76 protein-coding genes (1 of these 76 cut by a window edge) are annotated in these 87,391 nt (G+C 39.3%); 45 read left to right on the forward strand and 31 right to left on the reverse strand.

The genetic code is table 11. From position 1 onward, the window contains the following. The 3 genes from HWV58_RS14405 to HWV58_RS14415 form a co-directional block, all read right to left on the reverse strand. On the reverse strand, positions 1–1,362 hold the beginning of the coding sequence (locus HWV58_RS14405; RefSeq protein WP_175634772.1) for a ligand-binding sensor domain-containing protein. 1,554 nt of this gene lie to the left of the window's left edge; the window shows 1,362 of its 2,916 coding nt (coding positions 1–1,362); its start codon is at positions 1,360–1,362; its stop codon lies off the left edge, out of view. 57 nt (positions 1,363–1,419) lie between these two features. Next, positions 1,420–3,789, reverse strand: a complete 2,370-nt coding sequence (locus HWV58_RS14410) for a phosphocholine-specific phospholipase C (RefSeq protein ID WP_175634773.1) — start codon at positions 3,787–3,789, stop codon at positions 1,420–1,422. A 258-nt stretch (positions 3,790–4,047) separates the two neighbouring features. Then, positions 4,048–5,553 (reverse strand): glycerophosphodiester phosphodiesterase family protein, encoded by a 1,506-nt coding sequence (locus HWV58_RS14415; RefSeq protein ID WP_175634774.1) that lies wholly within the window; start codon positions 5,551–5,553, stop codon positions 4,048–4,050. A gap of 395 nt (positions 5,554–5,948) precedes the next feature. On the opposite strand from HWV58_RS14415, the gene HWV58_RS14420 reads away from it, so the two are divergent. From HWV58_RS14420 to HWV58_RS14440, 5 genes are all read left to right on the forward strand, one after another. Beyond that, the gene (locus HWV58_RS14420; RefSeq protein ID WP_175634775.1) at positions 5,949–9,269 is read left to right on the forward strand and encodes a DUF4175 family protein; all 3,321 of its coding nucleotides are present in this window, start codon (positions 5,949–5,951) and stop codon (positions 9,267–9,269) included. A gap of 123 nt (positions 9,270–9,392) precedes the next feature. Next, entirely contained in the window at positions 9,393–9,830 is a 438-nt protein-coding gene (gene ybeY, locus HWV58_RS14425; RefSeq protein WP_175634776.1) for an rRNA maturation RNase YbeY, read from the forward strand. A gap of 543 nt (positions 9,831–10,373) precedes the next feature. Beyond that, a complete protein-coding gene (locus HWV58_RS14430; RefSeq protein WP_175634777.1) occupies positions 10,374–12,236 on the forward strand; it encodes an ABC-F family ATP-binding cassette domain-containing protein in 1,863 nt (620 codons plus the stop codon). 143 nt (positions 12,237–12,379) lie between these two features. Then, positions 12,380–14,242, forward strand: a complete 1,863-nt coding sequence (mnmG, locus tag HWV58_RS14435; protein ID WP_175634778.1) for a tRNA uridine-5-carboxymethylaminomethyl(34) synthesis enzyme MnmG — start codon at positions 12,380–12,382, stop codon at positions 14,240–14,242. A 121-nt stretch (positions 14,243–14,363) separates the two neighbouring features. Then, positions 14,364–16,010 (forward strand): Ig-like domain-containing protein, encoded by a 1,647-nt coding sequence (locus tag HWV58_RS14440; protein WP_175634779.1) that lies wholly within the window; start codon positions 14,364–14,366, stop codon positions 16,008–16,010. A gap of 111 nt (positions 16,011–16,121) precedes the next feature. Here the strand turns inward: HWV58_RS14440 and HWV58_RS14445 are convergent, their stop codons facing one another. Then, a complete protein-coding gene (locus tag HWV58_RS14445; RefSeq protein WP_175634780.1) occupies positions 16,122–16,634 on the reverse strand; it encodes a gamma carbonic anhydrase family protein in 513 nt (170 codons plus the stop codon). Positions 16,635–16,750: 116 nt separating this feature from the next. Beyond that, positions 16,751–18,337, reverse strand: a complete 1,587-nt coding sequence (gene nadB / locus HWV58_RS14450; RefSeq protein ID WP_175634781.1) for an L-aspartate oxidase — start codon at positions 18,335–18,337, stop codon at positions 16,751–16,753. Positions 18,338–18,787: 450 nt separating this feature from the next. On the opposite strand from nadB, the gene nadA reads away from it, so the two are divergent. From nadA to HWV58_RS14470, 4 genes are all read left to right on the forward strand, one after another. Further along, positions 18,788–19,786 carry a quinolinate synthase NadA gene (gene nadA / locus HWV58_RS14455; protein WP_175634782.1) on the forward strand — a complete coding sequence of 333 codons (999 nt, stop codon included), beginning with the start codon at positions 18,788–18,790 and terminating at the stop codon, positions 19,784–19,786. A 52-nt stretch (positions 19,787–19,838) separates the two neighbouring features. Continuing rightward, positions 19,839–21,077, forward strand: a complete 1,239-nt coding sequence (locus HWV58_RS14460) for a dicarboxylate/amino acid:cation symporter (RefSeq protein WP_175634783.1) — start codon at positions 19,839–19,841, stop codon at positions 21,075–21,077. 112 nt (positions 21,078–21,189) lie between these two features. After that, positions 21,190–22,227 carry a thiamine-phosphate kinase gene (gene thiL, locus HWV58_RS14465; RefSeq protein WP_175634784.1) on the forward strand — a complete coding sequence of 346 codons (1,038 nt, stop codon included), beginning with the start codon at positions 21,190–21,192 and terminating at the stop codon, positions 22,225–22,227. Beyond that, positions 22,228–22,689: a hypothetical protein gene (locus tag HWV58_RS14470; RefSeq protein ID WP_175634785.1), complete on the forward strand. Its 462-nt coding sequence runs from the start codon at positions 22,228–22,230 to the stop codon at positions 22,687–22,689. A gap of 267 nt (positions 22,690–22,956) precedes the next feature. Here the strand turns inward: HWV58_RS14470 and rmuC are convergent, their stop codons facing one another. Next, on the reverse strand, positions 22,957–24,330 hold the full coding sequence (gene rmuC, locus HWV58_RS14475; RefSeq protein WP_175634786.1) for a DNA recombination protein RmuC: 1,374 nt from the start codon (positions 24,328–24,330) through the stop codon (positions 22,957–22,959). A gap of 189 nt (positions 24,331–24,519) precedes the next feature. Here rmuC and purU point away from each other — a divergent pair, with 189 nt between their 5' ends. Continuing rightward, complete coding sequence (gene purU, locus HWV58_RS14480; protein ID WP_175634787.1) at positions 24,520–25,359, forward strand: formyltetrahydrofolate deformylase; 840 nt, start codon at positions 24,520–24,522, stop codon at positions 25,357–25,359. A gap of 163 nt (positions 25,360–25,522) precedes the next feature. Beyond that, positions 25,523–26,362 (forward strand): tetratricopeptide repeat protein, encoded by an 840-nt coding sequence (locus tag HWV58_RS14485; protein WP_175634788.1) that lies wholly within the window; start codon positions 25,523–25,525, stop codon positions 26,360–26,362. Here the strand turns inward: HWV58_RS14485 and HWV58_RS14490 are convergent. Then, positions 26,357–27,493 carry an NAD(P)/FAD-dependent oxidoreductase gene (locus tag HWV58_RS14490; protein WP_175634789.1) on the reverse strand — a complete coding sequence of 379 codons (1,137 nt, stop codon included), beginning with the start codon at positions 27,491–27,493 and terminating at the stop codon, positions 26,357–26,359. The two genes, HWV58_RS14485 and HWV58_RS14490, sit on opposite strands and share 6 nt — an antisense overlap. Before the next feature lie 82 nt (positions 27,494–27,575). Between HWV58_RS14490 and HWV58_RS14495 the strand changes: the two genes are divergently transcribed. Beyond that, the gene (locus HWV58_RS14495; protein ID WP_175634842.1) at positions 27,576–28,271 is read left to right on the forward strand and encodes a zinc metallopeptidase; all 696 of its coding nucleotides are present in this window, start codon (positions 27,576–27,578) and stop codon (positions 28,269–28,271) included. A gap of 449 nt (positions 28,272–28,720) precedes the next feature. Here the strand turns inward: HWV58_RS14495 and apaG are convergent, their stop codons facing one another. Together apaG and dusB are read right to left on the reverse strand one after the other, a co-directional pair. Next, entirely contained in the window at positions 28,721–29,107 is a 387-nt protein-coding gene (gene apaG, locus HWV58_RS14500) for a Co2+/Mg2+ efflux protein ApaG (RefSeq protein ID WP_090767373.1), read from the reverse strand. Between the two features lie 34 nt (positions 29,108–29,141). Next, the gene (gene dusB, locus HWV58_RS14505; RefSeq protein WP_175634790.1) at positions 29,142–30,149 is read right to left on the reverse strand and encodes a tRNA dihydrouridine synthase DusB; all 1,008 of its coding nucleotides are present in this window, start codon (positions 30,147–30,149) and stop codon (positions 29,142–29,144) included. A 43-nt stretch (positions 30,150–30,192) separates the two neighbouring features. Here dusB and HWV58_RS14510 point away from each other — a divergent pair, with 43 nt between their 5' ends. Genes HWV58_RS14510 through HWV58_RS14520 form a run of 3 tightly spaced genes read left to right on the forward strand, consistent with a single transcriptional unit; the run spans position 30,193 to position 32,163 of the window. Next, positions 30,193–31,119 (forward strand): CPBP family intramembrane glutamic endopeptidase, encoded by a 927-nt coding sequence (locus tag HWV58_RS14510; RefSeq protein WP_175634791.1) that lies wholly within the window; start codon positions 30,193–30,195, stop codon positions 31,117–31,119. Further along, entirely contained in the window at positions 31,100–31,306 is a 207-nt protein-coding gene (locus tag HWV58_RS14515) for a putative signal transducing protein (protein ID WP_175634792.1), read from the forward strand. Before HWV58_RS14510 ends, HWV58_RS14515 begins: the two co-directional genes overlap by 20 nt. Before the next feature lie 47 nt (positions 31,307–31,353). After that, a complete protein-coding gene (locus tag HWV58_RS14520) occupies positions 31,354–32,163 on the forward strand; it encodes a phosphatidate cytidylyltransferase (protein WP_175634793.1) in 810 nt (269 codons plus the stop codon). A gap of 107 nt (positions 32,164–32,270) precedes the next feature. On the opposite strand, the gene HWV58_RS14525 is transcribed toward HWV58_RS14520, so the two are convergent. Together HWV58_RS14525 and HWV58_RS14530 are read right to left on the reverse strand one after the other, a co-directional pair. Continuing rightward, complete coding sequence (locus tag HWV58_RS14525; protein WP_175634794.1) at positions 32,271–32,939, reverse strand: class I SAM-dependent methyltransferase; 669 nt, start codon at positions 32,937–32,939, stop codon at positions 32,271–32,273. 72 nt (positions 32,940–33,011) lie between these two features. Beyond that, on the reverse strand, positions 33,012–33,398 hold the full coding sequence (locus HWV58_RS14530; protein ID WP_090767360.1) for an acyl-CoA thioesterase: 387 nt from the start codon (positions 33,396–33,398) through the stop codon (positions 33,012–33,014). 191 nt (positions 33,399–33,589) lie between these two features. On the opposite strand from HWV58_RS14530, the gene HWV58_RS14535 reads away from it, so the two are divergent. Both HWV58_RS14535 and HWV58_RS14540 read left to right on the forward strand, forming a co-directional pair. After that, a complete protein-coding gene (locus tag HWV58_RS14535; RefSeq protein WP_175634795.1) occupies positions 33,590–36,271 on the forward strand; it encodes a M14 family metallopeptidase in 2,682 nt (893 codons plus the stop codon). 99 nt (positions 36,272–36,370) lie between these two features. After that, positions 36,371–37,087 (forward strand): DsbA family oxidoreductase, encoded by a 717-nt coding sequence (locus tag HWV58_RS14540; RefSeq protein ID WP_175634796.1) that lies wholly within the window; start codon positions 36,371–36,373, stop codon positions 37,085–37,087. A 295-nt stretch (positions 37,088–37,382) separates the two neighbouring features. Here the strand turns inward: HWV58_RS14540 and HWV58_RS14545 are convergent, their stop codons facing one another. Beyond that, entirely contained in the window at positions 37,383–37,601 is a 219-nt protein-coding gene (locus tag HWV58_RS14545; RefSeq protein WP_025141651.1) for a DUF3820 family protein, read from the reverse strand. Between the two features lie 11 nt (positions 37,602–37,612). Next, positions 37,613–40,951, reverse strand: a complete 3,339-nt coding sequence (gene mfd, locus HWV58_RS14550) for a transcription-repair coupling factor (protein ID WP_175634797.1) — start codon at positions 40,949–40,951, stop codon at positions 37,613–37,615. 229 nt (positions 40,952–41,180) lie between these two features. Here mfd and HWV58_RS14555 point away from each other — a divergent pair, with 229 nt between their 5' ends. From HWV58_RS14555 to HWV58_RS14575, 5 genes are all read left to right on the forward strand, one after another. Further along, on the forward strand, positions 41,181–41,483 hold the full coding sequence (locus tag HWV58_RS14555; protein ID WP_175634798.1) for a DUF2752 domain-containing protein: 303 nt from the start codon (positions 41,181–41,183) through the stop codon (positions 41,481–41,483). A 5-nt stretch (positions 41,484–41,488) separates the two neighbouring features. Continuing rightward, positions 41,489–41,869, forward strand: a complete 381-nt coding sequence (locus tag HWV58_RS14560; RefSeq protein ID WP_039474059.1) for a TM2 domain-containing protein — start codon at positions 41,489–41,491, stop codon at positions 41,867–41,869. A gap of 75 nt (positions 41,870–41,944) precedes the next feature. Continuing rightward, positions 41,945–43,042 carry a Nif3-like dinuclear metal center hexameric protein gene (locus HWV58_RS14565; RefSeq protein ID WP_175634799.1) on the forward strand — a complete coding sequence of 366 codons (1,098 nt, stop codon included), beginning with the start codon at positions 41,945–41,947 and terminating at the stop codon, positions 43,040–43,042. After that, positions 43,042–43,785, forward strand: coding sequence for a zinc ribbon domain-containing protein (locus HWV58_RS14570; RefSeq protein ID WP_175634800.1), 744 nt, complete (start codon positions 43,042–43,044; stop codon positions 43,783–43,785). Before HWV58_RS14565 ends, HWV58_RS14570 begins: the two co-directional genes overlap by 1 nt. Before the next feature lie 163 nt (positions 43,786–43,948). Then, the gene (locus tag HWV58_RS14575; protein WP_175634801.1) at positions 43,949–45,436 is read left to right on the forward strand and encodes a tetratricopeptide repeat protein; all 1,488 of its coding nucleotides are present in this window, start codon (positions 43,949–43,951) and stop codon (positions 45,434–45,436) included. Here the strand turns inward: HWV58_RS14575 and HWV58_RS14580 are convergent. Continuing rightward, a complete protein-coding gene (locus HWV58_RS14580; protein WP_175634802.1) occupies positions 45,433–46,509 on the reverse strand; it encodes a 3-oxoacyl-ACP synthase III family protein in 1,077 nt (358 codons plus the stop codon). The two genes, HWV58_RS14575 and HWV58_RS14580, sit on opposite strands and share 4 nt — an antisense overlap. A gap of 353 nt (positions 46,510–46,862) precedes the next feature. On the opposite strand from HWV58_RS14580, the gene HWV58_RS14585 reads away from it, so the two are divergent. After that, positions 46,863–47,846: a hypothetical protein gene (locus tag HWV58_RS14585; RefSeq protein ID WP_175634803.1), complete on the forward strand. Its 984-nt coding sequence runs from the start codon at positions 46,863–46,865 to the stop codon at positions 47,844–47,846. Positions 47,847–47,940: 94 nt separating this feature from the next. Here HWV58_RS14585 and HWV58_RS14590 read toward each other — a convergent pair whose 3' ends face one another. The 3 genes from HWV58_RS14590 to rsfS form a co-directional block, all read right to left on the reverse strand. Beyond that, on the reverse strand, positions 47,941–48,585 hold the full coding sequence (locus HWV58_RS14590) for a LutC/YkgG family protein (RefSeq protein ID WP_124558970.1): 645 nt from the start codon (positions 48,583–48,585) through the stop codon (positions 47,941–47,943). A 62-nt stretch (positions 48,586–48,647) separates the two neighbouring features. Next, complete coding sequence (gene ftsH, locus HWV58_RS14595; protein WP_175634804.1) at positions 48,648–50,669, reverse strand: ATP-dependent zinc metalloprotease FtsH; 2,022 nt, start codon at positions 50,667–50,669, stop codon at positions 48,648–48,650. 27 nt (positions 50,670–50,696) lie between these two features. Continuing rightward, positions 50,697–51,071 carry a ribosome silencing factor gene (gene rsfS, locus HWV58_RS14600; RefSeq protein WP_039474075.1) on the reverse strand — a complete coding sequence of 125 codons (375 nt, stop codon included), beginning with the start codon at positions 51,069–51,071 and terminating at the stop codon, positions 50,697–50,699. A gap of 44 nt (positions 51,072–51,115) precedes the next feature. On the opposite strand from rsfS, the gene HWV58_RS14605 reads away from it, so the two are divergent. The 4 genes from HWV58_RS14605 (at position 51,116) to pfkA (ending at position 55,155) form a co-directional block, all read left to right on the forward strand. Continuing rightward, a complete protein-coding gene (locus HWV58_RS14605; RefSeq protein ID WP_175634805.1) occupies positions 51,116–51,892 on the forward strand; it encodes a biotin--[acetyl-CoA-carboxylase] ligase in 777 nt (258 codons plus the stop codon). 8 nt (positions 51,893–51,900) lie between these two features. Continuing rightward, positions 51,901–52,350, forward strand: coding sequence for a protein-disulfide reductase DsbD N-terminal domain-containing protein (locus tag HWV58_RS14610; protein ID WP_175634806.1), 450 nt, complete (start codon positions 51,901–51,903; stop codon positions 52,348–52,350). Positions 52,351–52,490: 140 nt separating this feature from the next. Beyond that, positions 52,491–54,167: a protein-disulfide reductase DsbD family protein gene (locus HWV58_RS14615; RefSeq protein ID WP_175634807.1), complete on the forward strand. Its 1,677-nt coding sequence runs from the start codon at positions 52,491–52,493 to the stop codon at positions 54,165–54,167. Between the two features lie 4 nt (positions 54,168–54,171). After that, a complete protein-coding gene (pfkA, locus tag HWV58_RS14620) occupies positions 54,172–55,155 on the forward strand; it encodes a 6-phosphofructokinase (protein ID WP_175634808.1) in 984 nt (327 codons plus the stop codon). Positions 55,156–55,238: 83 nt separating this feature from the next. On the opposite strand, the gene HWV58_RS14625 is transcribed toward pfkA, so the two are convergent. Then, the gene (locus HWV58_RS14625) at positions 55,239–55,562 is read right to left on the reverse strand and encodes a heavy metal-binding domain-containing protein (protein ID WP_025141635.1); all 324 of its coding nucleotides are present in this window, start codon (positions 55,560–55,562) and stop codon (positions 55,239–55,241) included. 144 nt (positions 55,563–55,706) lie between these two features. On the opposite strand from HWV58_RS14625, the gene HWV58_RS14630 reads away from it, so the two are divergent. After that, positions 55,707–58,739, forward strand: a complete 3,033-nt coding sequence (locus tag HWV58_RS14630) for a VIT domain-containing protein (protein ID WP_175634809.1) — start codon at positions 55,707–55,709, stop codon at positions 58,737–58,739. A 136-nt stretch (positions 58,740–58,875) separates the two neighbouring features. Here HWV58_RS14630 and HWV58_RS14635 read toward each other — a convergent pair whose 3' ends face one another. Beyond that, complete coding sequence (locus HWV58_RS14635) at positions 58,876–59,397, reverse strand: 5' nucleotidase, NT5C type (RefSeq protein WP_235972735.1); 522 nt, start codon at positions 59,395–59,397, stop codon at positions 58,876–58,878. 145 nt (positions 59,398–59,542) lie between these two features. Between HWV58_RS14635 and HWV58_RS14640 the strand changes: the two genes are divergently transcribed. From HWV58_RS14640 to HWV58_RS14690, 11 genes are all read left to right on the forward strand, one after another. Beyond that, positions 59,543–60,103: a 30S ribosomal protein S16 gene (locus HWV58_RS14640; protein ID WP_175634810.1), complete on the forward strand. Its 561-nt coding sequence runs from the start codon at positions 59,543–59,545 to the stop codon at positions 60,101–60,103. A 75-nt stretch (positions 60,104–60,178) separates the two neighbouring features. Next, positions 60,179–60,706: a ribosome maturation factor RimM gene (gene rimM, locus HWV58_RS14645; RefSeq protein WP_175634811.1), complete on the forward strand. Its 528-nt coding sequence runs from the start codon at positions 60,179–60,181 to the stop codon at positions 60,704–60,706. Between the two features lie 43 nt (positions 60,707–60,749). After that, positions 60,750–61,352, forward strand: a complete 603-nt coding sequence (locus HWV58_RS14650; protein ID WP_175634812.1) for a hypothetical protein — start codon at positions 60,750–60,752, stop codon at positions 61,350–61,352. 65 nt (positions 61,353–61,417) lie between these two features. Beyond that, positions 61,418–62,767 (forward strand): DUF4419 domain-containing protein, encoded by a 1,350-nt coding sequence (locus HWV58_RS14655; RefSeq protein ID WP_175634813.1) that lies wholly within the window; start codon positions 61,418–61,420, stop codon positions 62,765–62,767. 49 nt (positions 62,768–62,816) lie between these two features. Beyond that, positions 62,817–63,491, forward strand: a complete 675-nt coding sequence (trmD, locus tag HWV58_RS14660) for a tRNA (guanosine(37)-N1)-methyltransferase TrmD (RefSeq protein WP_175634814.1) — start codon at positions 62,817–62,819, stop codon at positions 63,489–63,491. A 209-nt stretch (positions 63,492–63,700) separates the two neighbouring features. After that, a complete protein-coding gene (locus tag HWV58_RS14665) occupies positions 63,701–64,336 on the forward strand; it encodes a response regulator transcription factor (protein WP_175634815.1) in 636 nt (211 codons plus the stop codon). After that, positions 64,314–66,089 carry a sensor histidine kinase gene (locus HWV58_RS14670; RefSeq protein WP_175634816.1) on the forward strand — a complete coding sequence of 592 codons (1,776 nt, stop codon included), beginning with the start codon at positions 64,314–64,316 and terminating at the stop codon, positions 66,087–66,089. Before HWV58_RS14665 ends, HWV58_RS14670 begins: the two co-directional genes overlap by 23 nt. A gap of 100 nt (positions 66,090–66,189) precedes the next feature. After that, positions 66,190–67,143 carry a WG repeat-containing protein gene (locus tag HWV58_RS14675; RefSeq protein WP_175634817.1) on the forward strand — a complete coding sequence of 318 codons (954 nt, stop codon included), beginning with the start codon at positions 66,190–66,192 and terminating at the stop codon, positions 67,141–67,143. Positions 67,144–67,182: 39 nt separating this feature from the next. Beyond that, entirely contained in the window at positions 67,183–67,659 is a 477-nt protein-coding gene (locus HWV58_RS14680; RefSeq protein ID WP_175634818.1) for a hypothetical protein, read from the forward strand. Between the two features lie 263 nt (positions 67,660–67,922). After that, positions 67,923–68,270 carry a 50S ribosomal protein L19 gene (gene rplS / locus HWV58_RS14685; RefSeq protein WP_039474107.1) on the forward strand — a complete coding sequence of 116 codons (348 nt, stop codon included), beginning with the start codon at positions 67,923–67,925 and terminating at the stop codon, positions 68,268–68,270. A 70-nt stretch (positions 68,271–68,340) separates the two neighbouring features. Then, positions 68,341–69,516, forward strand: coding sequence for a mechanosensitive ion channel family protein (locus tag HWV58_RS14690; RefSeq protein ID WP_175634819.1), 1,176 nt, complete (start codon positions 68,341–68,343; stop codon positions 69,514–69,516). Positions 69,517–69,725: 209 nt separating this feature from the next. On the opposite strand, the gene HWV58_RS14695 is transcribed toward HWV58_RS14690, so the two are convergent. From HWV58_RS14695 to HWV58_RS14705, 3 genes are read right to left on the reverse strand one after another with little or no spacing between them, the layout of a single operon-like run. Further along, complete coding sequence (locus HWV58_RS14695; protein WP_175634820.1) at positions 69,726–70,385, reverse strand: phosphatidylserine decarboxylase family protein; 660 nt, start codon at positions 70,383–70,385, stop codon at positions 69,726–69,728. A 55-nt stretch (positions 70,386–70,440) separates the two neighbouring features. After that, positions 70,441–70,983, reverse strand: coding sequence for a hypoxanthine phosphoribosyltransferase (gene hpt, locus HWV58_RS14700; RefSeq protein WP_175634821.1), 543 nt, complete (start codon positions 70,981–70,983; stop codon positions 70,441–70,443). A gap of 38 nt (positions 70,984–71,021) precedes the next feature. Continuing rightward, on the reverse strand, positions 71,022–73,181 hold the full coding sequence (locus HWV58_RS14705) for a transglycosylase domain-containing protein (protein ID WP_175634822.1): 2,160 nt from the start codon (positions 73,179–73,181) through the stop codon (positions 71,022–71,024). Between the two features lie 131 nt (positions 73,182–73,312). Between HWV58_RS14705 and HWV58_RS14710 the strand changes: the two genes are divergently transcribed. Genes HWV58_RS14710 through HWV58_RS14720 form a run of 3 tightly spaced genes read left to right on the forward strand, consistent with a single transcriptional unit; the run spans position 73,313 to position 75,357 of the window. Next, entirely contained in the window at positions 73,313–74,389 is a 1,077-nt protein-coding gene (locus HWV58_RS14710; protein ID WP_175634823.1) for an Mrp/NBP35 family ATP-binding protein, read from the forward strand. 34 nt (positions 74,390–74,423) lie between these two features. Continuing rightward, entirely contained in the window at positions 74,424–74,669 is a 246-nt protein-coding gene (locus tag HWV58_RS14715) for a NifU family protein (protein WP_124558991.1), read from the forward strand. Between the two features lie 52 nt (positions 74,670–74,721). Then, the gene (locus HWV58_RS14720; protein WP_175634824.1) at positions 74,722–75,357 is read left to right on the forward strand and encodes a peptidase associated/transthyretin-like domain-containing protein; all 636 of its coding nucleotides are present in this window, start codon (positions 74,722–74,724) and stop codon (positions 75,355–75,357) included. Positions 75,358–75,599: 242 nt separating this feature from the next. Here the strand turns inward: HWV58_RS14720 and def are convergent, their stop codons facing one another. The 4 genes from def to HWV58_RS14740 all read right to left on the reverse strand — a co-directional run bounded on the left by def (position 75,600) and on the right by HWV58_RS14740 (position 80,260). After that, positions 75,600–76,160, reverse strand: a complete 561-nt coding sequence (def, locus tag HWV58_RS14725) for a peptide deformylase (protein ID WP_175634825.1) — start codon at positions 76,158–76,160, stop codon at positions 75,600–75,602. A 108-nt stretch (positions 76,161–76,268) separates the two neighbouring features. Next, entirely contained in the window at positions 76,269–77,501 is a 1,233-nt protein-coding gene (locus HWV58_RS14730; RefSeq protein WP_175634826.1) for a M16 family metallopeptidase, read from the reverse strand. Between the two features lie 26 nt (positions 77,502–77,527). Then, on the reverse strand, positions 77,528–77,980 hold the full coding sequence (locus tag HWV58_RS14735; RefSeq protein WP_175634827.1) for a hypothetical protein: 453 nt from the start codon (positions 77,978–77,980) through the stop codon (positions 77,528–77,530). Between the two features lie 129 nt (positions 77,981–78,109). Next, complete coding sequence (locus HWV58_RS14740; RefSeq protein WP_175634828.1) at positions 78,110–80,260, reverse strand: S9 family peptidase; 2,151 nt, start codon at positions 80,258–80,260, stop codon at positions 78,110–78,112. Between the two features lie 263 nt (positions 80,261–80,523). On the opposite strand from HWV58_RS14740, the gene proB reads away from it, so the two are divergent. Together proB and HWV58_RS14750 are read left to right on the forward strand one after the other, a co-directional pair. Then, a complete protein-coding gene (proB, locus tag HWV58_RS14745; RefSeq protein ID WP_175634829.1) occupies positions 80,524–81,603 on the forward strand; it encodes a glutamate 5-kinase in 1,080 nt (359 codons plus the stop codon). 97 nt (positions 81,604–81,700) lie between these two features. Continuing rightward, positions 81,701–82,948, forward strand: a complete 1,248-nt coding sequence (locus tag HWV58_RS14750; RefSeq protein WP_175634830.1) for a glutamate-5-semialdehyde dehydrogenase — start codon at positions 81,701–81,703, stop codon at positions 82,946–82,948. A 198-nt stretch (positions 82,949–83,146) separates the two neighbouring features. Here the strand turns inward: HWV58_RS14750 and HWV58_RS14755 are convergent, their stop codons facing one another. Next, positions 83,147–84,529 carry an MBL fold metallo-hydrolase gene (locus HWV58_RS14755; RefSeq protein WP_175634831.1) on the reverse strand — a complete coding sequence of 461 codons (1,383 nt, stop codon included), beginning with the start codon at positions 84,527–84,529 and terminating at the stop codon, positions 83,147–83,149. A gap of 178 nt (positions 84,530–84,707) precedes the next feature. Here HWV58_RS14755 and HWV58_RS14760 point away from each other — a divergent pair, with 178 nt between their 5' ends. Next, positions 84,708–84,950: a hypothetical protein gene (locus tag HWV58_RS14760; RefSeq protein WP_175634832.1), complete on the forward strand. Its 243-nt coding sequence runs from the start codon at positions 84,708–84,710 to the stop codon at positions 84,948–84,950. A gap of 53 nt (positions 84,951–85,003) precedes the next feature. Here HWV58_RS14760 and HWV58_RS14765 read toward each other — a convergent pair whose 3' ends face one another. The 4 genes from HWV58_RS14765 to HWV58_RS14780 form a co-directional block, all read right to left on the reverse strand. Next, a complete protein-coding gene (locus tag HWV58_RS14765) occupies positions 85,004–85,684 on the reverse strand; it encodes a type 1 glutamine amidotransferase domain-containing protein (RefSeq protein WP_175634833.1) in 681 nt (226 codons plus the stop codon). 85 nt (positions 85,685–85,769) lie between these two features. Continuing rightward, a complete protein-coding gene (locus HWV58_RS14770) occupies positions 85,770–86,339 on the reverse strand; it encodes a Crp/Fnr family transcriptional regulator (protein WP_175634834.1) in 570 nt (189 codons plus the stop codon). Between the two features lie 111 nt (positions 86,340–86,450). Then, positions 86,451–86,825 carry a hypothetical protein gene (locus HWV58_RS14775; RefSeq protein ID WP_090767249.1) on the reverse strand — a complete coding sequence of 125 codons (375 nt, stop codon included), beginning with the start codon at positions 86,823–86,825 and terminating at the stop codon, positions 86,451–86,453. Between the two features lie 411 nt (positions 86,826–87,236). Further along, the coding region (locus tag HWV58_RS14780; RefSeq protein WP_175634835.1) for a transposase at positions 87,237–87,391 on the reverse strand (155 nt) is incomplete at its 5' end.

Raw genomic sequence — 87,391 nt, forward strand, 5'->3', positions numbered from 1 at the left:
CTTGCTTAGCGGGTAAATGCATGAAGAATAGCCATCAAAACCGGTTATTTTCTCTGTTTTGCCATCTTTCAAATAAGTTGATGTCATGGGGCCGTTGATCCAGATTCCACCTTCCAGATCTTCAACGATGGAGCTATTGTCAAAACGATCGGGTTTTAATATCTGGATGAACTGTTTTCCATTATACTTCCAAACACCATTATTATACACCGAAATCCATACGTTTTTGGCTTTATCGGCATATACAAAGTATATTTTTTTGCCCATAAAATCAGGCAAATTGATCTCCTCTACCTCGTTACCATCGTACTTAAAAAGGCCTCGGTTATAGGTCCCAATCCATAAACGATCATTTTTATCAGCGGCTATACCACTTATCGGATAAGCAACATTCTGCCCTTTAAATGTATTGTAGCGTATAAAAGCATCGCCTTCGTATTTATAAATCCCATCACTAAAACACGAGATCCAGATGTTATTTTCTGCATCGCTGAAAATCTTATCTACCTGGTTATCGCTTAAGCCATTTTCGCCGTTAAACCTGGTGATAATGCCATCCTTACCGATAAGATAAGCTCCCCTTTCACTGCCAACCCACATATTTCCTTTGTTATCCTGCTCTAAAGAATAGTAAGTATCTATATCAGGATTTTGGAAAAAGAGTCTGGTCGCACCGTTTTCGAGTACGTAAACCCCCTTTTGATAGGTCAGCAAATAGATTTTGTTATCAATCTTTTTATCAAAAAGGATTTCTCTGATGGCAAAGGCCTGTATCTCGTATGGTAATACCTGGTTAATAGCCCATGTATCGCCACTAAGTTTATAAATGCCATCTCCTGAAACTAAAGCATATAAATCGCCGTGCCGATCTGCTTTTATGGTGCTTACCTTTCGGTTCTTGAAGGGATAAAAGACAAGCTTTCCTTTCTCGACTTTAAAAAGCTGGTGCTCGGTTAGCCCCCAGATTGCTCCTTTTTTATCTTTAAGTAAATGGGTAACTACCTGTCCTGAGTATAAAGTGCTTATTTTACCTTTTTTTAAGATATTGATACCTCTTTCGGTACCAAAAAGCATCTGTCCCTGATTATCCTCAACAATGCTGTTTACCGAGTTCGAGCCCAGTCCTTCTGCTTTGCTGTATGAGATAAATTCTTTACCATCAAAATTACTTACCCCGCCAAAAGTTCCAAGCCAAAGCGTTCTGTCTTTTGCCTGATAAATTACCATCACCTGCGATTGCGGCAGGCCATCTTTTAGACTGTAATTTGTAAAGTTATAGCTTTGGGCAGATAGCTTTAAGCTAAAAAGCAAAATGAAAGAAATTATGAAATTTACCTTGATTATAGACAGTTTACTGTACATGTAATACAAAATAAGCATAATTTCTTTCAAAAGCGATCCCCCTTTTTGGGGGATATTTTATACGTTCCCCATGTAAGGGTCGGTTTGGGTAATTTCGCCGGTTTCTATTTTTCCGGCGTACCGATGTTTAAACACCGGATTACCTGCCTGTACAACACTGTAATCGTACCAATTTGCACTTTTTGCCTGATTTAAAACTACATTACTACTTGCTTTAGGCTTAAGTGTTAAAGTTTTAGGTGCCGATTTGTATTTATTATCGATAATTTGAATAGTTATTGCGGCCGTACTTTTGTTCTCTATAGAGATTACCAGATTACCGCTCAGCTTTTTAGTTACCAGGCCATTTTGTTCGGGATATACCTTTACTGCAATGGCAGGATTTTTCTTACTACCAGCAAAGCTCCTGTAAAAACCATTCGGACCACTTATCGCCAAATCGTAAATTTCGTTATCGAAATCAGCGATATCAATGCTGTCTTTTAAAACATCGCCAGCTTTTACCGCGTAAGCCCAGGTTTTACCTGCAACCCCTTTAAATTTGGCAATGGTATTCATGTTAAAGGGTGCACCAACAGTTTCGGTAGCATTGCCAAACAAAGTTTTTGCCGATTGAAAAGTTAATTCTAAAGTGTTATTATTTAGCGCTGCATCGACCATTAAATGGTAAGGCAATGCGCAAGCGGGCTTAGCCCCACTTTCCTGACGTGGTGCATGGCTCGATGTTTCACGTGAAAAGGACTCAAATTTATTGATTTTAGCCACTTCTGTCTTATTCAATGCTGTTGGTCCAACCTGTGCGGGCTTGTTTCTGGCATTCCCAATGTTGGTTACTACGGCCTCCCTTTTTAGTGGATCAGGAGAATGAATTTTCTCACCGTTATATGGCCTGAATACCGAAGTTAAATCGCCACAGATGTTTCTGCGCCAATCGCTAATGTTATTGCTTTTTATAGCCTTACCTGTTTTTTTGGCAAGCCATTTTTCCATAAACATTATCGAAGAAGTATGATCGAAAACCTGCGAATTTACAAAGCCGCCTTTGCTCCACGGCGAGGCCACCACCAGTGGAACGCGGTAACCCAAACCAATAGGACTTCCCTTTCTGGCTTCGAAATCAGTGGCATAGTTTATACCTGCTGAAACTTTTCCGGTTGAAGGATCGTTAGGAGTTGGTACAACAAATGGTGGCTGATGATCGAAATAACCATCATTTTCATCGTATGTTAAAATGAAGATCGTTTTTTTCCAAACCTCAGGGTTTTTGGTTAAAATATCTAAAGCCTCACTTACGTACCAGGTACCATACAATGGCGAACTGGTATGATCGGAAAAGCGCTGTGGTGCCACCAACCACGAAACAGCAGGCAGTTTACCTGTATCAACATCCTTTCTGAACTGGTGAAAAATATCTCCTTTCGGAATATTAATAGTTTCAGATTGCCCCTGATCGTTTTTAAAGGTAAAAGGCTCAAGTTCCAGGTAGTCTTTTTGAGAAATATTGGTCGTAAAAGCTTTGTCTACCAGGTTCTTTTCCTTTTGAGAAAGTTTATCATATTTCTCCTGAACTTCTTTAGCAGTTAGCGCTGGTTTAACGGTATTATCACCATTTTTTCTAAAATAAGCCGATAATTTTACGTTATGCCTGCTAATATATTCAACTGGGTTATCTCCATAATTTCCCAACCAATCATCTATCTCACCTTCGGGTAACTTAGATGTCCAGAGTTCGTTCTGATAAATACGCCAGTCGATACCATTATCTTCCAGTGTTTCCTGAAAAGTTGGCCAATCTACAAACACATTGTTTTGCGATTCTGCCTGATCGTTATTCACTACAGCAACCCGGTTTGCACTTTTTTCGCCACGAATTGTACCGGTAAAAAAGAAGAGCCGGTTTGGCGTGGTTCCGGTTAACGACGAACAGAAATGCTGATCACAAATGGTAAAAGCATCGGCCATAGCATAATAGAAAGGAATATCGTTCCGATCGTAGTAAGCCAAAGTCATTGGCGTTTTAACAGGCAGCCATTTATCGTAACGTCCGCCGTTGCGTGCTGCTACCTGATCGTTCCAGGAGTGTGGCAAACCACCTTGCCAGGTAATTTTTGTTTTGTTAATGTCGACATGAAAAGGCGCATAAGTGTAACCTTGCCCGTCTTTCTGCAGCCAAACTTTGTTGCCATCGGGCTGAATGTGTGGATGTGGATCGTTAAATCCGCGTACACCTTTCATTTTACCAAACATGTGATCAAACGACCTGTTCTCCTGCATCAGGAAAACAATGTGTTCGGCATCGTAAAATGTAGTGCCAGGCTCGGGGTTAATGGCCATGGCTTTTAGTACCGAACTGGGCAGGGTATTGGCCATGCCAGTGGCTCCGGCAAACAAGGCCGCTTTTTTTAGAAATTCTCTACGTGAGTCCATAAATTATACAATATAGCTTAGATATCGCAAGTTATCGTTTTCAGTTGGCAATTTTCAGATAGCAGTTTGTAATTTTCAGTTTACCAATTTTCTTTCCGAAGTCCTTAATTAGAGTACAAGTCGAGTAAGGGGCTCATCTCAACGCAGTTTTCAGTTAACAGTATTCGGTTAACCAGTTAACCCAGGCAATGGAACAATTTTCAGCTGGCAGTTACCAATGAACCAAACCATCTTCCATCATACCTACACCATCTTACATTATTTTTGGTAAACCCTTACATAATCAACCTTCATGGTTGCGGGAAAAATAGTATCGTCTACTCCTTTTTTTCCGCCCCAGCCACCGCCAACGGCTACATTTAAGATAATATGGAAATTCTGGTCGAAGGGCCAATCGCCTGGACCTTTTTTGGTATTGTTAAAGGTGAGGTATTTTTCGTCGTCGATAAAAAAGTCGATCCTATCGGCAAACCACTCGATGGCATAAACATGGTAGGCTGTGTATGGGTTGGCTACTTTTAAAGCTTTACCAACCTGTGTTTTAATGATGTGGTTAAACTTCTCCGTATGCACGGTACCATGCACACTGTCGGGATCATAACCTACATGTTCCATAATATCGATTTCGCCGCTTTTTGGCCAGCCGCCATATTTAGCGTTGGTAGGTAGCGCCCAAATTGCAGGCCATAAGCCCCGCCCCTTCGGTAACATGGCCCTTACTTCTACCCTGCCATATTTAAAATCGAATTTGTTTTTGGTTACCAGCCTCGCCGATGTATAATGATTGTTTTCTTTATCGGCTTTTACAGCTGTAATATTCAGATTGCCTTTTTTAACTACTGCATTCGTACTATCAGCGTCGGTATAATATTGCAATTCATTATTTCCCCAGCCTTTACCCCCTACATCGTAACTCCAGTTCTTGCTTAAGGCCAGGCCTGCATCATTAAATTCATCGCTCCATTTTAATTTCCAACCACTAACCAAAGGTGTCTTTTTTATTTCTTCGAAAAGTAATTCGGGTTCGTTAGTAGTTATGTATTCAACCTGATATGCCAGCAGCCATTGCATCTCCGGTACAGTATTAACCGTCCAGGCGTTTACAGTAAGTCCGAGTTTTTGTGCATTTTCTATCCAGTTGTCTTTCTGGTACACGCTGTAGTGATAATCTACCCCGGTTAATTTGTCGGCTTTCATTTGTTCGGCACTAATATCTCCTTTCAGGTAGGCTACTTTTGCCTTTGGTAACAGCGCCAAAATGCGCTTGCAGTAATCGTAATCGAAGCTGATATATTCTGTCCATTCAATCACTTTTAACTTTTGAACCATCTCCACGCACTTATTCGTTACTTCGATTCCGCGCTCTTTACTAATTAACGATGGTTTTATCTCCAGAATGAGTTTGGTTGTTTTTTGTTTTTTACCCGCAAGCAAATAAGCTTCTAAAGTGGGGATCTTCTCTCCATTACTCATCGTTTTAGTGAGCAAATCTGCATAATTTACCTTCTCGATAGTTAACCCCTGAAATTCGGGGTCGTGATTTACAACTAAAATATTATCAGCTGTCATCCATACATCGAATTCAGAACCATAACAACCCAATTTTACAGCTTCGTTTAGAGATGCGATTGAATTTTGAGGAAAATTATTCTTTTTCCATGCGCCCCTGTGTGCAATTACCTGGTTTTTGTTCCAGTTAAACTTTTGGGCAAAAGAAGCAGTAAAAATGAACAACATCAGTGCAGAAATAAATACTTGTTTCATGTTTGTTATGATTATACAAAAATCAAAAGTAGATTTTTATGGGAATAACCGTTTAAAATCTATGTAACCTTTGTATTAATAAAAACAAGATAAAGATTTTAAATTAATTCGGCTGCAAGCTTAAAGCTCTGGCAGCATAGTTACCGCCAAAAACCTAATGCTTTGTTAAATAAACCCGATTGACGCGGAAACCAAAAGCCTTTTCAGCTTTTGTTTAAGCAAAAGCGGAGCTGAAAACCGCCATAAAACACCATACATTGTTTTCCAAATAAACAGCTGCAACTTTTCGCACTAACCTCAATTATCAATCAAATGATAAACTATTTGAAATAAAGGCGTTACCTTAACAAGCTTTACTTTCAATTGATTGTAACTATTTTTACATTTACAGTGATATGGTGAGCAATAACTACAACGACTTATTAAGGAAGATAGACGAGTTTATCCGCAAATTTTATTTGAATAAGATTTTACGCGGTAGTATCTACGTTGCGGCTATACTTTTAGGGCTCTATTTGCTCGTGTTTTTAAGCCTGTATTATTTAAATCCCGGGGCAGGTTTTAAAACTTTTGTTTTCTTTGCCTACCTGCTTACCAGTTTGGTGTTAATTGGTTTTTTAATTCTGAAACCACTCCTATCGATGCTAAAACTGGGAAAACACTTATCTTTTGATGAAGCATCGGTAATTATCGGCGATCATTTTGCTGATATTAAAGATAAACTGCTCAACACTTTACAACTCCACCACCTTTCAGAAAAATCGCCCGAAAATAACCAGCTAATCCTGGCCAGTATCGATCAAAAAATTCTGGAACTTAAACCCGTTCCCTTTTACACTGCAATAAGTATAAACGACAACCGTAAATATTTAAAATACCTGTTTGTTCCACTTTCAATTATCCTTTTAATTGGTATCATTGCCCCGGCCATTTTACGCGAAGGCACGAACAGTTTCTTTAAATACGATGAATACATTGCACCCAAAGCACCTTTTGCATTTACCGTTTTAAATAAGAACCTAACGGTTACACAGGGTGATGATGTTACGCTAAATATTAAGCTAACCGGCGATCAGTTACCAGCGGAAGTATATGTAGAAGATGGAAAAAACACCTACAAAGCCGAAAAAGATGGCACCACGAGATTCAATTACCACATTAAAAATATTCAGGCCGATAAAAAACTGGTTTTTAAAGGTGGTGGTTTTAGTTCTTCAACATTTACGGTTACGGTTAAACCCCGCCCCGAATTGCTCAATGCAACTGCCACCCTTACTTTCCCATCCTACCTGGGCAAAAAAGCTGAAACAATTTCGAATGTTGGCGATATACTTTTACCCGAAGGCACGAAAGTAAACTGGAATTTCAAGACCGAAAAAAGCAGTGTGCTCCTGTTTATGCTAAACGGAACCGAAAACACACTTAAAATTGATGATGATGTTGCCGCCTTTAGTGCCACCATTAAAAATAATTCGAAATACAGCATCACGCCAAAAAACGAATTTGTAACCCTTCGCGATTCGCTTTCGCACCAGATTACCGTAATTAAAGATCAGGCTCCGGGCATTAATGTACTAGAGCAACCCGATTCGGTAAGTAACAAAGCGCTGTATTTTAATGGCCAGGTAAGTGATGATTATGGCTTCAGCCGCCTCAGTTTCAAATACAATATTAAAGAAAACAACCGGATTGTAAGCTCGGTGACTAAAAATATCCCAATCAAGAGCAATGCCACAGAAAATAGTTTCTTTTTTTTCTGGGATATTAAAACAGTTGCTGCCAAACCCGGACAGGAAATTGAATACTATTTCGAAGTAGCTGATAACGATGGTGTTAATGGTGCTAAAACCACCCGATCGGAAATCAAAACCTTTAAACAGCCTACCAAAAAAGAAACTGCAGAGCAGGTTATTGCTAACAGTCAGGCCCTTAAACAAAAAATGCAGTCAGCTATCCGTTTAGCCAATACTATCGAAAAGGAAAGTAAGAAAGTGGCTGAAAGTCTGATTGATAAGAAACAGATTTCGTTCGAAGATAAAAAACAAATTGAAGCCCTCCTGGATAAACAAAAACAGCTTGATGAGGCCGTAAAAGAGATTAAAGAACAAAACGAGAAAAACATTCAGCAGCAGGAAGACCAAAAGCAAACTGAAGAGCTGATGGAAAAACAAAAACAGATTAAAGACCTGTTTGATAATGTTTTAGACGAAAAAACGAAAGAACTTTTACAAAAGCTTCAGAATCTGATTAATGAGAAAAATAAAGATCAGACCCAAAATGAGCTTTCCAAAATGCAGCTGGATAATAAAACACTTAAAAATGAGCTGGATAGAATTTTAGAGCTCTATAAACAGCTTGAATTTGAACAGCAGCTCCAAAATGATATTAACCGATTAAACGAACTGGCTAAAGAGCAAAAAGAGCTGGCAGAGCAAACCAAAGATAAAAAGCAGGATAACGAGACCTTAAAGCAGAAACAGGATGCCCTGAATATGGAAATGAAAGACCTGAAAGACGATCTGAAAAAGCTGGAAGAAAAAAACCAATCGCTAGAAAGACCTAACCAATTCGAAAACCCCGAAAAAGAAGTACAGGACATCCAAAAAGAGCAGCAAGACAGTAAGGATGCCTTAGATAAGAAAGATTCGAAAAATGCCAGCCAGAAACAGCAGAAAGCGGCCGATCAGATGGAAAAGCTATCGAAAAAAATGAGCGATATGCAGCAACAAGGCGAAGAGATGGAAAATAATCTGAATGCCAAAGAGTTACGCAGGCTACTGGAGAACCTCTTAACCACTTCCTTCGATCAGGAAAAAGTAATGCTGGCCCTTAAAAAAATGACTGCTGCTGATCCGGCTTATACCAGTAATGTACAAAAGCAACGTAGCATTAAAGATAACCTTAAAACCATTGCCGATAGCCTTTACAGCTTAAGCAAGCGTGTTCCACAAATAGAATCGACGGTTAATGATGAAATGAATAAAATTAACTTTAACCTCGATAAGAGTTTAGAAAGCCTGGGAGATAGAAGAACAGCTGAGGCCAATCGTTTTCAGCAGTTTACCATGACTTCTATCAATAACCTTACCCTCATGTTAAGCGAAGCCCTAAACCAGCTGCAAAACATGCAGAAAAACAGCAAAGGTGGCGGTAGTGGTAAAAAACAGAAACAAGGCATGAAACAGCTTTCACAAATGCAGGAACAGCTAAATAAAAACATGCAGAAGGCACGAGAGCAGATGCAGAAACAGGGCGGTAATCAAGGTACAGTTGGCAAGGGTCCAATGAGCCAGGAGTTTGGTAAAATGGCCCAGCAGCAGCAAATGATTCGCCAGGCATTGGAAAAGATAAACCGCGAAGAGAATAAGAATGGTACGGGTAAAATCGGTAACCTAAACGAAGCCATTAAGGAAATGAAACAAACCGAGAGTGATCTGGTAAATAAACGATTGCAACAGGAAACCTTAAACAGGCAAAAAGAGCTGCTTACTAAGCTATTGGAAGCAGAAAAGGCCGAACGCGATCAGGAAGAAGATTCGAAACGCGAAAGTAAGGCCGCTAAGGAGTTCCCCCCTTCGTATCAGAAAATGCTTAAAGATTACCAGAAACAACAGCAGAATGGAAACGACATGCTGCAAAAATTACCTCCTGCTTTAAATTATTACTACAAAAATAAAATAGCCGAGTATTTAAAATCGTTGAATTTGGTACAATAGTTCAATTTATTCGTCTTGCTGATCCGATAGCTATCGGATTTATTTCAGCATCTCTTAAATAAAATAGAGACGGGGCAACGAATTCTTTAATATTACTAAATTTGCAACCATAACACACACCACATGCCTGCAATATCGTTTTTTACAGAATCAGTAACTTATAACCTCCCGCAAAAACTTAAAATGAAGAAATGGCTTAAAGCCAGTATCGAAAAAGAAGGTTTTAAATTGGGTGAGCTTAATTTTATTTTCTGTAGTGATGAATATTTGCTGGGCATTAACCAGCAATATCTTAACCACGATACCTACACGGACATTATCACTTTCGATAATTCTGACAAAGAAAAATTAATTGTTAGTGATATTTTCATCAGTATCGAACGTGTTAAAGAGAATGCACTTACTTTCAAAACCAATGAATTTGATGAGGTTTGCCGCATCATGATACACGGAACCTTGCATTTATTGGGCTATAAAGACAAAGGAAAGACAGCTAAGGCCCTTATGACCCAAAAAGAGGATGAACATTTAAGTTACAGAGCCGAGTCAGGCCTTATCTAGGGCGTCATTCTGAGTGAAACAAAGAATCACATAAAGTTTTTCTCATTAAACCTCGCAAAAGAGATATTTCTTTTGTTCTGCCTATTCCATTATCCTAATTACTTTAGAACACTCTCCTGCTTGGCTGGCGTTCGTCTAAAAGTTACGACCGTTCGTCGATAATTAGTCTTTACTGGTATAATACATCCAATCTCCCTGCAACTTTTTATCTGTTCGGCAGTCTTATCTATAGAAATGGCAATAACTGGTTTACCCTTATGAATGCCATCAGAAAAGATTATAATTGATATGCCGGGGCATTTGCGATATATCATGCAAGATAAAGTTTAGTTTTAGTTAATGATTGAAGCAGCGGTGGAGCGATTCCTACCGCTGTTTTCTTTTTATAAGCTTCAAAAGACTATCCTGCCGACACATAAATCCATCAATCTTCTGCCATTTTTAACTGATACAGAATAGCTTTGAAACATGAATATGCCGTTGCAAGTAATTTATACTTACCTTTGCACTAATTTTCTTTTATAAATCCGAAATACAAAAAAATTGAGCACACTAATTGCGGCAGAAGGCTTAGGACATGGTTATCATGACGAGTGGTTATTTAAAAATTTAACCCTGGGTATTAACTCCGGACAGCGCGTAGCGTTGGTTGGTATTAATGGCGCAGGTAAGAGTACATTATTGAAATTACTTGCCGAAAGGTTTCCTCCGCTTGAAGGTAAAATTGTAAAAAATAAAGCTGTAAAAATTGGCTTCTTAGATCAGGAACCCCAGTTTACCGAAGGTTTTTCTATTAGCGATCATATATTTTCTTTGGAAAATAAGCAGCAACAGCTCATTAAAGAGTATGAAGAGTTAATTGAAAACCCGAACCCAGACGAAAAAACACTTAACCGTTTATACGAAGAGTTGAGTGAGCATAATGCCTGGGAATATGAGCATGAGATAAAAACCATTCTGAACCGGATGGGCATTACCCATCTTCAACAAAAAATTGCTACCCTATCGGGAGGACAAAAGAAACGTTTGGCTTTGGCTAAACTTTTAATTGAAGACCCTGAGATTTTAGTACTCGATGAGCCAACGAACCATTTGGATATTGATACCATTGAGTGGTTAGAAAAACTTTTAACTACCGCACAGAAAACCATTCTTTTGGTAACGCACGACAGGTACTTTTTAGATAATGTTTGTAATACCATTGTTGAGTTAGACCGTGGAAAAATTTTCAACTACAGCGGAAACTATGCTTACTTCTTAGAAAAGAAAGCTGAAAGAGAAGCCTTAGATGCAACGGTTTTACATAAGAACCAACAGCTATTAAAGAAAGAATTGGAGTGGATGAGGCGCATGCCACAGGCTCGTGCGACGAAATCTCAGGCCAGGATCGATGCTTTTTATGATTTAGAAGAAAAAACAAAGAAAAAGACTGACAATCAGAATGTTACCCTAAAAATGAAGATGTCGCGCCAGGGAGGCAAGATTATTGAACTGGAGCACATTAAACAAAGTTTTGACGGACGCCCTATTATCAATGATTTTAGCTACACCTTTAAAAAAGGTGATCGCATTGGTTTAGCAGGTAAGAATGGAACAGGAAAATCGACACTTTTAAATATTATCACCAGCAACTTAAAGCCAGAAGGCGGTAAAGTTGATACAGGGGAAACAACAGTATTCGGATATTATAAACAAGGCGGTTTAACTTTCGATCCGAAAGAACGTGTAATTGATATCGTAAAATCAGATGCCGAATATATTAAAATGGCTGACGGTTCAGTGATCACTGCTTCTGCCCTGCTTACCCTTTTTCTCTTCCCCCCAAAGAAACAACATGGAATGGTTGAGAAGTTAAGCGGTGGTGAAAAGAAACGTTTGAACCTGATGAAGGTATTAATGCAAAATCCAAACTTCCTGATTTTGGATGAGCCAACAAACGATCTGGATATCGACACCTTAAATGTATTGGAAGAATTCCTGGAAAACTTCCCCGGCATATTGATGTTGGTTTCTCACGACAGGTACCTGCTCGATAAGATGAGCGACCAGCTATTCATTATGGAAGGCGAAGGAGTAGTTAAAATCTACAATGGTAATTATTCAGAGTACCGCTTAAGTTTAGAACAACCCAAAGCTAAAGTAGAAACTAAAAAAGCACCAGCTTCGGTTATAGAACAAGCACCAGTTAAAGCTGCAAAAAAATTAAGTTTCAAGGAGCAGAAAGAATTAGAAGAAAGCGAAAAAGGAATGGAAGAAATGGAAAGTAGAATAGCCAAACTAAGCCAAACCTTAAACAGTATCGATGCTACCGACTATATTAAAATACAGGAAGTATCAGCAGAGATTGAAAACCTACAAGCTAAGCTTGATGATTACACCATGCGTTGGTTGGAGCTTTCAGAATAAAAGAAGTAATTCAAACCAGTTTTCCACGTTATGTTTCACGTGGAACATTAATATTAGGGAGAACAAAAACAAAATATCTCCTTCCCTTTTAAAGTAAAAAACAGAATTGTTTCACGTGGAACAATTAATAAAATACAAATAAAATGTTTTCAAAATACGATTTGATTGTTGTTGGTGCAGGTCATGCCGGATGCGAAGCTGCCGCTGCTGCTGCCAACTTAGGATCATCTGTTTTATTAATAACAATGAACATGGGCACCATTGCCCAAATGAGTTGTAACCCTGCCATGGGTGGTGTTGCCAAAGGACAGATTGTTCGTGAGGTAGATGCTATGGGTGGTTATTCAGGTATTATATCTGATAAATCAACCATACAATTTAGAATGCTTAATAAATCTAAAGGTCCGGCTATGTGGAGCCCCAGAGCCCAGATAGATAGAATGCGCTTTGCAGAAGAGTGGCGTTTAGCTTTAGAAAAAACAAAAAACCTGGATATCTGGCAAGATAGCGTTGTTGGTTTACTTGTAAAAGATAACACCGTATACGGCGTTAAAACATCCTTAGGTATTGAAATAGAAAGTACCGCAGTGGTATTAACCAATGGTACATTCTTAAACGGAATTATCCATATTGGTGAAAAGAAATTTGGAGGCGGCAGAACCGCTGAGAAATCTTCAACCGGAATTACCGAACAATTGGTAGAATTGGGCATGGAAGCAGGCCGTATGAAAACCGGTACCCCACCACGTGTTGATGGTAGAAGCTTAGACTATACTAAAATGGAAGAGCAGTGGGGAGATGAAAATCCAGGCAAGTTTTCTTACACCGATACTGAAGTTTCAAGCGACCAACGCTGCTGCTGGATTACCTATACCAATAGCGATGTACACGAAACTTTAAAAGAAGGTTTCGAAAAATCTCCTATGTTTACTGGTCGGATTAAAGGTTTAGGCCCGAGGTATTGTCCATCAATTGAAGATAAAATTAACAGATTTGCAGAGCGTGACAGACACCAGATTTTTGTTGAACCTGAAGGATGGAACACCTGCGAAATTTATGTAAATGGATTTTCAACCTCACTTCCGGAAGATGTACAATTTAAAGCATTAAGATTAATTCCAGGTTTTGAGCAGGCCAAAATGTTCAGACCTGGTTATGCCATCGAATACGATTTCTTCCCACCTACTCAATTATCTTTAACCTTAGAAACTAAATTGATCAGCAATTTATTTTTAGCCGGACAGATAAATGGAACTACCGGATATGAAGAAGCAGCTTGTCAAGGTTTCATGGCTGGTATAAATGCACATCAAAAAATTACCGATAAACACGAACTGATTATGAAAAGATCAGAAAGTTATATTGGTGTTTTAATAGATGACCTGGTTACAAAAGGAACTGAAGAACCATATCGTATGTTTACCTCAAGGGCAGAACATCGTTTGTTATTGAGACAAGACAATGCTGATATTCGCCTGTCTCCTATCGGCCATGAGCTTGGTTTAATTTCAGATGAGCGTTTAGCTAAGGTAAATGAAAAAGTAGCCAATGCCGAAGCGTTGGTAAAATTCACCAGAAGTCAGGGAATTGAAATGGCAGATGCAAATCCGATGCTTGAAAGTTTAGGATCGAGTGCACTTAACCAAAATGTAAAAATTCACAGTTTGGTTGGAAGACCACATGTTGGCTTACAAGATATCATTCAGGTAAGTAAGCCATTGGCCGAAGCTACAAAAACACTGGATAATGAAACCATCGAACAAGCCGAAATTAAAATTAAATACGAAAGCTATTTTGAAAAGGAAAATGAGATTGTAGCCAAAATGCTAAAAATGGAAGACAAAGAAATTAAGCCAGATTTCGACTACAATAAAATTGTTTCCATTTCAAAAGAAGCGCGCGAAAAATTATTTAAAATAAAACCACGAACTTTAGGTCAGGCTTCGAGGATTTCAGGGGTTTCTCCATCAGATATCTCAGTTTTAATGGTTTATATCAATAAGTAATTGATAATCAGTAATTTAACTAAAATAAAATTGACTTTAAATAAAGCTATATAAGCGATAAAAAACTTTTTTTAATGTCACAGCTCCAAAAAGTATAAAAATCCGTCAGAACGATTAAAATATGCCAAATTTAAAAGAACAGTATTTTAACCTTAAAAATTTAGCGGTTATATCCACCTTGCTCCTAATTTTTAGTTGTGCAAGTATACAAACACCTCAGGGTGGACCAAAAGATACTACGCCGCCAAAAGTTTTAAGTATGACTCCAAAAAATCAGACGAGAAATTTTAATGCTAAAAAAATCGTCATCGAGTTCGACGAATATTTTAACCTGAAAGATGAATTCAAAGAATTTTCAATTTCTCCCGATCAGGAAAAAGCACCCGAACTGAAAAAGCGCGGAAAAAGGTTAGAAATTAATCTTCAGGATTCTTTAGAAAAAAATACGACCTATACTTTAAATTTTGGAAAATCGGTAGCCGATGTAAATGAAGGAAACGTGGTTAAAAATTTATCATATGTTTTTTCTACGGGCCCTGAAATCGATTCGCTTTCAGTAAGTGGTAAAGTAATTAATTCACTTAGCGACGAACCTGAAAAAGATGTAACGGTTTTTATTCTCCCGATCGAACGCGATACCCTTTTTGGAAAGAAACGTCCGTCTATTTATACCACTACCGATAGTGCGGGAACCTATAAATTAAATAACCTCCGCAAAGGTACTTATAAGGTTTATGCACTTAAAGAAAACAGTGGTGGCGGCGATAAAATATACCAGCAAATTTCGGATGAAGTTGGTTTTGTAAAAGAACCCATTGTAATTGATAAAAATCTGGAAAATATAGATTTACAGATATTTAAAGAATTAGCCCCCGAATTTCGCGTTTTAGAGCGAAAACTCAATAATGATGGTAGCATACTCATCACCTTCAATCAGCAGCTTAAAAGCCCTAAAATAACGGTTACAGAGCCAGCTGCACTCGATGCAGGTAAGAAAGTTTTTTTCAATAAAACTAACGATACAACTAAAATATGGCTCAATGATATGAGTTTCGATTCGGTGAAAGTGGCCATTAACGATCAAGGGAAATTATTACAAACCTTAAATTTTACGAAAGGCAAGAAAGATACCTACACACGTGATGTAACGATTAGCGATAACCTCTCAGGTGGTAAACTGAACCCATACCAGCAACTTACCCTTACCTTTCCATTTCCGGTAACAGGAGCCGATCCAATTAAAATAATCTTACTCGAAGACTCTGTAAAACGGAATAATTTTGAAGTAATTAAAGACAGTGTAGACTTTCTTAAATACTACATTAAATACCCCTGGAAGATTAAAAAGACTTACGACTTAAAATTAGGAGCAGGTGCATTTACAGCCATCTTTAATGCTAAAAATAAAGAAATAAACAAGCGCTTTAGTCTTGAAAGTGCAGATGCTTATACCACACTAGTGCTTAACGTTACTGTGCCCGATACCAGTAAACGTTACGTTGTTCAATTTCTAAACGAGAAAAAAGATATTATCAAATCATTTCCAGTAGGTAAGAATGAGAAAATTATCTTTTCTAAATACCCTGCCGGCAAATACATGATCAGGGTAATTTACGATGACAATAAGAATGGAATCTGGGACACCGGGAACGTAAAAGAAGGTTTTCAGCCCGAAAAAGTATGGTATTTAAAGGCATTAATGGATTTAAAACCCAATTGGGAGCGTGAAGATCCTTTGGTGATACCTGCACCACCTAAAGGGCCTTAAAAGTATATTCTCATCACAGAAGAACCCGTCATTTCGACCGTAGCGGAGAAATCTATTAACTAAACTAATAGATTTCTATACTCCGTTGCACTCCGCTCGAAATGACGTATATCAGGAGTTAAACCAACCCGAATACATGATATAATTATCTGGTAACTTATTTAATAAAGCCCTTTGCTCTTCGGTAATGGGCTTTATTTTTTTTGCAGGTGTACCGGCATATAAATGTCCGTTCTCGCATATTGTATTCTCCAGTACAACAGCACCAGCAGCAATGATACAATACTCCTCAATTACAGCATGGTCCATTACAATTGCACCCATGCCTATTAAAACGTGATCCTGTACGGTACAACCATGTACAATAGCATTATGCCCTACCGAAACGCGGTTTCCGATATGTGTAGATGCTTTTAAATAAGTAGCATGAATTACAGCTCCATCCTGGATGTTGGTTTCGTTACCAATTGTAATCGCATTTACATCGCCTCTAATCACGGCATTAAACCAAACAGAACATTTATCGCCGATTGCTACATCGCCAACTATAGTGGCGTTTTCTGCAATAAAATTATCTGCTCCAATTTGCGGGTATTTATCTTTTACTGGTAATATTAAAGGCATTGTAGTATGTTTGTTAATTTCGATTTTTACATTACCTTAAATAAGTTTAAGGCAATTAAAATGATAATGGTTAATAAAATAAGAGATGCTGAAACGAGTTCAGCATGACGAATAAATTAAAAAATAGTGTCTGTTAATTCCTTCGCATGTTCAGGATAATCTGTTGTAAAATGCAAGCCCCTGCTTTCTTTACGTTGCATAGCCGATTTTATAACCAGGTAAGCAGTTTGAATTACATTTCGCAACTCACACAACTTAACCGATACCTTATTCTTTTTGTAAAATTCTTCAGTTTCCTGGTAAATTAAAAATAAGCGACGGTGTGCCCTTTCCAAACGGAAGTCGGAACGCACAATACCCACATAATCACCCATTACTTTTTGCAATTCCCTTAAGTTGTGCGTAACCAAAACATCTTCATTGCTTTGCGTTACACCTTTCGAATCCCATTCAGGTATATTCTCCGGTATTACATTATTTTTAAAGTTCTCTATTGCATCCTGATAAATGCGGTGAGCAAACACAGTAGCTTCAAGTAAAGAATTGGAAGCCAATCGGTTAGCTCCATGCAAACCAGTTGAAGAACATTCGCCGCAGGCATATAAATTTTTAATAGACGAACGGCCATATTCATCAACCAATATACCACCACACATATAATGCGAAGCTGGTGTAACCGGGATATAATCTTTAGTCATATCTATACCTATAGACAAGCACTTGGCATAGATATTAGGAAAATGCTTCAAAATATCAGCCTTCTTTCGCATGGTAATATCCAGGTAAACAAAGTCATCGCCCGATTTCTTCATTTCATTATCAACCGCCCTGGCTACAATATCGCGCGGTGCAAGCGATTTACGCTCGTCGTACTCGTGCATAAACTCTTCACCGTTCTTACGTCTTAAAACACCACCAAAACCGCGTACAGCCTCCGAAATTAAGAAAGAAGGATACTCGCCAGGATGGTATAAAGCCGTTGGATGGAACTGAATAAATTCCATATTCCTCACTTTTCCTTTTGCACGGTACACCATCGCCATGCCATCTCCTGTTGCAATAACCGGATTTGTAGTGGCCGAATATACGTGGCCTGCACCACCCGAAGCCATTACAGTCACATTTGCCACAATCTTTTCCACATCGTTAAGCTCTGTGTTAAAGGCATATACACCATAACAGTTAATATCTTCAGTACGTTTATCCACAAACTCACCCAGGTGATGCTGGGTAATTAACTCCAGTGCGAAGTAATGTGTTAATATCTCTATGTTCGGATTGGCATGAATTTCCTTCAATAATACACGCTCAATCTCATAACCTGTAATGTCTTTATAGTGCAAAACACGGTGCTCTGAGTGCCCTCCCTCCTTCGCTAAATCATAAAAACCAGAGTTATCTTTATCGAAGTTTATACCATAATCTATAATCTCCTGAATTCGCTGAGGCCCCTCTTTTACAACGATTTCCACAATTTTTTGATCGCATAATCCATCACCGGCAATCAGTGTATCGTCTATATGTTTTTCAAAAGAATCATCTTTATCCACAACAACAGCTACACCGCCTTGCGCGTATTTTGTGTTCGATTCGTCTTCATTTGATTTGGTGACGATTAAAACCTTACCAAATTTTGCAGCCTTAAGCGCAAAACTCAAACCCGCTATACCAGAGCCAATTACCAGAAAATCTACTTTTCTCATTAATAAAAACATTTACTTTATCCACGGTGTTAATAACTATTGAATAAGTGTTAACTCTGTGTCTAAATAATCCTAACAAATAAATTTGAATGTTTAAAGCTACTCTAAAAACACAATTTGCCACAATCTTTTGCGCAATTTTTAACCAGCTTTCTACAAGTAATTAACTTTTTCCCCACTTATAAACAATTAACATTCCAGTATTGATAAAAATTGAAGCGATTTTCGATAAGCCTGAAAATCAAACCTATGATATTAGATAAATGTAATCTAAATGTTAGTAAACGATTAATAACTTATCTTAAAGAAAGAATTTTCTGAACTTGCCAACATTATTAACACACTAATAAACAAACAAGAATTATTTATTTAAAAATACTTATTAATTATTGAGACGTGGAAAGCTTTATCTTTGACCAACGTCAAAATTCAAAAAAGGAAAATTTAATAATGAACATAGATGTCTTAGAAGAAATCAATAAAAAAGGTTTCGCAGAAGAAGAAATTGATCCGACGCTCGATCTTTTTGCCGAGATTGAGCGATTAAAAAAGGAGAAGAATGCAATTATACTCGCACATTACTATCAAGAACCTGATATTCAGGATATTGCCGACTATATTGGCGATAGTTTAGGTTTATCGCAAGAAGCTGCGAAAACGGATGCTGATGTAATTGTATTTGCCGGCGTGCATTTTATGGCCGAAACTGCCAAGATTTTATCGCCTGGAAAAAAGGTTTTATTACCCGATGTAAAGGCAGGTTGCTCGTTAGCAGACAGTTGCCCGCCTCACCTGTTTAAGAAATTTAAGGAAAAATATTCCGATCACCTGGTAATCACTTATGTAAACTGTACGGCCGAATTAAAAGCTTTAAGTGATATCGTATGTACGAGTACCAATGCGGTGCAAATTGTGCAGAGTTTGCCTAAAGACCAGAAAATAATTTTTGGCCCCGACAGGAATTTAGGTGCTTATGTGGCTAAAAAGACAGGAAGGGATCTGGTATTGTGGAATGGTGCCTGTATGGTACACGAAATTTTCTCGCAGGAAAAAATTACAAAACTGAAAGAACGCCATCCGAATGCTAAATTTATTGCACACCCAGAATGTGAGGAAGTGATTTTAAAAATGGCTGATTATGTAGGGTCTACTACTGGTTTGTTAAAATATACAATTAGCAACCCGGCTACTGAATTTATTGTAGCTACAGAAAGTGGCATTATTCACCAGATGGAAAAGGCAAATCCGTCAAAAACCTTTATTCCGGCCCCGCCAAATAACAGTTGTGCCTGTAACGATTGCCCTTATATGAAAAGAAATACGCTGGAAAAACTATATTTATGTATTAAAAATGGTTATCCGGAAGTTACTGTACCTGAGCATATTATTGATCAGGCCCGTAAACCGATTCAGAGAATGCTGGATATTTCAGCAGAGCTGGGTTTATAATACTTCACAAACCTATCAGGTTTTTAAAACCTGATAAGTTTATTTAAGCTATATGGAAAAGAACAACATCCTTAAAAATTATGCGGGTTTATTGTGGCTTTTGGCTGGTATTACAGTTGGGAGCATAGTCGGTTTAATTTTTGGGAAAAGTGTTGAAAGTATAAAACCACTGGGCGATATATTTTTAAACCTGTTGTTTACGGCTGTAATTCCATTGGTATTTTTTGCGGTTTCATCGGCAATTGCCAATATAGACCGCTCAAAAAAATTGGGAAAGCTATTAACCATTATGGTTTTGGTTTTTCTGGCAACGGTTTTAATTTCGGCAGTTTTAACGTTGGTGACCAGCTGGGTGTTTCCTATTCACCAACAACTGGCGGCCAGTAATTTACCCGAAGAAACTACTAAAATTCAGTCAGTTGGCGAGCAAATGACTCAGCTTTTTACGGTTAGCGAATTTTATGAAATTGGCAGTCGTAAAAATATGCTGGCGCTGATTATTTTTTCGGTTTTGGTTGGTTTTTCAACGCTATATGCTGAAGAATCGGGCGAGGGATTTAAAAAGTTTTTGGTATCGGGAAATGAGGTAATGAAAAAACTGATTATCCTGATCATGAAACTGGGGCCTATTGGTTTGGGTGCTTATTTTGCCTACCAGGTTGGTGTTTTCGGACCGCAACTTTTTGGAACTTATGCAAAAGCGCTGGGTTTATATTATGGGGTTGGCGCATTTTATTTTATTGTCTTTTTTACCCTTTATGCTTTTATTGCAGGTGGATTTAAAGCCATAAAAATATTTTGGAAAAACAATATTGTGCCCTCTTTAACTGCGATTGGTACCTGCAGCAGCATTGCTACCATACCGGCTAATTTGGATGGAACTACCAAAATGGGCGTTCCGGCATATATTACCAATGTAACCATTCCACTGGGGTCTACACTGCACAAAGATGGATCGAGTATTAGTTCGATCATTAAAATTGTAGTTGTTTTTGCCATTTTTGGAAAAGATCTGGCCCATGTTGATACCATTATTCTGGCTTTAGGCATTACAGTTTTGGTCAGTATTGTTGAAGGTGGCATACCAAATGGCGGTTATATTGGCGAGTTATTGATGATTTCGGCTTACCAGCTCCCACCAGAGGCTTTGCCTCCAGCCATGATTATTGGCACATTGGTCGATCCGATGGCAACATTATTGAATGCAACTGGCGATAATGTGGCAGCCATGTTAATTGCCAGGTTTACAGAAGGAAAGAATTGGATGGAAAATAAAAAATTGTCATCGTGATGAAGGATGTATAGGTGATGAATGTTGTAAGTTATAAAAAGAGATGCTGAAACAAATCCGATAGCTATCGGATCAGCATGACGATAAAAAATATTGAAGAAAGAACAAATATATGTTTGAAAATAAAGAACGTACAGATATTAATGAATTGGGAGAGTTTGGTTTAATCAAACACTTAACCACAAATTTTAAAATCAGAAATGACTATTCGGTAAAAGGTATTGGCGATGATGCTGCTGTTTTGGATTCCAAAGGAAAACAGACACTGGTTTCAACCGATCTTTTATTGGAAGGAATACATTTCGATCTGGCTTATGTGCCCTTAATCCACCTGGGTTACAAAGCGGTACAGGTAAACCTGAGCGATATTTATGCGATGAATGGAAAGGCCAGTCAGATTACGGTTTCTATTGGTGTTTCGAGCAAGTTTCCTTTGGAGGCTGTTGAGGAAATTTATAAGGGTATTGAACTGGCTTGTAATAAGTACAATATCGATTTAATTGGCGGCGATACTTCGTCGAGTAAACAGGGCTTGGTAATCAGTATTACCAGTATTGGCTATGCCGATGCCGATAAAGTGGTGTACAGAAACGGTGCCCAGGAAAATGATTTGCTTTGTGTTTCCGGTGATTTGGGTGGTGCCTACATGGGCCTCCAGATATTGGAGCGTGAAAAATTAATTTATCTGGAAAATCCGCAGATTCAACCTGATCTGGAAGGCAAAGATTACATCATTGAGCGTCAGTTAAAACCCGAAGCGCGCATGGATATTGTGGCACTTTTAGAAGAAATGGATATTAAACCTACCTCGATGATTGATATTTCGGATGGTTTGGCTTCTGAAATTTTGCATTTGGCAACTGAAAGCGATAAAGGCATTACGATTTACGAAGAGAAAATTCCTTTAGATCCGATGACGTACGAAACAGCGCGTGAACTGGGAATCGACCCAACTGTTTGTGCTTTAAGTGGTGGCGAAGATTACGAATTGCTATTTACCATTAGTCAGGATGATTATAAAAAACTGAAACATGATGTAGATATCACGGTGATTGGACATGTAACCGATAAAAATTCGGGTTGTAAAATGGTTTCGAAATCAAACAATGTACATGAGTTAAAAGCCCAGGGTTGGAATGCTTTTAAATAAATGATAATAATAAGCGATATTTTGAAGAGACCGGCACTTTATTTAAGTGTTGGTCTCTTTGTTTTTTCATTAACCAGACCTGCTTTAATTATTGAAACAGGAAACGGTTTAAAATCTGACGAATCATTTCTCTATTTTATAATTGGCAGTATTGCCATATTAGGCGGAGGTACTTCAGAGTTTCTGGTATGGCTTGCTAATCCTTTATATTTTATCTCTTTATTCTTATTGATTAAGAATAGAAAGGGATCAATTTATTTTATTATTATAGCAAATTTTCTAGCTATTTCATTTTTACGTTGGAAAGAAATATTGATTTCTGAAAGTGGTTCTACTGGAAAAATTATCTCATTTTCTTCGGGTTATTATTTATGGGTTGCAAGTATTGTTGTTTTGCTTTTTGTAAGTATCTGTCAGTTAAAAAAGGATCCTACATCCCCGAAAGAAGTGAGCAATCATTAAATAATGTAGTTTAAAATCCTATTTGATGTTTGCTTTTCAGCTGAAAAATTCCTGCAATGACGATTTTTTGTTAATAGAGATTAATCTTATTCAGACTGATAACCAAATAATTGCACTATATACTGAAGAACAAAAAATATAAAAAAAAATCGTCTAATAGGGTTTAAATAAAAATCACTAACTTAGTAGGTTTTTAGCTTGTGTTTTTATAAAAATTGCCAAAAAAAATCGAGGGGCTTCGCCCCTTTTGTTGCAAAACGACTAAGCTTAATCGGTAATATCTAAATATTTGGTGTCGATTTGTTTTGTTGCTTTTGCCCCCAGTTTTTTAATTTTTTCTGAAGCATTAACCAGGTTGCCCGATCCTTCAGATAGTTTGTTCAACGCCTTATCATAAGCATCCTGACTTTGCTTAACATAGCGGCCAATATTTTCCATATCGCCAATAAAACCGACAAATTTATCGTACATATTGCCACTTAAGCGGGCAATTTCCATTACATTTCGGTTTTGGCGCTCCTGTTTCCACATGCTGGCTATGGTGCGTAAAGTTGCCAGTAAAGTAGACGGACTTACAATTACTACCCGCCTGTCCCACGCAAAATTGAATAACTCTGCATCTTTTTGAACAGCAATGCTAAACGACGATTCTATTGGAACAAAAAGCAAAACGAAATCTGGCGAGTTAATTTTATACAAATCCTGGTAATTTTTAGATGATAACTCCTGTATATGATTCTTAATAGATGCCAAATGCTGTTTTACATAGCCTTCACGCTCTTCATCTGTTTCGGCTGATACAGAACGCTCATAAGCAACTAAACTCACTTTAGCGTCGACAATAAGATGTTTATCGTCGGGTAAATCGATTACCACATCTGGTTGAAAGCGGCTGCCATCTGCAGCGGTGTGAGTAGCTTGAGTACGATATTCCTGATCACGCACTAAGCCTGATCGTTCTAAAACCTTTTCTAAAATTACCTCGCCCCAGTTTCCCTGTTTTTTACTATCGCCTTTTAAAGCCTTTGTTAAGTTATTGGCATCTTCCTGTATCTGCTTGCTTTGGTCCATCAATAAAGAGATTACTCCTTTCAGCGTATTTCTTTCATCCGATTCAGCTTTGTACACTTTTTCTACCTTGTCTTCAAAAGCTTTGATGTTTTCTTTAAGCGGATTTAAGATAATATCCAGATTAGTACGGTTCTGCTCAATAAATTTAGTCGATTTTTCTTCCAGTATTTTATTTGCAATTAGCTCGAAATCCTTATTGAGTTTTTGTTGCGACTGTTCGAAACTGATCTTTTGCTCAGCCAGTTTTTCTTTTTCGGCCAGGTAAAAAGACCGGGTACTTTCCAGCTCACGGTTGGCATCGGCCAGGCGATCGCGCTCCGATTGCAGTTCATCTATCAGGCGCTGTTGCTCCTGCTTAAGCAAAATGGTAACATGTTCTTTCTCTGTAGATAAATTAGCCACCCGCTCATCGGCTTTGGCGAGGTTAATTTTTAGCGATTCGTTTTCGACCCTCATTCGTTCAAAATCTTCAACTGAAAATTGAGCAATAGGTGTTTGCGGCTTTCTAACCAGCAAAATGATCAATACAATTAAAACAACAACTAATAGCGCAACGGCAATATATTCCATAATGATAAAAAATTTAGTAAAATTCAAAAAAATAAGTGTATTTACCAAAATAATTCGCCGGATGTTTCGGTGTTGAGTGAATAACTAAATGGTCGGCACCAAAGCTTTTAGCACATTTAAAGCAAGCTATTGCATTAAAAAGTCGGAAAATGACCGGAAAAATTTTTATCATTGGTTTTCTGTATATAAATGAACGAATTAACTGTACTCATTTCCTGCCCCGACCAGGTTGGTTTAGTAACACATATTACCCGTGTATTGGCTGCGCATCAGCTTAACATTATTGCCATGCGCGAATTTGTTGACGAAGCAAACAAGGCATTCTTTACGCGCATAGCCTGTACCGGAGTGCTGGGAAATGCCGAAGTGCTGAAAGAGAAACTGCTCGAAAAGCTTCCAGAAAATGCTGAGGTTAATTTAATTACCCAACAGGAAAAACAGATTGCAGTTTTGGTAACGAAAGAATACCATTGCCTGGCCGAAATACTGATCAAAAACCAGTTTAAAACTTTGGGTGCCAATGTAAAGTGCGTAATTGGCAACTATGAATCTTTACGTGATTTTACTGAGAAACTAGGCATCCCATTCTATTATGTCGATCATAATGGAAAAGATAAAAGTGCTTTTGAAGCGGAAATAAAGGAAATCATTAATCAATTTGATGTAGATTACCTGGTGCTGGCCAAATTTATGCGCATTTTATCGGCCGGTTTTGTAAAAGATTATGCCGGTAAGATCATCAATATTCACCATTCATTTTTGCCGGCGTTTATTGGTGCCAACCCCTATCGCCAGGCTTTTGAAAGGGGAGTAAAAATTATTGGTGCAACGGCCCACTTTGTAACCGATAACCTGGATGAGGGGCCTATTATTACCCAGCATACCAACCATGTTGACCATAATTTTGGCGTAAAGGAAATGGTGCGCGCCGGAAAGGAAATTGAGAAAAAAGTATTGCTGGAGGCACTGGAATTAATTTTCGAAGACCGCGTGTTTGTAAGTGGAAATAAAACAATCGTGTTTAAGTAGGGCGTTTTTGGCGAAGCATTTGACGTATCTTTATCTCCAGGATTTTTGGGAATCGAATAATTTGTTTAAGCTTAAAAATGAGTGAAATATCGGATTTGCTAACGTTTTAGTAAATTTCTATATTTAGCATCTATAAATGCTCAAATAATATCTAAACGCTCAAATGAAATATATATTCATGTTTCTCCTACTTTGGTCTATCGGATCAAAAGCTCAAACCGAACTTCAATTTAACCAATCCTTAATTAACTGTGAGGATAAGTGGGTTACTTTTCCAATGAACAAAGACAGCACTTATAATTTTGGATTTATTTATTTGGATAATCAGGCTGGCTTAACCCTAAATGTTGAAGGAGCTTTTAAGATAGACGAAAACGGAAAATACATAGCCAGAAAGATCAATAATTCGATGGTTAAACATCGTATTCCACCAACCAGAGTTTTGGCTGCCCTTATTCCTGCTTCGAAATTTGCCGATCTTCAGATACAGAATACCCCAGATTGGTTAAAAGGATATAAAACCGATGAAAATGACGTTCACAGGCTTTTTCGTTTAGGATTTGTTTACAATCAGTGGGATTTGGCAGATAGAGCCTTAGTATACTTAGAGAAAGTAAAAGCTATCGATCCAAAATACAACGGATTGATTTTTGAATTTGCATTTGCCTATAATGTACTTAAGCAATATGATAAGGCAGTTTTTTTATTAAAACAGGCAATCGGTGAAAACCCAAAAGATTGTTTGCTACATAAGGAGCTTGTTTACGCGCAACTCAATATTAAATTAACAGATGCCGAAGAAACATATAAAAATGCTGATAAAGATTGTTCCGATAGCGCTTCAAAAAGTGAAATGGCACACAATATAGCCTATCATTACTATCTCTTAAAAAACAAACAGAAGTTTAACTATTGGGCAGATGAAGTTAAAAAGTACAGTAAGACAGGAGATCAGTTTGCGCAAAAATTAACGCTGATGCAAGCTGAAATGGATAAATTATAAATTTTTTAAAAGTAGTTCAGCCACGTCTTCTCCTGTTTGCGAGCCAATGGCGATACCCATGCCGTTACAGCGTGTTGCACAAAATATATTGGGTTTAATTTCTGTAATAAGCGGTTCGAGTGTTTTGCCAAAGGCCATGATGCCACTCCATTCCTGATCTATTTCATAATGCGTTTGTGGTAAAATAAAAGTGCTCAGTAAATTTTGCAAGGCCTTCCGAACTGTTGCGGTTTGCCCGAAAGTAGTGGTTTCTTCTGCTTTGAAATCAATATTACGGCCTCCACCCAGTAAAATCCGATTATTGATGTTGCGGAAATAATAATAGCCTTTATCGTAATGAAAAGTGCCTTTAATTTTTAAACCTTTAATGGGTTTGGTAATTAAAACCTGCCCTCTCCCCGGAAAGATGTCTACTTCTGGAATTAAATCTTTGATAAAAGCGTTGGTGGCTACAATTGTTTTTTTACAGGAAAAAGTACCGTTTGCAGTAATTAAATTCAGTCCTTGTGATTCTTCGGTAATACAATCTACCGTGCAATTGTTAAATATGCAAATGCCTAGTTGTTGCGCGTAGCGGATCAGGGCAAACATCATTTTGCCGGTATCGATCTGCGCTTCATATTTATTTTCGATTAATGTTTCAATTGGTCCGAAACCAAAAGCATTTGCTTTTTTCGGATTGGCGCTAAAAGCATCAGAACCAACTATATTACGTGTTAACTGATTATAATGTTCAATTTTGGCTACACATGCTGAGGCCAATAAGTGGTCACCCTTTCTAAATATTTCGTAACCACCCAAACACTGGTAATCAATAGTGTTATCGCCAAGTAAATTGCGGAGCTTAAGCAAGCCTTTCCAGCGCTTTTCTATGAGTGTGGCCAAGCCGGCTAAACCAGCCTTTTCTTCTTGTTCAATGAGTTCAGAAATGCTGCCAAAGCAGGCAAAACCGGCATTTTTGGTGCTGGCTCCCGTTGGTAAAAAACCGCTTTCGAGCAGCGCTATTTTTAAAGATGGTGCCGATTTTTTAAGGTGGATTGCTGCATTTAGCCCCACAATGCCACTGCCAATAATAATCATATCGTAATTAAAAAATGATTCTCTTTCCCAGTATGAAAGTGCATTTGGCATACTATAAATGTACTGTTTTTAACAATTAAATAATATGGGAACGCTTTTTGATATAACAGAAATGAAAAACATACATGAGAAAATGGGAGTTTATTTAATATTAATCATCCCGGTATTATTACTGAGCATGTTTGTACAATGGCGGTTTAGAAACAAGTTTTCCAAATATGCCGAAATGCAATTGAGCTCAGGTTTATCGGGCAAAGAGGTGGCAGAGCGAATGCTGCACGATAACGGGATATACGATGTGAAGGTGATGAGTACCGAAGGACAATTAACTGATCATTATAACCCAACAGATAAGACTGTAAATTTAAGTACAGATGTTTACTATAGCCGCAGTGTGGCAGCAGCAGCAGTTGCAGCACACGAATGCGGTCATGCCTTGCAACAAGCCAAATCGTATAACTGGCTGTATTTAAGGAGTAGCATGGTTCCGGTGGTAAGCATTTCGTCTAACCTTTTACAATGGGTTTTATTAATTGGCGTGCTTTTAATCAGTTTTACCGGTAACCCTATTGTGTTGGCAATTGGCGTGGTGGGCTTGGCTTTAATAACCATATTTAGCATTATAACGCTTCCTGTTGAGTTCGATGCGAGTAACAGGGCCTTAGCCTGGTTGAAAAATAACTATGGCGTAATGCAAACCCAGGAAGAAAATACGCAGGCAAAAGATGCTTTGTGGTGGGCCGCAATGACCTATGTTGTTGCAGCAGTTGGTGCCCTGGCGAATTTGCTGTACTATGCTTCGATGCTTTTTGGAAGAAGCAGAGATTAGCAGTAATCAATTTAAAATACATGTTGGCCAGGATTTTATTCTGGCCATTTTTGTTTAAAGATATTTTTGAAATAATGATTGTTTGGGAAATCGGGGTTCGGTTTGTTATCGGCTAAGGTTGTCCTGCTCTCCACTTTACTCGTTGCACTCATGCCCGTTCCGATCAGGTTTAGGTGGCCGAAGGGAGTTCTGCTATTTGTGGTTGCATGAGGCATAAAATCTGCTTTATGCTACTAAAAAGGTTAATAGCAGGACTAACTTTAAAATGAAATGTTGAAATTGCTTTTTTAATAGATTTGTGGTCATTTCGACCGTAGCGGAGAAATCTATAGTTTGTTTGATTTAAAGATTTCTCCCCGCGTGTACGAGTAGGCATTCCGCCGCGCTTCATGCCATAGCTATCGAATCAAAAATGACGATTTGCGGCAGTACAGTAACAATAAAAAAAATTAATTCAGTTTATAAGGAGCGATTAACTGAAATTCAGGAATATCTACATCGAATTCCGAACCGTCAATATCGCGTCTCATCAGATAGGTACCTTTCATACTACCCATATCGGTTTTCAAATTGCAGCCTGATACGTACACATGGGTTTCACCTGGCTGAATGATGGGTTGTAAACCTACAACGCCCTCTCCTTCCACCTCTCTGCGGCTACTGTTAGAATCGAAAATAAACCATTGGCGACGCATTAACTGTATAGCATAATCTGAGAGATTGGATATTTCTACACGATAAGCGAACATATAATGCTCATTGGCAGGATTAGAATATTCTGGCTGGTAAACCGTTTCTACCGAAACTTTAACTCCGTCTGTAATAGCTGTAACCATGATGATAACGAATGTATAAAAAACTATTCAAAAATCAAGCCAGTACTTTCGTGGCATCGTAATGTGCAAATTTTTCTGCCACTTCTGCTAAAATACTGTAAATGTTGTTGATATCTGGCTCAGCCACCAGGCGCATGCGGTAAGGTTTAAAGTCAGGTAGCCCTTTAAAATAATTGGCATAATGGCGGCGCATTTCGAAAATTCCGGTTTTAGGACCTTTCCATTCCAGCGATTTATCTAAATGTGTACGGCAAACGCTAATTCTCTCTTCAATAGTTGGTCCGGGAAGGTGTTCGCCGGTTTCGAAGAAATGTTTAACCTCGCGGAAAATCCACGGATAACCAATAGCCGCACGGCCAATCATAATGCCATCCACTTCGTATTCCATGCGCCAGTTTGCTGCTTTTTCAGGGCTATCTACATCCCCATTGCCAAAAATTGGAATCGTGATCCTCGGGTTACGTTTAATTTCCCTGATGAGCGTCCAGTCGGCCTCACCTTTGTATAGTTGTGCTCTTGTTCTGCCATGAATGGTTAATGCCTGAATACCCACATCCTGCAACCTTTCGGCCACTTCGCGAACATTTTTGGTGTTATCGTCCCAGCCCAGGCGGGTTTTAACGGTAACCGGCAGGTGCGATGCCTTAACTACGGCATCTGTCATTTTTACCATTTTATCAATGTCCTGAAGGAGGCTTGAACCGGCGCCTTTGCAAACTACATTTTTTACCGGACAGCCATAATTGATATCAACCAGATCAGGTCCGGCTGCAGAGGCAATTTCAGAAGCTTCGCGCATGTGATCGATATCGCCACCAAAAATCTGGATACCGATAGGTCTTTCATACTCAAAAATATCCAGTTTCTGTCTGCTTTTTGCTGCATCACGGATTAGCCCTTCCGAAGAAATAAACTCCGTATACATCATATCCGCTCCGTTTTGTTTGCATACATAACGGAATGGCGGGTCGCTCACATCCTCCATTGGGGCAAGCAATAACGGGAACGCTCCTAAATCAATATTTCCTATCTTTACAGACATTTTCTATCTTCAACGATTAATAAAACATACAAAGGTACAAATAATGAATTTTGTAACACCTAAACGCGAGGAAATCAATCCTTTCTTACAATTACTTTTACTTTTATTTTACGCAGTTGCAGGGGCTTTTGTTTTCAGCATCATTGCAGTTGTAATCTGTATTGCCATGTATGGGATGGGTTTGGTGAGTAATTTGGACCTGCTTCTATCGGGCGATGCCAGGTATATTTCGGGTTTGAAATTGATACAGATTTTAAGTTCGATAGGTACATTTATTTTACCTCCGCTGGCCCTGGCCTTATCAGAAAGAACAAAAATTACCAGGTTTTATAGCTTCAGGCAGCCAAAGGTTTTATTGCTTTTGCTGGTGGTAATTATAATGATCGTGAGTATGCCCTTTATGGAGTGGACGGTAATCTGGAACCAAAAAATGGCTTTGCCAGGCTTTTTAAAGGGAATTGAGGCCTGGATGAAAGAAAAAGAAGAGCTGGCAGCTAAAATGACTATCCAGCTGATTACGGTACGGAGTAATTTCGATTTTATCGTAAACCTGGTGATGATTGCGGTTTTACCTGCCATTGGAGAAGAACTGATGTTTAGGGGTGGTGTACAGCGCTCATTGGAGCGCGCTTTTGGCAATCCACACGTGGCGATATGGCTTTCGGCCATTATTTTTAGTACCATACATGTGCAGTTTTATGGTTTCGTACCACGGATGCTGCTTGGAGCCGGCTTTGGTTACCTGTATTATTATAGCGGCAGTATCTGGTACGCCATGTTTGCGCACTTTTTAAATAATGCTTATGCTGTTTGCGCAGCCTTTTACATGCAAAAGCACCATATGCCGCTCGATAAAGCCGACGAACCAATCGGATTTCCGTGGTATGGCTATTTAATTAGTGCAATAATTACCATAGCTTTGTTTAAATTTTTTAAAGATAGCGCAGCACGTGAGCGAAAATTGGGTTAAAGTATATACCACTGGCGATGCCTTTGCCGCCGAGGTATTAAAACAAGGCTTAACAGAAGCCGGAATTCCAGCCGTAACAATGAATAAACAGCTTTCCGCTTATTATATTGGCGAAATAAATGTGCTGGTTAATAAAGCAGATTTCGATAAGGCCATCGAATATATCGTTGAAAATGAAATCGAGTAACAGGTTAAACATCATCCATTTTACATCTCCCATCTTACATTTTTAACATGAAAACCAGGGCAATAACCGCTTTCTTTTTTACCATTGTAATGCTTGGCTCTATTTTGCTGGGTACTTATACGTTTACGGCATTCTATCTTGTTTTAAGTGTTTTATCGCTGTTTGAGTTTTATAAACTGATTAAAAATTCGGGTATCAGGCCGCATAGAAATATTGGTCTGGCTGCAGGTGCGCTTGTCTTTTTAATGGCTGCAGGTTTACATTACCTTAAATACGATGTGAAGTACCTGTTGCTTTGTATACCGCTTATTTTTTCGGTTTTTATTACCGAGCTGTACAAGAAAAATAAAATTCCCTTTGCCAATATATCTTACACTTTTGTTGGCTTTGTTTATGTAACCATTCCTTTTTGTTTCTTCCACGCACTAGGCTTTTTAAAAAACTGGAACGAATATAATTTTCACTTTCCACTGGCATTTTTACTGATGTTGTGGGCAAACGATACGGGTGCTTACCTTTTTGGGGTAAAATATGGTAAACGTAAATTATTTGAGCGCCACTCGCCTAAAAAGAGCTGGGAAGGCTTTTTTGGTGGTATGTTTACCAGTGTTTTGGTAGCCTATGGCCTGTCTTTCTTATTTACCGAAAGTCCGGTTTGGGTTTGGGCAGGTATGGCTTTATTAATTGCCAGTTTTGGTACCCTGGGCGATCTGGTAGAATCGATGTTAAAACGCAGCCTGGATACCAAAGATAGTGGCGGGTTATTGCCTGGGCACGGCGGCCTATTAGACCGCTTTGATGGTTTATTGCTGGCAGCTCCTGTGGTTTATGCTTACCTGTACCTGATTTTGTATTAGAACAATCCTGGTCAGCCTCATTCGCTCATGATAAGGACGCACCAGTTGTACTATTAGCGATATAATCGCTATGCTCGCTAATCCTCGTTACAAACGAGGATTATAATTTAATCGGCAGAAGCAACTACAACATGATATGTTCTTTCTACATATTCGCCAGCATTACTTTGTACCTGTTCTAATTTTTTAATTGTATTCTTTATCGTAAAGCCCGCACTTTCCAATAGTTGCTGAACTTTTTCTACGCCATAAAGTGTAAATCCATAGGGAGTAAAGGGTAGTTTCTCCATAAAGGTTTTGTCTGCGAAGCATAGCGCAAATAACCCCTTTGGTTTTAATACAGCCCTAATTTGTGTAAGATATTGAAGAGGGTCTGGCCAAAAGTACAGGGTATTTACGGTAAAGACCTTATTAAATTGTTCGTCTGCGTACGGCAGGTTTATACCGTTGGTGAGTTGAAAATGAACCAACCCCTTTTCTATAAATCCAGCGTTTATTTTGCGGGCCTCGGTAATCATCGTTTCAGAAATATCTGCGCCGAAGTACTGAATATCATCGGCCTGGTTAAGCAGGTGTTCGATATGTGAACCATTGCCGTGGCCAATCTCCAGTATGATATCTCCTTTTTCAATCGCCAGGGCAGCAATAGCGGCATGTGTCATACCAAGATTGTTGATGCTCATGAGCTCGCCTGTTTTAACCCCCTGTGCACCTTCAGGGCAGGCCAGTTGTTTGGCAATATTTTCTAAATCTGCTGTGCTATGCTGACGTTCCATAAGTTAAGTTTTTTCAAAAATAAAGGACTGCCCACCTCAATAGTTACATCATTCCTAAAGAGTTTTACATCATTATTTAATTACCTGAACCGGCTTTTTATTTTCATCTATCGCCACAAAAGTAAAATCGCCATGTACCGCCAGTTCACGACCTTCGGCATACATTTGTTCGATATAAATTTCGACATTCACTTTTAAGCTGGTATTGCCTACATGGTTTACTTTGCCAATAAGCTCAATGATGGTCCCGGCGGGGATTGGTTTTTTAAAATCTATCCTGTCGCTGCTCACTGTAACCATAATCTGCCTGCTAAAACGGGTAGCGGTTATGAAAGCGACTTCATCCATCAGGTGCATGGCAGTACCGCCGAAAAGGGTATCGTAGTGGTTGGTTGTATTCGGGAAAACGGCTTTGAAAATACTGGTTTTAGAGTTTTCTATTCTTTCTGCTAAGGTCATGTTTTAGGTATATTGATGGCCAAATGTAGAGATTACAGCGGAAGAATGGTAATGTTTAGGTGCTTAGGAGAAGAATTATCGTTCGTCTAGGATAAAAATTAGTCCAAATTGCTCACTGTAACAAATTTAGCGCATGTAAAATCGCTCCATTTTCTATATTATATTTGATTATCCATCAAACTAACCCAATTATGATAAAAAATTACCTGAAAAAGATTTGTTTAGCTTTTTTAATTACCGCTTATTGTGCTGCCCAGGCTCAGGAAGTGCCAACGCCGAAATCGCATTTCGGTTTTGATATCGGCGATAATTATCAGCTGGCCAATTATACCCAAACTTCGGCTTACTTTAAAAAACTGGCCGAAACTTCAAAAAGGGTTAAACTGGTTGATATTGGCCAAACCGAAGAAGGAAGAAGCCAGTATATGCTGATTGTTTCTTCGCCCGAAAACCTGAAAAAGTTAGATCGCTATAAAGAAATTTCGCAACAGCTGGCACATGCCGAGATTGCGCCGGAGCAGGCTAAAGCATTAACTGCCGAAGGAAAAGCTGTAGTTTGGATTGATGGCGGTTTGCATGCCAATGAGGTGGTTGGAGCGCACCAGTTAATTCAAACAGCATACGAATTTGCTTCGAAAACTGATCCGGAAACCTTGCGCATCCTCGATAATGTGATCATTTTGTTTACGCACGCCAACCCAGATGGACAAGAGTTGATAAGTAACTGGTACATGCGGGAAAAAGACCAGAGCAAGAGAACAACTTCGGGTTTGCCGGTTTTGTATGAAAAGTACGCAGGACACGATAATAACCGCGATTTCTTTATGTTAAACCTAAAAGAAACCCAAAATATTGGTCGGCAGCTTTTTGTAGAATGGATTCCGCAAATTATGTATAATCACCACCAGGCAGGTCCGGCCGGAACGGTTGTAGCCGGTCCTCCATATCGCGATCCTTTCAATTATGTATTCGACCCAACTTTGTTAACCAGTTTAGATGCTGTAGGAGCAGCCATGCATACCCGGATGAATGTAGAAAATAAGCCGGGCTATACCCAGCGCGGGGGCTCAGTTTTTTCTACCTGGTACAATGGCGGTTTGAGAACAACAACCTATTTTCATAATATGATTGGCTTACTGACCGAGATTGTGGGCAACCCGACTCCTTCAGAAATTCCTTTGGTTCCTTCGCGCTTATTGCCTAACAGCGACTCGCCTAATCCGGTTACACCACGCAAATGGTACTTCAAAAACTCAATCGATTATTCTGTATCGTTAAACTATGCGGTTTTAAATTATGCCTCGCGTTATCGCGACGAGTTGTTGTTTAACATTTACCAAATGGGTAGAAACTCTATCGAGCGCGGTAAAAAAGATACCTGGTCGTTTTCGCCAAAGAAAATTGAAGCGATTAATAATGCCGCTAAAAAAGATAAGGGCGGTGCAACCAGTGGGGATGCTGAGTTTGGCTCAAGACAGCTGAGTATTAAAGCTTTCGATACGGTGATGAAAGCACCTGCAAACCGCGATCCGCGAGGTTATATTCTTTCTGCAGATCAGCCTGATTTTAATTCGGCAATAAAGTTTTTAAATGCCCTGATCAGAACAGGTGTTGTGGTGCAGAAGGCTACTGCAGCATTTACTGTTGCTGGCAAAAACTATCCTGCAGGAAGTTATGTGGTTAAAACCGATCAGGCTTTCCGTCCTCATGTGCTGGATATGTTTGAGCCGCAAGATCATCCGAACGATTTTAAATATGAAGGTGGGGCACCGATCCCACCCTACGATGCAGCCGGATGGACGCTGGCTTACTTAATGGATGTTAAATTCGATCGCATTCTGGACGATTTTTCAGGGCCATTTGAGAAAAATCTTTATGGTGTTTTATTGAAAGCAGAAAATAAATTTCCCAATGGATCAGGTTATGTATTGAGTGCAGCACAAAACGATTCTTATACCACTGTAAACGAATTATTAAAAAACAAGGTTGAAGTATTTCGTTCTATTGAAAATGGCGATTTCTATGTTTCTTCGGCTGGCAAACAGGTTTTAGAAAAGGCCAATGTTAAATTAAAAACGGCAGCAGCTCCGAAGGATAAAACTAAAGTTTCTGCCTCGCGGATTGCCCTTTGGGATACCTATGGCGGTTCTATGGCATCGGGCTGGGTAAGGTGGATGATGGAGCAGTACCATTTTAACGCTACTGTAATTTACCCTCAGGATATTGATGCAGGCAATTTAAAATCTAAATATGATGTGATTATTTTTGTTGGAGGTGCCATTCCGACTGTTCAGGGTGGTGGCAGGTCTTTCGCGCCTAAAACGGAAGAAGTTCCACTAGAATATAGAAACCGCCTAGGCAGGATTAGTGCTGATAAATCGATCCCGGAATTGAAAAAGTTTTTAGAAGCAGGAGGAAATATCGTTACAATAGGCAGTAGTACCAATCTGGCTTATCATTTAAAATTACCGGTGCGCAATGCGATGATGGAAATTGTTAATGGTGAAGAAAAAAGGTTACCTGCCGAAAAATATTATGTTCCGGGCAGTGTTTTAAATGTAGGAATTGATACCAGTTTGCCGGCTACCTGGGGCATGGAAAAAGAAGCAGATGTTTATTTTGATAATAGTCCGGTTTTTAAATTAACCGGAGATGCCATAGCATCGGGAAAGATTAAACCCTTAATGTGGTTCGAAAATGCTACGCCTTTGCGAAGTGGCTGGGCCTGGGGACAGGCATACCTGCAGGATGGTGTAACTGCTTTTGAAGCAAAAATAGGCAAGGGTAAATTGCTGGCATTTGGACCTGAAATTGCATTCAGGGCACAAACGCATGGCACATTTAAGCTGATTTTTAATCAGTTATACCAATAAGGTTTATTTAAACCAGTTTGAAAAGCCACTATCCTAAAAGATAGTGGCTTTTTACTTTCAGCTTACGCAGACCAGTTATAATCGCCCTAATTTTGTGTCATGAAAGTAGAAATCTGGTCGGATGTAATGTGTCCGTTTTGCTATATCGGAAAAAGGCATTTTGAGCAAGCCATTGAAAAACTGCCATTTAAGAACGAAATTGAAATAGACTGGAAGAGCTATCAGCTTAATCCTGAATATCATAATAAGAACAATGAGACGGTTTACGATTACCTCTCGCGCAGCAAGGGCATGCCTGTTGAGCAAGCCCGGCAAATGACGAAACAGGTGGTTGATATGGCTGCAAACGCAGGCTTAACAATCGATTTTGACACCAATATCCCGGCGAATACCTTTAATGCACATCGTTTAATTCATTTAGCGGCAAAGCATAACCTGCAGGACCTGGCTGAAGAGAAGCTGTTTGAAGCCCATTTTGTGAAAGCAGAAAATATAGGTGAAACCAGTGTTTTGGTTGATGTTGCCGTAGAAATCGGTTTAGATAAAGCAGAAGCTGAAGCAGTTTTGGCTGGCGATCAGTTTGCTGAGGCAGTACGTTACGATATTTATGAAAGCCAAAATTTGGGCATTCGTGGAGTACCTTATTTTGTAATGGACAGAAAATATGGGGTTTCGGGTGCACAGCCTGTACAGGCTTTTACCGATGCCTTGACTCAAAGTTTTAACGAGTGGAAAGAAGCACAACCTAAAACAACGCTTACTTCATTAAATAAAAACGATGATGCGGTTTGTGATGAAAACGGTTGTGAGATATAAGATTATTTCGCCGGAAGAATTTACAAACTTGTCCTGTTGATCCGATAGCTATTGGGTTTATTTCAGCATCTGTCAAAGAAATATGGGGTTAGATCCTTCAACAAGCTACCATTGAGAGAAATTCATAGAATTCTCGTCATTGCTAGGAACGAAGCAATCTTAATGCACTCGCTAGGTAGCGATCGTTGTAAGATTGCTTCGTCGGCTGAAAAAGCCTTCTCGCAATGACGAATTTTCTCAACCATTTGAATAAAAATAAACTGTTATTTCAGGATGACGGTCTGCCAGACTGTTGTTACCGCTGATTTTTCAGCGGTGTTAATAAATATTCCAATCCATTAACCCGTATTTCGAACATTGTAGCCATTAAGTCGCCCAGCTTTCCTTTCGGAAATCCTTTGTCCTTATACCACAGCAAATAACTTTCGGGGATATTGCAGATCAGGTAACCCTTGTATTTTCCATAAGGCATCTGCATTTTCACTAAATCGAGTAAAAGGGTTGGGTCTAACATGAATAGTAAATTTAATCGATTAGCCCTAAAACCTCTATTGCTTCCTCAACATTGCTAATGTTATCAAAAGCAATGCGCAGTGTATTTTTAACCTCCTTTAAATTGCACATACGCGGGTGGTTTTGGGCAAAGGTTAAAATTTTGGTGAAGGTATTAGAATCAAAATATTTCGATTGCTTATCACTTAAGAAATAACCCCGTAAACTGTTTTTCTTGAAACTGATTTTCTCGAAGCCCAGTTTTTTACCGAACCACTGCAAACGTACTACGCTGAGCATGGTTTTAACCTGTGGTGGAAGCGGTCCAAAACGATCGGCTAAATGTTTTTCAAAAATGGCCAGGTCGTTTTCGTTATCAAGCTTAGAAAGTTCGGTGTATAAATTGTAGCGCTCGGTTATATTGGTAATGTAAGCATCCGGAATGTAGAGTTCTAAATCGGTATCAACCTGTGTAAACCCAACAAATGGCCTTTCGGGTTCATTCTCAAATAAACCCTTAAACTCTGCTTCTTTAAGCTCCTGAATGGCTTCGTCCAAAATTTTATGGTACATTTCGAAACCGATTTCGGCAATGAAACCACTTTGTTCGGCACCCAGCAAGTTTCCACTACCCCTGATATCCAGATCGCGCATGGCCACGTTAAAGCCGCTGCCCAAATCAGAAAATTCTTCAATGGCACTTAAACGTTTCCGGGCTTCAGAAGTTAGGGTAGATAATGGTGGCGACAATAAATAACAAAACGCCTTTTTATTGCTTCGGCCTACCCTGCCACGCATTTGGTGCAGGTCGCTCAACCCAAACATGTGAGCATGGTTAATGATGATGGTATTGGCATTTGGGATATCCAAACCCGCTTCGATAATGGTAGTGGCTACCAGAACGTCTTTCTCTCCATTAATGAAATCGAGCATCACATCTTCCAGTGCATCGCCATCTAACTGACCATGGGCAATACCAATACGCGCCTTTGGTACCAGTTTTTGAATTAGTCCGCCCAACTGCATCAGGTCGTTTACCCGGTTGTGGATAAAGAAAACCTGACCTCCGCGATCTAATTCAAACTGAACCGCTTCCTGAATCAGCTTATCGTTAAAAACATGTAATTCGGTACTTACCGGCTGGCGGTTAGGCGGAGGTGTGCTGATAATCGATAAATCGCGTGCTCCCATTAAAGAGAAGTGTAAAGTTCTGGGGATAGGTGTAGCGGTTAAAGTTAGTGTATCCACATTTACACGCACGGCTTTTAACCGCTCTTTAGCACTCACACCAAATTTTTGCTCCTCATCAATAATCATGATGCCCAGATCTTTAAACTTGACATCCTTGCTCAACAGGCGGTGTGTACCAATTAAAATATCAACTTTTCCGGCTGCTGCTTCTGCCAGGGTATCTTTTATCTGTTTGTTGGTTTTAAAACGGTTGATGTAATCAACCGTAACCGGAAAATCTTTTAAACGCGAAGAAAAGGTTTTGTAATGCTGTAGGGCTAAAATGGTTGTAGGTACCAGAATTGCAGCCTGTTTGCCTTCGGCAACGGCTTTAAAAGCAGCACGAACAGCAATTTCGGTTTTGCCGAAACCCACGTCGCCACAAACGAGGCGGTCCATGGGGTGTGGTGCTTCCATATCTTTTTTCACATCCTGCGTAGCTTTTAACTGATCGGGAGTATCCTCATAAATAAAGGAAGCCTCGAGTTCGGTTTGCAAGTAACTATCTGGAGAAAATGCCGTTCCGGCCTGTGTTTTACGCAAGGCATAAAGCTTAATCAGGTCGCGGGCAATATCTTTAACTTTTTTTTTAGTGGTTTTTTTTAGCTTATCCCAGGCATCGGTACCCAGTTTATTCATCTTGGGCACACCGCTTTCTTTACCGCTGTATTTGGCAATACGGTTCAGCGAGTTGATGTTTACATAAAGCAAGTCGTTATCGGCATAAATTAAACGGATCATCTCCTGGGTTTTACCGTTAACCTCTACTTTTTCCAATCCGGCGTATTTTCCAATACCGTGGTCGATGTGGGTAACGTAATCACCTGATTTAAGTTCTCTCAAATCTTTCAGGGTAATGGCCTGGCTTTTTTGATAACCTTTTTTAAGCTTGTATTTGTAGTAGCGGTCGAAAATCTGGTGATCGGTATAAAAAGCAGTCTGGATTTGCGGATCAACAAAGCCCTCGCGCAGCATACTGTTGATTGGCGTAAACTTAGCCGTTTTATCGATATCCTCTAAAATGGCATACAAACGCTCTATCTGCTTTGGCGAATCGGTAAAAATAAAGTTAACAATACCGGCTTTTTCATTTTCCTTAAGGTTATGGATAAGCAGATTGAAATCTTTATTGAACGAAGGTTGTGGCTTGGTTTCGAATTCAAACCGATCGTCGGTTTTGTAGAAAAACTGTTTTCCAAACTCAATCAACGGAAAATCGTGAAGGTGATCTCCCAATAGCTTTTCATCAGTGAAAGCAAATTTCGGATCTATCCATTCAGGATTTTGACTTTTATCGGCCGCAGGCAGGGCTTTCCAAAGCTCAACAGCTTTTTTAAAACCTGCTTTAACAATATCGAGTGTAAATTCTACATCTTTAAACCAGAGTTGGGTATCCTGGTCAATGTAATCGAGAATACTGATGTTGCTTTCGGTTAAAAATTTGGCCTGGACGTTGGGTACAATGGTCAGCGATTTAACATCCGCTACCGAAAGCTGACTCTCGATTTCAAAACTGCGGATACTTTCCACTTCATCGCCAAAAAATTCAATCCGGTAAGGCAAATCAGAAGAGAACGAAAAAATATCAACAATACCACCACGGATTGAGAACTGACCGGGTTCATACACAAAGTCTGCTCTGTCGAAATCGTAATCAATTAAAAATTCATTGATAAAATCGATACCCAGTTTGGCGCCGATGCTAATTTCGAGCGTGTTTTTTTCAAGTGCAGAGCGGTCAATAACCTTTTCGGCTATCGCTTCCGGATAAGAAACTACAATTTTACCGTATTCCGAATCGTGGTTCAGTTCATTTAAAACCTCGGCACGGGCCAGTACATTAGCCGTATCAACCTGCGTAAAATCGAAAGATTTGCGGTATGATGAAGGAAACAACAAAACCTGCTTATCTAGCACGCTTTCCAGGTCAGACTGAAAATAAGCGGCCTCCTCCCTATCGGGTAAAACGAAGAGCAGCGGTTTGTGTAATAAAAAATAAGAAGAAAGGGCAACAATAGCATCGGCCGAACCCACCAATCCCTTTAATTGTACTTTCGGGTTTTTGGTGCTGTTCAACGCCTGGGTAAATTGAGTTACCCTATCGTCGTTTTTGTATCTGTTTATTAAATCGCGAATGTTCAAGTCACAAAAATAAGCTTATCTTTTAATATTAACCTGCAATTTGTGTAAAGGTTTTTTTAACTATTTTTGGCCGGGCTTGCGTACAAAATCAATTTGGGAAGCAAATAACTACTCATTGTTAGATCGTATCACAAGTTTGGTCGAAATATATCCCCCATTCGTCGATTAAGGGCAAATTGATGTAACAAAGGCAGTGGTATAGCTTCTAATTTATATAAAAAGTGAAACAATGAGCAACATTAAGCGCTTTCCGTTAGAACTTGTTTTCTGGGTAACGGCATTAGTGTTATTGGCAACAGCAAACAGCCATGAGCATCACTTTACACTTTGTCCGCTGGCTAATTTAGGCTACGGGGGCTGGTGTCCGGGATGCGGGATTGGAAGGTCGATCAGTCATATTTTTCATGGCGAATTTACCGAAAGCTTTGCAGAACATTGGTTCGGGTTTCCGGCACTTTTAATTATACTTTACAGAATTTATATACTAACAAAAAAGATAAAAACATTTAAAATTTTAACCTCAAACAGATAAACACCATGGATATATTTCAATCACCTCTGATGTCGTTACCAGGTATAACACCAGATGAATACTCATACTTACAACAGGCAACTACAGGTTTAGACGAGCAACAGTTGCGCAATTTCTTAATGATTTACAGCAGCAAAAGAAAAAATCCATCAGATATGTTAATTTTCTGTTTGATCGGACTCTTCGCTGTACCGGGATTACAAAGGTTCATTATTGGTCAGATTGGTATGGGTATCTTGTATCTTTTAACTGCAGGTCTTTGTTTCATCGGTTCGATAATCGATGTGGTAAACCATAAAACCCTTGCCTTTGAGCACAACCAGAAAATGGTTTTCGAAAGCTTACAGATGGTAAGAATGGGTGGCGGATTTGCGCCTAAGGTTTAGTAATAATCTGATATTAGTTTCTACAATATAGCCGGGGATTTAAATCCTTGGCTATATTTTTTTTATATTTAAAACATGAAATTAGCCGAAATAACCAATTATTTAGAAAGCATTGCTCCCCTCAATTACCAGGAAGATTACGATAATTCGGGCTTAATTGTTGGCGATCCGAATATGGAAATCAGGGCTGCCCTGGTTGCATTGGATTGTGTAGAAAAGATTGTAGATGAGGCCATTTCAACAGGTTGCAACCTCATTATTACCCATCATCCAATTGTTTTTAAAGGCTTAAAAAAGCTGAATGGCAAAAACTATGTAGAGCGTGTTGTGCTTAAGGCCATCAAAAATAACATTGCACTTTATGCTATTCATACCAATTTAGATAGTATCCACACCGGGGTAAATGCCCGTATTTGTGAGCGTTTGGGTTTAACAGGCACCAAGGTGCTTTCGCCTAAAGCCGGTTTGTTAAAAAAGCTGGTTACCTATTGTCCGCAGGCACAGGCAGAACAATTGCGTTCGGCTTTGTTTTATGCTGGCGCAGGCAATATTGGTAATTACAGCGAATGCAGTTTTAATGCCGATGGTTTTGGTACTTTTAAAGGCAATGAGGAGTCAGATCCTTTTGTAGGGGAAAGAGGCATTCGTCATCGCGAGGCCGAGGTGCGCATAGAAATGGTTTACCCTGCCCAGGCCGAACGTAAAATATTAGTTGCCCTGTTTGAAAACCATCCGTATGAGGAAGTCGCCTACGATATTTATAAACTGGAAAATAAGCACCAATTGGTTGGATCAGGTATGGTGGGCTGGCTCGAATATGATATGGATGGTTACGATTTTCTGCACCTGGTTAAAGACAGGATGCAGGCGCGTGTAGTTCGGCATACTGAGGTAATCAACAAAAGAATTAAAAAGGTAGCGGTTTGTGGCGGTTCGGGTAGCTTCCTTTTAAGAGAAGCAATTGCCGCCGGAGCCGATGCTTTTATCACGGCAGATTTCAAATACCACGAGTTTTTTGATGCAGAGGAAAAACTGATCATTGCCGACATCGGACACTTTGAAACTGAACAATTTACCTCAAATTTATTGCTTGAAATTATTCAAAAAAAAATTACTAACTTTGCAATCCGTTTAACGGAGCAAAATACAAACCCCATAAATTACTTGTTTTAATGGAACAAACCGTAGAACAAAAGCTAAAGGCTTTATACGAATTACAAAATATCCACACAAAAATTGATAAGATCCGTCAGGTACGTGGCGAATTACCAATGGAAGTTGCAGATCTTGAGGATGACGTTTTAGGATTAGAAACCAGAATTTCAAAAATTAAAGGCGAACTTGATGATCTTGAGGATTCGATCGTAACCCGTAAAAATACCATCAAAGATGCACAAGCTGCAATTAAAAGATACGATTCTCAATTAAAAGAAGTTAAAAACAACCGTGAATACGATGCTTTAACTAAAGAAATTGAGATTCAGGGTTTAGATATTCAGGTATCTGAAAAGAAAATTAAAGAACACGGTTTCGAAATTACCTCTAAAACTGAAATCTACGAAGCAGCTAAAGGCGAGTTAGATGGCAGAAAGAAAGATTTAGAAACTAAAAAAGCAGAACTAGATGTAATTACTGCAGAAACTGAAAAAGAAGAGCAGGATTTACAGAAAAAAGCGGATAAAGCAGAGCCTCAAATTGAGGAACGTTTATTGGTTGCTTACAAACGTTTACGCAAAAATGCGGTTAACGGCTTAGCAGTAGTAACTATCGATCGCGATTCTTGCTCAGGTTGTTTCAACCAGATCCCGCCTCAGCGTCAGTTAGATATCCGTCAACGTAAAAAAATCATCGTTTGCGAGCACTGCGGACGTATTTTGGTTGATGAAGCATTAACCCACGAAGTAGCAGAAGCTTAATCAGCATCGCAAAAGCACTGAAAACGTCCCGACTTAAATCGGGACGTTTTTTGTTTACAGGCAAAACAACATGCACATTTTAACGTTAAATGTAGATATTTGTTAAAATGTGAAAGCTGTTGCCCCAGCGCAACATCAACCTAAAAGAAATAACATTTCCAGAATGATTAAAAGCTTACGTTTCGTCTTCCTTACCCCTCTTTTGATACTTCCATCCGTATTATTTGCAAATTTTGATTACAATGCCAATTGCTTAAAGGCCTATAAAAGCATTTTCGAATTGAAACTTGGTAATGCCCGTGCTTACATAGCGACAGAAAAGAAACAAAGGCCCAAAAATGCCATTATTCCGCTGCTAGAAAATTATATAGACTATTTTACGATCATTACTTCTGAAAGTAAGGCTGATTTCGACCGTTTAAAAGGGAATAAATCCATCCGTTTAGACCAGATCTCTGATGATGATAAAAACTCGCCCTATTATCTCTATGCCCAGGCTGAGATTAATTTACAATGGGCTTTGATCCATGGCCGTTTCGGCGAATTTTTTAATGCTGCTATGGAAATTAAAAGAGCCAACAGCCTTTTGCAGGAAAACAGTAAAAAATTTCCAAACTTTCCGTTAAACGCAAAAGGTTTAGGCCTGGTTAATGCGGTTTTGGGCAATCTGCCAGATGGTGCACTGAAAAGTACGCTAGCGACATTTGGTATAAAGGGAAACCTTCAAAACGGATTGAATATGTTTGATAAGCTTGCCGAAAGTTTGTCGGACTCATCTTACGAGCCATTTTACGATGAAGTGGTTTTTTATTATACCTACGTACTTACGGATGTAGCACACAGCCCTTCGGCTTATGCTAAAATGATGAAATATACCGAGCGCATTGCCGATACCAGCTTATTAAAAAGCTATTTACAGAGTTACGTGAGCATTAAAACCGGCCATAATGAAGAAGCAATTCAGATTTTAGCCAGAAAACCTGAAGGCGGCGTTTACCAGCCTTTTCCCTATCTTGATTATCTCGAAGGCGTAGCGCACTTGAATAAATTAGACCTCAATGCCGCTACTTATTTTAACCGCTTTTTGCAAACGAATAAGGGCGTAAATTACATTCGCGACACCAACATCCACCTGGCGTGGATTGCGCTCTTAAAAGGGGATAAAACGGGCTATACCGCCTATGCAAACAAATCACTTAACTCAGGTTATTTGTACCACGATAAAGATAAACAGGCCAAAAACGAAGCAGCAGGAACTCCGCCCTCAGTTGATTTGCTAAAAGCCAGATTGTTGTATGATGGCGGCTATTTAAATAAGGCGCTGCAGCAACTGGATGATAAGAAAACCGGCGATTATGCCAGCGATAGGGATAAAACGGAGTTTAATTACCGCTTGGGTAGAATTTATGATGACCTTGGACGCGATGATCAGGCGTTGACTGCTTATCAGGCAACGATTAACCAGGGTAAAAACCTGAAATATTATTTTGCGGCAAATGCAGCCCTGCAAATGGGTAAAGTTTACGAGAAGAAAAAGAATACTGTAAAAGCAAAAGAAGCTTTCAATACAGCCATTTCCATGAAAAACCATGAATTTGAAAACAGTATTGAAAGCCAGGCAAAAGCCGGATTAAAACGTTTATCGAACTAAAAACGGTGTATAAATGCGTTGATGTGCATGCCTGCGCCAACTGAAGCGAAAACAGCAATATCGCCCGCTTTAACTTTATAACCTTCAACCTGCTCTTTTAAAACCAAGTCTAACAGGGTTGGCACTGTGGCTACCGAACTGTTTCCGAGCCACGAAATCGTCATCGGTACAAGGTTCTCAGGCACGGTATCTTTGCCATATAATTTAAACAGGCGCTTCATAATGGCAGTGTCCATTTTGCCATTGGCCTGGTGTACAAACACAATATTAATATCTTCCACACTCAATCCGGCTTTATCTATTGCTTTTTTAATTACCTGGGGCACCTGAACCACCGCAAACTCATAAAGTTTCCTGCCGTTCATTTTAAGGTAATAATTGCCACTGGTTTCGTCAGGGTGTGAGCCTTTACCCATGGTTAAAAGATTGGCGTAGTTTACCGCATGTGTTTCGGTTTTGTGGGCCAGTATCCCTTTCTTCTCTTCGCCTTCCTGGGCTTCGAAAATTACAGCTCCGGCACCATCAGAAAAAATCATACTGTCGCGGTCGTGTGGATCGATAATCCGGCTCAGCGTTTCGGCACCAATTACCATTACGCGTTTTGCATCGCCACTTTTAATAAAGTAATCGGCCTGTATTGCTCCCTGAACCCATCCCGGGCAGCCAAAAATGATATCGTAAGCAACACAATCGGGGTTGTGTATATCCAATTGCTGTTTAACTTTCGAAGCAAGTGAAGGCAAAATATCGCTGCGATTGCTGCCTAAAGGTATATCGCCGAAGTTATGGCAAAAAATAATATAGTCTAAGGTTTCCTTATCAATACCGGCGTTTTCGATTGCTTTTTCAGCTGCCTTAGCGCCGATATGGTTACTCAATTGCTCGGGGCAAGCATACCGTCTTTCTACAATTTCTGTAATTTCTGAGAATTTATCGATGATCTCAGCATTTTCCTTCTCCAGTCGACTTCCATTCTCAAAAAACGTAGCATTTAAGAATTCGTTACCAGAAATGATATTCTGTGGAATATAACTTCCAGTGCCGGCTATTACCGTATTTATTACTTTGCTCATAATTATAATACCGCATACTAAATCGGTATGTAGTATAAAACTATCAATTATATTCGGTAATCGAAAATAAATTAATTTTTAGGCCTGTTTATTTTTGTGTGCAAATTTTAACAACCCCTGCTTTACTGCTTACATTTAACTGCACCTCCACGTTTTTATGGCTTGAATCATAGATTCCATTCAGCAAATAGGCTCCCCCGTATTTTCACTTACCGGAAGGTTAAGTTATTGTTTTTTTGTAAATAACTGATGCGGTCGATTGCTTTTAGCCAATAAATACTAAATATACCTTGTAATGGGTATTTAGGTTCACCTGTTCTTCGCAGTATTTTTACAGGATAAACGAAACTAAAATGAAAAAATTACTGTCTCTAATGGTCTTGCTGTTTATTGCATATACAGCAAATGCCCAATCGCATATTTCGAAAAGTGAATACGCCCGATATAACTGCAGGTTCGCACCAAAAGGCTCTAATAATGCAGAAGGCAAACTAACCTGCCCTGCTTGTGCCAAGGAAAATGAAGATGCCCGAAAAAAGAAAATTGCTGACGATAAGGCTCAATCTGAATTGGGAAAAATAAAAAATGCCAAGCTTAAGGCCGAAGCTGAAATTGCATTTAAAAAGCAAAGGGCTCAAGTTGCAGAAAGGAGCAAAGTTACCGAAGTGCATGTAACAATGGGGAAAACACCCTTAGCTGCAGGTAAGACACCAGAAAAACCCGCAAAAAAGGCTCCTGTTAAACTCACAAAAGATGTTTTGTTCTTTGCCGATTACCCAGGCTCAATGTCGATGAGCGGCAACCGTTTAAATTATTTTTTAAATGCAAATGGCGATACCATATTAAAAAGCAAGGATTATTTTAGCACTTTCGCGGCCTTTAGCGATAACAAAGACAATTTTCCTAAGAATATGGGGATTGTGGTGTTAAACGAAGAAAATACTTTAACCAACGGCAAGACAAGAAAAATTGTCGATCTGGTTGACATCAAAGGCAAACGACTTTTTAATGATAACAGCATCAGTACGATCTTCCACTTAATGAACGATTATTTTGTGATTGGTAGAAGTAAAGATTTTGGTGAAGACTCTAGCTGGGGGTATAATTACAGGAGAATCCAGGAAGTTGATATCTACAACACTAAAACGAAGAAAGCCATCACGCTGGATAAAGACCGTAGGAATGTTGAAATTTATGTCGCTTTCGATCACCGAAAACTGGAAGATGAAGGATTAAAGCCAGTGCTTTTAAGGAGATATACCAATTATGATGAAGATATATACTGCTTAAATGCCGCCGGAGAGCTGGTGGTGAGAAGTTATAAAAGCAGTAGATAGGGATTTAGTAATCTTTGTAAAGCGTATGATGAATGGCAGGATTAATTACCTTAATCCTGCCATTTATGCTTTTAAGTATTTAAATTGCTTGCGATCAGGTAAAATCATCAATCAAAAATACAAAAAGTTCTTTAGGGCCATGGGCACCTAAAACCAATGTTTTTTCGATATCCGCAGTTCTGCTTGGGCCGGTAATGTTACTGATCATGGATGGAATCTGATTGCCATATTTGTTTTTTAGGATGGCAAAAGCATCTTTAAGGTCTAAAACCAGCTGACTGGTTTTGGCGATTACAATATGGTGGTGCGGAAAAATGCTTAATCTCCTGCCAGCGGCTCCCTGGTTGGTAACCATTACGCTTCCGTTACGTGCAATTAGGGCCTCGCAAAGGGTAATGCCTACTTCTGCCTGTTCAAAATCTTTATCTGTTTGATAAAAAGGAAATTCGTATTTGCTTAAAAACTGTTGCAATTCTGGCTCCCAGCAGTATATTTTGCGCCATTTAAATTTATCAGCAAGCTGCAGCATGTTTTCAAAGAAGTCGATACCATCTTCGCAGAAGATAAAATTGCCCGATATGGCTGTAAGTTGTTCAGCAAACAACACTTCCAGCTCCTCTGTGTTTTTTTTATACAGTTGACTTTCTTCTAAATTGGGATAAGGATTTTCACGTTTTTCTAACAGTGCTTTTCTTATCTTTTTTAGTATTTGTTCCTTCGCTGTTGTATTATCCTTCATATAAAAAAAAGCTACCCTGGTTATGCGCCAGGGTAGCAAATGTAATAATTGAAATTGTTTATTTATGCTTCTACAGGAGTAATATGTCCTGGAGTGCCGCTTTCTCCCTGATTTTCGAATAAGCGCTTTCCGAAAATCTCTTCCAAATCATCTTTAAACAATACTTCTTTTTCAATTAAGATATCAGCCAATTGAACCAATTTATCTTTGTTTTCTTCCAACAAATTAATGGCTCTCTGGTATTGACCTTCAATCAGTGTAGAAATTTCTTTATCGATTGTTAATGCAGTATCTTCTGAATAAGGTTTAGAGAAATTATACTCATTCTGACCTGATGAATCGTAATAGGTAATGTTTCCTAGTTTTTCGTTCAGACCATAAATGGTAACCATTGCTCTCGCTTGTTTGTTTACCTTTTCTAAATCGCTCAATGCTCCTGTAGAAATGGTATCGAACATTACCTTTTCTGCAGCTCTACCTCCCATTGTAGCACACATTTCATCCAGCATCTGGTGCGGGCGAACAATTAAGCGCTCTTCAGGCAGGTACCAGGCTGCGCCTAAGCTCTGTCCGCGGGGAACAATAGTAACTTTAACCAAAGGTGCAGCGTGTTCTAATAACCAGCTTACCGTTGCGTGACCTGCTTCGTGGATGGCAATTGCACGTTTTTCGCTTGGGGTAATGATTTTGTTTTTCTTTTCTAAACCACCTACAATCCGGTCAACAGCATCTAAGAAATCTTGTTTATCAACCGCCGATTTATTTTTGCGTGCAGCAATTAAAGCCGCTTCGTTACAAACATTGGCAATATCTGCACCTGAGAAACCAGGCGTTTGTTTAGCTAAAAATTCGGTATCCAACTCTTCCGATTTTTTCAAAGGCGTAATGTGTACTTCGAAAATTTGTTTACGCTCAATAACATCTGGTAAATCAACATAAATCTGTCTGTCGAAACGGCCAGCTCTTAATAAAGCTTTATCTAAAACATCAGCACGGTTGGTTGCAGCTAAAATAATCACATGTGTATTGGTGCCAAAACCATCCATTTCAACCAAAAGCTGGTTTAGGGTATTTTCGCGCTCATCGTTACCACCCATTACACCGTTTTTACCACGGGCACGGCCAATCGCATCGATCTCATCAATAAAAATGATACAAGGTGATTTATCTTTAGCTTGTTTAAACAGGTCGCGTACACGTGATGCACCTACCCCAACAAACATTTCAACAAAATCAGATCCGGATAAAGAGAAGAATGGTACCTGAGCTTCGCCGGCAACAGCTTTAGCCAATAGGGTTTTACCGGTACCCGGCGAACCTACCAATAAAGCACCTTTCGGGATTTTCCCACCCAGATCGGTATATTTTTTAGGGTTTTTAAGGAAATCTACAATTTCCATTACCTCAGTTTTAGCTTCCTCCAAACCGGCAACATCGTTAAATGTAATGTTTACCTGGCTTTCTTTATCGAATAAGGTTGCTTTAGATTTTCCGATACTGAAAATCTGACCGCCACCGCCGGCACCACCCCCCATTCTGCGCATCATGAAAATCCAGAAACCAATTAAAAGCAATACCGGTAAAATAATGCTTAAAAACCAGCTTGCTAAAGGATTGCTACGATTTTCAGAATTGAAAGTGATTGCTTTTCTGCCTGCAGGCAATGTTTTTTGCGACTCGGCTAAAGCAGCTCTTAAATCAGCAAACTTTCCACCGTAAGTAAAATAAACGGTTGGCCCGCCAGACATGCCTAAAGAACTTGTGCTTCTGTAAGCTTTGTATTGCGGTTTTTTATCTAAACTGTCTTTTTTAATGTAAACCTCAGCTTTAACCAGGTCTTCTGTTTGGTAAGCCACAATCCGGTCAACGTCGCCGGTAAGTAACATCTGGCTTTCAAAAGTATCGTATTTAACTTCTTTTCCACTATCGGTAGTGAATAAGAACTGGGCGGCAATAATGGCAATGATAATTGCTGCGTACACCCAGAAAATATTAAATTTTGATCCTTTTTGTGGTTTCTTCGGGATGTTAGGTAATCTTTTTCCCTGTTTGTTGTTTTCGTTGGTATTTTGATTATCGTTCATTTGTCTTTGTCAAAATGGTTCTAAAGGTTACGCGCTTTGATAATTTGTGCTTTCCGCATCCCCCCAAAGTTCTTCTATGCCATAAAAATGGCGTTTTTCGGTCTTAAAAATGTGCACAACCACATCGAAATAATCCAGGATAATCCAATCGGCAGATTCGAAACCTTCTTTGTGTCTGGGATCTACCTGAGTGGCTTTATATATTTCTTTTTCTACACTATCGGCAATAGCTTTTACCTGGGTGCCGGAGTTGGCACTGGCAATAATGAAATAATCAGCTACCGATGTATGGATATTTCTAAGATCTAACCGCACTATATCTTCTCCCTTTTTCTCTTGGATGCCATGAACGGCTAACTCAGAAAGGTATGTAGAAAGGGCTACTATTTTCTTTTTTACCATTAAAATGCTTTAATTTTGGAATTACAATATTATAAATTCAACACTTGCAAAATAACACTTTTTCGACACTATTTGTTGGTCAAAATTTAATCAAATTAAAAGAAGTTGATTCTACCAATAACTTTTTAAAAGAAATGGTGTCAAAATCCGAGCCATTAGCCGAAGGTACTGTAATTATGGCAGATAATCAGTTTGCCGGAAGGGGGCAGCAGCAAAGTGTTTGGCAAACGCAGGCCGGAAAAAATATCAGCACCAGTATTTACCTTAAGCCTTCATTTTTACCCCTCGATAAGCAGTTTTATCTGAATATAGCCGTTAGTTTAGCGGTTAACGAAGCTTTGAGCCACTTTATTCCAGATGGGCTAAGTATCAAATGGCCAAATGACGTATATTACCGTGATAAAAAACTGGGTGGAATTTTGATTGAAAATACACTGACAGGCAGTGCGATTAAATCGGCTGTAATTGGCATTGGTTTAAACGTGAACCAGAAAGAATTTTCTGAAAATATCAGTCAAAGAGCCACTTCAGTCATTCAAATTTTACAAACGGAAACGTTTTTAATGGATATTATGGAGAAAATATTCATATTTATGGAAAAATACTACTTAATTTTGAGAGCCGGGAAGTATAGTATTTTACAAAATGATTACCTTGGCAAGCTGCATAACTTCGGAATTATGGCGTTATATCAGAATAATGGAGTCATTTTTGAAGGCACCATAATTGGAGTTGAAGAAAACGGCAGGTTAAGGGTAGAAACGGAACAAGGCTTAAAAAGCTTTAATTTTAAAGAAATAGAATTTACACACACAAAATAAAACACACAATGAAAAAAATCTCACTGGTGCTTTCAATGGTACTTTTTACCATTGCTGGCGCATTCGCGCAAATTGAAAAGCCGGTTACCTGGGCATATTCTGCAAAGAAAACCGGAAATAACGAAGCTACAATATATTTAAAAGCCACGATTGAAGACAGATGGCACATTTATTCTCAGAACGTTAAAGATGGCGGTCCGGTAAAAACTACTTTTACTTTTGCTCCTTCTAAAGATTTTAGTCTTGTTGGTAAAACAGTCGAGCCTAAAGCGATTGTAAAATACGAGAGTACTTTTAAAATGAACGTGAGCTATTTCGAAAAGTCTGTTATTTTTCAGCAAAAAATTAAGCTAAATAAAGGTACAACAGTTGCAAAAGGTAAAGTAGAATTTATGGTTTGTAACGATAAGCAATGTCTTCCACCAGAAGAGGTTGAATTTAGCGTTCCGGTTAAATAGTTGACAACAAAATAATTACAAACAGTCCCGACAAACTCGGGACTGTTTCTTTTTAAAGTAAAATCTACGTGTGGTAAAAAGCTGTTAATAAAATTATTATTAATTTCACCGCTTCATTCAAACACACACAAAGCGCACAAATGAAAAAGGTTTTATTATTGTTATTAATGGCGGCGATGTTTATTGCATTACCGGCCGTTAAAAGTTACGCACTTGTAACGCAAGATACCACAGCAACGGCCCCACCCGATGATATTGTTTTTACTGAAGTAGGATCGGCACAAGATAGTGCTGCGAATAGCCTGGTAAAAGATTCGGTTAAAAAAGATACTGTTAAAGTAGATAAAGCTGCAGCTGTTGCTAAAGATGCGGCGCCAAAACAATCTTTATGGGTAACTTTTGGCCTGGGCCTGTTGGCGGGTATCGCAGCCTTTTTTCTTCCTTGTATATTTCCGATGGTTCCGCTAACGGTTGGTTTTTTTACCAAACGTGCAGAAAGCAGGGCAAAAGGAATCAGAAGTGCCATTATTTATGGCTTATCCATCATCGTAATTTATGTTGGTTTAGGCGTAATTATTACGCTGATTTGGGGTGCCAGTGCATTAAACGAGATTTCTACCGATGGGTTTTTTAATATTTTCATCTTCCTAATATTGATTGTTTTCGGTGTTTCCTTTTTGGGGGCATTCGAAATCACACTGCCAAGCTCTTTTGTTAATAAGCTCGATGCCAAATCAGATTCGAAAGGCCTGAGTGGAATCTTTTTCATGGCAGCAACTTTAGCTGTTGTTTCTTTTTCATGTACCGGTCCATTAATCGGAACATCGCTGGTGGCTATTAATACCGATTTACTAACACCAGTAGTGGTGATGTTTGGCTTTTCGTTATCATTAGCCGTAATTTTTACCCTGTTTGCCATTTTCCCGAGCTTAATGACAGGCTTGCCAAAATCAGGCGGATGGCTAAATTCGATCAAAGTGTTTCTGGGTTTTCTGGAATTGGGTTTATCTTTAAAATTCCTTTCAACAGCCGATTTAGCTTATCATTGGGGCATCTTAGATCGCGAAATTTTCTTAGCCATCTGGATCGTTTTAGCCTTAATTTTAGGTGTTTATTTATTGGGAAAAATCAAGTTTTCGCACGATAGTGACCTTCCGTATGTTTCGGTTCCAAGGTTATTTATAGCTACTGCTACTTTTGTTTTCGCCATTTATCTTATTCCGGGCTTGTGGGGTGCTCCTTTAAAAGCGGTTAGTGCTTTGGTTCCGCCTTTGTCTACTCAGGATTTTATTATTGGCCAGGATAGCGGATCAGGGGCTGGTCAAAGTACAGCCTCAAACCATCCTAAAAGAAAATATGCTGACTTTTTACACATTCCACATAATATTGATGGTTTCTTTGATTATGAAGAAGCGCTTGCTTACGCCAGGGAAGTAAAAAAACCGTTATTTCTAGATTTTACCGGACATGGTTGTGTAAATTGCCGCGAAATGGAAGCAAGGGTTTGGTCCGATCCGAGAGTGCTTAAGAGGTTAAAAGAAGATTATATTGTGGTTTCACTCTATACAGACGATAAAACCGATTTGCCAGTTGCCGAACAGTTTGAGTCTAAAATACTGGGAACCAAAGTAAATACTGTAGGAAAGAAATTTAAACACCTGCAAGCAGAAAGATTTAACACGATTTCGCAACCATATTACGTACTTTTGGGTACTGATGAAAAGGAATTAGTTTCGCCACCTATCGGTGTCGAATTTGATATAGACAAATATTTGCAATACCTGGATAAGGGATTATCCAAGTTTGCTAAGAAATAAACAAATGAGCAAAATTAAGAATATTGGTGTTTTAACCTCAGGCGGTGATTCGCCGGGTATGAACGCCGCAATAAGGGCCGTAGTGAGGGCCTCTATTTATTATGATATTGAAGTAACCGGGTTTATCCGTGGTTACGAAGGGTTGATCAGTAACGATTTTATGCCCATGGACCGTAAATCTGTGGCCAATATTATCCAGCGCGGAGGAACAATCTTAAAAACAGCACGAAGTGAAGCATTCAGGACTGTAGAGGGCCGGAAAACTGCTTACGAAAATTTAAAAGCCAAAGGAATAGATGCGCTGATTGTAATTGGTGGCGATGGAACCTTTACCGGGGCGAATATTTTTTCAAAAGAATTCGATTTTCCGGTGGTAGGCTTACCTGGTACCATTGATAACGACCTTGCGGGTACCGATTTTACCATTGGTTACGATTCGGCTATCAATACCGTAATTGATGCAGTTGATAAGATCAGGGATACTGCAGAATCGCACGACCGTCTTTTTATTGTTGAGGTGATGGGGCGCGATTCGGGCTTAATTGCTTTAAGAAGCGGTATCGGGGTTGGTGCAGAAGCCATTATGATTCCGGAGGCAAACATGAATGCCGACGATATTTTGCACAAACTGGAGCACAGCCGAAAAGATAAAGCATCGAAGATTATTATTGTTGCCGAAGGCGACGATACCGGAGGTGCCTTTAAGGTAGGTGAAATTTTGCAGGCAAAATACCCGCATTATGATACCAAGGTTTCTATTTTAGGCCATATTCAACGGGGAGGAAAACCAACTTGTATGGACCGTGTTTTGGCCAGCCAGTTAGGCGTTGCGGCAGTAGAAGCGCTAATTAAGGGCGAAAACAGTGTGATGATTGGTCAGGTGAACCGGGAGATTACTTTTACACCTTTCGATCATGCCATCAAACACATCGATGCTGAAAAAGTAAGTACGAAATGGTTAAAACTGATCGATATACTTTCGTTTTAACCAAAACATGATATAAAAGAAAAGTCTTTCCCGCACCGGAAAGACTTTCTTGTTTTTGCTTAGTTTCGCTATAAGCAAATATCTTAATCTTCTAAAATTACAGCTGTACCATTGGCACTTACCATCAGCATACTGCCTCCGCTGCCAACTGTTTCGTAATCTAAATCTACGCCAACAATAGCATTCGCTCCAAGTGCAGCCGCATATTGTTGCATTTCATTAACAGCAGTATCTTTTCCTTCTCTTAAAACACGTTCGTAAGAGCTTGATCTGCCTCCAACAATATCAGTTATCCCTGCAAATAAATCTTTAAAAATATTTGCGCCGATAATGGTTTCTCCGGTAACTAAACCGATATATTTTACAATTTTTCTGCCCTCAACTGTAGGCGTTGTGGTTACTAACATAGTTTCAGTTTTTTAATAATTAGAATATTATCCTGCTAAAATGTTACAAAAATTTTGAACACCCTTTTTTAAGCCGTTCTCATTTCGAAAAATAAATTTATGTAATCTCATCCGGTTTCGCATCACTATTAAAAACCGATAGTTATGAAACCTTCTAAAACCCTTCTCCTCTCCTTTTTCCTTTTGATTGCATTTTTAGTGCAGGCTCAAATGCCGGTACTCAAAGTTCAGCAAACCGAAGATGAGACACAAAAACAAGCAGTAAAGCTTAAAAAACTGAATATAGACGTACAGATTACCGGAAATATTGCCACCACGGTAATGACCATGACATTTTATAACAGCAGCAACCGGATACTGGAAGGCGAACTAACCTTCCCAATGCCCGAGGGTGTAAGCATAAGCCGCTATGCGCTGGATATTAATGGAAAAATGCGCGAGGCTGTACCGGTTGAAAAAGCCAAGGCAACAGAGGTTTTTGAAAGCATAGAGCGCCGCAGGGTTGATCCGGGCCTTTTGGAGAAAGTAGAGGGTAATAATTTCAGGACGAGGATTTACCCCTTGCCTGCCAACGGAAGCAGGACTATTGTTGTTGGTTATGAAGAAGAGCTTAGCTTTAATAATGGAAATGCCCTGCGCTACCATTTGCCATTAGACTATAACCAGGCAGTAGAAAATTTTACGCTAAAAACTACGGTTTTTGAAAGTGTTTTAAAGCCTCAGCTTAGCGAGCAACCCGATGGCAGCTTTGATTTAAAAGCCAATGGGAACACTTATGTTGGCGAAATCAATAAAAGCAATTACAAGCCAAAACACGGCTTAACGATAAATTTGCCTAAACGCAGCGATTTGCCAGAAGTTCAGATGCAAAAAGCATCGAGTGGGTATTACTTTTTAGTTAATGTGTTTCCGAAAGTACAGAGCAGGCCCCGCCAATGGTCTAACCAGATTGGTTTAATCTGGGATACCTCTTTAAGCGGTTTACAGCGCGATACTAAAAAAGAACTGGAACTTTTAGGTCGTATTATTAAGCAAAAGCAAAATCTAACCATCCAGTTGGGTTTGCTAAACAATGGTTTTAAGCAGGCCGGTAGCTTTACTATTTCGAATGGAAACTGGAGCCAGCTCAAAAATAAACTGGAAAACCTGGTGTATGATGGCGGTACTAATTTTAGCGCTGTAAACACACGCGCTTTTCAGGCCGATGAATACCTGTTGTTCAGCGATGGCCTGTCAACCTTTGGGCCAAATGTAATTTCGATCAATAAACCAGTGCATACCGTAAATACAGCTTTAAAAGCTGATTATAGCACTTTGAAGTACATCAGTCAGAAAACGGGCGGACAATTTATAAACCTCAATTCCACCGCGGTTAACGAGGCCTTTAAGCAGCTTAACGAGCAGAACCTGCAGTTCTTAGGAATTAAAAACGGATCAGACGTGCGCCAAACCTATCCCTCGGTGCACGTTAACGTAAACGGAAACTTTTCTTTGGCGGGAATATTAAACGGGATCAACACTGGGTTTGTGCTGCAGTTTGGTTACGGCAATACAGTGGTATCTGAGCAGGAGGTTCGCTTAAACGGTACAGAACATACTTTTAACAGCATCAATGTGAGCCGGGTTTGGGCACAGAAGAAAATTGCCGAAATGGATATCCAATATGAAGCCAACAAAGACGATATAAGCGTTTTAAGTAAACAGTTTGGCATTGTTACGCGGAATACCAGTTTAATTGTGCTCGAAAATCTCGATGATTACCTGCGCTATGATATTGTACCGCCAGCAGAATTGAGGCAAGAATATGAGGCCGTTTTAAAACAGCGCAGAACAGCGATTCTGGAACGTAAAACAGATTTGCTTAATGCTGCTGTGGCGATGACAAAAGAATTAAAAATTTGGTGGAATACGGAGTTTAACCAGGAAATTGAGAAGAAAAAAGAAGGTTACCCCGATCCGGGACTGGCAGTTATACAAGGCGACATCAGCGCGAATGAACAGGCCGCTACATTGAGAAGGAACGAGGTAATCAGAACACAAGAAGCGCGCGTTGCCCCTTCTGTTGGCGTAGCAAGAAAAGCTGCTGAGCGAACAAATGAATTAAATGAAATAGTGGTTGTGGGTTATGCTGCACAGGCAAAACAAGCCTTAACGGGAGCTGCTGTAACACGGCTTAAAGCAAAAGAAACTAATGGTTTTCTGGAAGGTAGGGTGGCCGGCCTAAGCGTGCAAGATCGAAAGGCTGTTGTAGTAGATAAACGGCCGGTGATTGTTATTCCGGAGTTTAAAAGTGATAAGGGATATATGAAAAGCCTTATGGGCAAACCAGACAGCGCTTATCAGGCTTATTTAAAAATGCGTTCCGATTATATCAGCACACCTATGTTTTATTTTGACGTAGCCAACTGGTTTTACCAGCAAAAAGATAGTGTTAGGGCTTTAACTATTTTAAGCAACATTGCCGATTTAGATCTTGAAAATGCAGATCTCTATAAAACACTGGCTTATAAACTCAAGCAAACCGGTAATTATAACGATGAAGTATTTATTACCCAAAAAGTTTTACAATGGCGGCCAATGGATGCACAAAGTTACCGCGATTATGCTTTAGCCCTGGCAGATGTTGGTCAGTATCAAAACGCTTTAGATAATTTATACAAAGTATTAACGCAAAGTTACAATAGCCAGATTGCCAGAAGGGATCAGGGGATTGAAGAAATTGTAATTGCTGAGATCAACAATTTAATTGCCCGCCATGGCAATAAATTAAGTACAAAAGATATCGATAAGCGATTAATTCAGCCTTTGCCTGTAGATGTACGTGTGGTATTAAACTGGAATAAAAACGATACCGACATCGATTTATGGCTTACTGATCCGATGGGCGAAAAAGGTTATTATGGTAACTCAAGGACAAAAATCGGTGGCAGGATCAGTAATGATTTTACAGCAGGTTATGGGCCCGAGCAGTTTATGATTAAAAAAGCGCCCAAAGGGAAATACAAAATCGAGGTAAATTACTACAGCGATAGGCAGATTACCATTAGCGGGCCAACAACCGTAACTGCAGAAATTTATACCCAATATGCAACCGGGAAACAGCAGCGTAAAGTAATTGTAATGCCGCTTGTGGCCAATCAGGGAAAAGGGAGTTTTGTTGGGGAATTTAATTTTTAATAAGATGATTACACCGATTAAAAGATTACACTGATTGGATAGCCTTTCAATTAAGCCGTCGTTTCGACTATCGCATAGCGAAATCTAAAACCAGATTTCCTGCTGTAATCGAAATGACGGTTTTTTTTAACCTGGCTTACAGCAATAAACCTGCTACCTCTTCCCAGGTGTTTACACGTTCGTATTGGGTAATGAGTAAATTGTGGGGCGAAGTAAACAAAAGCGGCCGGCCTTTGAAGCCTACAAAATTTTTAATGCGGTCGTCGATCAGGATATCCACTTCAACAATTTTATTGCCACAGAACATAATGTGCTGCCAATCGATAAAAGGGAAATGCTCGGCCATCCAGTCGTACTTGTCAATTAGCGAATTACGGAATTCCATAGCCGCCGAAACAATATATACATCGTATTTTTCTTGCAGGGCCTTAATTACCCGCTGGCTATCGGCAATTACTTCCATATCGCGAAAAAAGCCGGGTTCATTAATGTACTCGAACCATTTTTGGTTAACTTCTTGCGGAACATGGTGGTAAATTTCATTTCCCGCGGCTATTTTCAAATCGAGCGGTACGTTATAATCGCGGTTATACAGTTTAATAAATTTTCCGAGGGCATCGGCAATCACCTCGTCCATATCAATCGCAATTCTTTTCATTTTGTATCAGCAAATATTTTGATTGTAAATATCCAGAAAACAAAGAAATTAAAGTATGTTTTTAATTTACAGTATTTTAGTTATCTTTGCAGCCCCGCAGCATGTAGCTCCGGGAACTATGTTGAATACATAAATACAAAAAGAAATGGCAACTAAAATCAGATTGCAAAGATTCGGTAAAAAAGGTAAGCCTTTTTTCCACGTTGTGGTAGCAGATTCTCGCGCTCCACGTGATGGTAAATTTATTGAGCGTTTAGGTTCATACAACCCAAACACCAATCCTGCTACTATCGAAATTAACTTCGAAAAAACTTTAGCTTGGGTAAACAGTGGTGCAGAGCCAACTGATACAGCTCGTGCAATCCTTTCTTACAAAGGTGTTTTATACAAAAAACACTTAGAAGGTGGTGTTAAAAAAGGTGCTTTAACTCAAGAACAAGCTGACGAGAAATTTGCAGCATGGTTAGACGCTAAAGCTGGTAAAATCTCTGGTAAAACAGAAGGTTTAGCTACTTCTAAAGCAGATGCGCGTAAAGCAGCATTAGCAGCAGAAGCTAAGAAAAAAGAAGAAAAAGCAGCAGCAATCGCAGCTAAAAATGCACCTGTTGTAGAAGAGGTTGTTGAAGAAGAAGCTCCAGCTGTTGAAGCTGAAGCAACTGAAGAAGCTCCTGCAGCAGAAGCTACTAAAGAAGAAGGAGCAGAATAATTTAATTATTCCGTTTTACAAAAATAGCGTTCCGAAATCCGGAACGCTATTTTTATTGATACCCATTTCCGCTATATGAAACACGAAGAAGCATTTTACGTTGGTTACGTTACAAAAACAAGAGGTTTAAAAGGAGAAGTCCAGGTATTTTTCGAATTCGACGAATACGAACAACTCGATTTTGATGTGGTTTTTGCTGATATGAACGGCAAACTTGTACCTTACTTCGTGGCATCGGCAAAGCTGCAAGCCAATAAAACAGGTTATTTTAACTTTGATGATGTTGACCACATTGACAAAGCCCAGCCGCTGCTAAAAAAGAAATTATATCTACCAATTGCGCAAATGCCTGAGCGCGATGAAAATGAATTCTTTTATACCGATTTAAAAGGCTTTATGGCTGTTGACGAGGCGCTTGGCGAATTGGGTGAGATTTTAGAAGTTAATGAATATCCCCAACAGTTTGTAGCCACCGTGCTTTATCAGGAAACCGAGATCCTTTTTCCTTTAAATGAAGATTTTATTGTTGAAATTGATGATGAGGAAAAGATTTTAACACTCGATTTGCCAGAAGGCCTGCTCGATGTTTATTTAGAGAAATAAGCATGGCCGAAACTTTTTAAGCAGGATTTTCGTTTTACCTGTTATGAGGTGCTTATCTATTTCAATAATTGCTGTACTCCTTATTTTAGGCTGTAACCGTAAAGAAAATAAAACCGCACAGACTGCAAAGGTGCATCAGGTAAGTCAACGGGATTCAATTGAAGCCTTGGGCTTAAAAGCATTAACTGCTTTGCAAGCTAAAGATTACGATGCTTTTGCCGCACTTTTTCATCCCCTTGATGGTGTGCGTTTCTCGCCCTATGGCTTTATCGATCCCACGCACAAACAAGTGCTGGCCAAAGACTTTCTTGAAGCCATAAACCGGAACTGGATTTTAACCTGGGGCCATGTTGACGGAAGTGGCGAGCCCATTAAAATCAGAGTAAAAGCTTACATAGACAAGTTTATTTACAATGCCGATTATTTGCATGCGCCACAGAAAAGTTTCGATGCGGTGATTGGCAAAGGCAATTCGATTGATAACCTTAAAGAGACCTATCCACAGCTTCATTTTACAGAGTATCATTTTAAAGGCTTTGATGAAAAGTACAAAGGCCTCGATTGGACCAGCTTGCGGTTTGTCTATAAAAAATATAACAATGCCTATTATCTGGTTGCCGTTATTCACGATCAGTGGACGATTTAAATGGCTAAATAACTTTCCTTTATGGAAATTACACTAATCTGCATCATAACTTAAAATCCGCTGTTATGATCAGAAAATTATACCTCTCACTTTTATTTTTTACGCTATTTGGCGCGACTGTAAATGCTCAGAACGCCACTGTTGTAGAGATTGAAAAACTCTCTCCTCCAGAAAAATTATTAAAAGAAACGGCTACAAAAGATTTGCCGGATTTATATCGCAGTGCGTTCGAAAAAACTTCAACATTGCCCGATAGCCTGGTTTTTTATCAGGATCACCCCTTTTTAACGGGCTTGTTTAATGCCTATAAAGATCACAGACCCGTAGTTTTGTCGCCCGATATGATTTGGTTACTTATTAGTCAGGGATTTGCAAGGCATATCGATAACAACCGGGAAGCTTTAAGACATAAACTGGTTAATTTTGAAGGTCGTAAAGTGCTAACTGTAATGGCCAATGATATCAAGCTAGGTAACGCCAACAGTAACTGGGAGGCACTTTTTCCTCAGTTTAATCAGCAAATAAGTCTGTTTACCGGAAAGAAGTTTGTTAAAAATCTAACTGCAGATTTTAGCACCACCACTCCTACTACTAAAATCGCATCGGAAATTACTTTGATGGACGGTATGAAATCGTACTTTGTATACCAGGTTATCCTCATTGGTTGCGGCATCCCCAGGGTAACCTTAGAAGGAACCGTTGAAGACTGGGAAAAAGTGCTTCAAAAAATAAAATTTATTAAGCAATACGATTTAAACTGGTGGACAACAGAACTCGAACCCATTGTAAAAGAAATTATCCTGGCCAAAAAAGGCAAGCCAAATAACCAGTTTTGGATGAACATGATTAAAGTGCATACCACCAAAGCTTATGGTACCATTAATACCATAGACGGCTGGATTATCAAACTTTTTCCTTACAATAAAAAGGGGCTAAAAACCAATTTCAAGCCCATTTCTGATATTGGCGGGCTGGCATCGGAGCTGGTAAAGGTTCCTTTTGTATTGGAGAATAAAGAAGATAGCAAAACTTATAACATGGAGTTTTGGGCTGGTTTTGTTGGTTTGAAGCAATATAAAGCTGATTTTTCATTAAAGCCCGAAATTGGCTGGGCCATTAGCTCGCCAGTGGAAAACGGGGCTACCATGAGCAAATCTGATGCCTTGAGCGTTTATAACATTACAGACATACCCAACGAAGTTTACACCGCTAAAAATCTGCGTGTGCTCGAACTCAGTTTTAAAAACCAGATAAAAATACCCGATCAACTGGCTGAGATCAGTATTTTAACACTTAAGCTGCATGGTAAGATAACCGAAGAAGAAGAAAAGCGGATTTTTAAGCTTTTCCCTAAAACGCAGATTATCATCAATGATAAAGGGCCAGAACTGAAAGTAATAAAAGGGATCAGGTAAAAATCTACTTTGGTTTAAAGACTTCAGACTAAAGACTTACCTTTGCGCTATGCGTTTCGATATTATAACTGTTTTACCCGCCCTGCTGGAAAGTCCTTTTGCCCATTCAATACTGCACCGCGCGCAGAAAAAAGGGATTGCCGAAATTGTGGTACATAACTTACGTGATTATGCTACCAATAAGCAAAAAAGTGTAGACGACTATCAGTATGGTGGTGGAAGTGGTATGGTTATGAGTATTGAACCTTTTGCTGCCTGTATTGAAAAGCTTCAGGCGGAGCGCGAGTACGATGAAATCATTTTCATGAGCCCCGATGGTGTTACCTTAAATCAAAGCACGGCCAACGAGCTTTCCATTAAGAAAAACATCATTATCCTTTGCGGGCATTATAAAGGCATAGATCAGCGCATCAGAGATATATTTGTAACCAGAGAGATCTCTGTTGGTGATTATGTTTTAAGTGGTGGTGAACTTCCTGCAGCCATCGTGGTAGATGCTGTGGTACGCTTAATTCCTGGCGTGTTAAACGATGAAACATCGGCTTTATCCGATAGTTTTCAGGGAGAATTGCTTGATGCACCCGTATACACCCGGCCGGCCGATTGGCGCGGACATAAAGTACCCGATGTTTTGTTAAGCGGACACGAAGCTAAAGTAAACGAATGGAGACACGAACAAGCTCTCGAGCGGACCAAAACACGTCGCCCCGATTTGCTTGAATAAAACGGACGATATTTCTACCCTGTAAAAATACCCTTTAGTGGGTATTTTGTACTTCCTTGTGCTATACTATTTTAGCAGATATAAAGCCGGTTAGATTTCAAATTTGATTTTTCTCTTTTGGATAAAACGGCGCGAACGGAAAACAGAGAATTTGTTGTAAATAAGCGGGCGATGTGTTATTTTAGGAGACTTGCCTTCAACCTCCTTTTATGCCAAAACAGATCGTTATTTGCGATGACCATTTACTTTTTTTAAATGGCATTTCAGAATTGCTTAAAAACACCGGAAATAACTATTGCATTTTTAAATTTAGCGATGTGCACTCCTGCAGGCAACATTTAATGCAACACACAGCCGATGTTTTTATATGCGATTTAAACATTAACCACAGCGACGGTTTTTTGTTGCTTGAGGAATTGAAATCTCAGTTAAAAAGTACAAAAACGATTATCCTTACTGCTTATTATGAAGATTTTCTGATTCAAAAGGCGAAGAAATTGGGCGTTGATGCTTTTCTGAAGAAGGAAACACCCGCCGAGGAGCTGATTGAGATCATAGAGTCGGGTAAAAACAAGGAGTTTTATACCAATAAGAATTACAAGAACGGCAATAGTGTGTACAGCACTATGGATAATCCGATTATCAATAAATTCAGGATCTCTAAACAGGAAAAAGAAATTATTAAATTAATTATTAAAGGACTTACAAGTAAAGAAATTGCTGATGTGCTGTTTATCAGCATAACAACTGTTACCACCCACCGGAAAAATATCCACCGGAAACTGGAAATCAGCAACAGCAGTTCGCTCATCAAATTTGCTCATGAGAATAATCTACTTTCTTAGCCTTCTGCTATGCTCCTATTGCTCATGCGCACAAAATATCCATAAACAACTATCCATTACATCTGGTTACGCAGTAGATACAAATTCTGCCTGGAGCCGGGGCAATCTTCAATCGCAACAACTTTATCCTTTTAAACCGTACGAAACGGTTAATATCGGTTACAATAAAAACGCAGCAGTATGGTGTAGGTTTGTCCTAAAAAATAACAGCGCATCGCAATGGGCAAAAACCTGGTTGTGCTTTAATAACAACCATATCGATAGCCTTACGCTTTACGACGCTGCGGTAGCGAAAACCATTGGCGATAGAACGACCAGTCAGAGCCCTTTTATCGAAACACTGGCATTTGAGCTTAATTTGCAGCCTAGTGAGGAGAAAACAATTTGGGTCAGGGTAAAAAAAGTGACTTCTTATCTAGACTTCTCTTATAGTTTAGAAAGTCAGACGGATCTGGAAGCAAGGTCGTCGCGCAAAATAGCCCTAACCTCTTTTTTTCTAGGTATTGTTTTTTTGCTGCTCATGATCAATGGAATATTGTTTTTCATGACTAAAAACAGATCGTACCTCTACTACATCGCTTATTCCATACTTACGGCCTGTTATGCTGCCATTACCACCAATTTTGCCAAACACATCATGTTTCCGCAGTTTCGGTTCTTTAGCGAAGGCAGAGTTTATGTTGGGGCACTTTGGTATATAGCACTCAGCTTTTTTCTCGATCATTTTTTAAAATTGCGCGAAAATCAACCCATCAAGCATAAAATTGTAATTGTGTTCAATGGTATTAATTTTTCGCTGATTGTGATTTCAATTTCGCTATTGGTGCTTTACCCTGATGTTGAATTCCACTATTTTTTTATACTGGGTTATATCGTATTTCTGGCTTCAATTATTTTACTGTTCCTTTCGGCATTGTCGCATGTAAAAATCGAAAGAACACAGGGTATTTATGCTTTGTTTGCCTTTTTGCCACAGCTTATTTGGGGTGCCAGCCTCATTTTAAAAACTTTCGAAATTATTCCCTACGCAATGGGTGGTAACTGGATGTTGTTTATCAGTCTGTATGAGGTGTTTTTGTTTGGCTATGTACTATCCAGAAATTACATTGACATCTTTTTGAAGAACAATGATTTGATGCAGGAAATTATTTTCGAAAAAGAGAGTTCCCTAAAAACGATCAGTGAAGTTCAGCTACGTGAGCGCAGAAATATTGCGAATATTATTCACGATAGAGTGGGCAGTAAAATTGCCTACATCATGCATCTGTTTGATATGCAGAATACTAAACTGGCCAAACAAACCATTGGTGAACTGGCAGAAGATATCAGGGATATTTCACATAAAATCCTTCCGAAAGCACTTGATGACGGCGCACTAGTGGCCAGTTTACAAAGCCAGCTCAAAACCTTAAATGCAGGTTCAACAGATACCAGGATTGAACTTTTTTGTTATGATTTCCCAGAGAAAGTAAACGAGGTCTGGGTTTACGATTTATACCTGATTTCGCTCGAAATTATCAATAATGCCATAAAACACGGTCAGAGCAGCTTAATTACCCTCGAATTTTATCAATACAGCAAGCACTATCACTTTCAGTTTGTAGATGATGGGATTGGTTTTGATATGCAGAAAATCAGCAAAGGTTTCGGGTTAGATAATATCGAAAAACGGATTCACTATTACAATGGTAACTTCGAAATCAACAGCGTTAAAAACGAGGGTACCATTATTCAGATTAATATTCCAACCTAATTTTCATGCCATTTCTCTTCGTGATATACCCTTTATTGGGTATTTAAACCTGTTAGGCCTTCATGTATCTTGGTTGCAATAAAATCTTAATCAGATAAACATGAGACAGCTATTTACAACAATGTTTTTAAGCATATTGGTTATTGTGGCCAATGCCCAAAATGTAGTACCCAAGCGAAACGCCAGTGGGAAATACGGATTCATAGACAAAAGCGGGAAAGAGGTAGTTCCTTTTAAATACGACGATGCCGGATACAATTTTGAAGACGGCATAATAAAGGTTAAGCTGAATGCCAAATATGGCTTTATTGATGAAACCGGAAAGGTGGTAATCCCTATCGTTTATGATGAGGTTCGTGGTTTATCCGAAGGCTTAATTGGTGCCTTAATTAATGGAAAATTTGGCTTTATAGACAAAACAGGCAAAACAATAATCGCTTTCAAGTATGATTACGGAACTTACTTTAAAGAAGGCTTTACACCAGTTGAAAACGGTAAAAAATCGGGCTACATAGATAAAAATGGTAAGGAAATCACATCCTTAAAATACGATGTTGCTTTTGATTTTCATGAAGGTATTGCCAAGGTTAGATTAAACGAAAAGTATGGATTTATAGATAATACAGGGAGAGAAATTACACCTTTAAAATATGAAGATGGAAATAACTTTAAAAATGGCTTTGCCAGTGTTAAACTGAAGGATAAATGGGGGTTTATTGATAAAACAGGCAAAGAAATTACCAGGTTTAAATACGACTATGCAAAAGATTTTTCGGATGGGGTTGCTCCCGTTGAAAAGAATAAACTCTATGGCGCCATTGATAAAAACGGAAACGAAATTATTCCTTTCAAGTATCGGTTCATAGCTGAGTTTGTGGATGGTTTAGCCAAAGCCGGGCTTAATGGAAGAGAAGGGTTTATAAACAGAGCCGGGGAAGAAGTTATCCCTATTAAGTACGATGCAGTAGGCGAATTTAAAAATGGAGCAGCTATTTTCAGGTTAAATGGCAGATGGGGATCGTTTGATAAAACAGGAAAAGAAATTACCAAATAATCATATTTAACACTTAATCTTTATTTAAATAAAATGTACATGAAAACTTTAACACTCGCGCTTTTTTTACTGTATGGATCTTTTGCCTTTGGGCAATTAAAAACTGATAATAAAAAACTGGGGCTCATACAGGACATCTTTAATAAAACGACGAAGGATAACATCAACACTTTTATGAAGGACAAGGGCTTTGAAAAAGGAGATGTAGAAGAAGGTGAAGATGATATTAAAGAAATATATGCCTTCAGTTCGAAAATCGATCTGATCCAGATCTCTTACGGCAAAAACAATAAAATCAGTAATGTTATTTGTATTTTTTCAGGTGCCATTAATACTCCTTTTATCGAAATTGAACTAAAAAATAATGGATATAGTGCTAAAGTAACTAAGCAAACTATAAATGGCCAACCAATAAGTAAAAATATCTGGAGCAAATCTGGCGATAAATTCAATTTTGTAACTTATTCCGATGAAGCAGAAAAAATTGGTGTATTAGGTTACGGGCTCTATAAGTAATATTCCAGGGCGGGCTTATTTGTAGATCGTAAACCTCGTCTAAATTATCGATTAGTTTATAATATTTTGCGCTTGCATTTTGTAAAAGGCTGGCGAATAAGCGCTCTCCGGACCTTTTGGAATAGAAGCATTTAACACAATCGAATGTGGAATTCATAAAGATTGTGGAAAAAATTAAAATAGGTTTTTTTATATCAAAAAAAATCCCTAATATTGCAATCCGATTTTCAAGGTAAAGAAAGTTGGTTTAATAGCTTAAAATCATGGATTTAGTAAAATTTGTTGAAGAGCAGGCCATCGCGAAAAAAGATTTTCCTGCGTTCAAGTCTGGCGATACAGTGAGCGTACACTATAAAATTCGCGAAGGTAATAAAGAACGTGTTCAAATTTACCAAGGTGTTGTAATACAACGTAACAGTGCAGGTGCTAACGAAACCTTCACCGTGCGTAAAATGAGCAACGGCGTTGGCGTTGAGCGTATTTTCCCTTTTAATTCTCCGAACATCGAGAAAGTAGAAGTGAATAGCTATGGTAAAGTGCGTAGAGCTAAATTGTTCTATTTGCGTGCTTTAACTGGTAAAGCTGCTCGTATCAAATCTTTGAGAAAATAATATTCTTTATTATAAGATACAGCCTTCACGATTAATTTCGTGGAGGTTTTTTTGTTTATACCTTTGTTAAATGTTAGATTCAGCTTTTTTCGACCAGGTTTTTTGGGGCAATACCGTTAAGGCCTACTTCCTTTTTGGTGGCATACTTTTTTTAGGTTTAATATTTAAAAGAATCGTTTCGAGACTGTTAAGCCGCTTGCTGTTTAAGCTTTTCCGCAGCTTTTCAAGCCAATCGCACAACGATGCTTTTGTGGCGCTGCTCATCAGGCCTATTGAGGTTTTTATCCTTTTAACTACGCTTTACCTTTCTATCAATCAGTTAAAACACCCTTTAGAGGTAACAGTATTCCATTACAGTAAACTTATTGGGAAGGTTAAAGAACAGATTCCGGTAACCATCGGCGATTGTATCGACCGGATATTCCTTTTTATGATTATCCTTGCCATTTTCTGGATCATTTTAAGGATAATCGATTTTATTAGTCACGTATTGCTTTACAAAGCATCGTTAACCGAAGATAAAGCCGACGACCAGCTGGTGCCTTTCCTGAAAGAACTTTTTAAAACCATTGTTATTTTTATCGGCTTTTTTACCCTGCTAGGTTTTGTTTTCGAAGTAAATGTGCTTACCCTGATTACCGGTTTAGGTATTGGAGGTATTGCCATTGCCCTGGCTGCAAAAGAAAGTTTAGAGAACCTCATTGGGTCGTTTACCATCTTTTTGGATAAACCTTTTACGGTTGGCGACCTTGTAAAGGTTGACGGTGTAGAAGGGACCGTAGAAAAGGTTGGTTTTAGAAGTACGAGGATCAGAACTTCAGAAAAAACGATGGCAACCATTCCCAATCGTGGGATGATTGATGGTGTGCTGGAAAATTTATCGTTGCGGAATTCGCGTAAGGTATCTTTTATTATCGGGCTTACTTACGAAACCAATTCAGCATCATTACGGAAAATCATTACCGAAATAGAAAGTTACATTAACAACCATAAGGGCACCAGTGACGATGGAAATGCCTCTTTTAAAAGCTTTGGCGACTCGGGCTTAAACGTGGAGGTAAATTACTTTGTAACGGAGCTTAATTACACCCAATTCCTTCAAATCAGGCAGGAAATCAACCTCGAGATAATGGATATTGTAATCCGCAATAAATCTGATTTCGCCTACCCTACCCAGCGTTTAATTAGTGATAGAATAGTTTCACAGGGCGATAATGCAGAGGTTGGTAACGACGCGACAGATTAAGGTGGATTAAAAACTCTCAGGTCGCGATTACAAATCACGACCAATACAAAACCTTAACTATGGTTCGTGTATGAGCGAGTTATAAAATTTACGAAACTTTTTTAGTCAGCGGCCCACACACTCATGGAATGCTGTGCGCTAAATACAAAAACAAAAAGCCGGTTCAGGATTTTCTGAACCGGCTTTTTAATGCTTTATAAGTTTATGGCTTAGCTTAAGGTAGCTAGCGTTGTTATTCCTCCTTTAACCACCTGGTTAAGTTCTACATTAACTTTAGTGCCTACCGGAAGAAATATATCAACACGCGAGCCAAATTTGATAAAACCAAACTGTTCTGTTTGTACCACCTGATCGCCTTCTTTTACGTACCATACAATTCGGCGAGCCAATGCGCCAGCAATTTGACGGAACAATACCGGAGTACCGTTTTTATGCTCTACAACCGTAGTTGTACGCTCGTTCTCTGTAGAAGATTTTGGGTTCCAGGCGGCAAGGTATTTGCCCGGGTGGTATTTAAAGAACTTTACCACACCCGAAATAGGGTTACGGTTAATGTGCACATTAATTGGCGACATAAAAATCGAAACCTGTAAACGTTTATCTTTAAAATATTCGCCTTCTTCTGTTTCTTCAATTACCACAACTTTACCATCTGCAGGGCAGATAACCAGGTTTTCGCCCGAAGAGAAGCTGCGGCTTGGGTTGCGGAAAAACTGCAGTACAATGATAAATAAGGCCGCCGAAAAAATATAAATAAACCAGCGCAACCAGGTTATATCATGGTATTTATAATCAACAATTGCATTGATTACGAAAATAAACAATATGCTTAAGGCAATGGTAGTGTAGCCTTCTTTATGTATGGTCATTGTAGTGATAATTATTGCGCAAAGGTGCGAAAAATAAATTAATACAATCTAAAAATTATACCTCGGTTGCCCGGTAAATATCGTTCAGGTTTCTGCCAAGACCATTATAGTCTAGCCCATAGCCCACCACAAACTCATTGGGGATCTCAAAGCCCACATATTCAAGCGCTTCTATTTCGTGTTGCAAGGCACTTGGTTTAAGTAAAAGCGTACTTACTTTTACCGATGCAGGGTTCTTTTCCTTAATGGTTTTTAAAATATGGGTTAAGGTTAGGCCGGTATCAACAATATCTTCAACAATAATCACATCGCGGCCAGCTATATCTTCCGGTAAGCCAATCAATTCTTTTACTTTCCCCGAGCTTGATGTGCCTTCATAAGAGGCTACACGCATAAAAGCAACTTCGCAGGGCACATTAATTTCTTTAATCAGATCGGCCATAAATAAAAAACTACCGTTCAATACCCCAATAAATAAGGGGCATTTTCCTTCGTAATCTACATTCATCTGGATGCCCAGCAAGCGGATCCTTTTGTTTATGGTGTCGTTCTCTAAAAAAATCTCGAATTCTTTATCCTCTACTTTTATTTTGTGCATGCTGCTATTTAATGGTTTAAATGTTAGAAGTTGAAAGGTTACTGCTGAGTCTTTTCCAGTTCCTTTTGCCTTCTTCGTTCTTCCCGACGTTCCTGTCTTAGTTGTTTTTTTGATTTGGCTGTATCAGGTCCGGCAGCTGGCTTAACGGTGCTTGTATCTTTTTTAGATCCGCCACCAAAAATACGGTCGAACAAGCTTTTGTTTTTATCCTGCATAATTACCGGCGGCAATCCATCTTCGTCATCATCAAAAGCTGTAGTGTCGATTACGGCGGTATCTGGTGCCAGATATTGACGCAAGCCCTCTCTTAGGCGCACATTGTAGAAACCATAACCAGATGTATCGCTCGCAGTCAGGCCTCTTCTGGCCATAATGTTACCCATAAACCTGAAGTAGTTGAACATATAAGGTTTCAGGCTTCCATCGGCCATAAATTTATACATCGAGGCCTTTGGTTTAGGTACAATACTGGCTAAAAATAAGCCGTCGCCAATGGTTAAATCGGCCGGCTGTTTGCCGAAATAATACCTCGAAGCCTCGCCTATCCCGTAAATATTCTGGCCAAGCTCCATAATGTTGAAGTAAACCTCGAGCATGCGTTGCTTGCTTACCAAATGGTTGTGCTCAATCAGCCAAACAATTAAAATTTCTTCGGCTTTACGGGCCAATGTTTTTTGACGGCTTAAATACACATTTTTAACCAGCTGCATGCTGATGGTACTGCCTCCGCGTTTAAATTTCTTTTCCTTAAAATTTACGGCGATCGATTTACGGATAGATTCTTCAACAAAGCCGTTGTGTGTAAAAAACGAAGGATCTTCGGCGGTTAATACCGCATTGATGAAGTTTTTCGATATGGCCGAAAGCGGGGTAAAATTGGGGTTTGCCGGACCAATGGTAATGTCGCGCATCGGTTTTCCGTATTCGTAAGGCGTATAAACGAACGGACTGTTAATTTTTTGCAGGTTGGTTTTGCCCCATTGCACAATCTTAAAATCAACCGGCGTAAGTGTAGAACTGAAACGAACGCTATCCGGAATTTTGGTGTCGAGATAAAAATTGAGGTTGTATTTCACCTTTCCCTGAACCCTTAAACCTTCTAATGATTCGAACAAACCTTGTGGAAAAGCATCCAAAACAGCTTGTGCATCCTGCTCTTCAGCATTTAATTTAAGTTCGTAAATTTTGTTTTTACCAAGTGTATATTTAACGTAAGGGTGAATCTGCGCATTTTTTAAATAAGCGGTTGAAGTACTATCCAAGGCAATATAATTCGGCCCCACTAAAATGTCGGCATCCAGTTTAGCACTTTGTACCACAATATCGTTAGAGGCAATCCGTGGCTGATTAACAAGCATGTTTTTAACTGACCATGAGCCCGAAATTTTATAATCATCGCCACTGTATTTGGCATTTTTAAGCTCGGTTTGTAAGGTGTCGAAGCTTAATTTGGCATGTAATTTATTGTTCAGGTAGGGCAGTTCCAGTTTTTTTCCATCGGCATAGGCCATGAAGCTTAATTCCTTACTTCCCGGATTTACATAACCGTTAACATGCCATATCGATTCGCCATTGTTTACATTGATGCTCGATTTCAGTTCTCCCCCATCAATAACGGCTTCAGTATCAAAAATTAATTTTGCGGTATCATGGTCGTTTAATTTAAAAACCATGTTTTTCATATCCATATCATCAGGTATTTTGTATAAAACCTGGTTTAAAATGTTGCTGGCTATTTCTGATAAGTTGACCTTGTTTTTAGTGGCAGTGCTGTCTTTTTTCTTTCTTTTTAAAATGAAATCGATGTTGGTGGTCGAATCTTTGAGTACAACGCTTACAAAGCCCTGGTTTAATTTTACTTCCGAAAGCTTAACGTGACCGAATATAAGCGGGAAAAGTTTTACAGATACGCTGAGTTCGCCAATGTTAGAGAGGGTATCTCTTTCTTTTGGAACAACAGAAATGGCCGTCATTTTTACGGTACTCAGGCCCGTAAAGCCAGCAGAACCGATTTTAACCTCCAAACCATAATCCTTATCGGCTTTGGCAATGGCTTTAGCCACCATTTTTTTAAGCAGCGCTTCTCTTTTGCTATAGGCTACTGCGCCCAACGCAATGCAAACAACCATAAACACACCTAAAACCCAGGCTCCGATTTTTAAATATTTTTTAGGGATCTTAATTTTTGGTATGCGCATATAGTCGTTAAAATGGTTAATTGCTTAAACGTAACAATTAAATGTTTATTTCGTGTTAAAATTACAGTTTAAAAGGCTAAATAAAAGTATTTATGGCTATGTTTTGTTAATTTTGAATTTAAATTTATACAATGCAGATTAGCCCGCAACAAGTTTTAGATGCGCTTAAAAATGTAGAAGATCCCGATCTTAAAAAAGATCTGGTAACCTTAAACATGATTAAGGATTTACAGATTACCGATAACCAGGTTAGTTTTACCTTAGAGCTTACCACACCGGCATGCCCGATGAAGGATATGCTAAAAAATGCCTGTACCAATGCTGTTAAGCATTTTGTATCGCCAACGGCAGAAGTTACCATTAATATAACTTCGAGGGTTACCCAGCCAACCAATTCATCCTCGTTAGATAACATCAAGAATATCATTTTGGTTTCATCGGGCAAAGGCGGCGTCGGGAAATCGACTGTATCAAGCAATCTGGCCGTTGTTTTGGCTAAGGATGGTGCTAAAGTGGGTTTAATCGATGCCGATATTTACGGCCCATCGATACCAACTATGTTCGATCTGGTTGATGCCAAACCTGGTGCCGAAGAAACTGCCGACGGGAAGACTAAAATTTTACCTATCGAAAAGTATGGCATTAAATTGTTATCGCTTGGTTTTTTTGCCGATCCCGGTCAGCCGGTGCCATGGCGTGGGCCAATGGCTTCGAATGCGGTAAAACAATTGTTTAACGATACCAATTGGGGCGAGCTCGATTATTTAATTGTCGATCTTCCTCCGGGCACAGGCGATATTCACATCACCATTACGCAAAGTTTTCCGATTTCGGGTGCAGTAGTGGTAACAACACCGCAACAGGTAGCGCTGGCCGATACACACAAAGGTTTGGCCATGTTCAGAATGCCGGGGATTAATATTCCGATTTTGGGAGTTATAGAAAACATGTCGTATTTTACGCCTGAAGAACTGCCGGAAAACAAATATTATATCTTCGGAAAAGGCGGCGGAACGAAGCTGGCCGAGCGTTTCGACGTGCCGTTTTTGGGCGAAATCCCAATTGTACAGGGAATATCGGAGGCTGGCGATAACGGTAAACCGGTAGCTTTAAACCAAAATCCTTTGCTGGATGGAATATTTGGCGATATTGCAAGTAAAATTGCGCAGCAAATCTCCATCAACAATGCACAAATGGTGAATTGCTAAAAAATTACTATTTTTATAAATTAAAAGATACACAATGAATTTAACGGAGCAAGTAGAACAGGCATTGGAAACTATCAGACCTTATTTAAAGGCCGACGGAGGTGATGTTTCTGTTGAAGAAATTACAGCTGAAGGAACAGTAAAGCTTAAGCTTTTAGGCAACTGTGGTTCGTGCCCAATGAGTTTCATGACCATGAAATCGGGTATTGAACAAGCTATTATGAAGGCTGTACCAGAAATTACTTCGGTAGTTGCGGTAAACATGGCCGAGCAAGAATAGCTTTAACACTATTTAACAAGGAAGTTTTATTAATAAAATTACTTTTGTCTTAATGAGATATTGTGTTGCCCTAATCTGCCTAATTTTTTCTGTTACCGCTTTTGCACAACAAAAGCCGGCACAGGATAAACTCATCCAGTTTTCGGGGATTATTACCGATATCGATAGTTCCAATGTAATCCCTTATGTTACGATAACCAACCTTTCGGCAAGAAGCAAAAGGGTTGCTGCCGATTATAGGGGCTACTTTACTTTTATTGTTAACCCGGGCGATACCATTTTATTTACCGCCATTGGTTATAAGAAATTTTCGACTGTAATACCTGAAGGTACACCCGATAGTAAATACACCATTATGGTTAAGTTGAAATCGAACGTGGTGGATTTGCCGTCGGTAAGGGTATTTCCGTGGGCAACCACCGAAGAATTTACCCGCGAGTTTCTGTCGATGAAACTCGCCGATGATGATATGGCTATTGCCAAAAAGAACCTTTCGCGCTCGTCAATTAATGGATTAATCCAAACCCTGCCCCGCGATGGACAGGAAATTGGCAGCCAGAATTACCGCTATAATTTCGACAGGATGATTAACAAAAATATGGTTCAAACCAATCCATTGTTAAATCCTTTTGCCTGGGGTAAGCTGATGCAGCAAATTTTTGACGGGGATAAGAGCAGGACGAATTAGTTTGGGATCACTTGAGATTCGTCATCTCGACTAAAGCGCAGCGAAACGGAGAGATCTCTAATCCGATTTCACTTCGTTGAGCACTAAGCGGTTCTTGACTACCTTGTCCTCTGCTCGCATTGATCGATGCAATAGATTTCTCGACTTCGTTACTCTCCGCTCGAAATGACGATCACTTAGTGAGTATGGCAACAAAAAAGGGAAAACGTTTCCATTTTCCCTCTTACATCTTCCATCAAAACCTATCTTTTCTTGCTCTTGTTCGGAAACTTCATTTTGTAATCGGTCTTTATATTTCCTTTCGAAATGGCATCCAGTTTACTTTTAAGCATTGTTTTACGCAAAACACTCACCTTGTCGGTAAATAATTTTCCTTCTATATGATCGTATTCGTGTTGTATTACACGGGCGGCTAATCCATCAACATCTTCTGTATGCTCTACCCAGTTTTCGTCGAAAAAGCTAACCTTAATGTTCGGCTTGCGCAAAATGTTCTCCCTGATGTCGGGAATACTCAAACAGCCTTCGTTAAAGCTCCAGGGCTCGCCGGTTTCTTCTAAAATCTCAGGGTTTATAAATACCCTTTTGTAGCCTTTTGTGCCATCTTCATCATCACCGGTATCAACAATGAACAAACGGATAGGTAAACCAATTTGCGGCGCTGCCAGGCCTACACCATTTGCATAATACATGGTGTCGAACATGTCGCTGATCAATTGTTTTAATTCGGGGTAATCTTTATCTATTTCGGCACCTATCTTTTTCAAAACAGGGTCGCCGTATGCTACTATTGGTAATTTCATTGTATTCTATTTTAAGTCGGGGCCGTCATTGCTTCGTACCTCGCAACGACGAAAAAATTAAGCAGTGCAAATCGCATACTTCGCGATAGCATTTTACAAATTTAACAATTATTCTGCTATTGGCGAGAATGTAAAGATATTCAAGCGGTCGATATCAAGCACTTCATCTACCACCTGCTGCACCTGATTGGTAGTAACGGCATTAATTTTTTCAAAAACGGTGTCGAGTGAATCAATTTTGTTATGGTCGATGAGGCTTTTGGCCATTGATATAATTAAACCAATCCTGTTTTCTTCGCCCAGCGCTATTTGTCCAATAAATTTGTTTTTAGCCTTTTGCAGCTGCAGTTCATTTAGTGGATTGTCTTTTAATTTTTTAATCTCTTTAAAGATAAGTGAAAGCGCTTTGGCCTGCTTTTCTTTGTCGGTACCAAAGTAAATCGAAAAAATACCCGTATCGCTTAAAGGCGAAAAGTTAGATTCGATGGTGTAGGCAATACCATATTTTTCTCTGATCTGCAGGTTTAAAACGGAGCTCATGCCATTGCCGCCAAAGTAGCTGTTCAATAGCATTAAAGGCACTTTCTCCGATTGATGCGTGGTATAAGCCTGTGTACCTAAAATACAGTGTGCCTGCATAATCGGTTTGTAAATGGTCGTGTTGCTTTGCGCCAGAATGCCCGGCTTTGCCCTTTGCTGATCGGGTGTATTCTCTTCAACATCAGCAAAATGTTTACTGCCTTTGTTTACAATATTTTTTAGGGTATAGTTACCCAAAACTGCCACCACAATTTCGTTGGTGCGGTAATTGGCTTTTCTGAAATTGATTACATCCTCGCGTGTAAACTGCTGAACGGATTCGGTTGTGCCCAGAATATTGTTGCCCAGCGGATGACCTGCAAACAGCATATCCTCAAAATCATCATTAATGGCCTCTTCCGGCTGATCGAGATAAGAGGCAATTTCATCCAAAATCACACTTTTTTCTTTATCCATTTCATCTTCGGGGAAAGTAGAGTGAAAGATGATATCGTTAAAGAGTTCTAAAGTGCGGTCTAAATAAGGATTTAAAAAAGAAGCATGTACACAGGTATATTCTTTGGTGGTATAGGCGTTTAAATCGGCACCAATGCTTTCCAGGCGGTTTAAAATCTGGTTGGTACTGCGTTTTTCGGTGCGCTTAAAAATTAAGTGCTCGATAAAATGTGCCAAACCTGCCTTCTGATCGGGTTCATCGCGCGAACCAGTATTGATAATGATGCAGGCATGCGATATGGCTGAAGCCGATGGCACATGCAATAAGCGGATGCCATTGGGTAAAGTATGAACATTGTATTCCATTGAGGTGCAAAGATAGGGCTAATTGCTTACAAAGCCTCTGTATCTGGGTATTGCAATTGTAAAGCGGAAATCAATTTATCCTTCGTTGGCCTTTTAAGGGCTAAAAAAACAAAATTGGCGGCACCAAAAATTAAAAAGAACGAGTTATGGGTAATGAAAAAGCCAACAATGTTGAACAATGCACCGGCTTCTAAAAGTGCCGAACTAATAATGAAAGCACTTTGGTACATGTTAATTTTGGTATCGACTGCTGCAGTTTTATCTATTTTGGCTATTAAATTTCTGAAAAAGAAGATGCTGGCCGAAATGGTGATCAGGCCCATTATTGGAAATATCGGGTTAAACGGCGAGGTAGTTTTAGGATTGGCATCAAAAAACATGATTTCGCGATTAAGAAAAATAGTTACCAGGGCGAACAGGAAAACGCCCGAGCATAATGCCAGGTGAATGGTTTGGAGTGTTTTTAGTTTGGTGTTCATTGCAGGTTTGTAATTTATGGTCTGGAAAGGTACGTCATCTCGACCGCACTGGAGAGATCTTTTTAGATTTACCCTTAAAGATTTCTCAACTTCGTTTCACCCCGTTCGAAATGACGCTCCTGGTAAAATTTATTTTTCGATACCCTCCAGCGCAAATAAAAATGCCCATCTTAATGAAACATCTTTCAGGTAATCGAAACGGCCAGATGCACCGCCATGGCCAAATTCCATATTGGTTTTAAGCAATAATACATTTTTATCGGTTTTGGTTGCCCTTAACTTGGCTACCCATTTGGCGGGCTCAAAATATTGCACCTGACTATCGTGCAACCCGGTAGTAACGAGGATGTTCGGATAAGCTTTTTTCTCTACATTTTCGTAGGGTGAGTAGCTTTTCATATAATCATAAGCCGCTTTTTGTTTTGGATTGCCCCACTCGTCGAATTCGTTGGTAGTTAGTGGAATACTTTCATCGAGCATGGTATTAATCACATCAACAAAAGGGACATCGGCAATTACACCGTTCCACAAATCGGGTGCAAGATTAACAACAGCCCCCATTAACAAACCTCCGGCACTACCGCCATGCGCATACAAATGGCCTTTTGAGGTATATTTTTGCTCAATGAGGTACTCTCCGGCGGCAATAAAATCGGTAAAGGTATTTTTCTTTTTCATCAGCTTCCCGTCTTCATACCATTGGCGACCCATTTCTTGTCCGCCGCGGATATTGGCAATTGCAAATACAAAGCCCCGGTTAAGTAAGCTTAAGCGTGGTGATGAAAAGTAAACATCGGAATTTGAACCATAAGAGCCATAGCCATAAAGCAACAGTGGTGAGTTGCCGTTTTTCTCAAAGCCTTTTTTATAAACCAAAGCAACCGGAACTTTTGTGCCATCTTTAGCGGTAGCAAAAACACGTTCGGTTACATAATCTTTGGGGTTGTAACCTCCTACAACCTCCTGCTGTTTCATCAGTTTCTGATCTTTTTTGATCAGGTTGTAATCGTAAACTGAATTGGGCGTGGTTAACGAAGTATAGTTATAACGTAAAGTAGTGCTATTGTATTCAGGATTTGAACCTACCCCGGCGTCGTAAACAGGTTCGTCAAATTTAATGTAATAATCGCTACCATCTTTTTTCAATACACGCAGTTCGGTTAAGCCGTTTTTGCGTTCAGTTAGAACAGTGTAGTCTTTAAATTCATCTGCTCCTTCTAACAATACATCGGCACGGTGCGGAATTACTTCTTTCCAGTTTTCTTTTGCAGTTTTATCTAACGGGCATTCCATTAAACGGAAGTTTTTGGCGTTCCAGTTGGTCAGAATCAAAAACTTATCGTCAACAGGCATTACATCATATAAAACATCTTTTGAGCGGGCTGCAAAAACCTTAAATGGCGTTTCAGGATGGTCGGCATCAATCATCTTGTACTCGGCTGTTAAGGTTCCCTGCGAAACAATGAAGATAAACCTGCCATTTTTCGATTTGCCTACACCGATATAATTGGTGTTGTCTTGCTCATTGTAAACCACTGCATCGGCTTTAGCATCGGTGCCGAGCACATGTTTTTTAATTTTTTCGCTCAGTAAAGTAACCGGGTTTTTTGACGTGTAAAAGAATGTTTTGTTATCGTTTGCCCAGGCAACTCCGCCTTCGGTATTGGGAATTGCATCTTTTAAAATCTCGCCGGTTTCTAAGTTTTTAATATTAATGGTGTACTGGCGGCGCGAAACCTGATCTACACCAAAGGCCAGTAATTTATTATCGGGACTTATACTAAAGCCAGTTGCACTGTAGTAGGCGTGCCCTTTGGCCAGCTGGTCTACATCCAGTAATATTTCTTCAGGAGCAGTTAAACTTCCTTTTTTGCGGCAATATTTATAGTACTGCTGTCCATCCTCGGTACGCGAATAATAAAAATAGCCGTTTTTGAAAACAGGTACAGACTCGTCTTTTTCTTTTATCCTACCCTTCATTTCTTTAAACAAATCAGCTTGAAAAGCATCTGTACTTTTCATCATCGTATCGAGGTAGGCATTTTCGGCTTTCAGGTAATTCACAACCTTTGTACTGTCGGGCCCTTTTTTAAAATAGTCGATCATCCAGTAGTAGTTATCTACCACGGTATCGCCATGTACAATTCTTTGGTGAGGTATAATTTCGGCTACAGGACCTTTGGCATCTGGCCATTTAATCGCTTTCATTTCTTTTTTCTGAGGGTGGTTACAAGCTGTAATTGCACTGAGCAATATTAGCCCCGGAAAGATACGTTTCATTCTGATTCGATTTTTGGTTTAACGCAATTTAATAATTTAGTTTAATAGTTCATTAGTGGAGAGGTGGTTAAACGGTTAATTGTCTAAACTGGTTAACTGCTTACAGCAAGCTGCTAACTGAAAACTGATTAATCACCGCGCCACGCCAAACGCTTTACTCCGATTCATTATCATTTTCATAAAAATCCATTAAGCCTATAGATATTGCCCTTTATTAGAAAAAAACGTGTTAAATTGCCACATCAAATTGTTTTTAGCGTAAAATGAAATCCGGGTATAAAAAAATTGTTGTCAAAGTAGGTTCGAATGTAATTACTCAGGAAAATGGACTGCCCGATGAAAACCGGATTCAGCATCTGGTAAACCAGCTGGCAGAAATTAAAAAACGAGGTATCGAAGTTATTCTGGTGTCTTCAGGAGCAGTTGCATCTGGCAGAAGTTTAATCAAAGTTGCTGAAAAACAGGATGCGGTAACTACTCGGCAATTGCTGGCAGCTATTGGTCAGGTAAAACTGATTAACACCTATTCCAATTTCTTTGCCGAACATTCGATAAAATGCGCGCAGGTGCTGGTAACTAAAGAAGATTTTCGCGACAGAGCCCACTATCTAAACATGAAAAACTGCCTGCAGATTTTACTGCAGAACGAAGTGATTCCGGTGGTGAATGAAAATGATGTGGTATCGGTTACCGAGTTGATGTTTACGGACAATGATGAGCTGGCGGGCTTAATTGCTTCGATGTTGAATGCCGATGCTTTGATTATTTTGTCGAATGTTAACGGAATCTACAACGGTGATCCCAAAATTGAGGGATCGGAAGTCATTCAGGAAATTAATGGTTCAGTAGCTAACCTGGCTTCCTTTATCCAAACCGGCAAATCGCAATTCGGCCGTGGCGGTATGATTACCAAATCGACAATGGCCCAAAAGGTAGCTAAACTGGGTATTACGGTTCATATTGCTAACGGCACTAAAGATCATGTGTTAACCAGTTTGCTCAATAACGAGCTGGTGCATACCCGCTTTGTACCTGAGAAAAGTAAATCGGGTAAGAAAAAGTGGATTGCTCATTCAGAAACGGCAGCAACAGGGGTCGTAAAACTGAACGATGGCGCAAAAACAGTATTAACCTCTGGTAAAGCTACCAGCTTATTGCCCGTTGGGATTATTGAAATACAAACCGACTTTTTAAAGGGTGATATCATTAAAATTATTGACGAACAAAATAATTTAATTGGCTTAGGCATTGCAGAATACGGATCGGATAAGGCCCGTGAGCGCATTGGGCAGAAAAAACAAAAAGCACTGGTACACTACGATTATTTTTACTCGGCTATTTAGGATAGGTCGTCATCCTGAACTTGTTTCAGGATCTCAAGCCAGAGATGCTGATCCCGAAGTATCGGGACAGCATGACGGATCTTAAAATAAATGAACAATGAAATACAAACAATACTTCGAAAAGGCACAACAAGCCAGCCGAACCATGGTTAGCCTGGCTAAAGAAACCATCAACACGGTTTTAACAGATGTGGCTGCTGCTTTGGTGGCCAATGCTGATGAAATTCTTACTGAAAACGCTAAGGATTTAGCCAAAATGCCCATCGAAGACCCCAAATACGACCGGTTGAAGCTAAGCAAAGAACGCATTGCGGATATTGCAAATGATCTTAAAAATGTTGTCGGCTTAAACAGTCCGTTGGGTAAAATCCTTTCTGATAAAACATTGGATAATCAACTGCATATCCAAAAGGTTAGTGTACCATTGGGGGTTGTTGGTGTAATTTATGAAGCCCGCCCGAACGTAACTGCTGATGTATTTTCACTATGCTTTAAAACCGGTAACGTAGCGGTGCTAAAAGGTGGTAGCGATGCCGAATTTTCAAACCTCGTCATTACCAAAATCATTCACGGTGTACTGGATGGCCACGCCATTAGCCGTGATGTACTCACCCTTTTGCCAGCAGAACGTGCTGCAACTGAAGCTTTATTGAATGCACGGAGCTTTGTTGATGTATTGATTCCGCGGGGGAGCCAATCGCTGATTAACTACGTGCGCGAAAACAGTAAAATCCCGGTAATTGAAACCGGTGCAGGGATTGTACACACCTATTTTGACGAATCGGGCGATTTGGAGAAAGGCAAAGCCATCATTTTTAATGCGAAAACGCGTAGGGTAAGTGTGTGTAATTCGCTGGATTGCGTGCTGATTAACGAAAACAGACTGAACGACCTGCCTGCGCTTTTATCTCCTTTGAAAGATGGAAATGTAGAACTGTATGCCGATGAAAAAAGTCATGCAGCTTTGCAAGCCACTTACCCAGCTTCATTGTTAAACCAGGCCACACCAGAACATTTCGGTACAGAGTTTTTATCATTAAAACTAGCGGTTAAAGTGGTAAACGATCTGACTGAAGCATTGAACCACATTGCTACTTACAGTTCAAAACATAGCGAGGCCATTATTTCGGAAGATGCGGCTAATATTGCGCGGTTTTTAAATGAGGTAGATGCTGCTGCGGTTTATGCCAATGCTTCAACAGGCTTTACCGATGGTGCACAATTTGGACTGGGTGCCGAAATTGGCATCAGTACACAAAAACTGCACGCCCGCGGCCCAATGGGCTTAGAAGAACTTACCAGCTATAAGTGGGTAGTAAGAGGCGATGGGCAAATAAGGGGGTAATAATTGATGGAAAATGGTTGATGGAAGATTTGGAATGGAATAACCAATTATCAACGACCAATAGCTTCCGTTTGATAATAATTAATGTTCTGTCATTCTGAATGCAATGAAGAATCTCAACAGGGTAAATACAGACCTGATTGATCAATTTTTTTAGTAGGGATTCTTCGCTATAGCTCAGAAATGATAACATAGTTATTACAGCTCGAACACCTCTCCTCTTTCAGGTACTTCAACGCTAAAACCATCTTGCTGCAGCGCTAACGATAAACTTTGCAGGCTTTTATCTTCACCATGTACCAGAAATACCTTTTTAGGGTGACCGGTTTGTTTAATGGTTTTGATCAGGTCGTTATGGTCGCCGTGGCCGCTGAGCAGATCTGTTTGGCGGATGGTGGCATAAACCATCATTTCGCGGTCTTTAATGCGTACAATCGGTGCTCCGCTTAATAGTTTATATCCCAAAGTACCTTTAGCACAATAGCCAATAAAAAGAATAGTGCAGTAATAATTTTGGATGTTGTAATACAGGTGATCTTGTATCCTACCCCCTTCTAACATGCCAGCTGATGAAATGATAATGCAGGGATCGAAATAATTAGAAACATCTTTACTCTCTTTCATGGTTTGAACATAAGCTAGATGCTCGAATTCGAATTCGTCGCCCATGGTTTGATAAAAGTCTTTGGCTTCCTGGTTAACCAGATTGTGGTGCTTGCGGTAAACATCAGTAGCTTGTATGGCCATAGGGCTATCTACAAAAATCTGGATGGGTGGCAGCAGTTTTTTGGTGAAAATCTGGTTCAGTGCAAAAACGAGCGACTGAGTTCGGCCGATGCTAAAAGCTGGGATAATTAATCTGCCCGGGCTTTTAATACAGGCTTCGGTAATTTCCTGTACCAATCTTTCTTCCAGTGTTTGGTCTTTCGTATGCAAACGGCCACCGTAAGTAGCTTCGCTTACTAAATAATCAACCTCTGGCAGGGGTTCGGGGTTTACCAGTACAGGATAGTTTTCGCGGCCAATATCGCCGGTAAAAGCTATTTTCTTTTCCTCCCCGTTTTCATTAATGGTTAATACTGCCGCAGCGGCACCCAACAAATGACCAACCGGAATAAAAGTAAGGCTGATATCGCCGTTTATTTTAAATGGTTTATTAAAGGCAATGGTTACAAACCGATCAATGGTATCCATTACATGTTTGTGTAGATACAAAGGTTTCGGACCACTGAAATTGCCTCTTTTGGTGCGTGGTTTACGGCTTTGCTTGCGTAAAAAAAGTTCGACCGAATCGAACAACAAAATTGCCGTTAAATCGGCTGTTGGTGAAGTACAAAGCACCTGCCCATCAAAACCCAAACGAACCAACGTGGGTAAATTACCGGAATGATCGATGTGGGCATGGGTTAAAATAACCAGATTTATGCTGGCCGGATCAAAAGGGAATTGCTGGTTTTCTTCCTGGTAGGTTTCCTTCTCATAATCCAACCCGCAATCTATCAGTATTTTATAATGCCCAACTTCGAGCAGGTGCATGCTACCGGTTACCTGTTGTGCTGCACCCCAAAACGTTAACTTCATCTTCTAATCCGTACTATAAATAGTTAGTTTGGCGTAAAGTAGTACAATTACCCCAATTTTTAAACTATAAGAAGTAATTTTTTGATTAATTGTAATTTGAATAAGTGTTTATCTACTATTGCCACGGGCATTCTGCATACCAAACAATTGTTTTTATCTTTACACAAAAAAGAAAACAATGCAAGAACCTTTCGACATCGAAATCGGCCCTATCAATTATTCAGTTTTTCCGGAAGGGAACGATTCATATACCATTTTTAAAGATGGAAAAGAATACATTCAGATTCAAAAAGATACATCATCTATTTGGTTAAAAATGGATTACAAAACAGAATTGCCCATTTTTGAAGAAGATGAAGAAGTGAATGCCATTGGCCAGGCGATTGAAAATTATGTGCCTGAAGAGGAAGACGAGCTATAAGCTATTATAATTAATACTGGCCGACATTGCCAGCCAGTATTAATATTTTAAAATCAGGCAATGAGTTTTAAGAGCTCTTCTGCAACTTTTTCTGATGAGGCCGGGTTTTGTCCGGTTATTAACAAGCCGTCAACCACAGCGTAAGGATTCCAGTCGGCAGTTTTGATATAATTTCCGCCATTTTTTACCAGCATATCTTCTACCAGAAAAGGTACTACGTTTGTTAATTGCACAGCTTCTTCTTCCGTATTGGTAAAACCGGTTACATTTTTACCCTTTACCAAATAGTCGCCATTTACTTTTACATCTTTAAGTACACCTGGCGCATGACATACAAAGGCAACAGGTTTGTTAGCAGTATAAAAACTGGTAATGAGTTGCTGAGAAGTTGCACTCTCTGCTAAATCCCACAATGGTCCATGGCCGCCCGGATAAAATACGGCATCATAATCATCCATATTTACATTGGCCAAAGGGATGGTATTTTTTAATTTATCTAAAAGAACAGTGTCTTTGTCCATTCTTCGTGTGGTATCGGTCTGGAAAGATGGATCCTCACTTTTCGGATCTATTGGTGGCTGCCCACCTTTTGGCGAGGCCAATACAATATCAATACCTTTATCGGTTAAGGCATAATACGGGGCAGCTAATTCTTCTGACCAAAAGCCTGTTTTTAAACCTGTGTTTCCTAATTCGTCGTGGCTCGTAAGCACGAATAAAACTTTCTTATTCATATCTTTTATGCTAAGTGTATCACAAAATTAGTCCTATCCTTTTCGCTAACAAAGGACTTCAATCACAGATTTAATGTGCGTCAAATCACACTTTTGCAGAAAGCCGGCTAAGTGTTTCTCTCGAAATACCCAGATAGGCTGCAAGTATCGTTTTAGAAACCCTTTGCATGAGTTTTGGATATTGCTGTGCCAGCTGTTCGAAGCGTTCTTTGGGATTTGTTGTAAGCAGCGATAAAATTCTTTGTTGCAGGGCTACATAACCAAAATTGCCCTTTACCCTGAAAAAGTGCTCCATTTTATGGCTCTCGTTGCACAATTTATCCAAATTTTCTTTAGAGATGTAAAGCAACTCTGAATTTTCAAGGCAGCTGATATTGGTAATCGATTTAAAATTGCCGTAGAAGGCACGAAAATCTGAAAGCCACCAGTTCTCCATCGCAAACTGGATGATATACTCTTTACCGTTTACATCGGTAAAAGAGGCTTTTAAAAGACCCTTAACTACAAAATAGATATTGGTTACGAACTCATCTTCCTGGATGAGGTACTGATGTTTTTTAAGACTTTTAGGTTTGAAATGTGCGGCTATATGTTCGAACTCTTGGTCGCTGAGCGGAACGATTTCTTCAATGTGTGTTTTTAATTCAAAACTCATGCTATAAATTTAGCTAAATAAGCTTCAAACTCATTTTATTTTTTGATTTGCGCACCGAAGCATTGGAAATAAATAAGGCCCGATGATTAACCGGGCCTTATAATTAAAAAATTATCTGGTGCAATCTGCCGTCCAGATTTGACTGTCTTTGGCTACCCTGATGGTTAGGTTGCTGGCATCGATGCTAATGCCTGTTAAGCCCGAACCGATACTCACGTAACTATTGTCGCCTTTCTTTTCGAATTTTACACCTGTAATATCCGGAATGTTGTTACCAAAGTAAAAGTTATAAGTTTCGCCAACTTTACTCACAGTTACTTTACCGTCGCTACTGGTAATGGTCGATTCGCCATTCCGGTAAGAAACTGAGCCTTTGTACGTGCCCACAAAAAAATCGCGGTCGGCCGGATCGGTATCTTTTTTACACGAAACCATCACTGTTAATGCTATTAGAAGCATACTGAAAATCTGAACTGTCTTTTTCATCTCTTTCACTTTTTAGTTTTTAAATAGGTAATAAATGTAACAGTGCTATGACAATGACTATGCCAAAGAAAATAATGGACCTATTAAATCAGAGTGATTTGAAATATTTGTTTGAATTTTAATGTATTGAAAATGAGTTGTTTGCTTTGTTTTTAAGCGCTTGGAGTGGAGCTGCTGAAAGAAAGGCCGTAAGCGTGGATTATTTTTGGAATAATCGTAATTAATGGACAGTGTTTTTAAAATCTTTTTAATTCTCCTATCTAATTCTGTTGAATTTATAAATGCTATATTAATTGGAGCGTGTTGCTTAAGGACTAGTCTTCTAAATATCGATAAAAATCGTTGACAAATGTTTTTTGTCCGTCATTAATGCGTATTTCAATGAAACTGGTTCTTCCCCAATTTTGGTGGTCAATCTGGTGCTAATACCAGTCTTTTCCTGAGTAAATCGAAGCTTGCCCTTCCATACATTTGACGTTTAATAGTTTTCAGTTTGTTAACATTGCCTTCGACTGGACCATTGCTCCAATGTAGATTGATAGCATTTTCTATGGAATGGAGGTCAG

Origin of the sequence: Pedobacter ghigonis (assembly GCF_903166585.1) — a bacterium.
In the GTDB taxonomy this organism is placed as follows: domain Bacteria; phylum Bacteroidota; class Bacteroidia; order Sphingobacteriales; family Sphingobacteriaceae; genus Pedobacter; species Pedobacter ghigonis.

Excerpts from the sequence above, each read along its gene's own strand:
- ftsH (WP_175634804.1), bottom strand. The coding sequence starts at position 50,669 with ATGAACGATAATCAAAATACCAACGAAAACAACAAACAGGGAAAAAGA.
- HWV58_RS14770 (WP_175634834.1), bottom strand. The coding sequence starts at position 86,339 with ATGAGTTTTGAATTAAAAACACACATTGAAGAAATCGTTCCGCTCAGC.
- HWV58_RS14490 (WP_175634789.1), bottom strand. The coding sequence starts at position 27,493 with ATGCCAAATGCACTTTCATACTGGGAAAGAGAATCATTTTTTAATTAC.
- rimM (WP_175634811.1), top strand. The coding sequence starts at position 60,179 with ATGAAACACGAAGAAGCATTTTACGTTGGTTACGTTACAAAAACAAGA.
- mnmG (WP_175634778.1), top strand. The coding sequence starts at position 12,380 with ATGTTTTCAAAATACGATTTGATTGTTGTTGGTGCAGGTCATGCCGGA.
- HWV58_RS14630 (WP_175634809.1), top strand. The coding sequence starts at position 55,707 with ATGAAACCTTCTAAAACCCTTCTCCTCTCCTTTTTCCTTTTGATTGCA.
- HWV58_RS14625 (WP_025141635.1), bottom strand. The coding sequence starts at position 55,562 with ATGTTAGTAACCACAACGCCTACAGTTGAGGGCAGAAAAATTGTAAAA.
- HWV58_RS14755 (WP_175634831.1), bottom strand. The coding sequence starts at position 84,529 with ATGAAGTTAACGTTTTGGGGTGCAGCACAACAGGTAACCGGTAGCATG.
- HWV58_RS14470 (WP_175634785.1), top strand. The coding sequence starts at position 22,228 with ATGATAATAATAAGCGATATTTTGAAGAGACCGGCACTTTATTTAAGT.
- HWV58_RS14655 (WP_175634813.1), top strand. The coding sequence starts at position 61,418 with ATGATCAGAAAATTATACCTCTCACTTTTATTTTTTACGCTATTTGGC.
- HWV58_RS14765 (WP_175634833.1), bottom strand. The coding sequence starts at position 85,684 with ATGAATAAGAAAGTTTTATTCGTGCTTACGAGCCACGACGAATTAGGA.
- HWV58_RS14570 (WP_175634800.1), top strand. The coding sequence starts at position 43,042 with ATGGAACAAACCGTAGAACAAAAGCTAAAGGCTTTATACGAATTACAA.
- ybeY (WP_175634776.1), top strand. The coding sequence starts at position 9,393 with ATGCCTGCAATATCGTTTTTTACAGAATCAGTAACTTATAACCTCCCG.
- HWV58_RS14440 (WP_175634779.1), top strand. The coding sequence starts at position 14,364 with ATGCCAAATTTAAAAGAACAGTATTTTAACCTTAAAAATTTAGCGGTT.
- rplS (WP_039474107.1), top strand. The coding sequence starts at position 67,923 with ATGGATTTAGTAAAATTTGTTGAAGAGCAGGCCATCGCGAAAAAAGAT.
- HWV58_RS14730 (WP_175634826.1), bottom strand. The coding sequence starts at position 77,501 with ATGGAATACAATGTTCATACTTTACCCAATGGCATCCGCTTATTGCAT.
- HWV58_RS14565 (WP_175634799.1), top strand. The coding sequence starts at position 41,945 with ATGAAATTAGCCGAAATAACCAATTATTTAGAAAGCATTGCTCCCCTC.
- HWV58_RS14610 (WP_175634806.1), top strand. The coding sequence starts at position 51,901 with ATGAAAAAAATCTCACTGGTGCTTTCAATGGTACTTTTTACCATTGCT.
- HWV58_RS14740 (WP_175634828.1), bottom strand. The coding sequence starts at position 80,260 with ATGAAACGTATCTTTCCGGGGCTAATATTGCTCAGTGCAATTACAGCT.
- HWV58_RS14495 (WP_175634842.1), top strand. The coding sequence starts at position 27,576 with ATGGGAGTTTATTTAATATTAATCATCCCGGTATTATTACTGAGCATG.
- HWV58_RS14695 (WP_175634820.1), bottom strand. The coding sequence starts at position 70,385 with ATGACCATACATAAAGAAGGCTACACTACCATTGCCTTAAGCATATTG.
- def (WP_175634825.1), bottom strand. The coding sequence starts at position 76,160 with ATGAAATTACCAATAGTAGCATACGGCGACCCTGTTTTGAAAAAGATA.
- trmD (WP_175634814.1), top strand. The coding sequence starts at position 62,817 with ATGCGTTTCGATATTATAACTGTTTTACCCGCCCTGCTGGAAAGTCCT.
- HWV58_RS14555 (WP_175634798.1), top strand. The coding sequence starts at position 41,181 with ATGAGCAACATTAAGCGCTTTCCGTTAGAACTTGTTTTCTGGGTAACG.
- HWV58_RS14675 (WP_175634817.1), top strand. The coding sequence starts at position 66,190 with ATGAGACAGCTATTTACAACAATGTTTTTAAGCATATTGGTTATTGTG.
- HWV58_RS14760 (WP_175634832.1), top strand. The coding sequence starts at position 84,708 with ATGCAAGAACCTTTCGACATCGAAATCGGCCCTATCAATTATTCAGTT.
- dusB (WP_175634790.1), bottom strand. The coding sequence starts at position 30,149 with ATGTCTGTAAAGATAGGAAATATTGATTTAGGAGCGTTCCCGTTATTG.
- HWV58_RS14445 (WP_175634780.1), bottom strand. The coding sequence starts at position 16,634 with ATGCCTTTAATATTACCAGTAAAAGATAAATACCCGCAAATTGGAGCA.
- HWV58_RS14580 (WP_175634802.1), bottom strand. The coding sequence starts at position 46,509 with ATGAGCAAAGTAATAAATACGGTAATAGCCGGCACTGGAAGTTATATT.
- HWV58_RS14420 (WP_175634775.1), top strand. The coding sequence starts at position 5,949 with ATGGTGAGCAATAACTACAACGACTTATTAAGGAAGATAGACGAGTTT.
- HWV58_RS14710 (WP_175634823.1), top strand. The coding sequence starts at position 73,313 with ATGCAGATTAGCCCGCAACAAGTTTTAGATGCGCTTAAAAATGTAGAA.
- HWV58_RS14525 (WP_175634794.1), bottom strand. The coding sequence starts at position 32,939 with ATGGAACGTCAGCATAGCACAGCAGATTTAGAAAATATTGCCAAACAA.
- purU (WP_175634787.1), top strand. The coding sequence starts at position 24,520 with ATGAACGAATTAACTGTACTCATTTCCTGCCCCGACCAGGTTGGTTTA.
- HWV58_RS14615 (WP_175634807.1), top strand. The coding sequence starts at position 52,491 with ATGAAAAAGGTTTTATTATTGTTATTAATGGCGGCGATGTTTATTGCA.
- HWV58_RS14535 (WP_175634795.1), top strand. The coding sequence starts at position 33,590 with ATGATAAAAAATTACCTGAAAAAGATTTGTTTAGCTTTTTTAATTACC.
- HWV58_RS14715 (WP_124558991.1), top strand. The coding sequence starts at position 74,424 with ATGAATTTAACGGAGCAAGTAGAACAGGCATTGGAAACTATCAGACCT.
- HWV58_RS14460 (WP_175634783.1), top strand. The coding sequence starts at position 19,839 with ATGGAAAAGAACAACATCCTTAAAAATTATGCGGGTTTATTGTGGCTT.
- pfkA (WP_175634808.1), top strand. The coding sequence starts at position 54,172 with ATGAGCAAAATTAAGAATATTGGTGTTTTAACCTCAGGCGGTGATTCG.
- HWV58_RS14670 (WP_175634816.1), top strand. The coding sequence starts at position 64,314 with ATGAGAATAATCTACTTTCTTAGCCTTCTGCTATGCTCCTATTGCTCA.
- HWV58_RS14680 (WP_175634818.1), top strand. The coding sequence starts at position 67,183 with ATGAAAACTTTAACACTCGCGCTTTTTTTACTGTATGGATCTTTTGCC.
- proB (WP_175634829.1), top strand. The coding sequence starts at position 80,524 with ATGAAATCCGGGTATAAAAAAATTGTTGTCAAAGTAGGTTCGAATGTA.
- HWV58_RS14410 (WP_175634773.1), bottom strand. The coding sequence starts at position 3,789 with ATGGACTCACGTAGAGAATTTCTAAAAAAAGCGGCCTTGTTTGCCGGA.
- HWV58_RS14510 (WP_175634791.1), top strand. The coding sequence starts at position 30,193 with ATGAATTTTGTAACACCTAAACGCGAGGAAATCAATCCTTTCTTACAA.
- HWV58_RS14720 (WP_175634824.1), top strand. The coding sequence starts at position 74,722 with ATGAGATATTGTGTTGCCCTAATCTGCCTAATTTTTTCTGTTACCGCT.
- HWV58_RS14690 (WP_175634819.1), top strand. The coding sequence starts at position 68,341 with ATGTTAGATTCAGCTTTTTTCGACCAGGTTTTTTGGGGCAATACCGTT.
- nadB (WP_175634781.1), bottom strand. The coding sequence starts at position 18,337 with ATGAGAAAAGTAGATTTTCTGGTAATTGGCTCTGGTATAGCGGGTTTG.
- rmuC (WP_175634786.1), bottom strand. The coding sequence starts at position 24,330 with ATGGAATATATTGCCGTTGCGCTATTAGTTGTTGTTTTAATTGTATTG.
- HWV58_RS14575 (WP_175634801.1), top strand. The coding sequence starts at position 43,949 with ATGATTAAAAGCTTACGTTTCGTCTTCCTTACCCCTCTTTTGATACTT.
- HWV58_RS14530 (WP_090767360.1), bottom strand. The coding sequence starts at position 33,398 with ATGACCTTAGCAGAAAGAATAGAAAACTCTAAAACCAGTATTTTCAAA.
- HWV58_RS14560 (WP_039474059.1), top strand. The coding sequence starts at position 41,489 with ATGGATATATTTCAATCACCTCTGATGTCGTTACCAGGTATAACACCA.
- HWV58_RS14640 (WP_175634810.1), top strand. The coding sequence starts at position 59,543 with ATGGCAACTAAAATCAGATTGCAAAGATTCGGTAAAAAAGGTAAGCCT.
- nadA (WP_175634782.1), top strand. The coding sequence starts at position 18,788 with ATGAACATAGATGTCTTAGAAGAAATCAATAAAAAAGGTTTCGCAGAA.
- apaG (WP_090767373.1), bottom strand. The coding sequence starts at position 29,107 with ATGGTTACAGCTATTACAGACGGAGTTAAAGTTTCGGTAGAAACGGTT.
- HWV58_RS14705 (WP_175634822.1), bottom strand. The coding sequence starts at position 73,181 with ATGCGCATACCAAAAATTAAGATCCCTAAAAAATATTTAAAAATCGGA.
- HWV58_RS14650 (WP_175634812.1), top strand. The coding sequence starts at position 60,750 with ATGAGGTGCTTATCTATTTCAATAATTGCTGTACTCCTTATTTTAGGC.
- HWV58_RS14735 (WP_175634827.1), bottom strand. The coding sequence starts at position 77,980 with ATGAACACCAAACTAAAAACACTCCAAACCATTCACCTGGCATTATGC.
- HWV58_RS14775 (WP_090767249.1), bottom strand. The coding sequence starts at position 86,825 with ATGAAAAAGACAGTTCAGATTTTCAGTATGCTTCTAATAGCATTAACA.
- HWV58_RS14520 (WP_175634793.1), top strand. The coding sequence starts at position 31,354 with ATGAAAACCAGGGCAATAACCGCTTTCTTTTTTACCATTGTAATGCTT.
- HWV58_RS14545 (WP_025141651.1), bottom strand. The coding sequence starts at position 37,601 with ATGTTAGACCCAACCCTTTTACTCGATTTAGTGAAAATGCAGATGCCT.
- HWV58_RS14415 (WP_175634774.1), bottom strand. The coding sequence starts at position 5,553 with ATGAAACAAGTATTTATTTCTGCACTGATGTTGTTCATTTTTACTGCT.
- HWV58_RS14750 (WP_175634830.1), top strand. The coding sequence starts at position 81,701 with ATGAAATACAAACAATACTTCGAAAAGGCACAACAAGCCAGCCGAACC.
- HWV58_RS14585 (WP_175634803.1), top strand. The coding sequence starts at position 46,863 with ATGAAAAAATTACTGTCTCTAATGGTCTTGCTGTTTATTGCATATACA.
- thiL (WP_175634784.1), top strand. The coding sequence starts at position 21,190 with ATGTTTGAAAATAAAGAACGTACAGATATTAATGAATTGGGAGAGTTT.
- hpt (WP_175634821.1), bottom strand. The coding sequence starts at position 70,983 with ATGCACAAAATAAAAGTAGAGGATAAAGAATTCGAGATTTTTTTAGAG.
- rsfS (WP_039474075.1), bottom strand. The coding sequence starts at position 51,071 with ATGGTAAAAAAGAAAATAGTAGCCCTTTCTACATACCTTTCTGAGTTA.
- HWV58_RS14540 (WP_175634796.1), top strand. The coding sequence starts at position 36,371 with ATGAAAGTAGAAATCTGGTCGGATGTAATGTGTCCGTTTTGCTATATC.
- HWV58_RS14590 (WP_124558970.1), bottom strand. The coding sequence starts at position 48,585 with ATGAAGGATAATACAACAGCGAAGGAACAAATACTAAAAAAGATAAGA.
- HWV58_RS14635 (WP_235972735.1), bottom strand. The coding sequence starts at position 59,397 with ATGAAAAGAATTGCGATTGATATGGACGAGGTGATTGCCGATGCCCTC.
- HWV58_RS14665 (WP_175634815.1), top strand. The coding sequence starts at position 63,701 with ATGCCAAAACAGATCGTTATTTGCGATGACCATTTACTTTTTTTAAAT.
- HWV58_RS14485 (WP_175634788.1), top strand. The coding sequence starts at position 25,523 with ATGAAATATATATTCATGTTTCTCCTACTTTGGTCTATCGGATCAAAA.